Source organism: Pseudomonas sp. FW306-02-D09B, from assembly GCF_058782685.1.
This window is the reverse complement of the sequence record NZ_JBYSXY010000013.1, coordinates 1-112,312: the sequence shown is the minus strand read 5'-3', so window position 1 is coordinate 112,312 and position 112,312 is coordinate 1. Positions and strand designations below refer to the sequence as shown.

General features: G+C 58.8%; 117 protein-coding genes and 4 tRNA genes (1 of these 121 cut by a window edge). 39 read left to right on the top strand and 82 right to left on the bottom strand.

Annotated elements, in window-relative coordinates; genetic code table 11:
- Positions 1 to 394, top strand: partial view of a bifunctional DedA family/phosphatase PAP2 family protein gene (locus AC3WK5_RS21040; protein ID WP_103317531.1) — the final stretch only. It extends 923 nt beyond the left edge of the window; 394 of the gene's 1,317 nt are visible here — the last part of the coding sequence; its start codon lies off the left edge, out of view; the stop codon is at positions 392 to 394.
- A gap of 215 nt (positions 395 to 609) precedes the next feature.
- Here AC3WK5_RS21040 and AC3WK5_RS21035 read toward each other — a convergent pair whose 3' ends face one another.
- Genes AC3WK5_RS21035 through AC3WK5_RS21025 form a run of 3 tightly spaced genes read right to left on the bottom strand, consistent with a single transcriptional unit; the run spans position 610 to position 2,289 of the window.
- Positions 610 to 1,200, bottom strand: coding sequence for an LON peptidase substrate-binding domain-containing protein (locus AC3WK5_RS21035; RefSeq protein WP_054594214.1), 591 nt, complete (start codon positions 1,198 to 1,200; stop codon positions 610 to 612).
- Positions 1,201 to 1,210: 10 nt separating this feature from the next.
- A complete protein-coding gene (locus tag AC3WK5_RS21030; RefSeq protein WP_054594215.1) occupies positions 1,211 to 1,927 on the bottom strand; it encodes an LrgB family protein in 717 nt (238 codons plus the stop codon).
- The gene (locus AC3WK5_RS21025) at positions 1,927 to 2,289 is read right to left on the bottom strand and encodes a CidA/LrgA family protein (protein ID WP_103317533.1); all 363 of its coding nucleotides are present in this window, start codon (positions 2,287 to 2,289) and stop codon (positions 1,927 to 1,929) included. The genes AC3WK5_RS21030 and AC3WK5_RS21025 overlap by 1 nt, the downstream gene beginning before the upstream one ends.
- Positions 2,290 to 2,483: 194 nt before the next feature.
- Here AC3WK5_RS21025 and AC3WK5_RS21020 point away from each other — a divergent pair, with 194 nt between their 5' ends.
- The 3 genes from AC3WK5_RS21020 to AC3WK5_RS21010 all read left to right on the top strand — a co-directional run bounded on the left by AC3WK5_RS21020 (position 2,484) and on the right by AC3WK5_RS21010 (position 5,431).
- On the top strand, positions 2,484 to 2,939 hold the full coding sequence (locus AC3WK5_RS21020) for a MaoC family dehydratase (RefSeq protein WP_019693819.1): 456 nt from the start codon (positions 2,484 to 2,486) through the stop codon (positions 2,937 to 2,939).
- A 103-nt stretch (positions 2,940 to 3,042) separates the two neighbouring features.
- The gene (locus AC3WK5_RS21015) at positions 3,043 to 4,761 is read left to right on the top strand and encodes a C13 family peptidase (protein ID WP_054594217.1); all 1,719 of its coding nucleotides are present in this window, start codon (positions 3,043 to 3,045) and stop codon (positions 4,759 to 4,761) included.
- A gap of 28 nt (positions 4,762 to 4,789) precedes the next feature.
- Positions 4,790 to 5,431, top strand: a complete 642-nt coding sequence (locus AC3WK5_RS21010) for an oxidoreductase (RefSeq protein ID WP_054594218.1) — start codon at positions 4,790 to 4,792, stop codon at positions 5,429 to 5,431.
- Positions 5,432 to 5,600: 169 nt separating this feature from the next.
- On the opposite strand, the gene AC3WK5_RS21005 is transcribed toward AC3WK5_RS21010, so the two are convergent.
- The 4 genes from AC3WK5_RS21005 to AC3WK5_RS20990 form a co-directional block, all read right to left on the bottom strand.
- Entirely contained in the window at positions 5,601 to 5,885 is a 285-nt protein-coding gene (locus AC3WK5_RS21005) for a YceK/YidQ family lipoprotein (protein WP_103317535.1), read from the bottom strand.
- Positions 5,878 to 6,510, bottom strand: coding sequence for a flavin prenyltransferase UbiX (ubiX, locus tag AC3WK5_RS21000; RefSeq protein ID WP_019693823.1), 633 nt, complete (start codon positions 6,508 to 6,510; stop codon positions 5,878 to 5,880). The genes AC3WK5_RS21005 and ubiX overlap by 8 nt, the downstream gene beginning before the upstream one ends.
- Positions 6,507 to 7,856 (bottom strand): UDP-N-acetylmuramate:L-alanyl-gamma-D-glutamyl-meso-diaminopimelate ligase, encoded by a 1,350-nt coding sequence (gene mpl, locus AC3WK5_RS20995; RefSeq protein ID WP_103317538.1) that lies wholly within the window; start codon positions 7,854 to 7,856, stop codon positions 6,507 to 6,509. The genes ubiX and mpl overlap by 4 nt, the downstream gene beginning before the upstream one ends.
- 258 nt (positions 7,857 to 8,114) lie before the next feature.
- On the bottom strand, positions 8,115 to 10,031 hold the full coding sequence (locus tag AC3WK5_RS20990) for a sigma-54-dependent Fis family transcriptional regulator (protein ID WP_103317539.1): 1,917 nt from the start codon (positions 10,029 to 10,031) through the stop codon (positions 8,115 to 8,117).
- Positions 10,032 to 10,460: 429 nt separating this feature from the next.
- On the opposite strand from AC3WK5_RS20990, the gene exaC reads away from it, so the two are divergent.
- From exaC to AC3WK5_RS20945, 9 genes are all read left to right on the top strand, one after another.
- On the top strand, positions 10,461 to 11,981 hold the full coding sequence (gene exaC / locus AC3WK5_RS20985; protein WP_054594222.1) for an acetaldehyde dehydrogenase ExaC: 1,521 nt from the start codon (positions 10,461 to 10,463) through the stop codon (positions 11,979 to 11,981).
- A gap of 245 nt (positions 11,982 to 12,226) precedes the next feature.
- Positions 12,227 to 13,597, top strand: a complete 1,371-nt coding sequence (eat, locus tag AC3WK5_RS20980) for an ethanolamine permease (protein ID WP_054594223.1) — start codon at positions 12,227 to 12,229, stop codon at positions 13,595 to 13,597.
- Between the two features lie 201 nt (positions 13,598 to 13,798).
- Positions 13,799 to 15,193, top strand: a complete 1,395-nt coding sequence (locus tag AC3WK5_RS20975; protein WP_054594224.1) for an ethanolamine ammonia-lyase subunit EutB — start codon at positions 13,799 to 13,801, stop codon at positions 15,191 to 15,193.
- 11 nt (positions 15,194 to 15,204) lie between these two features.
- Entirely contained in the window at positions 15,205 to 16,029 is an 825-nt protein-coding gene (gene eutC / locus AC3WK5_RS20970) for an ethanolamine ammonia-lyase subunit EutC (protein ID WP_103317568.1), read from the top strand.
- 129 nt (positions 16,030 to 16,158) lie between these two features.
- Positions 16,159 to 16,620: a GNAT family N-acetyltransferase gene (locus AC3WK5_RS20965; RefSeq protein WP_054594225.1), complete on the top strand. Its 462-nt coding sequence runs from the start codon at positions 16,159 to 16,161 to the stop codon at positions 16,618 to 16,620.
- A gap of 353 nt (positions 16,621 to 16,973) precedes the next feature.
- The gene (locus tag AC3WK5_RS20960; RefSeq protein WP_054594226.1) at positions 16,974 to 17,630 is read left to right on the top strand and encodes a DedA family protein; all 657 of its coding nucleotides are present in this window, start codon (positions 16,974 to 16,976) and stop codon (positions 17,628 to 17,630) included.
- A 6-nt stretch (positions 17,631 to 17,636) separates the two neighbouring features.
- On the top strand, positions 17,637 to 18,449 hold the full coding sequence (locus AC3WK5_RS20955) for a M90 family metallopeptidase (RefSeq protein WP_103317542.1): 813 nt from the start codon (positions 17,637 to 17,639) through the stop codon (positions 18,447 to 18,449).
- A 122-nt stretch (positions 18,450 to 18,571) separates the two neighbouring features.
- Positions 18,572 to 19,099, top strand: coding sequence for an inorganic diphosphatase (ppa, locus tag AC3WK5_RS20950; RefSeq protein ID WP_019693833.1), 528 nt, complete (start codon positions 18,572 to 18,574; stop codon positions 19,097 to 19,099).
- Positions 19,100 to 19,329: 230 nt separating this feature from the next.
- Entirely contained in the window at positions 19,330 to 20,079 is a 750-nt protein-coding gene (locus AC3WK5_RS20945) for a S24 family peptidase (protein ID WP_103317544.1), read from the top strand.
- 407 nt (positions 20,080 to 20,486) lie between these two features.
- Here AC3WK5_RS20945 and AC3WK5_RS20940 read toward each other — a convergent pair whose 3' ends face one another.
- A complete protein-coding gene (locus AC3WK5_RS20940) occupies positions 20,487 to 21,500 on the bottom strand; it encodes a PDDEXK nuclease domain-containing protein (protein WP_103317547.1) in 1,014 nt (337 codons plus the stop codon).
- A 263-nt stretch (positions 21,501 to 21,763) separates the two neighbouring features.
- On the opposite strand from AC3WK5_RS20940, the gene AC3WK5_RS20935 reads away from it, so the two are divergent.
- Both AC3WK5_RS20935 and AC3WK5_RS20930 read left to right on the top strand, forming a co-directional pair.
- Entirely contained in the window at positions 21,764 to 22,213 is a 450-nt protein-coding gene (locus tag AC3WK5_RS20935; protein ID WP_103317549.1) for a DUF3828 domain-containing protein, read from the top strand.
- Between the two features lie 138 nt (positions 22,214 to 22,351).
- Positions 22,352 to 23,497: a Fic family protein gene (locus tag AC3WK5_RS20930; RefSeq protein WP_103317552.1), complete on the top strand. Its 1,146-nt coding sequence runs from the start codon at positions 22,352 to 22,354 to the stop codon at positions 23,495 to 23,497.
- Here the strand turns inward: AC3WK5_RS20930 and AC3WK5_RS20925 are convergent.
- From AC3WK5_RS20925 to AC3WK5_RS20900, 6 genes are read right to left on the bottom strand one after another with little or no spacing between them, the layout of a single operon-like run.
- Positions 23,488 to 24,300, bottom strand: coding sequence for a YfaP family protein (locus AC3WK5_RS20925; protein WP_103317554.1), 813 nt, complete (start codon positions 24,298 to 24,300; stop codon positions 23,488 to 23,490). The genes AC3WK5_RS20930 and AC3WK5_RS20925 overlap by 10 nt on opposite strands.
- Before the next feature lie 3 nt (positions 24,301 to 24,303).
- Positions 24,304 to 25,935: a DUF2300 domain-containing protein gene (locus AC3WK5_RS20920; protein WP_103317556.1), complete on the bottom strand. Its 1,632-nt coding sequence runs from the start codon at positions 25,933 to 25,935 to the stop codon at positions 24,304 to 24,306.
- Between the two features lies 1 nt (position 25,936).
- Positions 25,937 to 30,508 carry an alpha-2-macroglobulin family protein gene (locus AC3WK5_RS20915; RefSeq protein WP_103317559.1) on the bottom strand — a complete coding sequence of 1,524 codons (4,572 nt, stop codon included), beginning with the start codon at positions 30,506 to 30,508 and terminating at the stop codon, positions 25,937 to 25,939.
- The gene (locus AC3WK5_RS20910) at positions 30,505 to 31,155 is read right to left on the bottom strand and encodes a DUF1175 domain-containing protein (protein ID WP_054594233.1); all 651 of its coding nucleotides are present in this window, start codon (positions 31,153 to 31,155) and stop codon (positions 30,505 to 30,507) included. The genes AC3WK5_RS20915 and AC3WK5_RS20910 overlap by 4 nt, the downstream gene beginning before the upstream one ends.
- Positions 31,140 to 32,864 carry a DUF2138 domain-containing protein gene (locus AC3WK5_RS20905; RefSeq protein ID WP_103317561.1) on the bottom strand — a complete coding sequence of 575 codons (1,725 nt, stop codon included), beginning with the start codon at positions 32,862 to 32,864 and terminating at the stop codon, positions 31,140 to 31,142. Before AC3WK5_RS20905 ends, AC3WK5_RS20910 begins: the two co-directional genes overlap by 16 nt.
- 51 nt (positions 32,865 to 32,915) lie before the next feature.
- A complete protein-coding gene (locus AC3WK5_RS20900) occupies positions 32,916 to 33,707 on the bottom strand; it encodes a YfaP family protein (RefSeq protein WP_054594235.1) in 792 nt (263 codons plus the stop codon).
- Positions 33,708 to 34,049: 342 nt separating this feature from the next.
- On the opposite strand from AC3WK5_RS20900, the gene AC3WK5_RS20895 reads away from it, so the two are divergent.
- The 4 genes from AC3WK5_RS20895 to AC3WK5_RS20880 all read left to right on the top strand — a co-directional run bounded on the left by AC3WK5_RS20895 (position 34,050) and on the right by AC3WK5_RS20880 (position 39,275).
- Positions 34,050 to 34,292, top strand: coding sequence for an exodeoxyribonuclease VII small subunit (locus AC3WK5_RS20895; protein WP_027617730.1), 243 nt, complete (start codon positions 34,050 to 34,052; stop codon positions 34,290 to 34,292).
- Positions 34,289 to 35,176, top strand: a complete 888-nt coding sequence (ispA, locus tag AC3WK5_RS20890) for a (2E,6E)-farnesyl diphosphate synthase (RefSeq protein WP_103318313.1) — start codon at positions 34,289 to 34,291, stop codon at positions 35,174 to 35,176. Before AC3WK5_RS20895 ends, ispA begins: the two co-directional genes overlap by 4 nt.
- Positions 35,177 to 35,286: 110 nt before the next feature.
- Entirely contained in the window at positions 35,287 to 37,185 is a 1,899-nt protein-coding gene (dxs, locus tag AC3WK5_RS20885; RefSeq protein ID WP_103318315.1) for a 1-deoxy-D-xylulose-5-phosphate synthase, read from the top strand.
- Between the two features lie 206 nt (positions 37,186 to 37,391).
- A complete protein-coding gene (locus AC3WK5_RS20880) occupies positions 37,392 to 39,275 on the top strand; it encodes a TonB-dependent receptor domain-containing protein (RefSeq protein WP_103318320.1) in 1,884 nt (627 codons plus the stop codon).
- Between the two features lie 150 nt (positions 39,276 to 39,425).
- Here AC3WK5_RS20880 and AC3WK5_RS20875 read toward each other — a convergent pair whose 3' ends face one another.
- The 12 genes from AC3WK5_RS20875 to nrdR form a co-directional block, all read right to left on the bottom strand.
- Positions 39,426 to 40,223 carry a cobalamin-binding protein gene (locus tag AC3WK5_RS20875; RefSeq protein WP_371919122.1) on the bottom strand — a complete coding sequence of 266 codons (798 nt, stop codon included), beginning with the start codon at positions 40,221 to 40,223 and terminating at the stop codon, positions 39,426 to 39,428.
- Complete coding sequence (locus AC3WK5_RS20870; RefSeq protein ID WP_103318325.1) at positions 40,223 to 40,642, bottom strand: MFS transporter; 420 nt, start codon at positions 40,640 to 40,642, stop codon at positions 40,223 to 40,225. Before AC3WK5_RS20870 ends, AC3WK5_RS20875 begins: the two co-directional genes overlap by 1 nt.
- On the bottom strand, positions 40,639 to 41,256 hold the full coding sequence (gene ribA / locus AC3WK5_RS20865; RefSeq protein WP_019693842.1) for a GTP cyclohydrolase II: 618 nt from the start codon (positions 41,254 to 41,256) through the stop codon (positions 40,639 to 40,641). Before ribA ends, AC3WK5_RS20870 begins: the two co-directional genes overlap by 4 nt.
- Positions 41,257 to 41,367: 111 nt before the next feature.
- Complete coding sequence (locus AC3WK5_RS20860; protein WP_103318327.1) at positions 41,368 to 42,123, bottom strand: substrate-binding periplasmic protein; 756 nt, start codon at positions 42,121 to 42,123, stop codon at positions 41,368 to 41,370.
- Positions 42,124 to 42,162: 39 nt separating this feature from the next.
- Positions 42,163 to 42,666 (bottom strand): phosphatidylglycerophosphatase A family protein, encoded by a 504-nt coding sequence (locus AC3WK5_RS20855; protein WP_054594243.1) that lies wholly within the window; start codon positions 42,664 to 42,666, stop codon positions 42,163 to 42,165.
- Entirely contained in the window at positions 42,663 to 43,628 is a 966-nt protein-coding gene (gene thiL, locus AC3WK5_RS20850; protein WP_103318329.1) for a thiamine-phosphate kinase, read from the bottom strand. The genes AC3WK5_RS20855 and thiL overlap by 4 nt, the downstream gene beginning before the upstream one ends.
- Positions 43,629 to 43,651: 23 nt before the next feature.
- The gene (nusB, locus tag AC3WK5_RS20845; protein WP_019693846.1) at positions 43,652 to 44,152 is read right to left on the bottom strand and encodes a transcription antitermination factor NusB; all 501 of its coding nucleotides are present in this window, start codon (positions 44,150 to 44,152) and stop codon (positions 43,652 to 43,654) included.
- On the bottom strand, positions 44,149 to 44,625 hold the full coding sequence (gene ribH, locus AC3WK5_RS20840; RefSeq protein ID WP_003228649.1) for a 6,7-dimethyl-8-ribityllumazine synthase: 477 nt from the start codon (positions 44,623 to 44,625) through the stop codon (positions 44,149 to 44,151). Before ribH ends, nusB begins: the two co-directional genes overlap by 4 nt.
- Before the next feature lie 92 nt (positions 44,626 to 44,717).
- Positions 44,718 to 45,809 carry a bifunctional 3,4-dihydroxy-2-butanone-4-phosphate synthase/GTP cyclohydrolase II gene (gene ribBA, locus AC3WK5_RS20835; RefSeq protein ID WP_054594246.1) on the bottom strand — a complete coding sequence of 364 codons (1,092 nt, stop codon included), beginning with the start codon at positions 45,807 to 45,809 and terminating at the stop codon, positions 44,718 to 44,720.
- A gap of 31 nt (positions 45,810 to 45,840) precedes the next feature.
- Positions 45,841 to 46,503, bottom strand: a complete 663-nt coding sequence (locus AC3WK5_RS20830; protein WP_054594247.1) for a riboflavin synthase — start codon at positions 46,501 to 46,503, stop codon at positions 45,841 to 45,843.
- A 47-nt stretch (positions 46,504 to 46,550) separates the two neighbouring features.
- Complete coding sequence (gene ribD / locus AC3WK5_RS20825; protein ID WP_103318331.1) at positions 46,551 to 47,684, bottom strand: bifunctional diaminohydroxyphosphoribosylaminopyrimidine deaminase/5-amino-6-(5-phosphoribosylamino)uracil reductase RibD; 1,134 nt, start codon at positions 47,682 to 47,684, stop codon at positions 46,551 to 46,553.
- Positions 47,681 to 48,145: a transcriptional regulator NrdR gene (nrdR, locus tag AC3WK5_RS20820; RefSeq protein ID WP_054594249.1), complete on the bottom strand. Its 465-nt coding sequence runs from the start codon at positions 48,143 to 48,145 to the stop codon at positions 47,681 to 47,683. The genes ribD and nrdR overlap by 4 nt, the downstream gene beginning before the upstream one ends.
- Positions 48,146 to 48,273: 128 nt before the next feature.
- Between nrdR and AC3WK5_RS20815 the strand changes: the two genes are divergently transcribed.
- The 3 genes from AC3WK5_RS20815 to trxA all read left to right on the top strand — a co-directional run bounded on the left by AC3WK5_RS20815 (position 48,274) and on the right by trxA (position 50,507).
- Positions 48,274 to 48,735 (top strand): hypothetical protein, encoded by a 462-nt coding sequence (locus tag AC3WK5_RS20815; protein ID WP_054594250.1) that lies wholly within the window; start codon positions 48,274 to 48,276, stop codon positions 48,733 to 48,735.
- Positions 48,732 to 49,388, top strand: a complete 657-nt coding sequence (locus AC3WK5_RS20810; RefSeq protein ID WP_054594251.1) for a class I SAM-dependent methyltransferase — start codon at positions 48,732 to 48,734, stop codon at positions 49,386 to 49,388. Before AC3WK5_RS20815 ends, AC3WK5_RS20810 begins: the two co-directional genes overlap by 4 nt.
- A 246-nt stretch (positions 49,389 to 49,634) precedes the next feature.
- Positions 49,635 to 50,507: a thioredoxin gene (gene trxA, locus AC3WK5_RS20805; protein ID WP_103318333.1), complete on the top strand. Its 873-nt coding sequence runs from the start codon at positions 49,635 to 49,637 to the stop codon at positions 50,505 to 50,507.
- Here the strand turns inward: trxA and AC3WK5_RS20800 are convergent.
- The gene (locus AC3WK5_RS20800; RefSeq protein WP_103318336.1) at positions 50,504 to 50,863 is read right to left on the bottom strand and encodes a hypothetical protein; all 360 of its coding nucleotides are present in this window, start codon (positions 50,861 to 50,863) and stop codon (positions 50,504 to 50,506) included. The two genes, trxA and AC3WK5_RS20800, sit on opposite strands and share 4 nt — an antisense overlap.
- Positions 50,864 to 50,996: 133 nt before the next feature.
- On the opposite strand from AC3WK5_RS20800, the gene AC3WK5_RS20795 reads away from it, so the two are divergent.
- The 5 genes from AC3WK5_RS20795 to AC3WK5_RS20775 all read left to right on the top strand — a co-directional run bounded on the left by AC3WK5_RS20795 (position 50,997) and on the right by AC3WK5_RS20775 (position 55,166).
- On the top strand, positions 50,997 to 51,608 hold the full coding sequence (locus tag AC3WK5_RS20795; protein WP_103318338.1) for a DUF2796 domain-containing protein: 612 nt from the start codon (positions 50,997 to 50,999) through the stop codon (positions 51,606 to 51,608).
- 132 nt (positions 51,609 to 51,740) lie between these two features.
- The gene (locus AC3WK5_RS20790) at positions 51,741 to 52,451 is read left to right on the top strand and encodes an ABC transporter ATP-binding protein (protein ID WP_103318340.1); all 711 of its coding nucleotides are present in this window, start codon (positions 51,741 to 51,743) and stop codon (positions 52,449 to 52,451) included.
- A 1-nt stretch (position 52,452) separates the two neighbouring features.
- Positions 52,453 to 53,718: an ABC transporter permease gene (locus AC3WK5_RS20785; protein WP_103318342.1), complete on the top strand. Its 1,266-nt coding sequence runs from the start codon at positions 52,453 to 52,455 to the stop codon at positions 53,716 to 53,718.
- A gap of 11 nt (positions 53,719 to 53,729) precedes the next feature.
- Positions 53,730 to 54,248 (top strand): DUF3299 domain-containing protein, encoded by a 519-nt coding sequence (locus tag AC3WK5_RS20780; protein WP_103318344.1) that lies wholly within the window; start codon positions 53,730 to 53,732, stop codon positions 54,246 to 54,248.
- Between the two features lie 219 nt (positions 54,249 to 54,467).
- On the top strand, positions 54,468 to 55,166 hold the full coding sequence (locus AC3WK5_RS20775) for an OmpW/AlkL family protein (protein WP_103318346.1): 699 nt from the start codon (positions 54,468 to 54,470) through the stop codon (positions 55,164 to 55,166).
- A 56-nt stretch (positions 55,167 to 55,222) separates the two neighbouring features.
- Here AC3WK5_RS20775 and AC3WK5_RS20770 read toward each other — a convergent pair whose 3' ends face one another.
- The gene (locus AC3WK5_RS20770) at positions 55,223 to 56,152 is read right to left on the bottom strand and encodes an NAD-dependent epimerase/dehydratase family protein (protein ID WP_103318348.1); all 930 of its coding nucleotides are present in this window, start codon (positions 56,150 to 56,152) and stop codon (positions 55,223 to 55,225) included.
- Positions 56,145 to 57,029, bottom strand: coding sequence for a sugar nucleotide-binding protein (locus AC3WK5_RS20765; RefSeq protein ID WP_019693861.1), 885 nt, complete (start codon positions 57,027 to 57,029; stop codon positions 56,145 to 56,147). The genes AC3WK5_RS20770 and AC3WK5_RS20765 overlap by 8 nt, the downstream gene beginning before the upstream one ends.
- Positions 57,030 to 57,392: 363 nt before the next feature.
- Between AC3WK5_RS20765 and AC3WK5_RS20760 the strand changes: the two genes are divergently transcribed.
- Positions 57,393 to 61,709 carry a DEAD/DEAH box helicase gene (locus AC3WK5_RS20760; protein ID WP_103318351.1) on the top strand — a complete coding sequence of 1,439 codons (4,317 nt, stop codon included), beginning with the start codon at positions 57,393 to 57,395 and terminating at the stop codon, positions 61,707 to 61,709.
- 127 nt (positions 61,710 to 61,836) lie between these two features.
- Positions 61,837 to 63,048 carry an MFS transporter gene (locus AC3WK5_RS20755; protein WP_019693863.1) on the top strand — a complete coding sequence of 404 codons (1,212 nt, stop codon included), beginning with the start codon at positions 61,837 to 61,839 and terminating at the stop codon, positions 63,046 to 63,048.
- A 210-nt stretch (positions 63,049 to 63,258) separates the two neighbouring features.
- On the opposite strand, the gene AC3WK5_RS20750 is transcribed toward AC3WK5_RS20755, so the two are convergent.
- Positions 63,259 to 64,248: a GlxA family transcriptional regulator gene (locus AC3WK5_RS20750; RefSeq protein WP_103318353.1), complete on the bottom strand. Its 990-nt coding sequence runs from the start codon at positions 64,246 to 64,248 to the stop codon at positions 63,259 to 63,261.
- Positions 64,249 to 64,346: 98 nt separating this feature from the next.
- Between AC3WK5_RS20750 and AC3WK5_RS20745 the strand changes: the two genes are divergently transcribed.
- The 9 genes from AC3WK5_RS20745 to AC3WK5_RS20705 all read left to right on the top strand — a co-directional run bounded on the left by AC3WK5_RS20745 (position 64,347) and on the right by AC3WK5_RS20705 (position 70,381).
- Positions 64,347 to 64,901 (top strand): cysteine hydrolase family protein, encoded by a 555-nt coding sequence (locus AC3WK5_RS20745; protein ID WP_103318355.1) that lies wholly within the window; start codon positions 64,347 to 64,349, stop codon positions 64,899 to 64,901.
- A 165-nt stretch (positions 64,902 to 65,066) separates the two neighbouring features.
- Entirely contained in the window at positions 65,067 to 65,744 is a 678-nt protein-coding gene (locus AC3WK5_RS20740; protein WP_054594265.1) for a YjfI family protein, read from the top strand.
- Positions 65,745 to 65,763: 19 nt separating this feature from the next.
- Positions 65,764 to 66,465, top strand: coding sequence for a PspA/IM30 family protein (locus tag AC3WK5_RS20735; protein ID WP_103318357.1), 702 nt, complete (start codon positions 65,764 to 65,766; stop codon positions 66,463 to 66,465).
- Between the two features lie 69 nt (positions 66,466 to 66,534).
- Positions 66,535 to 67,098, top strand: a complete 564-nt coding sequence (locus AC3WK5_RS20730; protein WP_103318358.1) for a rhomboid family intramembrane serine protease — start codon at positions 66,535 to 66,537, stop codon at positions 67,096 to 67,098.
- 73 nt (positions 67,099 to 67,171) lie between these two features.
- Entirely contained in the window at positions 67,172 to 67,384 is a 213-nt protein-coding gene (locus tag AC3WK5_RS20725) for a hypothetical protein (RefSeq protein WP_103318360.1), read from the top strand.
- Positions 67,371 to 68,021, top strand: a complete 651-nt coding sequence (locus tag AC3WK5_RS20720; protein ID WP_103318362.1) for a DUF2491 family protein — start codon at positions 67,371 to 67,373, stop codon at positions 68,019 to 68,021. The genes AC3WK5_RS20725 and AC3WK5_RS20720 overlap by 14 nt, the downstream gene beginning before the upstream one ends.
- A 13-nt stretch (positions 68,022 to 68,034) precedes the next feature.
- Positions 68,035 to 68,463: a DUF350 domain-containing protein gene (locus AC3WK5_RS20715; protein ID WP_054594270.1), complete on the top strand. Its 429-nt coding sequence runs from the start codon at positions 68,035 to 68,037 to the stop codon at positions 68,461 to 68,463.
- Positions 68,464 to 68,482: 19 nt separating this feature from the next.
- Positions 68,483 to 69,211 (top strand): DUF1190 domain-containing protein, encoded by a 729-nt coding sequence (locus AC3WK5_RS20710; RefSeq protein ID WP_103318364.1) that lies wholly within the window; start codon positions 68,483 to 68,485, stop codon positions 69,209 to 69,211.
- A 12-nt stretch (positions 69,212 to 69,223) separates the two neighbouring features.
- Positions 69,224 to 70,381: a glutathionylspermidine synthase family protein gene (locus AC3WK5_RS20705; protein ID WP_103318366.1), complete on the top strand. Its 1,158-nt coding sequence runs from the start codon at positions 69,224 to 69,226 to the stop codon at positions 70,379 to 70,381.
- A gap of 87 nt (positions 70,382 to 70,468) precedes the next feature.
- On the opposite strand, the gene AC3WK5_RS20700 is transcribed toward AC3WK5_RS20705, so the two are convergent.
- Positions 70,469 to 70,990 carry a single-stranded DNA-binding protein gene (locus AC3WK5_RS20700; RefSeq protein ID WP_053162823.1) on the bottom strand — a complete coding sequence of 174 codons (522 nt, stop codon included), beginning with the start codon at positions 70,988 to 70,990 and terminating at the stop codon, positions 70,469 to 70,471.
- A 9-nt stretch (positions 70,991 to 70,999) separates the two neighbouring features.
- Entirely contained in the window at positions 71,000 to 72,397 is a 1,398-nt protein-coding gene (locus AC3WK5_RS20695) for an MFS transporter (protein WP_054594273.1), read from the bottom strand.
- 193 nt (positions 72,398 to 72,590) lie between these two features.
- Here AC3WK5_RS20695 and uvrA point away from each other — a divergent pair, with 193 nt between their 5' ends.
- Positions 72,591 to 75,425 (top strand): excinuclease ABC subunit UvrA, encoded by a 2,835-nt coding sequence (gene uvrA / locus AC3WK5_RS20690; RefSeq protein WP_054594274.1) that lies wholly within the window; start codon positions 72,591 to 72,593, stop codon positions 75,423 to 75,425.
- Positions 75,426 to 75,569: 144 nt separating this feature from the next.
- Here the strand turns inward: uvrA and bfr are convergent, their stop codons facing one another.
- The 50 genes from bfr to birA form a co-directional block, all read right to left on the bottom strand.
- A complete protein-coding gene (gene bfr, locus AC3WK5_RS20685; protein WP_054594275.1) occupies positions 75,570 to 76,034 on the bottom strand; it encodes a bacterioferritin in 465 nt (154 codons plus the stop codon).
- Between the two features lie 155 nt (positions 76,035 to 76,189).
- Positions 76,190 to 77,638, bottom strand: a complete 1,449-nt coding sequence (locus tag AC3WK5_RS20680) for a catalase (RefSeq protein WP_103318369.1) — start codon at positions 77,636 to 77,638, stop codon at positions 76,190 to 76,192.
- 238 nt (positions 77,639 to 77,876) lie between these two features.
- Positions 77,877 to 78,263 carry a 50S ribosomal protein L17 gene (rplQ, locus tag AC3WK5_RS20675; RefSeq protein WP_007924175.1) on the bottom strand — a complete coding sequence of 129 codons (387 nt, stop codon included), beginning with the start codon at positions 78,261 to 78,263 and terminating at the stop codon, positions 77,877 to 77,879.
- Between the two features lie 42 nt (positions 78,264 to 78,305).
- Positions 78,306 to 79,307 (bottom strand): DNA-directed RNA polymerase subunit alpha, encoded by a 1,002-nt coding sequence (locus AC3WK5_RS20670; RefSeq protein ID WP_007924176.1) that lies wholly within the window; start codon positions 79,305 to 79,307, stop codon positions 78,306 to 78,308.
- 22 nt (positions 79,308 to 79,329) lie between these two features.
- Complete coding sequence (gene rpsD / locus AC3WK5_RS20665; protein ID WP_003210056.1) at positions 79,330 to 79,950, bottom strand: 30S ribosomal protein S4; 621 nt, start codon at positions 79,948 to 79,950, stop codon at positions 79,330 to 79,332.
- Positions 79,951 to 79,968: 18 nt separating this feature from the next.
- Positions 79,969 to 80,358: a 30S ribosomal protein S11 gene (gene rpsK, locus AC3WK5_RS20660; protein ID WP_002555466.1), complete on the bottom strand. Its 390-nt coding sequence runs from the start codon at positions 80,356 to 80,358 to the stop codon at positions 79,969 to 79,971.
- A 30-nt stretch (positions 80,359 to 80,388) separates the two neighbouring features.
- On the bottom strand, positions 80,389 to 80,745 hold the full coding sequence (gene rpsM / locus AC3WK5_RS20655) for a 30S ribosomal protein S13 (RefSeq protein WP_003186020.1): 357 nt from the start codon (positions 80,743 to 80,745) through the stop codon (positions 80,389 to 80,391).
- A 130-nt stretch (positions 80,746 to 80,875) separates the two neighbouring features.
- A complete protein-coding gene (gene rpmJ, locus AC3WK5_RS20650) occupies positions 80,876 to 80,992 on the bottom strand; it encodes a 50S ribosomal protein L36 (protein WP_002555468.1) in 117 nt (38 codons plus the stop codon).
- Between the two features lie 24 nt (positions 80,993 to 81,016).
- Complete coding sequence (gene secY, locus AC3WK5_RS20645; protein WP_003228718.1) at positions 81,017 to 82,345, bottom strand: preprotein translocase subunit SecY; 1,329 nt, start codon at positions 82,343 to 82,345, stop codon at positions 81,017 to 81,019.
- Complete coding sequence (rplO, locus tag AC3WK5_RS20640; protein WP_003228720.1) at positions 82,346 to 82,783, bottom strand: 50S ribosomal protein L15; 438 nt, start codon at positions 82,781 to 82,783, stop codon at positions 82,346 to 82,348. It abuts the gene before it with no gap.
- 3 nt (positions 82,784 to 82,786) lie between these two features.
- Positions 82,787 to 82,963, bottom strand: a complete 177-nt coding sequence (rpmD, locus tag AC3WK5_RS20635) for a 50S ribosomal protein L30 (RefSeq protein WP_003186033.1) — start codon at positions 82,961 to 82,963, stop codon at positions 82,787 to 82,789.
- A gap of 2 nt (positions 82,964 to 82,965) precedes the next feature.
- Entirely contained in the window at positions 82,966 to 83,466 is a 501-nt protein-coding gene (gene rpsE, locus AC3WK5_RS20630; RefSeq protein WP_003186035.1) for a 30S ribosomal protein S5, read from the bottom strand.
- A gap of 3 nt (positions 83,467 to 83,469) precedes the next feature.
- Entirely contained in the window at positions 83,470 to 83,820 is a 351-nt protein-coding gene (gene rplR / locus AC3WK5_RS20625; RefSeq protein WP_003186037.1) for a 50S ribosomal protein L18, read from the bottom strand.
- A 10-nt stretch (positions 83,821 to 83,830) separates the two neighbouring features.
- Positions 83,831 to 84,364: a 50S ribosomal protein L6 gene (gene rplF, locus AC3WK5_RS20620; RefSeq protein ID WP_007896774.1), complete on the bottom strand. Its 534-nt coding sequence runs from the start codon at positions 84,362 to 84,364 to the stop codon at positions 83,831 to 83,833.
- A 12-nt stretch (positions 84,365 to 84,376) separates the two neighbouring features.
- Positions 84,377 to 84,769, bottom strand: coding sequence for a 30S ribosomal protein S8 (gene rpsH, locus AC3WK5_RS20615; protein ID WP_003186040.1), 393 nt, complete (start codon positions 84,767 to 84,769; stop codon positions 84,377 to 84,379).
- A 208-nt stretch (positions 84,770 to 84,977) separates the two neighbouring features.
- Complete coding sequence (rpsN, locus tag AC3WK5_RS20610) at positions 84,978 to 85,283, bottom strand: 30S ribosomal protein S14 (protein WP_003176414.1); 306 nt, start codon at positions 85,281 to 85,283, stop codon at positions 84,978 to 84,980.
- Positions 85,284 to 85,296: 13 nt separating this feature from the next.
- Positions 85,297 to 85,836 carry a 50S ribosomal protein L5 gene (gene rplE / locus AC3WK5_RS20605; protein WP_003210069.1) on the bottom strand — a complete coding sequence of 180 codons (540 nt, stop codon included), beginning with the start codon at positions 85,834 to 85,836 and terminating at the stop codon, positions 85,297 to 85,299.
- Positions 85,837 to 85,856: 20 nt separating this feature from the next.
- Positions 85,857 to 86,171 (bottom strand): 50S ribosomal protein L24, encoded by a 315-nt coding sequence (rplX, locus tag AC3WK5_RS20600; protein ID WP_007896770.1) that lies wholly within the window; start codon positions 86,169 to 86,171, stop codon positions 85,857 to 85,859.
- 11 nt (positions 86,172 to 86,182) lie between these two features.
- A complete protein-coding gene (gene rplN, locus AC3WK5_RS20595) occupies positions 86,183 to 86,551 on the bottom strand; it encodes a 50S ribosomal protein L14 (RefSeq protein WP_002555479.1) in 369 nt (122 codons plus the stop codon).
- Between the two features lie 23 nt (positions 86,552 to 86,574).
- Positions 86,575 to 86,841 (bottom strand): 30S ribosomal protein S17, encoded by a 267-nt coding sequence (gene rpsQ, locus AC3WK5_RS20590; protein ID WP_003176419.1) that lies wholly within the window; start codon positions 86,839 to 86,841, stop codon positions 86,575 to 86,577.
- A gap of 2 nt (positions 86,842 to 86,843) precedes the next feature.
- Positions 86,844 to 87,035 carry a 50S ribosomal protein L29 gene (gene rpmC, locus AC3WK5_RS20585; RefSeq protein ID WP_008030901.1) on the bottom strand — a complete coding sequence of 64 codons (192 nt, stop codon included), beginning with the start codon at positions 87,033 to 87,035 and terminating at the stop codon, positions 86,844 to 86,846.
- On the bottom strand, positions 87,035 to 87,448 hold the full coding sequence (gene rplP / locus AC3WK5_RS20580) for a 50S ribosomal protein L16 (protein WP_003186052.1): 414 nt from the start codon (positions 87,446 to 87,448) through the stop codon (positions 87,035 to 87,037). The genes rpmC and rplP overlap by 1 nt, the downstream gene beginning before the upstream one ends.
- Positions 87,449 to 87,460: 12 nt before the next feature.
- On the bottom strand, positions 87,461 to 88,147 hold the full coding sequence (rpsC, locus tag AC3WK5_RS20575) for a 30S ribosomal protein S3 (RefSeq protein WP_003176422.1): 687 nt from the start codon (positions 88,145 to 88,147) through the stop codon (positions 87,461 to 87,463).
- Between the two features lie 13 nt (positions 88,148 to 88,160).
- Positions 88,161 to 88,493 (bottom strand): 50S ribosomal protein L22, encoded by a 333-nt coding sequence (rplV, locus tag AC3WK5_RS20570; RefSeq protein ID WP_003103908.1) that lies wholly within the window; start codon positions 88,491 to 88,493, stop codon positions 88,161 to 88,163.
- 11 nt (positions 88,494 to 88,504) lie between these two features.
- Positions 88,505 to 88,780, bottom strand: a complete 276-nt coding sequence (rpsS, locus tag AC3WK5_RS20565) for a 30S ribosomal protein S19 (protein ID WP_002555486.1) — start codon at positions 88,778 to 88,780, stop codon at positions 88,505 to 88,507.
- Positions 88,781 to 88,796: 16 nt separating this feature from the next.
- On the bottom strand, positions 88,797 to 89,621 hold the full coding sequence (gene rplB, locus AC3WK5_RS20560) for a 50S ribosomal protein L2 (RefSeq protein ID WP_003186055.1): 825 nt from the start codon (positions 89,619 to 89,621) through the stop codon (positions 88,797 to 88,799).
- A gap of 14 nt (positions 89,622 to 89,635) precedes the next feature.
- Complete coding sequence (gene rplW / locus AC3WK5_RS20555; protein ID WP_002555488.1) at positions 89,636 to 89,935, bottom strand: 50S ribosomal protein L23; 300 nt, start codon at positions 89,933 to 89,935, stop codon at positions 89,636 to 89,638.
- Positions 89,932 to 90,534 (bottom strand): 50S ribosomal protein L4, encoded by a 603-nt coding sequence (gene rplD, locus AC3WK5_RS20550; protein WP_003186057.1) that lies wholly within the window; start codon positions 90,532 to 90,534, stop codon positions 89,932 to 89,934. The genes rplW and rplD overlap by 4 nt, the downstream gene beginning before the upstream one ends.
- Positions 90,535 to 90,546: 12 nt before the next feature.
- Positions 90,547 to 91,182, bottom strand: coding sequence for a 50S ribosomal protein L3 (gene rplC, locus AC3WK5_RS20545; protein WP_003186059.1), 636 nt, complete (start codon positions 91,180 to 91,182; stop codon positions 90,547 to 90,549).
- A gap of 80 nt (positions 91,183 to 91,262) precedes the next feature.
- Positions 91,263 to 91,574 carry a 30S ribosomal protein S10 gene (gene rpsJ / locus AC3WK5_RS20540; protein WP_003186070.1) on the bottom strand — a complete coding sequence of 104 codons (312 nt, stop codon included), beginning with the start codon at positions 91,572 to 91,574 and terminating at the stop codon, positions 91,263 to 91,265.
- 157 nt (positions 91,575 to 91,731) lie between these two features.
- Complete coding sequence (gene tuf / locus AC3WK5_RS20535; protein WP_054594277.1) at positions 91,732 to 92,925, bottom strand: elongation factor Tu; 1,194 nt, start codon at positions 92,923 to 92,925, stop codon at positions 91,732 to 91,734.
- 31 nt (positions 92,926 to 92,956) lie between these two features.
- Positions 92,957 to 95,062, bottom strand: a complete 2,106-nt coding sequence (gene fusA, locus AC3WK5_RS20530) for an elongation factor G (protein ID WP_019693879.1) — start codon at positions 95,060 to 95,062, stop codon at positions 92,957 to 92,959.
- A 30-nt stretch (positions 95,063 to 95,092) separates the two neighbouring features.
- The gene (gene rpsG / locus AC3WK5_RS20525) at positions 95,093 to 95,563 is read right to left on the bottom strand and encodes a 30S ribosomal protein S7 (protein ID WP_002555493.1); all 471 of its coding nucleotides are present in this window, start codon (positions 95,561 to 95,563) and stop codon (positions 95,093 to 95,095) included.
- A gap of 118 nt (positions 95,564 to 95,681) precedes the next feature.
- Positions 95,682 to 96,053, bottom strand: coding sequence for a 30S ribosomal protein S12 (rpsL, locus tag AC3WK5_RS20520; protein ID WP_002555494.1), 372 nt, complete (start codon positions 96,051 to 96,053; stop codon positions 95,682 to 95,684).
- Between the two features lie 216 nt (positions 96,054 to 96,269).
- Positions 96,270 to 100,469, bottom strand: a complete 4,200-nt coding sequence (rpoC, locus tag AC3WK5_RS20515; RefSeq protein WP_054594278.1) for a DNA-directed RNA polymerase subunit beta' — start codon at positions 100,467 to 100,469, stop codon at positions 96,270 to 96,272.
- Positions 100,470 to 100,532: 63 nt separating this feature from the next.
- A complete protein-coding gene (gene rpoB, locus AC3WK5_RS20510) occupies positions 100,533 to 104,606 on the bottom strand; it encodes a DNA-directed RNA polymerase subunit beta (RefSeq protein WP_054594279.1) in 4,074 nt (1,357 codons plus the stop codon).
- A 220-nt stretch (positions 104,607 to 104,826) separates the two neighbouring features.
- Positions 104,827 to 105,192, bottom strand: coding sequence for a 50S ribosomal protein L7/L12 (rplL, locus tag AC3WK5_RS20505; RefSeq protein ID WP_003206098.1), 366 nt, complete (start codon positions 105,190 to 105,192; stop codon positions 104,827 to 104,829).
- Between the two features lie 75 nt (positions 105,193 to 105,267).
- The gene (gene rplJ, locus AC3WK5_RS20500; RefSeq protein ID WP_019693882.1) at positions 105,268 to 105,768 is read right to left on the bottom strand and encodes a 50S ribosomal protein L10; all 501 of its coding nucleotides are present in this window, start codon (positions 105,766 to 105,768) and stop codon (positions 105,268 to 105,270) included.
- 198 nt (positions 105,769 to 105,966) lie between these two features.
- A complete protein-coding gene (gene rplA / locus AC3WK5_RS20495) occupies positions 105,967 to 106,662 on the bottom strand; it encodes a 50S ribosomal protein L1 (protein WP_019693883.1) in 696 nt (231 codons plus the stop codon).
- Positions 106,662 to 107,093: a 50S ribosomal protein L11 gene (gene rplK, locus AC3WK5_RS20490; RefSeq protein ID WP_008008888.1), complete on the bottom strand. Its 432-nt coding sequence runs from the start codon at positions 107,091 to 107,093 to the stop codon at positions 106,662 to 106,664. The genes rplA and rplK overlap by 1 nt, the downstream gene beginning before the upstream one ends.
- A 117-nt stretch (positions 107,094 to 107,210) precedes the next feature.
- Positions 107,211 to 107,744: a transcription termination/antitermination protein NusG gene (gene nusG / locus AC3WK5_RS20485; protein ID WP_010443972.1), complete on the bottom strand. Its 534-nt coding sequence runs from the start codon at positions 107,742 to 107,744 to the stop codon at positions 107,211 to 107,213.
- A 9-nt stretch (positions 107,745 to 107,753) separates the two neighbouring features.
- Positions 107,754 to 108,122 carry a preprotein translocase subunit SecE gene (gene secE / locus AC3WK5_RS20480; RefSeq protein WP_019693884.1) on the bottom strand — a complete coding sequence of 123 codons (369 nt, stop codon included), beginning with the start codon at positions 108,120 to 108,122 and terminating at the stop codon, positions 107,754 to 107,756.
- Between the two features lie 45 nt (positions 108,123 to 108,167).
- Positions 108,168 to 108,243 (bottom strand) — tRNA-Trp (locus AC3WK5_RS20475).
- Positions 108,244 to 108,296: 53 nt separating this feature from the next.
- On the bottom strand, positions 108,297 to 109,490 hold the full coding sequence (gene tuf / locus AC3WK5_RS20470) for an elongation factor Tu (RefSeq protein WP_103318372.1): 1,194 nt from the start codon (positions 109,488 to 109,490) through the stop codon (positions 108,297 to 108,299).
- Positions 109,491 to 109,574: 84 nt separating this feature from the next.
- Positions 109,575 to 109,650, bottom strand: a tRNA-Thr gene (locus AC3WK5_RS20465).
- Positions 109,651 to 109,676: 26 nt separating this feature from the next.
- A tRNA-Gly gene (locus AC3WK5_RS20460) sits at positions 109,677 to 109,750 on the bottom strand.
- A gap of 25 nt (positions 109,751 to 109,775) precedes the next feature.
- Positions 109,776 to 109,860 (bottom strand) — tRNA-Tyr (locus AC3WK5_RS20455).
- 142 nt (positions 109,861 to 110,002) lie between these two features.
- The gene (locus AC3WK5_RS20450) at positions 110,003 to 110,449 is read right to left on the bottom strand and encodes a hypothetical protein (protein ID WP_054594281.1); all 447 of its coding nucleotides are present in this window, start codon (positions 110,447 to 110,449) and stop codon (positions 110,003 to 110,005) included.
- A 7-nt stretch (positions 110,450 to 110,456) separates the two neighbouring features.
- The gene (locus tag AC3WK5_RS20445; protein ID WP_103318373.1) at positions 110,457 to 111,206 is read right to left on the bottom strand and encodes a pantothenate kinase; all 750 of its coding nucleotides are present in this window, start codon (positions 111,204 to 111,206) and stop codon (positions 110,457 to 110,459) included.
- The gene (birA, locus tag AC3WK5_RS20440; RefSeq protein ID WP_103318375.1) at positions 111,196 to 112,155 is read right to left on the bottom strand and encodes a bifunctional biotin--[acetyl-CoA-carboxylase] ligase/biotin operon repressor BirA; all 960 of its coding nucleotides are present in this window, start codon (positions 112,153 to 112,155) and stop codon (positions 111,196 to 111,198) included. Before birA ends, AC3WK5_RS20445 begins: the two co-directional genes overlap by 11 nt.
- Between the last annotated feature and the right edge of the window lie 157 nt (positions 112,156 to 112,312).

Here is a 112,312-nt window from a genome sequence, read left to right as displayed (position 1 = left end):
CCCGGAAGTACTGACCGACCCACTGACCAGCTACAGCATGCCCAGTGGTCATGCGTCAGGTTCGTTTGCGTTGTTCCTGACCCTCGCGGTGCTGGCCGGCCGAGGACAACCGCAGCGCATGCGCCTGACCTGGTTGCTGCTCGGTTGCCTGCCGCCAGCCGCCATCGCCCTGTCGCGGGTTTATCTCGGCGCACATTGGCCAACCGATATAACCGCCGGCGCGATGCTGGCGGCGTGCGTGTGTGCTGCCAGCCTGGCCGTGACCCAGCGCCAGACACCCTTGAGCCCTATGCCGGCCAAGGTCTGGTGGTCGGTGTTGCCGGTAATGCTGGCATTGTTCGGGTTCTTCGCGCTGTGGCACTTGCCTCATACATTGCAGCGGTATGCCTACTAGGATCTGTACGAAAACTCGCCGAGCGGCGATCAGGCAAGGCAAAAACAGGCGAGGAACGGCTGCGGTCGCACGCGACTTTAGGCCCCTAAATGAGCATTATCCGCTGCGCGGCCCCTTCGGGCCGCCCTTCGGACGTTCTCACTCCGTTCGTCCGAGCCTGTTTTAACGCAGTCTGGTCGACGCGCAGGTAGTTTTCGTACAGAGACTGACAAGCGTTAGGCAAACAATTCCCCCTGCAACTCGTCCAGCAACGCCTGAATCGCATCCAGGCGCTGCTGCGGGTTGTCGAGTTGCAGCAGTTCGATCTTGTCCACTTCAGAAAATGGCAGCAGGTACGCCAATTGATTGGCCAGTGACTGTTGCCCGGCCGCGTCGGTGCCCATGTTCAACGCTTCGACCATCGGGTGTTCGGCCAAGGCCTTGAGCAGTGCGACCAGGTCGGCGTCTTCGTCCTGTAGCGGTTGCTCCGGTTCGTCCTCCAGCCACTCGACCTCGGCGACGGTCAACTGATCGCGCTGAGTCTCGGTACGCAGTACATGGAAGCGCCGCCCGCCCTGCACCCGAATACCCAGCAGACCATTATCCTGCTGCTTGAAATCGGTAATCAGCGCTTCGCATCCCACCAGCGCATAGCCTTGCGGGGCAATGCCGACTTCTTCGCCGTCGAGAATGCACACCACGCCGAAGCCGGTCCCCTGCTTCATGCAGCGGCTGATCATGTCCAGGTAGCGCGCCTCAAAAATCTGCAAGTCGAGGATGCAGCCAGGAAACAGCACCGTATTCAGTGGAAAAAGCGGCAAGCTCATAGACATTTCCTTACACCACCATCGACACCGCCAACGGCAGGAACACCGCCGTGGCCACGCCCATCAGACTCATCGCCAGCGCCGCGAAGGCGCCGCACTCTTCACTTTCCTGCATCGCCACCGCAGTCCCGACGGCGTGTGCGGTCATACCCAGCGCCATACCGCGGGCTTCCGGGCTGTGCACACCAAGCCGATTCAACAGGCTCGGACCGAAAATGGCGCCAATCACCCCGGTGATCAACACGAACACCGCCGCCAGCGCCGCCACTCCGCCAATCTGCTCAGCCACCAGCATGGCAATCGGCGAGGTAACCGATTTAGGCGCCATGGTCATCAGGATCATGTGCTCGGCGCCAAACCACCAACCCAGCAGCACGCCCATGCCGGTGGCAACCACACCACCTATCACCAGCGTAGTAAATATCGGCCAGAACAGCTGCCGAATCCGCCGCAGGTTCAGGTAGAGCGGCACCGCCAGTGCAACGGTCGCCGGCCCCAGTAGAATGCTGAGGATCTCGGTACTTTTGCGGTATTCGGCATACGTCAGCCCGCACGCGAGCAACACGCCGATCACCAGCAGCATCGATACCAGCACGGGCTGCAGGAAGATCCAGCGGGTTTTCTCGAACGCTGCCAACACCAGTTGATAGGCGCCCAACGTAACGCCAATACCGAACAACGGGTGATGAATCACTGCCGCCAGCGCACCCTGCCAGTCGAATATCATCACGACTCCTCCGAGCGCACGGCGTGGCGCTTGATCAGCCGTTGCATCAAGACTCCGGCGAACGCCATGGACAGCAGCAGCGACAACACCAGTGCGCCGACGATGGCCCAGAAATCCGCCGCGATATCGGCGGCGTATACCATCACGCCCACCGCTGGCGGCACCAGCAGCAAGGGCAAATAACGCAGCAGGCTACCAGCCGCCAGGCTCAGGGGTTCAGCCACTTCGCCACGAATGACCAGGAACCCCAGCAGCAGCAACAGGCCGATAATCGGCCCAGGCAGCACCGGCAATAACAAATGGTTGAGGGCCGTGCCGAGCAATTGAAACAGCACCAGCCAGGTCAGGCCGCGTAGCAACATCCGTCATCTCCAGCAAAACTCGTCCCCACAAGCGGGCCGGACATTATAAGCATGGCACTCGCTATGCATGGGTATTCGCCAAAGGTATGGAAGCTTGACCGGACCTAATCGCCATGATGATCTAAAGTGGTTGTTCCGGGGCCAACCCCCCACCTGAAAAAACTATAAAACCGATGAACCCAAGGAGAGTCTCAATGCCCTATGTTCCCGTTGCAGAGCTCAAAGATTATGTCGGCAAGGAACTCGGACGTTCCGAATGGCTCACGATCGATCAGGACCGCATCAACCTGTTCGCTGAAGCTACAGGCGATTATCAGTTCATCCACGTTGACCCGGTAAAAGCCGCACAAACCCCGTTTGGCAGCACGATCGCCCACGGTTTCCTGTCACTGTCGCTGATCCCGAAGCTGATGGAAGACATCCTGGTCCTCCCGCAAGGCTTGAAGATGGTCGTCAATTACGGCCTGGACAGCGTGCGTTTCATTCAACCGGTGAAGGTCGACTCCAGAGTCCGGCTCAAGGTTGAACTGAGCGACGTCACCGAAAAGAAACCCGGCCAATGGCTGCTCAAGGCCACCGCCACGCTGGAAATCGAAGGCCAGGAAAAACCGGCATACATCGCTGAACCGTTGTCGCTGGCGTTCGTGTAACCCCTGCCGGATGCGAAGCAGTTCCTGCTGTTTCGCACCGCGTCTCTATATATCAGACACATAGCTGCGGCATACTCCCTCGCCTAATTGCCCGGATCCCGCTATGCGCTCACTTGCACCTCTTGCCCTGACCCTGTTGCTCACCGCGTGTGGTGACGGCGAATCGCTGTTGCCGCCCGACGCACGCCTGCCCGATGGCGGTCGCTATCGGGGTGATCTGGTCAATGGGTTGCTGCAAGGCCAGGGCCGGATCGACTACCCGAACGGCAGCTGGTACGCCGGCCAGTTCGACAAGGGTCAGTGGCACGGTCAGGGCGAATGGCACGGCAGCAACGGCGAGGTTTATCGCGGGGAGTTCCAGCAGGGGCTGTTCCATGGTCAAGGCACGCTGACCACCAACGGCAGCAGCTACACCGGCGGCTTCAAACTCGGGCGGCGCGACGGTGAAGGCACCCTCAAAGAAGATGGCATGACTTACCGTGGCGAGTTCAAGGCCGATCAGTATTCCGGCCTCGGTCGTCTCGAACTTGAAGACGGCAGCCAGTATCAGGGCCAGTTCGCCAACGGCAAACCCAACGGTGAGGGCCAGCGTGGCGATGCCAGCGGCAACCAGTTCACCGGTACTTTTGTCGACGGCCAGCTGGAAGGCAACGGCACCTTCAGCAGTGCCGAGGGCGATAGCTACGTCGGTGGTTTCAAACAGAATCAGCTGAACGGCAAAGGTCGCTACGAGAACGCCGATGGCGACGTGTGGGTCGGCCAGTTCAAGGAAGGCGCGCTGAACGGCAAAGGCGAATTGATCGGCGCCGACAACAGCCACTACATCGGCCAATTCAGTGATTGGCGTTTCACCGGCCAAGGCCGTTTGAACCTGGCGGACGGCAGCTTCTACATCGGCGAGTTCGATAACGACAGCTATCAAGGGCACGGCACGCTGGTGCTGACGGATGGCACCGTGCAAAGCGGCGACTGGATCAATGGCCAGCGTGTACGCGATGCCAATGGCAAGTTGCTGCCGGACACCCTCGAGTTGGGGTTACTGGCGCAAGGGCGCCTGCTCGAAGACGCGCTGGCCAATGTGCCGGCCTCGACCCCGGCGATCGAGTTGTACACCCTGACCGTGGGCGGCGACGGCAAGCAGAGCGTTTTTCTGCGCGAGTCCGATTACGTCAGCAACATGCTCGCCAGCCGCTTCGGCGCCTACGGCCAGATCCGCCTGGTCAACCATCGCGACCACCTCGGCGACCGGCCGATGGCCACGCGCGAGAACCTGCGCCGCGCCGCCCTGACCCTGGCCGAACGCAGCGGGCCGGAAGACCTGATATTCATCTACCTGACCAGCCACGGCACCCACGAACATGAACTGGTGCTCGACCAACCGCGCATGGAACTGGCCGATTTGCCGGCTGACGAATTGGCCGCCGTCCTCGCACCGCTGAAAAACCGCGACAAGATCATCGTGATTTCGGCCTGCTACTCCGGCGGTTTCATCCCGGCACTCAAAGACGAACGCACACTGATCATGACCGCCTCGCGCGCCGATCGAGTGTCGTTCGGCTGCTCGGAGGAAGCTGACTTCACGTACTTCGGCGACGCGTTGTTCGTTCAGGCACTGAACCAGACCGACGATCTGGAGCAGGCATTCAAACTGGCCAAGGCCACGGTCGCCGAGCGTGAACTGGCAGACAGCTTCGAGGCATCGGAACCACAGATCTGGGCGCCAAAAGGGGTGTTGGCGCATTGGCAATTACTGCGCAAGCAACAAGCACGCAAGGCACTGCAAAGTGCTGCATTAACCAGCAAGGAAGCAAAGAGCAACTAAGCTGAAACAGTATCAAGGGGGAAACATTATGTACTTGACGCCTCAGCATGTATTGCTCGCTGGAGCCACCGGCCTGGTCGGTGAACACTTACTTGATCGGCTGCTCAACGAACCGACCATCAGCCGCGTACTGGCACCGTCACGCCGACCACTGGCGGAACATCCTCATCTGGAAAACCCGGTTGGCGATCCGGCGGTGCTTCTCCCCCAACTCAGTGGCCGCGTCGACATTGCCTACTGCTGCCTGGGCACGACGATCAAACAGGCCGGCTCCGAACAAGCCTTTCGCGCAGTCGATCTGGACCTGGTGGTGGCGTTCGCCAAACGTGCACGGGAAATGGGCGCACGGCACTTGATCGTGATCAGCGCCCTGGGGGCTGACCGCAGATCCTCGGTTTTCTACAACCGGGTCAAGGGCGAGATGGAATACGCATTGCGCGCACAGAACTGGCCGCAACTGACTATCTGCCGACCTTCCCTGCTACTGGGCGATCGGCTTGAACCGCGACTCGCCGAACAACTGGCAGGCCCGCTGTCCAAACTGATTCCCGGCAAATACCACGGCATCGAAGCCTGCCAACTGGCCCGCGCCATGTGGCGCCTGGCGCTGGAAGAACAGGATGGCTTGCGGATTGTCGAGTCGGATGAGTTGCGCAAACTCGGCAAATAGTTTCTCAGGTCAACACCGAACCTGTGGCGAGGGGGCTTGCCCCCGTTCGGTGGCGAAGCCGCCGCAATCCGGTCAATTTGATTTATCTGAAGAATCGCGTGGCAAGTATTGGGGCCGCTTCGCGACCCAACGGGGGCAAGCCCCCTCACCACAGGGATCGCGCGCCCCCTTACAACCCGCCTGTTGCCTGAAACCCAACCCCTAACACCGTCAACACCGACAGCGGCAACAGCAGCGTGTCGAGCAGCGCGCTGGCCGGCAGGTCAAGGCCGGGGTAGCTCGGTGCTTCGGCGCCAAAATGATCCTTGGCGCAGCAACCGCCGTCCAGCGCGTACAGGTCAAGGCGCATCCCCGAGTACACCACTGGCGCGCCAGGCTTGGCCGCGTCCAATGTGCGTGCGGTGGCACAACCGCCCAATTGCAGGGCGAGCAGAAGACTCAATAGCTTATTCATCACTGCTCAAATGGTGTTCACCCCAACGCGGCAGCATGTCTTGCGGGATGTTCAACAGATTGAGAATCCGCGCCACGACAAAGTCCACCAGATCATCGATGGTCTGCGGCTGGTGATAGAAACCCGGCGAGGCCGGCAGAATGGTCACGCCCATGTTCGACAGCTTGAGCATGTTTTCCAGGTGAATACTGGAATACGGCGCCTCGCGTGGCACCAGAATCAACTGCCGACGCTCTTTCAAGGTCACGTCGGCGGCGCGCTCGATCAGGTTGTTGCAGGCACCTGTGGCAATCGCCGACAAGGTCCCGGTCGAGCACGGCACCACCACCATCGCGGCCGGCGAGCCGGAGCCCGAGGCCACGGGCGACATCCAGTCTTCCTTGCCATACACCCGAATCTGCCCGGCAGCCGCGCCAGTGTATTCAGTGAGAAAGGCCTGCATCATCTGCGGTTTCGGCGGCAGCGTGACGTCGGTCTCGGTGGCCATCACCAGTTGCGCCGCCTTGGAGATCAGGAAGTGCACCTCGCGGTCTTCGCGCACCAGGCAATCGAGCAGGCGCAAACCGTATTGGGCGCCGGAAGCGCCGGTCATGGCCAGCGTGATGCGATCCGGACCGTTACTCATTTAAGCGCCTCGGCCAATTTGCCATGCAGGCCGCCGAAGCCGCCGTTGCTCATGATCACCACGTGGGTGCCGGGTTTAGCCTGGCTCTTCACCTGCTCGATAATGCCATCCAGCGAGTCGCAGACCATCGACGGCACGGTGCACAGCGCAGCAACGGCGGGCAAGTCCCAGCCGAGGTTGGCCGGTGCGTACCAGATCACCTGATCGGCATCGACCACGCTTTCCGGCAAACCGTCACGGTGCGCGCCAAGCTTCATCGAGTTGGAACGCGGTTCGATGATCGCGATCAGCGGTGCGTCGCCGATGCGTTTGCGCAGACCGTCGAGGGTGGTTGCGATGGCGGTCGGGTGGTGAGCGAAGTCGTCGTAGATGGTGACGCCATGAACTTCAGCGACTTTTTCCATGCGCCGCTTGACGCTCTTGAACGCGCTCAACGCGGCGATGCCCATACTCGGAACCACGCCCACATGCCGCGCGGCTGCCAGAGTGGCCAAGGCATTGGCAACGTTGTGCTGGCCGGTCATGTCCCACTCGACCACGCCTTGGGCGACGCCTTCGAACATCACTTCAAACTTCGAGCCGTCTTCGCTGAGCAACTTGACCTGCCACTGCCCGCCCGCGCCGGTGGTTTGCACCGGGGTCCAGCAACCCATTTCGATTACGCGCTGCAATGCGGGTTCGGTGGTCGGGTGGATCACCAGGCCTTCACTCGGGATGGTCCGCACCAAGTGGTGGAACTGTCGCTCGATGGCCGGCAGATCGGGGAAGATGTCGGCGTGATCGAACTCAAGGTTATTGAGGATCGCGGTACGCGGACGGTAGTGAACGAATTTCGAACGCTTGTCGAAGAAGGCGCTGTCGTATTCATCGGCTTCGATCACGAAGAACGGCGTGTCCCCCAGACGTGCCGATACCGAGAAGTTCTGCGGCACGCCGCCGATCAAAAAGCCCGGGCTCATGCCGGCGTGCTCCAGCACCCAGGCGAGCATGCTGCTGGTGGTGGTTTTACCGTGGGTGCCGGCAACCGCCAGCACCCAGCGGCCTTGCAGCACGTGGTCGGCCAGCCATTGCGGACCGGAGACGTATGGCAGGCCTTTGTTCAGTACGTATTCGACCGCCGGGTTGCCGCGCGACATCGCATTGCCGATCACCACCAGATCCGGGGCCGGATCGAGTTGGGCTGGATCATAGCCTTGCGTCAGCTCGATGCCCTGCGCCTGCAACTGAGTGCTCATCGGCGGGTAGACGTTGGCATCGGAGCCCGTCACATGATGGCCCAGCTCTTTGGCCAGGACCGCCATCGAACCCATGAAAGTGCCGCAAATACCCAGAATATGAATGTGCATAGTCAACCTCGTAAAACATCGAGGCAGGTTAGCGTAGGGAGGGGAAAATCGCACTCTTTAGTGAGATGACCACGACCACTGTGGCGAGGGAGCTTGCTCCCGCTGGGCTGCGTAGCAGTCCCATTTTTAGGGCCGCTTCGCGCCCCAGCGGGACGGTGCGGCGTTCCGACAAGCTCCCTCGCCACAGGGAAACGTCCATCCTTAACTGACTGGCATTAGGGCTTGCCCCCCTCGCCACAAAAGTGTGCCCCATGCTGTTTAACGGGCTATTCCGTGCTTGCGCAGTTTTCTATAGAGGGTGTTGCGGCTGACTCCCAGTTGTTCAGCGGTATGGGTCATGTGCCAACGCTGCTGCTCCAGGGCATTGAGCAACGCCAGGCGTTCGGCATCGTCCAGCGGATATTCGGACACCTCTTCCACCTGCGCCAACACTGGAGCCGGTCGGACCTGGCGAATAATCGCCGGCAAATCCTCAACCCCGATCCGTCCGTCATCACACAATGCCGCCAGGGTCCGCAGCACGTTACGCAATTGCCGCACGTTACCCGGCCAGGCGTAGTCGAGCAGCGCCTGTCGCGCCGCCGCGTCAATCAGCACCGCCTCCCCGCCCGACTCTTCAGCCAGCAAAAAGTCCAGCAACTGCGACTTGTCGCTGCGTTCGCGCAACGCCGGCAAAGCGATTTCCAGACCATTGAGGCGGTAATACAAATCTTCACGGAAACTGCCGTCCTGCACCCGTTCGAGCAAATTCCGGTGAGTGGCACTGATGATCCGCACGTTGACCGGCAGCGGCTCGCCACCGATCGGCACCACCTGCCGATCTTCCAGCACCCTTAATAGTCGGGTTTGCAACGCCAGCGGCATGTCGCCGATTTCGTCGAGGAACAGCGTGCCGCCATCGGCCTGCTGCAACTTGCCGCGCATGCCTTCTTTGCGTGCGCCAGTGAAACTGCCGCCGCGATAGCCGAACAGTTCGCTCTCGATCAGGCTTTCCGGGATCGCTGCACAGTTCAGCGCAACGAAGGCGTTGTCGGCGCGCTGACTGGCCTGGTGCACGGCCTTGGCGAAGGCTTCTTTACCTGAGCCGGTTTCACCGTTGATCAACAGCGGCACATCACGCTCGAAGACCCGCAAGGCTTTGCGAAAATCCGCCTGCAGCCCTTCATCCCCCAGACAAATACCCGTAAGAACCGGGCGTTCGGCAATGACCGGCGGTTGCAGCACCGGGGTCGGTACGCTACGCGGCTGGCCGCGCAATAGCGCAAACAACACCCGCCCATCGCGAGTGCGCAGTGGCCAACTGGCTGCGGCGTTAACGCTCGCACGCCCCAGCAGTTCGTCCAGCGAGCAATCGAAAAACGCCTCGACCGGTTGACCCAGCAACCCGCCACGAATATGTCCCAGCAGGTTCAACGCGCTCTGATTGACCGCACTGATCCGCCCTTCTCCGTCGAACGCCAGCAGCCCTTCGCTGAACAGCCCGACCGACTCGGCCTGCAAGTGAAAGCGCAACAGCCATTGATTGTCGAAGTAACGCAGGAAGTAGCAGCTCTCGATCATCTTCGCCGAGAGATTGACCAGCGCCATGGTGTGAAACTGGCTCTGACGCGAGACATCGTGGCGCGCCGACGAAACGTCGAGCACCGCCAGCAGTTCGCCATGCGGGTCGAACACCGGGCTCGCCGAACAGGTCAGCCCTGTATGACGTCCCCGAAAATGCTCATCCTGGTGAATGGTCAGCGACTGCCGCTCCACCAGGCAGGTGCCGATACCATTGGTGCCTTCGCAGGCTTCACTCCAGTCGGCACCAAGCCACAGGCCGGCACGCTCGAAAATCTTCCGTTCGGCAGGCGCGGTGACACAGTTGAGGATCACCCCGCGGGCGTCGGTCAACAGCACGGCGTGGCCGGCACCGGAAAGTTGTTGATGCAGGCTGGTCATTTCGCCACCGGCAATCTGCAGCACTTGCTGCAAGCGCTCGCGACTCTCCAGCACACGACCGTGTTCAAGCACCGTCGGCGCCATGGTCAGGGCCGGGTCGAGGTGATAGTCCTCAAGACAACGCAGCCAGGAACGGGCGATGGACGGATCGCTACCGGGACCGTGCAAATGGGATTTGCCCTGGGTCACGGTCAAGACTTGCTGGGCATGGCGACTCAAATGGTTGCTGTGCATTTTTTATTATTCTCTCCGAACACTGTGCTGGGCCCAATGAAGGACTGTCACCACCTTGTGGCGAGGGAGCTTGCTCCCGCTCGAGTGCGTAGCGCTCGCAAAAAATCATCAACGGCAGACATTTTGGGGCCGCTTCGCGACCCAGCGGGAGCAAGCTCCCTCGCCACAGAGCGCCCAGCATCCTCCTGCCTCGATTGCTTTGCAATGCTGGCAAGACCGCCCGGTCACAGGCTGTGCCACAAGCGGTACAAACTGTCACAAGGCCTGTACCACATCTGTCACAGGCCCTGTATCACCACCCCCTCGAAAAAACCGTAAGCCCTTGATTTACCTGACCCGCAAAGCACTGGCCCGACCTTTGCTCTACGCTTCTCAAGCGCTTACTGCGCGTACTCCCTTATAAGCACAAAAGCCAAGGAGATACTCACCATGCGTTACGCTCACCCAGGTACTGAAGGCGCTATCGTTTCGTTCAAGAGTAAATACGGCAACTACATCGGTGGCGAATTCGTCGCGCCTGTCAAAGGTCAGTACTTCACCAATACTTCCCCGGTCAACGGCCAACCGATTGCCGAATTCCCCCGCTCCACGGCCGAAGACATCGAAAAAGCCCTGGACGCTGCCCATGCAGCCGCCGATGCCTGGGGCAGCACCTCTGCTCAGGCGCGCTCGCTGGTGCTACTGAAAATCGCCGACCGCATCGAGCAAAACCTCGAAGTCCTGGCAATCACCGAAAGCTGGGACAACGGCAAAGCCGTGCGTGAAACCCTCAACGCCGACATCCCGCTGGCCGCTGACCACTTCCGCTACTTCGCCGGTTGCCTGCGCGCCCAGGAAGGCAGCGCCGCGGAAATCGACGGCAACACCGTGGCTTATCACATTCACGAACCGCTGGGCGTGGTCGGGCAGATCATCCCGTGGAACTTCCCGATCCTGATGGCCGCCTGGAAACTTGCCCCGGCACTGGCCGCCGGCAACTGCGTGGTGCTCAAGCCCGCCGAGCAAACCCCGCTGGGCATTACCGTGCTGCTGGAACTGATCGGCGACCTGCTGCCGCCTGGCGTGCTGAACGTCGTGCAAGGTTTCGGCAAAGAAGCCGGTGAAGCCCTGGCCACCAGCAAACGCATTGCCAAAATTGCCTTTACCGGCTCGACCCCGGTCGGCTCGCACATCATGAAATGCGCCGCCGAAAACATCATTCCGTCCACCGTGGAACTGGGCGGCAAATCGCCGAACATCTTCTTCGCCGACATCATGCAAGCCGAACCGACCTTCATCGAAAAAGCTGCCGAAGGCCTGGTACTGGCGTTCTTCAACCAGGGCGAAGTCTGCACCTGCCCGTCCCGCGCACTGGTGCAAGAGTCGATCTACGACGACTTCATGAAAGTGGTGATGAAGAAGGTCCTGCAAATCAAACGTGGCGACCCGCTGGACACCGACACCATGGTCGGCGCCCAGGCGTCCGAGCAGCAATTCGACAAGATCCTCTCGTACCTGGAAATCGCCAAAGGCGAAGGTGCCGAGTTGCTGACCGGCGGCAAGGTAGAAAAACTCGAGGGCAACCTGGCGACCGGGTATTACATCCAGCCGACCCTGCTCAAGGGCACCAACAAAATGCGCGTGTTCCAGGAGGAAATCTTTGGCCCGGTGGTGAGCATCACCACCTTCAAGGACGAAGCCGAAGCCCTGGCGATTGCCAACGACACCGAGTTCGGCCTTGGTGCCGGTCTCTGGACCCGCGACATCAACCGCGCCTACCGCATGGGCCGGGCGATCAAGGCCGGACGCGTCTGGACCAACTGCTACCACCTGTACCCGGCCCACGCCGCGTTCGGTGGTTACAAGAAGTCCGGTGTCGGCCGTGAAACCCACAAAATGATGCTCGACCACTACCAACAGACCAAAAACCTGCTGGTGAGCTACGACATCAATCCACTGGGTTTCTTCTAACCCCGCGCGAAATCGCGTAACAGCTATCGCGGGTAAGCCTTGCTCCTACAAATCACACCCCCCTGTAGGAGCATGGCTTGCCAGCGATGGCGCCTTCATTGACACAACCTAAATTGCCCTGCCGCTCTGGCACGGGCCTTGCGTGCCCGTTCGACAGATTACCCGCTGCGTGAACAGCGTCGATCCACCCAAACCGCCACACCCGAAAGTCCAACAGATCGAACAATAAAAAACAGAGAGGACTTATGACTTCTTCAACAACGCTCAAACCCACACTCGGCACCTTGCATCTATGGGGCATTGCCGTCGGCCTGGTGATTTCCGGCGAATACTTCGGCTGGAGTTACGGCTGGGGCACCGCAGGCACCCTGGGGTTCCTCGTCACCGCGTTGATGGTGGCGACGATGTACACCTGCTTCATCTTCAGTTTCACCGAACTCACCACCGCGATTCCCCACGCTGGCGGGCCCTTTGCCTACAGCCGACGGGCCTTTGGTGAAAAAGGCGGCTTGATCGCCGGGATCGCCACGCTGATCGAATTCGTCTTTGCGCCACCGGCCATTGCGATGGCCATCGGCGCCTACCTGAACGTGCAATACCCGGATCTTGACCCGAAACTCGCCGCGGTCGGCGCCTACTTCGTGTTCATGGGCCTGAACATCCTCGGCGTCAGCATTGCCGCGACCTTCGAACTGGTGGTGACCGTTCTGGCGGTAGCCGAACTGCTGGTGTTCATGGGCGTGGTTGCACCGGGCTTCAGCTTCAGCAATTTCGTGCTCAACGGCTGGTCCGGCTCCAATGAGTTCACGGTCGCCTCGATCCCCGGCATCTTTGCGGCGATCCCCTTTGCCATCTGGTTTTTCCTCGCCATCGAAGGCGCGGCCATGGCTGCCGAAGAAGCCAAGGACCCGAAACGCACCATTCCACGGGCCTACGTCAGCGGCATCCTGACCCTGGTGTTCCTGGCCATCGGCGTGATGGTAATGGCCGGTGGTGTGGGCGACTGGCGCCAACTGGCGAATATCAACGATCCACTGCCCCAGGCCATGAAAGCCGTGGTCGGCAACAACTCCAGCTGGATGCACATGCTGGTGTGGATCGGTTTGTTCGGTCTGGTGGCGAGCTTCCACGGGATCATCCTCGGCTACTCGCGACAGTTCTTCGCCCTCGCTCGCGCCGGCTACCTGCCTCGCGGCCTGGCCAAGCTCTCGCGCTTCCAGACCCCGCATCGGGCAATTCTGGCCGGCGGTGTGATCGGCATCGCGGCGATCTACAGTGACGGGCTGGTCAACCTGCAAGGCATGACCCTGACCGCCGCGATGATCACCATGTCGGTGTTCGGCGCTATCGTGATGTACATCATCAGCATGCTCAGCCTGTTCAAACTGCGCAAAACCGAGCCGCTGCTGGAGCGCACCTTCCGCGCCCCGGGTTATCCGATCGTGCCGGGCATCGCGCTATTCCTGGCGGTGGTCTGCCTGGTGGCGATGGCCTGGTTCAATACCTTGATCGGGATGATTTTCCTCGGTTTCATGGTGGCCGGCTTCATCTACTTCCAATTGACCGCCAAACAGCGCTTCGACGCCCCGGCGGATGCGATGCTTACGGGTATCTGAGTCGCACCGGCGCCGGGCAGTTTTCCCGGCGCCTGCATTATTGAAGTGCACTGGAATCCAGTGTGGGAGCGGGCTTGCTCGCGAAAACGGACTGACATTCACCATTGATGTCGACTGACCGTCTGCTTTCGCGAGCAAGCCCGCTCCCACAGGGGTTAGTCAGTGTTATCAAGACGTGTACACATCAAGAGGACACCGCTCATGGCTGCATTTGCCCATACCGTCGGCGCCCGGACTTACCGTTTCGATGGCCTCAAGGAAGTCATGGCCAAGGCCAGCCCGGCACGCTCCGGGGACTTTCTGGCCGGTGTCGCCGCCCTGAACGATGGCGAACGGGTCGCCGCGCAAATGACCTTGGCTGATATCCCGCTCAAGCATTTCCTGCAAGAAGTGCTGATCCCCTACGAATCCGATGAAGTCACCCGGTTAATTATCGACACCCACGACGCCCGCGCCTTTGAGACCGTCAGCCACCTGACCGTTGGTGGTTTTCGCGACTGGCTGCTCAGCGATGCGGCCGACGAGCAGAGCCTGCGGGCGCTGGCCCCTGGCCTGACCCCGGAAATGGCCGCTGCCGTGTCGAAGATCATGCGCGTGCAGGACCTTGTGCTGGTGGCACAAAAGATCCGCGTGGTGACTCGGTTTCGCGGCACCATGGGCCTGCGCGGGCGCTTGTCGACCCGCCTGCAACCCAACCACCCCACCGACGAACCCGCCGGCATCGCCGCGAGCATTCTCGACGGCCTGCTCTACGGCAACGGCGACGCGATGATCGGCATCAACCCGGCCACCGACAGCATCGCCTCGATCTGCGCGATGCTGGAAATGCTCGATGCGGTCATCCAGCGCTACGAAATCCCGACCCAAGCCTGCGTGCTGACCCACGTCACCACCTCCATCGAGGCGATCAACCGTGGCGTGCCACTGGACCTGGTGTTCCAGTCAATCGCTGGCACCGAAGCGGCCAATGCCAGTTTCGGCATCAGCCTGAGTGTGCTGCAGGAAGGGTATGAAGCAGGCTTGAGCCTCAATCGCGGCACCTTGGGGCAAAACCTGATGTACTTCGAAACCGGCCAGGGCAGCGCGCTCTCGGCCAATGCCCATCACGGCATCGACCAACAAACCTGCGAAACCCGCGCCTACGCCGTGGCCCGGCACTTCAAGCCGTTTCTGGTAAACACCGTGGTCGGTTTCATTGGCCCGGAATACCTCTACAACGGCAAACAGATCATCCGCGCCGGCCTCGAAGATCACTTCTGCGGCAAGTTGCTCGGGGTGCCGATGGGGTGCGACATCTGCTATACCAACCACGCCGAAGCCGATCAGGACGACATGGACACCTTGCTGACGCTGCTCGGCGTGGCCGGGATCAACTTCATCATGGGCATCCCCGGCTCCGACGACATCATGCTCAACTACCAGACCACGTCGTTCCACGACGCGCTCTACGCGCGCCAGACCTTGGGCCTGAAACCGGCACCCGAGTTTGAACGGTGGCTGGCACATATGGGCATCTTCACCCAAGGTGATGGCAAGGTGCACTTCGGCAACAACCTGCCGCCGGCCTTCCGCCAGGCCATGGCGCAACTGGGATGAGTAATCTGCTGATGGATAAACCAACCGTCGATCCGCAAAACCCCTGGCTGGGACTGCGCCGCCTGACTCCGGCACGCATCGCTCTGGGCCGCACCGGCACCAGTATGCCGACCAGCGCGCAACTGGATTTCCAGTACGCCCACGCCGAGGCCCGCGATGCCGTGCACCTGCCCTTCGATCATGTCGGACTCAGCCAGCAACTGGCCGAGCGCGGACGCGACAGTCTGCTGCTGCACAGCGCCGCCAGCGATCGCCACAGTTATCTGCAACGGCCAGACCTGGGTCGCAAGTTGAGTGACGAGTCCGCGCAAAAACTGCGCGAACACGCGTTGGCCAACCCGGGCGGCGTTGATCTGGCGATCGTCGTGGCCGACGGCCTGTCGGCGCTGGCGGTGCACCGGCACACCTTGCCGTTTCTGACGCGCATGGAAGAACAGACTCAAGCCGAAGACTGGTCATTGTCGCCGGTGATTCTGGTGGAACAGGGTCGCGTCGCCGTGGCTGACGAAATCGGCGAATTGCTGGGTGCAAAAATGGTCGTGATCCTGATCGGCGAACGCCCTGGACTCAGCTCGCCAGACAGTCTCGGTTTGTATTTCACCTATAATCCAAAGGTCGGCCTGACGGACGCCTATCGCAACTGTATTTCCAATGTCCGCCTTGAAGGTTTGAGCTATGGCATGGCGGCACACCGTTTGCTGTACTTGATGCGCGAGGCCTGTCGACGGCAGTTGTCGGGGGTTAACCTGAAAGACGAAGCCCAGGTCCAGACTATTGGGTCGAAAGATGACGCTGATATGAAAGGAAATTTCCTACTGAGTCTGCCGGATGCCTGACCCGTATTGGAATTGCGTTTTTGATCCGCTTTCAGGCAGAGTCGACGAACGGCTGCCCGAGCAGTGAACCGATTGCCGTCGTATCCACTGGAAACTGCCGCCCTATCTACTTGAAAGTTGAGGCCTAGCATGCGGATTACTCAAGCAACCCTCGAGCACCTGGACCTTCTGACGCCGTTGTTCGTCAAGTACCGCGAATTTTACGGCTCGTTGCCTTACCCGGATTCGTCCCGGGCCTTTCTGGAAAAGCGCCTGCGCCGCAAGGAGTCGGTGATCTATCTGGCCCTGCCCGATGATGACGACAACAAATTGCTGGGCTTTTGTCAGCTGTACCCAAGCTTTTCGTCGCTGTCGCTCAAGCGCGTGTGGATCCTCAACGACATCTACGTCGCCGAAGATGCCCGCCGCCAACTGGTTGCCGACAACCTGATGCGCACCGCAAAGAAAATGGCCAAGGAAACCCAGGCTGTGCGCATGCGCGTCTCGACCAGCAGCGACAACAAAATTGCGCAGAAAACCTACGAATCCATCGGTTTTCGCGAAGACACCGAGTTCAAGAACTACGTTTTGCCGATCAGCGAAGAGCTCTGAGCTATTTGTGGTGAGGCGGGCTCTTGTGGCGAGGGGGCTCGCCCCCGTTGGAGTGCGAAGCGCTCTCTGGGCCTGAATTCGCGGTATGACAGATAAAAAGCGATGCCTGGATCACGACTGCTTCGCAGCCGAACGGGGGCTAGCCCCCTCGCCACGAGGATCTATGTGAGTTGCCGGCACCCCAGAATTCCCCTTGGAAATCCCTCGCTACAAACTCGACACGCTTTTCACCTTTCAGTCCGTATAATCACGAACCTCACGGGTTGTAAGAAAAACTCCACAGCCCTGTAGCCCAATTTTCCAAAATATTCGCACAGGCCTGCTGAGTCGGGTCGTTACCACAGGTGCCCACCATGGATTTCAACCCGATCGACCTAATCCTGCATCTCGATGTCTACCTCGATTTGCTGGTGACCAACTACGGGCCATGGATCTACGCCATCCTGTTCATGGTGATTTTCTGCGAAACCGGCCTGGTGGTGATGCCTTTCCTGCCGGGCGATTCATTGTTGTTCATCGCTGGCGCGGTAGCGGCCGGTGGCGGCATGGACCCGGTGCTGCTGGGCGGATTGTTGATGCTGGCGGCGATTCTCGGTGACAGCACCAACTACCTTGTCGGGCGAACAGCCGGCGAAAAGTTGTTCAGCAATCCGAATTCAAAGATCTTCCGTCGCGACTACCTGCAACAAACCCATGACTTCTATGACAAGCATGGCGGCAAGACCGTAACCCTGGCGCGCTTCCTGCCGATCATCCGGACCTTCGCACCGTTCGTCGCCGGCGTAGGCAAAATGCCTTACCCGCGTTTCTTCGCCTTCAGCGTGTTCGGCACCATCCTCTGGGTCGGTGGCCTGGTGACCCTGGGTTACTTCTTCGGTAACGTACCGTTCATCAAGAAGAACCTGTCGTTGCTGGTGGTGGGCATCATCCTCCTGTCGCTGGTACCGATGATCATTGGGGTGATCCGCAATCGCCTGGCCAACGCGAGCTCCAAAGCCGCGTCGCGCTGAGCGTCCATGTGGTTCCTCAACGCCTGGCGCCGCCGGCGTACGCTGGCCAAGCACCCCGTTGCCGATGAAACCTGGCAGCGGGTGCGCCAACACCTGAGTTTCCTCGACGGCCTCAGCGAGGCCGAAGACCACTGGCTGCGCGAAGCCGCTGTGCTCTTTCTGCAAGAAAAACACCTGACCTGCCTGCCCGGCGTCGAACTGCACCAGGAGCAGCGCCTGCTGCTTGCCGCGCAGGCGCAATTGCCATTGCTGCACCTGGGCGACTTGAACTGGTATCAGGGTTTCCACGAAATCGTGCTCTACCCCGACGACTTCCTCAGCCCGCAGCGCCATCGCGATGCCAGCGGCGTCGAGCATGAATGGAACGGCGAGCACAGCGGCGAAGCCTGGCAACAGGGGCCGATCATTCTGGCCTGGCCGGGCGTGATGGCCAGCGGGGGCTGGGAAGGCTACAACCTGGTGATCCACGAACTGGCGCACAAACTCGACATGCTCAACGGCAATGCCAACGGCTTGCCGCCGCTGCACAGCGACATGCGCGTCAGCGACTGGGCGAAAGTCATGCAACAGGCCTACGACGACCTTAATCGCCAACTGGATCGCCATCCGCACGCCAACACCGCCATCGACCCTTACGCGGCGGAAAACCCGGCCGAGTTCTTCGCCGTCACCAGCGAATACTTCTTCAGCGCCCCGGATTTGCTGCACGCAACTTATCCACAGGTCTATCAGCAACTGCAGCTGTTTTACCGCCAGGACCCTCTGGCCAGGCTCGAGCAACTGCAAGCCACCCATCCGGGCTATCAGGCACACGACTAGCTTCCTGCCTGGGTCTATACGACCTCTGGTACGTGGCGCAGGCGACGGAATATGCCTATAATCGCCGCCACTTTTTGGTCAATCCGGCCAAGTCATTTGGCCACTTACGGGGGCACCGCCCAATGAGCTACAGCAAGATTCCGGCTGGCAAAGACCTGCCGAACGACATCTACGTCGCGATCGAGATTCCGGCCAACCACGCGCCGATCAAATACGAAATCGACAAAGACAGCGATTGCCTGTTCGTTGACCGTTTCATGGCCACCCCAATGTTCTACCCGGCCAACTACGGTTACATCCCGAACACCCTGGCTGACGACGGTGATCCCCTCGACGTGTTGGTCGTGACCCCTTACCCGGTTGCTCCAGGCTCGGTGATCCGCGCGCGTCCAGTAGGCATCCTGAACATGACCGACGACGGCGGCGGCGACGCTAAAGTCATCGCTGTTCCACACGACAAGCTGTCCCAGCTGTACGTCGACGTGAAGGAATACACTGACCTGCCAGCGCTGCTGATTCAGCAGATCGAGCACTTCTTCGCGAACTACAAAGATCTCGAAAAAGGCAAATGGGTGAAGATCGAAGGCTGGGACGGCGCAGATGCCGCTCGCGCCGCGATCATGAAGTCGGTTGCTGCCTATAAAGGCTGAGACGGCATTGGCTGAATGCCACTGACCTCTTGAAGAAACCCCGGTTATCCGGGGTTTTTTTATGAGCGTTAAAACATCAACTTAAACAGTGCGTTTAATGAAACAAAGTCTAACGTTTAGACATGTTTAATATGAACTAACAATATCCTTCACCACAGCAGAATATTCCCGCGAAGATTGATCCGGTTGTTTATTTAATCCAGCCACCCCGGCCCGTAAACTCCGTATTCATGAAAAAGCACAAATGCGGCCCACGCTTCAAAGCGCTCCTGAAAGAGGTGAACATCACCCCGACGGCATTCGCGGCTTTCTGCAACGTCGAGCCCCAGCACGTGAACAACTGGTACATCCGCGGCGTCCCCTATCCGCGCATGGACGAAATCGCCCGCCTGTTAAGCGTCAACAGCCTGTGGCTGCTCAACGGCGAAGGCCCCAGGCGCCCAGGCCCGGGCCAACTGGCCGATCAGACCGGCAACGTTTTCGACGCACAAGAAACACGCGGCGTGTACACCGTGAATATCGATTCGCTCGATGTAGAAATCCCGCTGTATAAAGAAGTCCCTATTACCGCTGGCGCCAGCGAAACCGAGGTCGTCGAAATCCCCGGCGAGTTCATCCGCCTGCCGCGAAGCCACCTCGAGAGCCTGGAGGTCGAACCGGCCCAAGCCATCTGTGTGCCCATGGTCGGCGACAGCATGTCGGAGAAAATCGAAGACGGCTCGACCCTCGCCATCGACCGCAGCCTGACCCAGGTCGTCGACGGCCAGATCTACGCCCTCGAACACGCCGGCATGCTGCGCATCAAATACCTGCACCGCCTCCCCTCCGGCGCCCTGCGACTGCGCAGCCACAACAGCAGCGGCTACCCCGACGAAATCTTCAGCGCCAAACAGATCGAAGAACAAAACATCGAAATCCTCGGCTGGGTGTTCTGGTGGTCCACGCTGAACAAACAGAGGCCACCGGTGCCGTTCAACTGATATCGAGTCGCCCTTATCGCGGGCAAGCCTTGCTCCTACAGTGTTGAGCCGACCGCGAATTCGTGAACGACATAAAACCGTAGGAGCAAGGCTTGCCCGCGATAGCGCCCTTCCGGGCAACACAACCTTCAAACTCATAGGCCTTTTAAGCAGCACAACGCTCTGGATAGCACTTCACGCTGGGAATTCCCCACAAAAATCAGTATGCTGCGCCCCACATTTGCATCGACCCGCCCTGTGCTGGTCCGATCGCACCGACAAGGCAGATGACTTTCTCGCCAAGTCCCACAGCCGGACGCAAGATCCGGGTGTACGTTTTGAAGGCTGGTACGGTTTACCAAAAATAAACCAAGCCCGTCCCCGAGAAGCCGGCCACAAGCCGGCTTTTTAATGTCTGTTGGAAAGCTTCAGGACTCGCCACCATTAAGGGCATAGAACTCATGCAGCTTGGCCTGTAACAACTTCTTGTCCGGCAATTGCGTCTGGTACTCCGCGATCAATGCCGGTGAAAGTGAGCGGTTGAGAGCGTACTCGACCACCTCATTGTCCTTGCTGGCACACAGCAGTACACCAAGCGCCGGGTTTTCATGGGGTTTGCGGACATTGCGGTCCAGAGCCTCAAGGTAGAAGTCCAGTTTCCCCAGATACTCCGGCTCGAAGCGCCCGACCTTGAGTTCGATCGCCACCAGACAGTTCAGCCCACGATGGAAGAACAGCAGATCCAGGGCAAAGTCACGGTCACCGACCTGCAATGGATACTGCGAACCAACGAAGCAAAAATCCCTTCCCAACTCGATCAGAAAGTCCCTGAGCCTGCGTAACAACCCTCCATGTAAGTCAGCCTCGACATGTCCTTGCGCAAGGTCGAGAAATTCGACCATGTACGTATCCTTAAACACACTCATCGCTTCAGGATGCATTTGTCTCAGCAGTGGTGAGACTTTCGCCGGGCTGATGACGGAGCGCTCAAACAGAGCGGTTTTGTATTGACGCTCCAGTTCTCGGCTTGACCATTTCTCCTGAATCGCCATACGCAGGTAAAACTCGCGTTCTTCAATGCGCTTGCTTTGATTGAGGATAATCAGGTTTTGGGTCCAGGGTAATTGTCGCAGCAGTGCTGCGACTTTTGCGTCGTGCCTGTACGCCTCGTAAAACTTGCGCATGCGAAAGAGATTAGCCCTGGTAAAACCGCGCAATCCAGGCTGAGTTCGCGCGAGGTGAGTAGCCAATTGAGCAACCACTCCGTCACCCCACTCTGCGGATTCGATCTTCCTGCTGATATAAGTCCCTACCTGCCAGTGCAGCTCAATCAACTCGGTATTGACCGCCTGCACCGCCCTCTGGCGAGCGGCCACTATTAGTTGTGTGATTTCATTAAAGCTTGCATCAGGGGACAGCAAGGTGGAGGTGAGATCATTCACGTAAGGGCGTTCCTGTTCTATAAGCGACGCCCCTGAGTACTCCCAACCTTGAGAAAATAAAAATCACAAAGTGTGTCGACGTAAGACGGTCTCACGGATAACCAGAATCTTGCGGTTCGGTGGACGTGGACCATTCCCACTCCACCCCATCAGCCGTCCATTGACGGCCCTCCCCCAAAGCGCTCAACCTATCCGGCGCCTGAATGGGCTCGGCAAATACCTCACGCCGCTCCCAAACCCAACGAGTCTGTAAGGACACAACCATGAGAAAGTGGCTTTCCCTGCTGTTCGCCGCAGCGGTTTTTCATCCCCCTGTTGCCTTCGCCGACTGCGCCAGCTCCCCCAAGCCCGTGGCCGAAGCTTTCTATAACGGGTACCTGCAAAGCTTCAGCGCTGGAAAAGATCCGTTGACCGAAGATGTTGCGCAGATGAAGCAGTACGTTTCGGACGAGCTGATCGACAAGATCAAAAAGCAGATGGCCAGCCCGGATGGGCTCGAAGAGGACTATTTCATCAAGGCTCAAGACTACATGGAAGAATGGCTCACCCACATCAAGGTCAGTGAGCCACTCGTGCAGGGAGCCTCAGCCAGGGAGCAGGTGACATTGGGCAATACGCCCGATACAACCCAGATCGTTGATGTGTTGCTGGTCAAGAACAATGGCTGCTGGAAGATCAATGACGTGCTGTCCACAGCGGATCAGAGTGATTGAGTGATGGCCGGTCGTTTCTTCTGAATCGCCAGGCGCACTGACGATCTACTGGACGGTGAGCCGAATAGCTCACACAATCGGCTCACTAAATGAGCCGAATAACCTCCTTATTCGGCTCACACTCAAGAGCCCTTCCCCATGGACCATCCTCGCTGGATCTGGCAACAGCCCGATTGGCCACACTTTCACTGGCAGTCCGAGCGCTTGTCGCCGCTGTTGCGCGAGTGCGTGCTGGCGCAAGGTCGCTTGCTGGGGATGTCCAGTTATGTGGGGGCGGAACTGACCGCACAAAGTGAGCTGGATTCGTTACTTCAGAACATCGTGACCTCATCCGCCATTGAAGGCGAACAGCTTAATGTGGGTTCGGTCCGCTCTTCGCTGGCCCGACGTCTGGGCCTGGAAGACGTCGGCGACAGTCGCGTGAGCAAGCGCAGTGAAGGGTTGGCGGAGTTGATGCTGGATGCCACCCAGCATTTCGCCGAGCCGCTGAACCTTGAACGTCTGCTGCGCTGGCATGAGTGGTTGTTCCCTGCTCAGGAAGAAGACTTCAGTGCACGCAATATCCGTGTCGGCGCCTTGCGTGGAGATGAGCCGATGCAGGTGGTTTCCGGCCGCCTGGATAAGCCGACCGTTCATTTCGAGGCCCCTGCGCGGGACGGCTTGGAGCAGCAGTTGGATGCCTTCCTCGACTGGTTCGAAACCAGCCGCGCCAAGACACAACTCGATCCATTGCTCCGTGCCGGCATCGCGCACTTCTGGTTTGTGACCCTCCATCCGTTCGACGATGGCAACGGGCGCTTGACCCGTGCTCTCACTGACTTGGCGCTCGCTCAAGGCGAAAATCAGGCCATCCGTTTCTACGCCATGTCCGCCAGTATCCTGGATGATCGCAGCGGTTATTACCGGGTGCTGGAGACCTCTCAGAAAGCCACGCTTGATATCACCGAGTGGCTGGAGTGGTTTCTGCAAACACTATTGCGCAGCCTTCAACAGGCTATGGTTCGTATCGACCGCGTGTTCGGCAAAGCGCGTTTCTGGCAACAGCATCGAGAACATCCGCTGTCTTCAGAACAAGTCAAAGTACTCAATCGCTTGCTCGATGGCGGCGAGAACGGCTTTGAGAACGGCATCAGCGCTGCCCAGTATCAAGCCGTGGCAAAAGTATCCAAAGCCACCGCAACCCGACACTTGACGGAGTTGCTGGAGAAAGGCTGCCTGATGCGTTTGCCAGGGGGCGGTCGTAGTACTCGGTATCAGATCAGCTACCCTCCCCCTCACGGATAACTAAACGCCTGAACCAGCGTCAACTCCCCCACCGCCCGCATCGGCACGACAAACGTCTGCATCTTCTCGTCAGGCGTTCCCTCTTCTGTAATCACCGTCACCTGCGCTGTCGTCAGCGGCTGAACAGCATTCTCCTGCCCCTCCTCGCCACTGCGATAGCCGCCTCCAAAGTAATTCAGATACACCAGGTATTGCCCCTTGATCGGCGCCGGCATGGAAAAAATCTCCGGCCCGTATCCGGTGGTGACGTCGACATCCAGCGCCGCGCCATTGGGCGCCACGCGGTCGCCGTACCAGATGTGTGCGCCATCTGGGGTGATCAGGTGCAAATCCAGATCGGTGTTATCGCTGTCCCAGGACAGCAGGACCCGCAGCTTGGCCGGGGTCGCACCGCCGCTGAGGTGGAGGAATTGAGTACGGTGGCGTTGCTGACCGTCGGGGCTGCGGACTTCGACGCTATTGCTGCCATTGGGGAATGAAAACGGGCGATCGAAATGTCCGGCGGGGTCGAGTTTCAGCGGCATGCTGACGCCGTTGACGATGAGTTTTCCGGGCTCGTTGCGCTTGGGCGTGGCTTTGATTTGACCGCTAATGCGAGCGGTGTTGGCCTGGCCCACCGGGGTGTTGACCGAGGAAGCCGGGTAGTTGACGGTCTGACGGAAGTTTTCGCCTTCACCTTCGGCGGCACCGATGCGCCAGCCGCCGACAGGAGTGTCGAGTTTGACGGCATCGGCTGCCATCGCCATAGGCAATGCAGTCAAAGCGCAGAGGAACAGGATGACCTGTGGATAACGATGTTTCATGGCCTATTCCAGTAAAAGGTGGCGGGCAAGCCCTTCGATGTAGGTTTCGTCCTGGCCGTTGGGGTGTGCATCGAAGGCCAGGTGCAAGTATTCGTGAGTCAGGTCCAGGCGATCCTGTAGCGACAGCACGCCGCGCACGTAAATGCGCTGGCGTTCGCGGTCGACATAAGGGTGACCGAAGGCGAGGCGGCAGACGGCGAAGGTGCTGACTTCGTTGTAGCCGACTTCGCTTTCAAGGCGTTGGCGCCAGCCGCGGCGCTGCTTCTGCAGCCAGTCTTGTGCGGCGGGCAGGGCCTCGCAGGAGGCGACGGGATTGTCCCAACGGCTGAGGCTCGCGCGCGGGTAGGCGTGAAGCAGGATCGCGTCGTAGCGCTGGCCGGCACTGGCTTGTTCGACGGCTTGCTGCCAGGAGAGTTTGTCTGTGCCGGTCTGATCGGAGTGGTAAGTGACGGTGCTGCCGGCGAGGACCAGGTCGCTGGTCCAGGCGGCAATGTTGCGCGAGTCCGCCGCGGCCGGGCGCGGGGCGACGCGCTGACGACTGCTGCTGTCGTCGATGCTCAGGCAGTCACCGCTGCGGGTGGCATTTTGCAGCAGGTAGGTGCGGATCGCGACGGCCAGGGCTTTGGCAGCTTCGGCGGGCTCGGGCCTGGCTTCGCGCTGGAGGACGCGAGCGACATATTCTTCGCGGTCCAGGCGGGCGACCAGCTTTTGTGAAGGGCCGTCCTTTAATAGAAACAGCTCGCCATCGCTGTGGATGTCGAGTTGGTTACCGTTGACGAACTCGACGCGGTAGTCGCCCTGCAAGGGGCCGGGGGGCGCCACACGATCACCTGAGAGCACGCGTTGCAGTGGATAGCGGGAGAACAAGCTGACTTCGACGCATCGCCCCGCTTGCGCAGGCCAAGTGGACGGCAACACGCTGGACAGCGCCTCTGCGTAGTTACGCAGGACCTTCTGGCTGGTGCCCCGCCCACCGGCCCAGATCGGCGTTCCGTCCGCCAGCCATCCGGCGAACCCGCCCTGACGCGACGAAGGATCCTGATCCCCCAGCCAACTCCAGGTTTTCACTCGCAGGCGGCCACCGAGTTCACCCACGGCGTTGCCATCAGCAGCGTTCAACACCACATCCAGCAACACTCGACGGGCCTGATCCTGCGCCGGCATCAGCGCCAGGGCCTTTAACAACTCAGCCACCGAAACCCGGGTTTGCGGCTGCAACGACGGCAAATCCAGCAACCACTCCGGCGCCTGACGCGCCTGCCAATATTCCCGCCAACCGGCGTCAGTAATACCCAACCGCTGCGGCTCGAAATACAGCCCGCAGGATTTCGCCAACGCCTGATCCCGCCCAATGCTCGCGCCAGCGGTGCAGCAATACACTTCTTCTTTCGACTGCCCGCGACACTCATAAACCGGCTCACGAGCGCCGGTATCGACCAGCCACCCGTAAACGAACAGCTTCCACACACTCCCCAGCGGTGTCTGCAATGTCTGCGGCAACGGCTCGCGCGCCATCACCTGAGTCCGGCTCAACTGCAGCAACTCACCTTTCAAAGCCAGGCGCAGCGGCTCGTCCTGCGCCGTGGCCAGCGCAGGGAGCAGACAGAGCAGCCACCAGACCAGAGGCCGGATCATGTCATTTAACCGTGATCTGGCCGAGGGCCGGCTTCTGTTCCAGGGCCTGATGCTGTGGCGCATAGACCTGGGTGAAGCGTACCGGCGGCAGGTTGAACTGACCCTTTTGCGAGAAACGCACCAGATGACGCAGGCGCAATTCACCGCTCAGGGCATCGACCGGAATCGCGTAGGCCAATTGTCCCGGTTCAAAACGGGCCTTTTCCAGCGTGCTCGGCTCGCTGCCGGCCTTGCCCACGAGCTTGATGCCCCAGGTCGTACGCTCTACATCCGCACCGGGTGGCAGCGGCACTTCGAGCATGCCGTAGCGCAGTGGCTTCGCGGCGTTGCTGGCGATGATCACTTCGTCCAGGTACAGGCTGTCACTGGACAATGGCTGGGCGCCGACCGCTTCCAGCTTGAAGTTGAAGGCTTCGTCACCCGGCACCAGCCGCGACAGGCGACGAGTGATGGTCACGGCCATCGGATCGAATGCCGGTTGCTTGCTCTGGAAGCTCAACGCGGCCCGCAGCGGACGCTCCTGGGCGCCGGTCAGGGACAACACGCCAGGCACTTGTGCACCTTGCCACTGCCAGTAGATTTCGCCGGTAGCGCCCTGCCCTTGCTTCCAGCCTTCACCCGGTGTCAATGCAACGGCGGGTGAAGCCTGTTCGATGCTGCGTTGCAACCAGGTCAGCGCCAAAGCACGCTCCAGGGTCGATTGCTGCGGCAACAGACGTTGCAACAATGTTGCCGCGTGTGCCTGATCGAAAGGTTGCAGCGACAGGTTCAAGGCTTCGACAAATGGCTGAGAGCTGGCGGCCAAACGTTGCCGGGCATCCGCCAATTGCCGATTGAAAGCGTCCGGCAGATTGACCTTCGCCTGTACGGCCATCGATGCGGTCAGCACGCGAGCACTGGCCAGACCCAGCGCCGAGTCCGGATCGCTCATGACGATGCTGTCTTGCCCCTCGTCCATCAGGTTTGCAGCATTGCCCTCGCCCGCTTTCGCCAGATCTTCCATCAAACCGCTGAGCAACGTATTCACCGGCAATTGCATCTGCCGGGCGAACGACACAATCAGCGCTCGCTGCAACAGCGGCGTGTCCTTCGCCTGTTTCGCGTAGATCTCCAGCACCTGCTGCCAGTGCTCCGGCGGCAGACTCAGGTCCAGTGCCTTGCTGGCGTACCAGTCGGCGTAATAGGCGTAAGCGGTGAGGAACGCATCCGGCTCGCCATCCTGGCCCCACCAGGTGAAGCACGCGGAAGGCCCGGCCATTTGCACCAGCCGCAGACGGCTGTTCTGCATGATCAGCCGCAAGCGGTCGCGAATCCGCGGGTTCGACGACAATGTCGGGTAAGCGATGCTCAGCGGCAGCAAACGACTGGCGGTCTGCTCGACGCCACCGTACGGGTAGCTCAACAGGTCATCGAGGGCCGAACGGAACAGCGCTTGCGGGCTGTCATCCAGCCGCAGGCGGATATCGCTGGCATCCGCCGGCAGGGTCAGCGGTGTATCGCCGCCGAGCACATCCAGACTTTGGCTTTGAGTCACTTGCCAACCTTCGCCGGTCGCGGTCAAGCGCACGGCCAGGGCGTCTGCGGTTTTGCCATTCTGCAGCAACTCGGCGGTCCACTCGCCACTGGCCAATGCAAAGGCGGGTAGCGCGATGTAGTTGATGCCGTTGTTCAGGGTCACCGGCACACGCTGATCGACGCCGCCGTAATGGCTCACCAACTCGGCCTTGACCGGTTTCTCGGACTGGCTGAAAGCGAACACCCCGAGATCCGGTTTGTCGCCGCTGCGGAATTTGCTGGGCCCGCTCCATTTCAGGTACAGCGGTTTGTCCGAACGCACGAATTGCTTCTTCTGACCGACCTGACCGTCATCGGCAATGGCCCGGGCAGTGATGCGCCAGCGGGTCAGGGAGTCGGGCATCTTGAAGGTGAAGCGGGTCTTGCCATTGGCGTCGGTCATCAACTCGGGCTGCCACGCCGCCGTGTCGACGTCTTCGCGGCGTGGTCGCTCCAGCACTTTCACTCCGCGCTCGCTACGGTTGGCCTTGCCTGGCGCGCCAGGGCTGCCCGGCAAGGCCACGTCGTAGCTGATGAACGACAGGCTGGCGCTGGTGCGCACGTTGTTGCGCCGTGGGTGGTAGAAGAACTGGTCGATGGTCGGCGCGACTTCCGGTTGCAACGCGTAAATCATTTCATCCACCACGCTGACCGTCAGGTGCGCCGGAACCGGCTTGCCGGCGAACCGGGTGGTCAGGTCCACCGACACGGTGTCGCCCGGCTGGTAGCTGTCCTTGTCGGTGGCAATGGTCACGTCGATCTGCGGCGCAACGACTTTGATGCCGATGTTCTGGAAGCTGTACTGGCCGCTCTTGGTGTAGAGCACGGAGAAGGTCAGGTTCGGGGCGAACGTGTCCTTCACCGCAATCCGCGCGCGGTACTGCGTGGGGCTGAGTTTTTCCATTTTCAGCCAGTCGCCGCCCTTGGACAGCAATGCCGTGGCCTCGACTTTGTCGCGCTCCAGAGACAACAGGGCATCACTGACCGGCTCGGGGAACGTGATCAGTGCCAGCGCTTCATCGCCCGCCTTGTACTCGGGTTTGTCGAGAACGATTTCCACAGTGCCTGGTACGGCTTTGACCCCGTCGCCGGTGACCGAATGGCCGGTGCCACCCAGCGCACGACCGTGGTCATCCTTCAACGTCAGGTTGTAGGTACCAGGGCGATCGAACGTCAGTGCAAAACCTTTATCCGCGGCCGCGAGCTTGCCCTCGCCCTGAGTCTGGTCTTCCAGGCGCACCCAGCTGTAGGTGCTAGGGCTCAGCGCTTTGCCCTGCTCGCTGCCACCCTCGTTGGCGTAGCTGAATGCAACCTTGTCGCCTACCGCACTGAAGCGCTGCGGCGCGCTCAAGCGGAAACTTGCGGCGCCGCGGTCGATGAGGATTTCCTTGGTGGTCTTGACCCGATACGCCGCGCCGTCGCTGGCGAACACCGTGAGCATGTAGCGACTCGGTTTCTCGGCGGCCGGCAGGTCAAGCGTGGCGTTGCCCTTGGCATCGGTGGTCAGTTCGGTGCTGGTCAGCTCCACCGGGAATTGCCCGAGGTATTGCAGCTCGTTGTCGACCATCGACAGTTGCTGGGCGCGCAGGCTCAGGCTCAACTTGGCGTTGGCCACGGGCTTGCCGTCCGGGTACAGCAGCACGAGGCTACCCTTGACCGGTTCGCCGGTGCGGTAATCCTGTTTGGCCAGACTCAGGGAAATCTCGAAGTGCGGCTTGATGTATTCAGCAACGCGAAAGGCACTGCTGTAGGCCTGATCCTTGTAGCTGAAGCGCAGCTCATAACCACCGGCCACAGCGTTTTCCGGCAACTGGAAGCGGCCCTGGGTACCGGCCTTGGAATCCAGCTTCAACGCCAACGATTGCAGCACGGTGCCGGTGGCATCCAGCACGCTGACGTTGACGTCGGCAGCCGCTGGCAACACCGAATCCCGGGCGTTCTTGAACTCGCGACCCACGATTTTCAGCGACACCCAATCCCCCGGCCGATAGAGCGGACGGTCGGTGAATGCATAGAGTTTGGTGTCGTAGATCTCACTGTCGTAATAGAAGTTCTCGGAGACAAACACCCCGCCCTCTTCGTCTTCGCCGATCACGAAGGAACGCTCCGGGCTGACGTGTTTCAGACGCAGCAAACCATCGGCATCCGTGGCGCCACTGCTCATGACACCCAGGCCATCGGTCCACAACACATTGACCTTGGGCACCGAACTGCCTTCATGTTTGCGGGCAGCCCAGACCAGTAGTTCATCGCCAGCAATCTTGCTCACGGCCACGGTGTTGGAGACGAACACCATAGTGGTCGCACGGTACTTGCCGATCAGCGCCTCCACCAGATACAGCCCCGGCTTCAGGTTACCCAACGGGATGTAGACATTACCCGGCGCGACACTGATGAACTCGCTGGAAGAACCCGCCAGGTTCACACCCGCAGGCGGCTGTATCGGCTTGGCCTCCCACAGCGGATAACGAAATTGGCTGACCACCGGCAAACCCGGAATCAAGGCAAATTGCGGCTGCGCGTCGTAAGGCGTGCGCGCGACGATGGCGGTGCCCATCTTCAGTTCAGGCACTTGCTCGGTGACCTGTTTGCGAGACTCGTAAGAAAACGCTCGCTGCATCACCCGACGGGATTTGCGGTACCAGCTGTCCCACAGGTAGGCGAGGGTGTTCGACAGGCCTTCGCCCTTGAACTGGCCGTCGCTGACCACGCGGTGCAGGTTCTTCTGACGCTTGAGGAAATCCAGCGGCTTGTCGATCCGATAGACCCGAATGTCCGCGCCGCCGTACGGCTCCATGCGGTACCGACGATAGTCGCGGCCCGGCGCTTCGAGGCGAACCATCGCCTGCTCGTCACTGGCAAAACTGCTGTCGGCCAACAGGAAAAAACTTTCACCGGCCACCGCCGTGTAGCCGCTGGGCTCGACGGAATCGTCGGCATTAACCGTGGCCAAAGGGGCCAGCAAGGCCAACAACAGGGGCAGTCTTGAACAAATGCGCAACATGCGGGCACCGATCATTGGGAGAGAAAGTTCAGTCGATAGACGCCGATGAAGTTGGGGTTGGCTGCGTCGGGAATCCATCGGGTGTCCTTCCATGTCATGAGTTGCTGCAGGCTTGCGGAGCGCATGCCGTTGTCGGTTGGGGTGGTGGTGCCGGTGTGATAGGCGATGTAGCGGCCCATCCAGATCATCAGGTGCTGGTCGTCGCCCTGATCGAAAAACATCAGATCGCCAGGCCGGGCCTGGGCCAGGTCGCGGCCCACCAGACGGCTGTTGAACTGAATCAGCTTGATGGCATTGACGTAAGGTCCGACCTTGCCACCGCCCTGCTGCCATTGCTGCGCGAGGCCGCGCTGGGCGTCGCTCAATGGCAGTTCCGGCGGCAGGTAGCGGTTGGACAGGCCATTGCTACGTAGCCATTTGTCATCGTGGACTTTCAGCGCTTCGTTGGCGGCGAAACGTACCAGCCCGGCACAGTCCTGCTGAAACCAGCGCGGGCTCGGGCCCTGGGTCAATTGCTCTTGGGCGATGCGCACGAACCAGGCGCGAAAGACCTGGGATTGCTGCGGGTCAAGCGGCGCGGCTTCGCTGGCAAATGCCCGCGTGCCGAGCAGCAGCGCCAGCAGGCCAAGGCCTCGGATGAGTGCCGTCACAGGGCTTTCCATTCCAGCGGCAGCCATTGCCAGTGGCCATCGGGCTCGCTGCCTTTGGGCAACGTCAAGGCGTATTTGCCGTAGCCGCCGAGCGTACGCAGTTTCGGAATCAGGTAGGTTTGCGCGGCGTTGTAGAAAACCGGCTCCATGTCTTGCGGCAGGCTATCCAGGGTTTCCCGCTGCATCAGCTGTGCCATGGAATCCGGGCCGAAGTAGAGCGGCGTCAGCTGATCTTTCGGCAACACGTCGGCCAGTGGCGGGAAACGTTTGTCTAGGGTGCCGAGGGCCTTGTCCACCAGTGTGTCGTCGAGGGAGAACAGCAGCGTCGAGCCGTGGCGCGCCAGGCTCACCCGCAGGAATGCCTTGGCGGCGATTGCGGCAGGCTGCTCGGCTGCCTTGGCCGGGTATTGGCCAAAGTTGGAGCTGACCTGGCGCTGCCACCGATGGGTTTCGCCTTGCTGTTTCTCGACCACCGCAAAGGCGTGCTCGGCGACGTTGCGTTCATAAGCGCCCACCATCGAGCCAAACAGCTTGCCCAGATCGCCGTCGAGCTTGGCACTGTCCTTGTCATTCAGGCTAGCGACCAGCAACGGCGTGTACAACCGTGAGTCGGCATACCAGCAGAGGCCAGCGGCACCGGCCACATGGTCGGTCAGGGCCTGGGCTACCGCTTCGTCGGCGCCGAGTTTCACCAGCAGCGGTTTTTGTTGTTCGGCGGCCAGCGGCAGGGCCACGCAGGCGCTGGCGCCCATGGGCATGGCTTGCCAGATCGGTTTGAAATCGAAGTCCGGCTGGTTTTCCAGCTCATCCATGGCCAGGAAACTGTGCCAGCCCTTGTCGTCCATGTCGAAACGCAGCCCGGCGAAGTTCGGGATGAAGCGCTGGTAGCCCATGGCTAATACACTGGAGTTGACCGAGAGGCGTTGTTTGACCTCCGGGGCTTTAGGTTGCAGCCCAAAGGCTTCGGGGAAGAGTTTTTCACCACCCAGCAGTGCTTCCAGCGCCTGGGTCGAGACCATGCCGTGCTCGTCGGTCGGACCATGGCCCATGTCATACAGCTTGCGCGGGTTGGACAGCACCACCAGTTTGTCGCCGTGAGAAGCAAACACCAGGGCTTTGCCGGCGTTGTAGGTGAGTTGATAAACCGGCACCACATCGCCGGCGACTTTCATCTCGCCGACCTGGCTCAACTGCGAATCATCCAGCGCCACTTTAGCCAGCGGCTCCAGCACCTTGGCCAGGCCACCGCGATCCATCACCAACAGGAAGTCCTTCAGGCGACCATCCGCCCCACGCCACAGCGCCACGTCTGCTGGCTGATCGAATAGCTGTTCGATCAGGCTGTCCTGCAACTTGAGGTCATGCTCGTAAATGATTCGGCGCAGACTGCCGATCAACCCGAGGCGATCGGCATGGGCTTCGTAATAGAAGACGAAATCTTCGGTCAGGGTTTCCTTGAGAAATGGCACCGTCAGCAAGTCCTTGGGCAACTGGCTCAAGGAACGGGTTTCCAGCAGACCGTCCGGCCGGCTCATGCCCAGTTTGTCGCTGGCCAACTGCGCAGGCGGCGCCTTGGGCTTGTGCATGAACCACCCCAAACCGCCCGCCACGCCGACCACCAGGCACAGCCCGATCAGCAGCGCCGGCCAACGACGAGAGGTGTTGGCCGCAGGTGCGCCGGCGGCCGGGGAATCGACCGGTGAAATCGTGTTATCGCTCATGTTCACGCTCATGTTCCCAAAGCTCGGCAATTCATCCGTGGTGCGGGATGTTCAATAGTTGAAAGTCTTGACCAGCAACAGATCACCGATGGCCCGCAAGGGTACGATGAACGTCTCGCGTTTTTCGTCGACAGTGTTTTCGTTGAGCACCAGATTGATCTGCGAGGTGATCACCTCGTTCTGGTTGCTGGACTCATCGAAGTTATAGCCGCCGCTGCCGAAGTTGCCCCAATAGTTCACGTAAACCAGATAGGTGCCATGCATCGGTGCAGTCATGGTGAACATTTCCGGGCCAGGGCCATCGACACCATCCGGGTCGAGGCCGCCGCCATTGGTCAACGTCGTGTGGGCGAAGAACGCATGCTGGCCGTCGGGGGTAATGATGTGCAGATCGAGTTCGGCCTTCGGATCGTCCCAACCCAGCACCACGCGAATCCGCGCCGGGGTGCGCAGGTTATTCGCTTCATAGAACTGCACGCGCTTGAGCGACTTGCCTTCGGAACTACGAACTTCGACGCTGTTGGAACCGGCACCGAATGCATACGGGCGGGTGAAACGCCCGTTGTCATCGGTGTACAGATTCAGGGGATTGCCGTTGACCGCAAGGGTGTGGGGCCCGCGTAGCGTGCCAATGGCCTTGAGCTGGCCTTCGATCATCGTGCGATTGCGCTGCACGCCCCGATCAATGGGCGGTGTGGGATAGGCGACTTGAGGGTTTTCACTGCGGTCCAGCAGGCCGTTATAGCGCCAGCCACCCACCGGTTCCGACACTTCGGCCGTGGGTCCCGCCCAGGCAGCCGAGGCGCAGACCAGTGTGATCAGCAGTGAAAGAAAACAACGCATGTGACGCCTCCTGCCATGCATAACGAAACCTTGCGCCCGGTCCTCGGCGCGTTACAGATCAAAAAACTGTGTTTCGTCAAAAAGACCCGTGGTTATTGGGTCGTAGAAAGCGCGAAGGTTAGCGACATGGACGATTTTTAACAATCAGATACAACTAAATTTGCGGCGAGGATCACGCCAGCGGCTGGACGACGGACCGAATAGTGGATCGATCGTCAGCAGGTTCTGACATCAACGTGGTTTTTACCCCGCAACGGCTGCGCCAAATACCCCGCCCATTTGCCCCTCTCCCCCCTATCTGCTAGTGTCGCGCCGGTTTAACGTCTACCGGAAATCGCCGCCATGGCCCGCAAAAAAGCTGCACTGGATTTCGAACAATCCCTCGCCGACCTGCAAACGCTGGTCGAGCGCCTGGAGAACGGCGAGCTGTCGCTGGAAGACTCGTTGACCGCTTTCGAGCAAGGCATCGGTCTGACCCGAGATTGCCAGGCTGCGCTGGCGCAGGCCGAGCAGAAGGTTCAGGTGCTGCTTGAGCGTGATGGCGAGCTGTCCGAGGCTCCCTTTGACGCGGAACAGCCAGAATGATCGCGGCGTATTCGGCCAGCAGTCAGGCCCGGGTCAACGCGGCACTCGAAACCCTGTTCACCGCGCCGAGCCCTGAACTCGCACGTTTATATGAAGCCATGCGCTACAGCGTGATGAATGGCGGCAAACGCGTTCGTCCGTTGCTGGCCTATGCAGCCTGCGAAGCGCTGGGCGGTGAGGCTGAGCACGCCAACGGCGCGGCTTGTGCGGTAGAGCTGATCCACGCGTACTCGCTGGTGCACGACGATTTGCCGGCGATGGACGACGACGATCTGCGTCGCGGCCAACCGACTACTCACAAGAAATTCGACGAAGCCTGCGCGATTCTCGCCGGTGACGGCCTGCAAAGCCTGGCATTCAGCGCTTTGCTCGACCCGCGCCTGAATTCAGCCGACGCTGAAATCCGCCTGCAAATGGTCAGCGCCCTGGCGTTGGCGGCGGGCCCGGCGGGGATGGTCGGCGGTCAGGCCATCGACCTGGGGTCGGTCGGCTTGAAGCTCGATCAAAAAGCCCTCGAATACATGCACCGGCACAAGACCGGCGCGCTGATCGAAGCCAGCGTCAAGCTTGGCGCCCTGGCCAGTGGCCGCGCCGAGAAAGACCAACTGAAATCCTTGCAGACCTATGCACAGGCCATCGGCCTGGCGTTTCAGGTGCAGGACGACATTCTCGATGTCGAAAGCGATACCGAAACCCTCGGCAAGCGCCAAGGCGCGGATATTGCCCGGGACAAACCGACTTACCCGGCGCTGCTCGGCCTCGATGCGGCCAAGGCCTATGCCCTGGAACTGCGCGATCAGGCCCTGCACGCACTGCGACCGTTTGACGCCTCGGCCGAGCCGCTGCGTGATCTGGCGCGCTATATCGTCGAACGCCGCAACTGATCCGGCGCCCGTTGCCCACCGTAAATCGGCCAAGTTCCGAGCTCTGCGTGGGCAGCGTGCGATGCATCAGGTAAACTGCCGCCTCTTTTATACCTATAACGATTCGCCTGATGCCCACGACGTTTCATGAGATTCCCCGCAAGCGCCCGACCACGCCCCTGCTCGACCGTGCCAACACGCCGGACGGCCTGCGCCGGTTAGGCGAAGCCGAGCTGGAAACCCTGGCGAATGAGTTGCGCCTGGAATTGCTCTACACGGTCGGTCAGACCGGCGGGCATTTCGGTGCTGGCCTGGGTGTTATCGAGCTGACTATCGCGCTGCATTACGTTTTCGACACCCCGGACGACCGGCTGGTGTGGGACGTAGGTCATCAGGCCTATCCGCACAAGATCCTCACCGGTCGCCGCGAACGCATGGCCACCCTGCGCCAGAAGGACGGCCTTGCGGCCTTTCCGCGTCGTTCCGAGAGCGAGTACGACACCTTTGGCGTCGGCCACTCCAGCACCTCGATCAGCGCAGCGCTGGGCATGGCGATTGCCGCCCGCCTGCAAAACAGTGATCGCAAGGCGATCGCAGTGATCGGCGACGGCGCACTGACCGCTGGCATGGCGTTCGAAGCGCTGAACCACGCGCCGGAAGTCAACGCCAACATGCTGGTGATCCTCAACGACAACGACATGTCGATCTCGCGCAACGTTGGCGGGCTGTCGAATTACCTGGCGAAAATCCTTTCCAGCCGCACTTACGCCAGCATGCGTGAAGGCAGCAAAAAGGTCCTGTCGCGCCTGCCCGGCGCCTGGGAAATCGCCCGTCGTACCGAAGAATACGCAAAAGGCATGCTGGTTCCCGGCACCCTGTTCGAAGAACTCGGCTGGAACTACATCGGCCCGATCGACGGCCATGACCTGCCGACCCTGATCGCCACCCTGCGCAACATGCGTGACCTCAAGGGCCCGCAGTTCCTGCACGTGGTGACCAAGAAAGGCAAAGGCTTCGCCCCGGCGGAAGTCGACCCGATCGGTTACCACGCGATCACCAAGCTCGAACCACTGGACGCTCCTGCCGCCGCGCCGAAAAAAGCCGGCGGGCCAAAGTACTCCGGCGTGTTTGGCGAGTGGCTGTGCGACATGGCTGCGGCTGACCCGCGCCTGGTCGGTATCACCCCGGCAATGAAAGAAGGCTCCGACCTGGTGGCCTTCAGCGAGCGCTTCCCGCTGCGCTACTTCGACGTGGCGATTGCCGAGCAACACGCGGTCACTTTCGCGGCCGGCATGGCCTGCGAAGGCGCCAAACCGGTGGTGGCGATCTATTCGACGTTCCTGCAACGCGGTTACGACCAACTGATCCATGACGTCGCGGTGCAAAACCTCGACGTGCTGTTCGCCATCGACCGTGCAGGCCTGGTGGGCGAAGACGGCCCGACTCACGCCGGCAGTTTCGACCTGTCGTTCCTGCGCTGCATCCCCGGCATGGTGGTGATGACCCCGAGCGACGAAAACGAATTGCGCAAAATGCTCAGCACCGGCCATCTGTACAACGGCCCGGCGGCAGTGCGTTACCCGCGTGGCACCGGCCCGAATGCTCCAATCGAGAAGAACCTCGAACCGATCGAAATCGGCAAAGGCGTGATTCGTCGCCAGGGCAGCACCGTCGCCCTGCTGGTGTTCGGCGTGCAATTGGCCGAAGCACTGAAAGTCGCTGAAAAACTCGATGCGACCGTGGTCGACATGCGCTTCGTCAAACCGCTCGATGAAGCGTTGGTACGCGAGATCGCCGGCAGCCACGAGTTGCTGGTGACCATCGAAGAAAACGCCATCATGGGCGGCGCCGGTAGCGCGGTCAGCGAGTTCCTCGCCCGCGAGAACATCCTCAAGTCGATGCTGCATCTAGGCCTGCCGGACGTCTACGTCGAGCACGCCAAGCCGGCACAAATGCTCGCTGAGTGTGGTCTGGATGAAGCGGGTATCGAAGAAGCCGTACGTCAGCGCTTGCAGCTGCTGGGCCTCTAAATCTCCTGGATGCACACGTCTCCTGTGGCGAGGGGGCTTGCCCCCGCGGGGCTACGAAGTAGCCCCCAAAACCAGCCAACGCGATCCTCCAGCAAGAGCGCGTTGGCTTTTTTACGACGGCTTCGCAGCCGAACGGGGCGGTGCGGCGTTCCGACAAGCCCCCTCGCCACAAAAGCCCTCCACAAAAAGCCCTCAATACTGTGCCCATGAACTTCCCCCGCCTCGCCCTGACGTTGTCGCTTTTGCCTGCCGGTCAGCTTTTGGCCGACACCTTTGAGCGCGAGCAAGCGCTGAAACTGCCGGACGTACTGATCAGCGCCAACCGCCAGGTCGAAGCGCGCAACGACAGCAGCGCCGCCAACACTGTGTTTACCCGCGACGACATCGACCGCCTGCAACCGAGCAGCGTGACCGACCTGCTGAGCCGGGTGCCGGGCGTACAAGTCGCGCAAAGCGGTGGCCGTGGCAGCCTGCCGGGGATCTATATTCGCGGCACCAACTCAGCGCAAACGCTGGTATTGGTCGACGGTCAGCGCATCGGCAACTCGACGTCCGGCGACAGTAATCTGCAGCACCTGAATATCCAGCAGATCGAGCGCGTGGAAGTACTGCGTGGTTCACGCTCGGTGATTTACGGCAGCGACGCGATTGGCGGAGTGATTCAGATCTTTACCCGTCGCGGCGCCGAGTCAGGCCTGCAACCGCGCTTGCACATGGGTTTTGGCAGTCACCAGACCTGGGAGCGCAGCCTGGGCGTGTCCGGGGGCGACGCGCAAACCCGTTTCAACCTCGGTGCCAGCCTCGATGACACGACTGGGATCAATCGCACTCATACGTCCTACCCCAGCGATGACGACCATGATGCCTATCGCAACCAGTCCGTCAGCCTGAGCCTTAGCCATGCCGTCAATGACGATATCGAGGCCGGCCTGAACATCCTCGATAACCGTGGCAAAAACGAATTCGACAACCCGTTCGGTCGCTACGACATCAGCTCCGGCAACAGCGTCCAGCAAAAGCCCTACAACGATTTCACCGTGAGCAGCGTCAGCAGTTATGTCGACGCACGCATCAACGATGCGTGGAAGTCCCGCGTGGAACTGGGCCACAGCGAAAACCGCGAAGAGACCTTCGACAAACTCAGTGACGATCACAGCGTGTTCAACACCTACCGCAATTCGCTGAACTGGCAGAACGACCTGATGCTGAACCGGCAGAACAGCCTGATTCTTGGCGGCGATTGGTACGAAGACCGGGTCAACAGCAGCACAGCGTTTGCCGAAGACAGTCGCTGGAACCGCGCGGTGTTTATCCAGCATCGCTTCCAGGCGGAAAGCTTCTCCACTGAACTGGGTCTGCGCCACGATCAGAATCAGCAATTTGGCGGTCAGAACAGCTGGAGCGGTACCTTCACGCTGCCATTGAACCCGGACAACGACGTGCTGCTGAGCTACAGCGAAGGCTTCCGCGCGCCGACCTTCAACGACCTCTACTACCCGGACTTCAGCAACCCGCACCTGAAACCCGAAACCTCGAAAAGCTACGAGGTACAGTGGCGTAGTCAGCTGAGCGAAACCAGTCGGCTGGAAGCCTCGCTGTACCGCACCGACCTTGAAGACGCGATCATCTTCGGCAGCCATTCGCGCCCGGAAAACATCGCGTCGGCGCAGATCAATGGTTTCGAAGCCGTCCTCAAGCAGGAGTGGTTGGGCTGGCAGAGCAACCTCGGCGTTGCAGTCATCGACCCACGGGATCAAGACAGCGGCCACACCCTGGCCCGACGTGCACGACGGACCTTGAGCCTGGATCTGGACCGTCAGTTTGATCGGCTCGGCCTCGGCGCCAGCTGGCAAGCAGTGAGCGGCAGCTACGACGACAAGGACAACCGTCAGCCGCTGGGCGGTTACGCCCTGCTCGGGTTACGCAGTCGTTGGGCGGCGAGTCACGAGGTCACGCTGGAAATGAAAGTCGATAACCTGCTGAACAAGAACTACAGCCGCGCGCTCTACGAGCATGACGGTAACCAGTACGGGTATCGGGAAGAAGGTCGGGCGTTGATGTTTGGGGTGACGTGGACGCCGCAGCTCTAAAGACCGCCTCGGTCATTTGTGGCGAGGGGGCTTGCCCCCGTTGGGCTGCGAGCAGCCCCAAATTCAGCAACCGGTTCTAATCAGGCACACCGCATCAACTGGATTACGGCTGCTACGCACCCGAACGGGGGCAAGCCCCCTCGCCACAGGTTAACGCTGTGGCGCGATCAACCGGCACAACTTGGCGGTCGCAGCGATCATCTGCCCACTCGGCCGCTCCAGGCCTTTATCCGCCACCAACAGCAATTGCCCTTGAGCCACCGCGGTCATCTGCGGCCAGGCTTTCCAGGCGTCGAGCTGCACCTGGCTGCTGGCAAGGATCACCTGGGGATTACGCGAAAGCACTGACTCCACACTGACCTGCGGCGCTGGCAAGGTCATGTCGGCGAACACGTTGCGTGCACCGCACACCTCAAGCGCATCGCTGATGATCTGCCCGCCGCCCACGGTGTAGAGCGGCTGATCCCAGACCTGATAAAACACCCGAAGCGGTTCTTTGCGCTGATAGCGCTGGCGTAAATCGTCGAGCTGCTTACGCAAATCAACCGCAAGCATGCGCCCACGTTCAGGTCGGCCGAGCTGCTCGGCGATCGCTTCGATTTGGTGGGTCAGTTGTTTGAGGTTATGCGGTTCGGCGACGTAGGTCGGGATCCCCAATCGGCTCAGTTGCTCACGCTGCGCCGGGCCGACACTGCCAGGCCAGAGCAGCAGTAAATCCGGTTTGAGACTGAGCAGGCGCTCAATATCCAGCTGACCGTAACGGCCAACAGAAGGAATGGAGTTGAGTTCTGCAGGACGCTCGCCAGCATCGAGCACGCCCACCAGCAGGTCGGCCGAGCCCAGTTCAACGACGATTTCCGAGAGTGACGGCGCGAGGCTGACCACCCGCTCTACCGCGACCGCCGAGCCACTGACGGCCAGCAGCAGAACCGCCAGCCAACGGCACATCAGCCGAGTTGACGCGGAATACGGTAAAGGTAGAACAGCACCGTGGTCGACAGCGCCAGCAGGACCAAAGGTACCGCTTCGAGGCCGACGAATACCGCTAGAGCACCGATCCAGGCCGGCAAAGCCGCAACAAGGAATGCCTGACGGCGTTTAGCCGCCAGGGCAATCCAGGCAGCGGGTTCTTCCGGGGTATCGAGGGCTTTCTGGGTGGCGATCAAGGCATGTTTGTAGCCGCCGAAAAACCGCAGGCTGACAAACATCGAGGCCACCCCGGCAATGAAAAACGGCATCGCCAGCACCGGCAAAAACGCCTCGCTCTGGCCGAACACAGCGTTGATCACCAGCAGCGGCAGCAAGGCCAGCGCCAGGTATTGCCACCAGTTGACGGACAGTCGCCGCCGGACCTGGCCGCGAGTCACGCCCGGTCTGCCTCGCCCTGATGCTCGTTGCCCATCATATGGTCGAGCTTGCTGGCCTTGGTCGCCAGGTAGAGCTTGTTGTGCGGATTGTGTCCGGTGTGCAGCGGCACGCGCTCGGCAACCACGATGCCCATGTCGGTCAAGGCTTTGACCTTGCGCGGGTTGTTAGTCATCAAGCGCAGGGATTTCACGCCCAGGTGCTCAAGCATCGGCAGGCACATGGCGTAGTCGCGCTGGTCGGCAGCAAAGCCAAGACGCTCGTTGGCTTCAACGGTGTCGGCGCCACCATCTTGCAATTCATACGCGCGGATCTTGTTCAGCAGGCCAATGCCACGACCTTCCTGACGCAGGTAAAGCAACACGCCACGACCTTCGCGGGCGATCGCCTGCAACGCCGCCTCGAGTTGCGAACCGCAGTCGCAACGCTGGCTGAACAAGGCGTCGCCGGTCAGGCATTCGGAGTGCAACCGGCCGAGTACCGGGGCACCGTCGGCGACATCACCCAGGCTCAGTACGACGTGCTCGCGGCCAGTAGCCTCATCGAGAAAGCCATGCATGGTGAATTGCGCAAAAGGCGTTGGCAGCTTGGAAGCGGCGACAAAAACGACAGGCACCGGTGTGCTCCTGATCTGTATGTACTGGAGATTCGCAGAGGCGGCATTGTAACAGCAGGTTCCTATAGACGCTTAGGCTGAATTATCGGCCATAACGATCAAAAAGTTTGATCACTGCCCTGCCGGCTTGGCACTCTCATCAAAGGGGTAAGGTTGTTTCCAGTGTTCGAAGATCGGTTTCAACTGGCCGGTTTTGACCAGCAATGCCATGCGCTGGTCGTACAGCGCCATCAGGGCACGGGCCTGTGGTGTATCGGCGAAACCAAGGTACAACGGCAGTTCGGTCAAGTGTGTGCGTCGGTACAGGGACGGATCCTCAGCCTCCGCGAGCACTTCATTGATTTCCGTCAGCGCGTCGATATAGAAGTCCGCCCGAGCCTGTTTGAGCATCGGCAAGATTCCGGTGCGGCGTTCGATCTGGTTATAGCGGTGGATGTTCGGCAGGTAACTTTCGTAGCGATAGCCACGAACCCAGGCCAGTCGGTACGCCCCCAGAGTCTCCAGAGTCGGTACCGGGTTGCTCGCAAGGCCCAGGGCATAAATATGATCGGAGTCGAAATTCCAGCGGGGATACAGGACCTGATCGGCCTCATTGGAATAGGAGCCAACCAGCGCGTCCACTTCACGACGCTGCACCAGCCCCACCGAACGGGTGTAAGGCACGGTGCGAATATCCAGTTTCACCCCGGCCGGCTCGAACACGGCGCGCAAAATGTCCCAGGCCAGCCCATGGCCATCGGCGGCGGTATAGTCATCCCAGTCCTCGCTGGCCAGATGAATCACGGCCGGTGTCGTCGGCACATCCGCCGCACGGGCGAGCGAACAGAACACCGCAAAAACCAGAACCCACAGCCAGCGCCCGACCATCCCCCAGCCCCTCAATCCATTCGCCCCTCAATCAGCCAATCAGGCGAAATACCGGACCAGCCCCTGCAGCGCTAACCAGGCAAACACGCCTGCCAGCACGTCGTCGAGCATGATCCCGACACCGCCGTGCACATGTCGGTCGATCCAGCGAATCGGCCATGGCTTGAGAATGTCGAAGAAGCGGAACAGCAGGAACCCCGCCAATAGCCAGTACCAACCTGCCGGCACCAGCCACAGGGTGATCCACATCCCGACCATTTCGTCCCAGACGATGCCTTCGTGATCGTGCACCCGCAAATCGTCGGCAACCTTGCCGCACAACCAGAAGCCGAACAGCATCGTGATGCCGAGCATCAGCCAGTAACCCCAGCCGGGCAACATCTGCCATAACGGGATAAAAGGTAGCGCAACCAGCGAGCCCCAGGTGCCTGGCGCCTTGGGCAAGGTGCCCGAGCCGAAACCGAACGCCAGGAAATGCCAGGGATTACGCCAGACCGATGGCGGCACGCGTCCTGCCGGGCTCTGCTTGGGATGATCTGTCACGGTGTCTCCCGAAAATGTTGATAACCCCGGGCTTGCGGGGTGATGTCCTGCCCGTTCGCGTCCAGCAGCGTCACGCCCTGCCCGGCCACGACCCGCCCGACAACGTGAATCGGCCAGCCGTCGGCGAGCAGTCCCGGTAGTTGCGCGGGTGGCAGAGTGAACGCCAGCACATAGTCGTCACCACCACTCAAGGCCGCCACGCGAGCCGCATTCTCACCGAGAAAGCTCACCAGTGCCGTTGACAGCGGCAGCTTTTCGCTTTCGATCAGCAAGCCGACAGCCGAGGCCTTGGCGATATGCCCGCAATCGGCGAGCAAACCGTCAGAGATATCCAGTGCCGCAGTGGCTTTGCCGCGCAACGCCATGCCCAATTCAAGCTGCGGCTGTGGCGACCAATAATGCGCCAACAACGGCTCGGCAACATCGGCGGGCGCGACGCGCTCACCCAACACCAACAACAATGCACCGGCGGCGTTGCCCAGTTCACCGCCCACGCACACCAGATCACCGGGTTGCGCACCGCTACGGGTCAGTGCCTTGCCTGTCGGGACCCGACCAAACACGGTCATGGTCAGGCTCAGCGGGCCGCGTGTGGTGTCGCCACCCACCAGCTGTACACCGCAGTGTTGCGCCATGGCGTTCAAACCACGGGCAAAGGCGTCCAGCCAATCGGCGGTTACCGTCGGCAAAGTCAGGGCAAGGGTAAAGGCAATGGGGGTGGCGCCCATGGCAGCCAGATCGCTGACCGCCACAGCCAGCGAACGCTGACCGAGCAGAAACGGGTCGCAAGGGTCTGCGAAATGCACACCGGCCACGAGCGTGTCGGTGGAAATTGCCAGCTGCTCCCCTGCGGGAACAGCGAGCAAGGCGCAGTCGTCGCCGATTCCCAGGTCAACGCCTTCACCGCCTTGCGCACAAGGCGCGGCGGCAAAGTAATTGCGGATCAGCTCAAACTCGCCCATGGCAATGGCAGTTCAAGCGCCGATCAGCGCTTGAACGCCTTCACTTCAGCTTCACGCAGGCGCGGGGCCAGCTTGTCGAGTACACCGTTGACGAACTTGTGGCCATCGGTGGAACCGAAGACTTTAGCCAGCTCGATGCCTTCGTTGATCACCACGCGGTAAGGCACGTCGACACGCTTGAGCAGTTCCCAGGTGGACAGGCGCAGAACCGCCAGTTCAACCGGGTCCAGCTCTTCGATTTCGATGTCCAGGCATGGCTTCAGCGCGGTGTCGATCTCGGTGCGATGTGCCGGAACCCCGTGGAGGATTTCGCGGAAGTACGCAGCATCGACATCGGTGAAATCGTTATCGACCCGGAACTGCGCTTCGATCTCGTTCAGCGATTGCTTGGCCATGTGCCATTGATACAGCGCCTGGGTCGCGAGCTGACGAGCTTCGCGACGCTTGACGCTTTTCGATGGTTTGCCAGCATCCGCAGGCTTTGGATCGCGCGGGTTGAAACGATCGCTTTCGTCGCTAATCACTTGGCCTCCAACTGCGCCAGCAGGCTGACCATTTCCAGAGCGGACAAGGCTGCTTCAGCACCTTTGTTGCCGGCCTTGGTGCCGGAACGTTCGATGGCTTGCTCGATCGAGTCGACGGTCAGTACGCCGAAAGCGACCGGTACGCCGAATTCCATGGACACCTGGGCCAAGCCCTTGGTGCACTCGCCAGCCACGTATTCGAAGTGCGGAGTACCGCCACGAATGACCGCGCCCAGCGCGATGATTGCCGCGAACTCGCCCTTCTGAGCGACTTTCTGCGCAACCAGCGGGATTTCGAAGGCGCCAGGGGCACGGATGATGGTGATGTCGCTTTCGCTCACGCCATGGCGAACCAGGGCATCAACAGCACCGCTTACCAGGCTCTCGACAACGAAGCTGTTGAAGCGGCCAACAACCAAAGCGTAGCGGCCTTTGGGGGCGATGAAGGTACCTTCGATGGTCTTCAGGGTCATTCGACAAATCTCTTAAAGAGCCGGGACGCGTTCAGTACGCGTCCCTCAGTGATATTTGAACCGCGAACAAGGGGGGTGAAAAACACCGGTCTTTATTCGGAGGGCACGTATTCTACAACTTCCAGATCGAAACCGGATATCGCATTAAATTTCATTGGCGCACTCATCAGGCGCATTTTGCGTACACCCAGGTCACGCAGGATCTGCGAGCCGGCACCGACGATGCTGTAGGTGGTCGGTTTTTTCGGCTGTGCGTGGTCGGCGGTTTCGCGAATATGCGCCAGCAACACGTCGCCATCGAGCGGGTGACCGAGCAACAGCACCACACCGCTGCCAGCCTCGGCAACCGCGGCCATGGCGGCGCGCAGGCTCCAGCGGCCTGGCTGCTTGACCATCAACAGGTCGCGCAGCGGGTCCATGTTGTGCACGCGAACCAGGGTCGGTTCTTCGGCGCAAATGGTGCCCAGGGTCAGTGCCATGTGCACGTCGCCTTCCACTGAATCACGGTAGGTCACCAGGTTGAACTGGCCCAGTTCGCTGTCCAGCGGCTGCTCGGCAATCCGCTGAACGGTACGTTCATGGATCATCCGGTAGTGAATCAGGTCGGCGATGGTGCCGATCTTGATGTTGTGTTCGGCGGCGAAGGTTTCCAGCTCGGCGCGACGGGACATGGTGCCGTCGTCGTTCATCACTTCGCAGATCACCCCGCTCGGCTCGAAACCGGCCATGCGCGCCAGGTCGCAAGCGGCTTCGGTGTGGCCGGCACGGGCCAGGGTGCCGCCGGCCTGCGCCATCAGCGGGAAGATGTGGCCGGGGCTGACGATGTCTTCGGCCTTGGCGTCTTTGGCGGCGGCCGCTTGCACGGTGCGCGCACGATCAGCCGCAGAGATACCGGTGGTGACGCCGACGGCGGCTTCGATGGACACGGTGAACTTGGTGCCGAAACCGGAGCCGTTGCGCGGTGCCATCAATGGCAGCTTGAGCAGCTCGCAGCGCTCGCGGCTCATCGGCATGCAGATCAGGCCACGAGCGTGCTTGGCCATGAAGTTGATGTGTTCAGGCTGGCAGCACTCGGCGGCCATGATCAGGTCGCCTTCGTTCTCGCGGTCTTCGTCATCCATGAGGATGACCATCTTGCCTTGGCGGATGTCTTCAACCAGTTCTTCGATGCTATTGAGCGCCACGCGGCACCCCCCTTCTTTCAAAAATTGAGTTTCAGGAATTGAGGTAGCCGTTCTCGGCCAGAAAGCTTTCGGTAATGTTGCCCTTCGAGGATTCTGCGGCCTTGTCACCCAGCAATAGACGCTCCAGGTAACGGGCCAGCAGATCGACCTCAAGGTTGACCCGGCGACCTGGCTGGTAAGAGGCCATGATGGTTTCGCTCAGGGTATGCGGAATGATCGTCAACAAGAACTCGGCGCCATCGACCGCGTTCACCGTCAGGCTGGTGCCGTCAACCGTGATCGAGCCTTTATGGGCGATGTATTTGGCCAGGTCTTTCGGCGCACGAATGCGGAACTCCACGGCACGGGCATTCTCGGTACGCGCAACCACTTCGCCGACGCCGTCGACGTGACCGCTGACCAGGTGCCCACCAAGACGGGTGGTCGGGGTCAAGGCTTTTTCCAGGTTGACCGGGCTGCCGCTTTTCAGGTCATTCATGGCGGTGCAGTCGAGGGTTTCGCGACTGACGTCCGCTGCAAAGCCATTGCCCGGCAGTTCAACCGCTGTCAGGCAGACGCCGTTGACCGCGATGCTGTCGCCGAGCTTGACGTCGCTCAGGTCGAGCTTGCCGGTTTCTACGTGAACCCGTACATCACCACCTTTTGGGGTCAATGCACGGATGCTGCCGATGGATTCGATGATGCCGGTAAACATGGAGTCCTCCTCGAGAACTGGGCCAGTGCTGTAGCAATGGCCGAGAATTATACGCTCGCCGATGGCATGGGGATGGCAGTGACTCGCCAGTCATCGCCCACCGCGCGAATTTCTGTGATTTTCAGCTCCGGCGCATCCTTCATTTGTGCGAGTGGCCAGTCCAGCAATGGTCGCGCCGTGGAGCCGAGGAACTTGCCCGCGATGAAGATCTGGAATTCGTCCACCAACCCTTGCTGGGCAAACGCTCCAGCCAGACGCGGGCCGGCTTCCACCAGCACTTCGTTGACGCCCCGGGCGGCGAGTTCGAGCAGCAGCTTGCGCAGGTCGACCTGGCCATCATCGCCGGGCACGATCAGGCATTCGGGGCCGTTGGCGTACTGCTCTTCCACCGCGACACAGGTAGCGACCAGCGCCGGGCCAGCCTTGAAAAACGGCGCATCGAGCGGCACGCGCAGGCGGCCGTCGATCAGCACGCGAAGCGGCGGGCGGCTCATGGCGAGCGCAGTTTGCTCGGCATCCAGACCCAACTCGTCGGCACGCACGGTCAAGCGCGCATCATCGGCCAGCACCGTGTCGGCACCGGTCAACACGACGCTGGCCTGAGCCCGCAGACGCTGCACAGCCGAGCGGGCGGCGGGACCGGTGATCCATTGGCTTTCGCCACTGGCCATGGCGGTGCGACCGTCTAGGCTCATTGCCAACTTGACCCGCACGAACGGCAAGCCGTGTTCCATGCGCTTGAGAAAACCTTCATTGAGCTTGCGCGCCTCGCCTTCGAGCACGCCGCTGCGGGTCTCGATGCCCGCCTGCTCCAGACGCTGCAGACCGCGGCCAGCGACTTCCGGGTTCGGGTCCTGCATCGCCGCAACCACTCGCGCCAGGCCAGCGTTCACCAGCGCATCGGCACACGGCGGCGTGCGGCCATGATGGCTGCAAGGCTCCAGCGTGACGTAGGCGGTGGCACCGCGGGCGTTTTCGCCGGCGGCGCGCAAGGCGTGGACTTCGGCATGCGGTTCGCCGGCGCGCACATGCCAGCCTTCGCCGACAATCTGCCCGTCACGCACGATCACGCAGCCCACCCGAGGGTTGGGATGGGTGGTGTAGTGACCTTTGCGCGCCAGTTCCAGCGCGCGCGCCATGTAATGGGCGTCGAGGACCTGTTGTTCCGGGGATATGCTCATTCTTTTACCGGCTCACGGGCCAGGCGATCGATCTCTTCGCGGAACTCGTTGAGGTCCTGGAAGCGGCGATACACCGAAGCGAAACGAATGTAGGCGACTTCATCGAGCTTTTGCAGCTCGGCCATCACCAGCTCACCGACCACGAGGGATTTGACCTCGCGCTCGCCGGTCGCTCGCAGTTTGTGTTTGATATGGGCCAGCGCCGCTTCCAGGCGCTCGACGCTTACCGGGCGCTTCTCCAGCGCACGCTGCATGCCGGCGCGAAGTTTTTCTTCGTCGAACGGCTGACGGCTGCCGTCAGTTTTGATCAGGCGCGGCAACACCAGTTCGGCAGTTTCGAACGTCGTGAAACGTTCACCGCAGGCCAGACATTCGCGCCGGCGGCGCACCTGTTCGCCCTCGGCGACCAGACGCGAGTCGATGACCTTGGTGTCGTTGGCACCGCAGAAGGGACAGTGCATGGTGGCAGGCAACAAAAAAAGGGAGGGCCATGGTAGCGCATCCCACTGGCAAGACAAGCCATAGGGTTTGCGGTATACAGACGGGCTACACTGTCTGATCGATGGATTTCATTTTGCTGGAGCCGCAAATGCCGCTAAGACCGCTTGTTTTACTCAGTCTCATCGGCCTGTTGGTCGCGTGTAGCAGCGCACCCAAACCGGCGGCACCGACTCCGGGCCCTGCACCGCAGATGGCCCAGAAAAAAGCCCAGGCCTCAGCCGACCTCGGACCGCTGCCCGCGTATCAACGGGAATTGAGCGGCACCTTGCAGGGCGTGCCAGCCGGCGCCGAGGTTGAACTGGCGCTGCTGGTGATCGACGAACGCTCCCGGCCGCAGCAATTGCTCGCCAGCGCCAACCTGATCGGCAACAACAAGGCTCTGCCATTCCATCTGCGATTCAATCCCGACTCGTTCCCGGTCGGTGCACGCGTCGAACTGCGGGGTCGCGCCAGCCAGTCCGGGCAGTTGATCCTGCACCTGCCGGCGCAACGCATCTTTGAGCCGAAGACCCAGGCCCTGGGCCAATTGCAGTTCCTCAAAGCGCCATGAATGCACCGCTCGACCTGCAACAGGCGTTAAGTGAACTGCTCGGCGATGCACAGCTGGTCCGGTGTCCATTGCCTGAGACCACGCTGAAACTCTGGCTGATCGACGGCGACAACATGGACCGCGCCTTCAGCCCGGAAGAAACCCGGCGCATTCTGCACGAGCCACCGTACTGGAGCTTTTGCTGGGCCAGCGGCCTGGCGATGGCCCGTTACCTGGCGGAGCATCCGCAGTGGGTTGCCGGCAAGCGCGTGCTGGATTTCGGCGCCGGCTCCGGGGTGGCGGGGATTGCAGCGGTCAAGGCCGGGGCGCTGGAAGTGGTGGCCTGTGATCTTGATCCATTGGCAATTGCAGCCTGCCGGGCGAATGCCGAACTCAATGACGTCGAGCTCAGCTACTCGACAGACTTTTTTGCCGAGGCCGATCGTTTTGATCTGATTCTGGTGGCCGACGTGTTGTACGACCGGGCCAACCTGCCGTTGCTCGATGAGTTTCTCAGCCGTGGCCGCGAGGCGTTGGTGGCAGATTCACGGGTACGGGATTTCCGTCATCCGTTGTATCAGCGGCTGGAAATGCTTGAGGCGATGACATTGCCGGACCTGGCAGAACCAGAAGAGTTTCGGCATGTGAGCCTGTACCACGCCAAACGTACTTGATCGTTCCAGCCCGTAGCAGCTGTCGAGCCTGCGAGGCTGCGTTCGGCTGCGAAGCAGTCGTGGAATCAGGCAGCACGTTTTTTCAGGCAGTCCGTGTACCCGGGATTTACGAGGACTTCGTCCTCGAACGCAGCCTCGCAGGCTCGACAGCTGCTACGGGCGTTGGAGCAGAAAGTTGTGTAGATACTTATGCCCGTCGCCGCCAGCCCTTATAGTTCTCCCATTCACGTTTCTTCGAGATGCCTCATGAGTCAAGACACGCCGTATATCTTCGACGCCACTACCGCCGATTTCGACCAGTCGGTGATCGAGAACTCGTTCCACAAGCCGGTGCTGGTGGATTTCTGGGCTGAATGGTGTGCGCCGTGCAAGGCGCTGATGCCGATGCTGCAATCCATCACCGAGAGCTATCAGGGCGAGTTGCTGCTGGCCAAGGTCAACTGCGACGTCGAGCCGGACATCGTTTCGCGCTTCGGTATTCGCAGCCTGCCGACAGTGGTGCTGTTCAAGGACGGTCAGCCGGTGGACGGCTTTGCCGGCGCGCAACCCGAATCCGCTGTCCGCGCACTGCTTGAACCGCATGTGAAAATGCCACCGCCGGCCGCTGCCGACCCGATTGAACAGGCTCAGGCGCTGTTCGACGAAGGTCGTTTCGCGGATGCCGAGGCCACACTGAAAGTGCTGCTGGGTGAGGACAATACCAACGCCCGCGCGTTGATCCTCTATGCGCGCTGCCTGACCGAACGTGGCGAGCTGAGTGAAGCCCAGGCCGTGCTCGATGCGGTGAAAAGCGATGAACACAAAGCGGCACTTGCCGGCGCCAAGGCGCAAATCAAGTTTCTCGGCCAGGCCGCTGACTTGCCGGATGTCGCCGACCTGAAATCGCGTCTGGCGCAAAACCCGCAGGACGATGAAGCCGTCTACCAACTGGCGATCCAGCAACTGGCCCGTCAACAATACGAGCCGGCACTGGACTCCCTGCTCAAGCTGTTTATCCGCAATCGCAGCTACAGCGAAGGGTTGCCGCACAAGACCCTGCTGCAAGTGTTCGAACTGCTGGGCAACGATCACCCGCTGGTGACCGTTTACCGCCGCAAGCTGTTTGCAGCGCTCTACTAGGCCTGCTCGATCCAACTATAGAGCGGCGTATCCCCGCCGCTCACGACCTTGACCTCCGGGCTATGGCGCAAGCGCACCAGCAGACGTTTGCCGGCGACGGTGTTGCCGGTCAAACCCTGCAGTTGCTCCAGCAGGTCCGGCCCCGTCAATTGCCCGGACTTGCGCAGCAGATCCTTGGCGAGTTGCCACAGCAGCTCATCCTGATTGACCGGTTTGACCACCGGATCGGCCACTGCTGCACCGTTTTCTGATTTGCTTACCTGCAACTGCGCGCCAAGCCTCGCCCAATCCCCATCATCCAGCTCCAGGGTCAAATCCACCGGCCAATCGCCGATGCTTCCACGAATGCGCAACATTGGGCTTTCCTCAGGTTTATGACGAACATGCTCCCATGCGTCTTGCGCAACGCCAAGCGGACAGTCAAACTCTCGCCATTATTGTTATAAGATTACATAACAAAATTTTCATCTTCCTTCCCGGAGAGAGTCCATGCGCCGTCTGTTACTCGCTTTGCCGTTTGCCCTGTTGCCGCTGGCTATCGCTCAGGCCGCTGAAGTTCATGATCACGAACATGAACACGGCAGCCTGGGCGCCCACGAACACGGCGTCGGGCGCTTGAACGCGGCGCTGGACGGTCAGACGCTGGAACTGGAGCTGGAAAGCCCGGCGATGAACCTGGTGGGCTTCGAACACGTTGCCAGCACTGATGCAGACAAGGCCAAAGTCGCCGCCGCCCGTGCGCAGCTGGAGAAACCGCTGGTGCTGTTCAGCCTGCCAAAAGCCGCCAACTGCGTAGTCAGCCAGCAAGAACTGAAGAGCCCGCTGTTCGGTGACAAACCGGATGCCGATGATCATGACGACGATGACGACCACGCGACTGACGGTAAAGGCGCAGCCGCCGAAGAGCATCACCACGATCACAGCGAAATCCACGCGCACTACCAATTCACCTGCGCCGCCCCTGGCGCGCTGAAGACCCTGGACTTGTCGCAAGTGTTCACGACCTTCCCCGCGACGCAGAAAATTCAGGTACAACTCATCAGCCCAAGCGGCCAGCAAGGGGTTGAAGTGACCTCCAAAGCTGCTGCCCTGAAATTCTGATCCACCACAAATCCCGTAGGAGCAAGGCTTGCCCGCGATGAACGATGATGCGGTTTTAAAGGTAGACCGCAGCGTACTCATCGCGGGCGAGCCTTGCTCCTACAGGACCTCAATCTCCATGAAATCGGCGCTATGACCCAAGCACTCATCGAACTGTCAGACCTGGGCTTCAGCTGGCCCGGTCATCCGCCTTTACTGGATATCCCGGCGTTTCGCCTGGAGCCCGGTGAAACGCTGTTTCTCAAAGGTCCCAGCGGCAGTGGCAAGACCACCCTGCTCGGCCTGCTCGGTGGCGTGCAGAAACCCAATCGCGGGAGCATTCGCCTGCTCGGCCAGGAGCTGACCGAGCTGTCGGCCGGCGCCCGCGATCACTTTCGGGTCGACCACACGGGCTACATCTTCCAGCAGTTCAACCTGCTGCCGTTTCTCTCGGTGCGCGAGAACGTCGAGCTGCCGTGTCACTTCTCCAAACTGCGCGCCAGCCGTGCGATTCAGCGCCACGGCAGCATCGATCAGGCGGCAGCGACCTTACTCGCGCACCTGGGGCTCAAGGATGAAAACATGCTCGGTCGCCGTGCCGATTCACTGTCCATCGGCCAACAGCAGCGGGTCGCCGCTGCCCGCGCGCTGATCGGCCAGCCGGAACTGGTGATCGCCGACGAACCGACCTCGGCGCTGGATTACGACGCCCGCGAGGCATTTATCCGTTTGCTGTTCGCCGAATGCCGCGAAGCCGGTTCCAGCCTGCTGTTCGTCAGCCACGACCAGAGCCTGGCGCCGCTGTTCGATCGTCACCTGTCGCTGGCCGAACTCAATCGCGCCGCCACGCCGCTCGAGGTCTGAAATGTATTTGTTTCGTCTAGCCATGGCCAGCCTGGCTAACCGCCGCTTCACCGCAATCCTCACCGCGTTCGCCATCGCCCTGTCGGTCTGCCTGTTGCTGGCGGTGGAGCGGGTGCGCACCGAAGCCAAGGCCAGCTTTGCCAGCACCATCAGCGGCACCGATCTGATTGTCGGCGCGCGCTCAGGCTCGGTGAACCTGTTGCTGTACTCGGTGTTTCGCATTGGCAACGCCACCAACAATATCCGTTGGGACAGCTTCGAGCACTTTGCCAACAACCCGAAAGTGAAATGGGCAATCCCGATTTCCCTCGGTGACTCGCATCGCGGTTATCGAGTGATGGGCACTACCGACGCCTACTTCCAGCATTACCAGTACGGCCGTCAGCAAAACCTGCAACTGGCCAGCGGTCGGGCGTTTGCCACGGATCCGTTCGAAGTGGTGCTGGGTGCCGAAGTGGCCGATGCGCTGCATTACAAGCTCGGCGACAAACTGGTGCTGGCTCACGGCGTGGCGGTGATCAGCCTGGTCAAGCACGATGACAAACCATTCACTGTGGTCGGCATCCTCAAACGCACCGGCACCCCGGTCGACCGCACGTTGCACATCAGCCTCGGCGGTATGGAGGCGATTCACATCGATTGGCACAACGGTGTGCCGGCTCAGGGCAACGGTCGTATCAGCGCCGATCAGGCGCGCAACATGGACCTCACGCCGCAAGCCATCACCGCGTTCATGCTCGGCCTCAACAACAAGATTTCGACCTTCGCCGTGCAACGCGAGATCAATGAATTCCGTGGCGAGCCGATGCTGGCGATCTTGCCGGGCGTCGCCTTGCAGGAACTCTGGAGCCTGATGGGCACCGCCGAAAAAGCGCTGTTCGTGGTGTCGCTGTTCGTAGTGCTGACTGGGTTGATCGGCATGCTCACAGCGATTCTCACCAGCCTCAACGAACGTCGCCGCGAGATGGCAATCCTGCGTTCGGTCGGCGCCCGACCGTGGCACATTGCAACGCTGCTGGTGCTGGAAGCCTTTGCGTTGGCGCTGTCTGGAGTGGTTGCGGGTCTGGCGCTGCTGTATGTATGCATTGCCGCCGCCCAAGGCTACGTGCAATCGACCTACGGCTTGTACCTGCCGTTGGCCTGGCCAAGCGAGTATGAATGGACGCTGCTCGGTGGCATCCTGATCGCCGCGCTGCTGATGGGCAGCGTGCCGGCCTGGCGCGCCTATCGCCAATCGTTGGCCGATGGTCTGTCGATCCGTTTATGAGGACACTGAAAATGCTCCGCGCTCTGCCTGCGCTGTTGATGCTGGTCGCCCTGCCCCTGTGGGCGGCCGCACCGAAAGACCTGACCTGGGCGGAAATGATCCCGCCCGACGCGCCGGCAGAAGTGCCGAACATGAAACCGCTGCACGACCTGTCGCAGATGAGCAGCGCGTTGTCCGCCGAGTCCGCGCCAGCGGCCAAGCAAGACATGCCCAATGCGCCGGTGGTGAAAAGCCTCGACGGCAAGAATATTCGCCTGCCGGGTTACATCGTGCCGCTGGAAGTCAGCGAGGAAGGTCGCACTACCGATTTTCTGCTGGTGCCGTATTTCGGCGCATGCATCCACGTACCGCCTCCGCCGTCGAACCAGATCGTCCATGTTAAAAGCAAGGGTGGAGTGAAGCTCGACGAGCTGTATCAGCCGTACTGGATTGAAGGAGCAATGCAGGTCAAAGCGTCGAGCAGCGAATTGGCGGACGCCGGGTATCAGATGGATGCGGACAAGATCTACGAGTACGAATTGCCGGAGTGAATCAGGTAGTTATTCGTTGCCCGTGATGACGCCATCGCGGGCAAGCCTTGCTCCTACGGATAGCGGAAACCTGTAGGAGCAAGGCTTGCCCGCGAAGCGGTCGCAGAAGGCTCCCTGACTCAAACTCCATCACTGTTTCATTGAGCTGAGTCAAAAGCGCCGTTCCTGACGCTTCGTACCATTGGAGATACAGAATTTGAATCTTCCTTTGGAGCCCCCATGCACAAGTCATTGCTCAGCGCGTCCCTCATTGCATTCGCGCTTGCAACCCCCTTCGCCCAGGCCCATGAAGCCGGTGACATCATTGTTCGGGCCGGTGCAATCACCGTAAACCCGACAGCCGGCAGTTCCAGCGTCAAAGTTGATCGCGGTCCATTGGCAGGTGCCGATCTGGGTGGCAAGGCGACCATGGACAGCAGCACGCAGCTGGGCCTGAACTTCGCGTACATGCTCACCCCCGATATCGGCATCGAGCTGCTCGCCGCCTCGCCGTTCCAGCATGACGTAAACCTCAAAGGCACCTCCCTGGGCGCGGCCAACGGTAAGCTCGGCACCCTCAAACACCTGCCGCCGACCCTGAGCGTGGTTTACTACCCGCTCAACAACAAGTCTGCATTCCAGCCGTATGTGGGCGCCGGTATCAACTACACCTGGATCTACGACGAAAAGCTCAGTAACGAAGCGCAAGCCAACGGCTTCAGCAACTTCAAGACGAAAAACTCCTGGGGCCTCGCATGGCAGGTCGGTGCCGATTACATGCTGACCGACCACATCATGCTCAACGGCCAGGTGCGCTACATCGACATCGACACCACCGGCTACGTGGACAACAACGCAGTCGCCCCCGGCACCCGCGCCAAGGTCAACATCGACGTGGACCCGTGGATCTACATGGTGGGTCTGGGTTACAAGTTCTAAATCCGCCGCATGAAAAAGGCGCCTCGAAAGGCGCCTTTTTCATGACTGCGAAAAACTCAGCGTCCCAACAACCGCGCCAGCCCGACGCTCATTGGCGTCTGCTCGGGAAAGGTGAAGCGCTGCAACAGACGCTGGTTGTTCGCCCGCGAATGGCGGATGTCGCCGGAGCGTGCCGGGCCGTAGGCAATCGGTGGCAACTGCCCCACCACTTCCTCCAACGCCTGGAGCATTTGCTTGAGGGTCGTCGCCTGGTTCCAGCCGACATTCACCGCGCCCACTTCAAGCGTCGGCATTTCAATCGCCTGCACCAGCAGGTCGACCAGGTCTTCGACATAGACAAAATCGCGGGTCTGTTCACCGTCACCGAACACGGTGATTGGCAGGCCTTTCTGCGCCCGCTCGCTGAAAATGCTGATCACCCCGGAGTACGGCGATGACGGATCCTGCCGCGGACCGAAGATGTTGAAGAAACGGAAAATCGCCGGCTCCAGACCGTGCTGCCGACGGTAGAAGTCGAGGTAGTACTCGCCTGCCAGCTTGTCTGCGGCGTACGGCGTGAGCGGCGCCTTGGCGGTCTCTTCGTCGATCGACTCGCCTTCACCGTTATTGCCGTAGACCGCTGCGCTTGAAGCGAACAGCACGCGCTTGACGCCGGCCTGACGCATCGCTTCGCAGACGCTCAAGGTGCCGATGAAATTGCTCTGGTGAGTGCGCACCGGATCATCCACCGACGCCTGAACCGACGCCACGGCGGCCAAATGCGCCACCGCGCTGCAACCGAGCATCACCTTTGCCACCAGCGCAGCATCGGCGACGTCACCTTCGATCAGTTCGACCCGTGGATTGTCCAGTGGCAGGTTGCTGCGTTTACCGGTGGACAGGTCGTCGAGGATGCGCACCGAATGCCCCTTGGCGAGCAAGGCGTCAGCAAGGTGCGAACCAATAAAACCGGCACCGCCGGTGATCAAAACAGGGCCATCAGCCATGACGATAAAACCTATCCAGTAAGCCCGGGAGCGCTGCGCGCCAGGCGCGTGGCTTGATCCCGAAGGTGTGCAGAATTTTCTTGCAGGCGAGTACCGCATGCTGTGGTTCTTCGGCGGCATCCGGCCGTGCGGCGTGAGCCTGCGCGGTCGGTGCTTCAATCGCCAGCGGGTGCAGATTGCGCGCTTCGGCGAGGATCGCCTGCCCCAGCGCCAGCGGCGTGGTCGCCTCATGCCCGGCGTAATGGTAAGTGCCCCACAGTGGCGCTGCGCAATCGAGTTGCTTGAGCACCGAAATGATCACCCGCGCAGCATCGTCCACCGGTGTCGGGTTGCCACGCCGGTCATCGGCCATCAGCAGTTCTTCAGGCAGTTCGGCACGCGCGAGGAAACGCCCGAGGGTGCCGTCGACGCTGTCATCGAGCAACCAGCCAAAACGCAGCATCACATGTTGCGGGCAGGTCGCGCGCACGCTTTGCTCGATACGCCACAAGGCCTGGCCACGCAGCCCCAGCGGCACCGGTTCGTCTTTTTCGCTGTAGGCCGTCGCCCGCGAGCCATCGAATACCCGATAGCTGGAAGGCTGCACCAGGACAATATTGTGATGCTGGCACAGTTCGGCCAGCCGCTCGACCGCCCGCTCCTGGGCAGCCAAGCGCGCCTCGGCCACGCTCTCCGCCTGAAACCAGTCGAAGTAGTAGGCGAGATTGATCAGCGCATCGGGACGAGTGTCGTCGAGCAGCTGCGTCAGGCTTGCGGCGTCCCAGCCGTCTTGCGGTGGACGGGGGGCGAGGAAACCGATGTCTTCCTCTGCACCGAGGCGAATCAGCGCCTGCCCAAGGGCATTTCCGCCACCCAGTAACATAAGGCGCATTCGCATAGAGTCAGCAGGCCCAGTCTGTTTGGAACGATGATTTGATCGGCAAGCCCGCAGGCGTTGCCGTTGAGAATTGCCAGAATCGTTGCATTTTGCGGGTTTAAAGCGCAACCGTCACTCGTAAAGTGTAGATCCTCAGGTTTCACACCCGCTCATTTGGGTAAACGGGCTTGTTGTGGCGAGGGGGCTTGCCCCCGTTCGACTGCAAAGCAGTCGCAATCCAGTGGACGCGGTGTACCAGATGGAACGTGGTCGCTGGTTTTGGGGCCGCTTCGCAGCCCAACGGGGGCAAGCCCCCTCGCCACAGGATTACCGGTTAGCTGCGCAGACTTGCAACTTCCTGCCCCCAGCCGCATAAATTACCCCATGAACCTCCCCGTATCAGCCGAGAGCGCCCTGGCAGGCTTTCACCCTGCCGTCCGCGCCTGGTTCAACAGCACCTTCCCGGCGGTCACCGCCGCGCAAGCCGGCGCGTGGCCGTTGATTCGCCAGCGCCGTTCGACGCTGGTTGCCGCGCCGACCGGCTCCGGCAAAACCCTCACGGCGTTTCTTGCGGTCATTGACGATCTGGTCCATCAAGGCCTGGCCCACGGTGGCGAATTACCCGACGAAACCCTGGTGGTTTACGTCTCGCCCCTCAAGGCGCTGTCCAACGACATTCAGATCAACCTGCAAACCCCGCTGGCCGGTATCACCGAGCAACTGCGACAACTGGGCTTCCCCGAACTACAGATCAACACCGCCGTGCGCACTGGCGACACTCCGCAAAAGGACCGCTCGGCGATGCGCAAAAGCGCGCCGCACATTCTGGTTACCACCCCGGAGTCACTGTACGTGCTGCTCGGCTCCGACTCCGGCCGGCGCATGCTCGCCAGCACCCGCACAGTGATCGTCGACGAAATCCACGCCATCGCCGGCAGCAAGCGCGGCAGCCACCTGGCCCTGAGCCTGGAGCGTTTACAGGCCTTGTGCTGCGAGCCACTGATGCGCATCGGCCTGTCTGCCACGCAAAAACCCATCGAAGCGGTTTCGCGTTTTCTGGTGGGCACCGGCCGCCCCTGCGAGATCATCGATATCGGCCACGCTCGTCGGCGGGACCTGGGCATCGAAGTGCCGCCGGTGCCGCTGTCGGCGGTGATGGCCAACGATGTCTGGGAGCTGGTCTACGACCGTATCGCAGAGCTTGCACGCGAGCATCGGACCACGCTGATTTTCGTCAACACCCGACGCTTGGCCGAGCGCCTGAGCCGTCACCTTAGCGAGCGCTTGGGCAAAGACGCCGTCGCCGCCCACCACGGCAGCCTGGCCAAGGAGTTTCGCCTCGATGCCGAACAGCGGCTCAAGCGTGGCGACCTGCAAGTATTGATCGCCACCGCGTCGCTGGAACTGGGCATCGACATCGGCGACGTCGACCTGGTCTGCCAGATCGCCTCGCCGCGTTCGATCGCCGGGTTTCTGCAACGGGTCGGACGCTCCGGGCACCAGGTCGGCGGCACACCCAAGGGCCGCCTGTTCGCCACCACCCGCGACGACCTGATCGAATGCGCCGCCCTGCTCGACTGTGTGCGCCGGGGCGAACTCGACACCTTGCTGATCCCCCAAGCGCCGCTGGACGTACTGGCGCAGCAGATCGTCGCCGAGGTCAGTTGCCAGGAATGGCAGGAGCGGGCCCTGCTCGAAATGGTACGCCGCGCATCGCCCTATACCGAACTCGACGAAACGCACTATCAAGCGCTGCTGCAGATGCTCGCCGAAGGCTATAACGGCCGCCAGGGAATCCGCAGCGCCTACCTGCACCGCGACGCGGTGACTCGCACATTACGTGGCCGGCGCGGCGCCAAACTGACGGCGGTGACCAGTGGCGGGACGATTCCCGACAACGCCGATTACAGCGTGCTGCTGGAGCCACAAGGGCTGAACATCGGCAGCGTCAACGAAGACTTCGCGGTGGAAAGCATCGCTGGCGACGTCTTTCAGTTGGGCAACACTTCGTACCGGATCCTGCGGGTCGAAACCGGCAAGATCCGCGTCGAAGACGCCCAGGGACAGCCGCCGACCATCCCCTTCTGGCTCGGTGAAGCACCAGGGCGCAGTGCCGAATTGTCGCTCGCCGTGGCGCGCCTGCACGCGCATCTTGATGAGCTGCTGAGCGCGACGCCCGGCGATGTGCAACCGAGCATCGACTGGCTGACCGAGACCCTCGGCCTGAACCTCGCCAGCGCCGAACAACTGGTGGACTACCTCGCCCGCGCCCGGCTGACGCTCGGCGCCCTGCCGTCTCAGGACACGCTGCTGATGGAGCGGTTTTTCGACGAGTCCGGCGGTACTCAGTTGATCATTCACTCGCTGTTCGGCAGCCGCATCAACCGTGCCTGGGGCCTGGCTTTGCGCAAGCGTTTTTGCCGCACCTTCAACTTCGAATTGCAGGCTGCCGCCAGCGAAGACGCCATCGTCTTGTCGCTGTCCACCAGCCACAGCTTCGAGCTGGACGAGGTCTGGCGTTATCTGCACAGCAACACTGCCGAACAGATCCTGATTCAAGCGGTACTCGACGCGCCACTATTTGGCGTGCGCTGGCGCTGGAACGCCGGCGTCGCCCTCGCGTTGCCGCGGTACAGCGGCGGACGCAAAGTGCCGCCGCAGATCCAGCGGATGAAAAGCGAAGACCTGATCGCCAGCGTGTTTCCCGACCAGATCGCCTGCCTGGAAAACCTCGTCGGCGAGCGCGAAATTCCCGACCACCCGCTGGTCGAACAAACCCTCGACGATTGCCTGCACGAAGCCATGGACTGCGATGGCTGGCTGGCGCTGTTGCGGCGCATGGAGCGCGGCGAAGTGCGCTTGATCAGCCGCGACTTGCCTGCGCCCTCGCCGCTGGCGGCGGAAATTCTCAGCGCCCGGCCCTACACCTTTCTCGACGATGCGCCGCTGGAAGAACGCCGTACTCAAGCGGTGCTCAACCGCCGCTGGAGCGACCCGCAATCGACCGATGACCTCGGCGCGCTGGATGCCGAGGCCATTCAATCGGTGCACGATGAGGCCTGGCCACTACCCACCAACGTCGATGAAATGCATGAAGCGCTGATGAGCCTGGCGGCCATCAGCGGCGCCGAAGCACAAGCCAATCCGCAGTGGCCGCACTGGCTGCAGGCCCTGGCCGACAGTGGTCGCGCCAGCCGTTTGCAGATCAACCCGGATCAAGCGATATGGCTGGCACTGGAGCGCCTGACCTGCCTGCAAGCGATCTACCCACACGCCGCGTTGTTACCGCCGTTGCAGGCCTTGCCGGGTTTCGACGAAACCTGGGACGCCGATGAGGCGCTGGTCGAACTGATCCGCGCTCGCCTGAGCGCATTTGGTCCGTTGCCGATTCATGCGATTGCTCAACCGTTGGGGCTTTCGACGGCTCAAGTCACTCAAGCGCTGGCGCAACTGGAGCGCGAAGGTTATGTGTTGTGCGGGCGCTTCAGCCCGGCGGCCTCGCAAAAAGAATGGTGCGAACGGCATTTGCTGGCGCGCATTCATCGTTACACGGTCAAACGCCTGCGGCGGGAAATCGAACCCGTGGCGTTGCAGGATTTCATGCGCTTTCTGTTTGACTGGCAGCATCTGTCGCCAGCCACCCAAGGCCAGGGCAGCGCGGTGTTGCCGGCGATTGTCAGTCAGTTCGAAGGCTACCCGGCAGCCGCGTCTGCCTGGGACAGCGATCTTCTGCCGGCGCGGCTCAAGAACTATTCATCGACGTGGCTGGATGAGCTGTGCCGCAGCGGGAAACTGGTCTGGACCCGGCTGACGGTGCGCAACAAAGCCACTAGCGCAGCGCTGCGCAGCACGCCGATTGTGTTGTTGCCACGGGCACAGGTCCCGCTCTGGAGCAGCCTGACCGAGCCACCGGAGGTCAGCGAGCTGTCGCCCAAAACCCAGAAAGTCCATCAAGCGCTGAGCCAACATGGCGCGCTGTTCTTCGATGAACTGCTGCACGAAGCCCATCTGCTGCGCAGTGAACTGGAGATCGCCTTGCAGGAGCTGGTCGGCGCCGGGCTGGTCAACGCCGACAGCTTCGCCGGCCTGCGCGCGTTGATTACACCGGCCAGCAAACGCCAGGCGCGCAGCAGCCGACGGGGACGCGGGGCGTTTGTCGGCGGAATGGACGATGCCGGGCGCTGGGCCTTGTTGCGCCGTCAATCGATGCCGCCGGTTGTGGATAACCGTGGCACCCCGAGCGAAACCCTCGAACACATCGCCCTGACCTTGCTCAGGCGTTACGGCGTGGTGTTCTGGCGGCTGCTGGAACGCGAGGCCGAGTGGCTGCCGAGCTGGCGCGAATTGCTGCGCACCTTTCACCGGCTGGAGGCGCGTGGAGAGATTCGCGGCGGACGTTTTGTCAGCGGTCTGGCGGGTGAACAATTCGCCCTGCCCGAAGCGATCCCGCTGCTACGCGAAGTACGCCGCCGCCCGCATGACGGCAGCCTGATCAGTGTTTGCGGCGTCGACCCGCTAAACCTCGCCGGCACTCTGCTGCCGGGGCACAAAGTCCCCGCCCTCGCCAGCAACCGGTTGGTGTACCGCGATGGTTTGCCAGCCGCGGCCGAAATCGCCGGCACTCAGCATTACTGGCTGGAACTGGATCAGCCCAATACCGCTGAGCTGCACAAAAAACTGACCCAATACAGAACCCTGTAAGCGGTTTTGGGTTACGCGCCTTTGATCTTTGCTTAACGGTCAAATATCAAATGCCCGCCTCGCTATTTTTCCGCAAGAACCCAACCCCGACACTGCGCTCCTGAATCAAACCACCGGAGTTGCAGCCATGCCCATTGCCTTGCTCGCGCTGACCCTTAGCGCTTTTGCCATCGGGACGACCGAGTTCGTCATCGTTGGCCTGTTACCCACCATCGGTGCCGACCTTGGGGTCAGCCTGCCGTCAGCCGGCCTGCTGGTCAGCCTTTACGCACTGGGTGTCGCCATTGGCGCACCCGTGCTCACCGCCCTGACTGGCAAGGTCCCACGCAAATTGTTGCTGCTGTCGCTGATGGTGCTGTTCACCCTCGGCAACCTGTTGGCCTGGAAAGCCCCGAGTTACGAATCGCTGGTCATTGCGCGAATCGTCACCGGCCTGGCCCACGGGGTGTTCTTCTCGATTGGCTCGACCATCGCCACCAGCCTGGTGCCGAAAGAAAAAGCCGCCAGCGCGATTGCCATCATGTTCACCGGCCTGACCGTGGCCCTGGTGACCGGCGTGCCGTTGGGGACCTTTATCGGTCAACATTTCGGCTGGCGCGAGACCTTCCTCGCCGTGTCGGCGCTGGGTGTGATTGCATTCATCGGCAGCCTGATCTACGTGCCAAAAAACATCGCCCACAGCAAACCCGCGTCGTTGTTGCAGCAATTGCAGGTACTGAAACAACCGCGTTTGCTGCTGGTGTACGCCATGACGGCTGTCGGTTACGGCGGTTCGTTTATCGCCTTCACGTTCCTGGCACCGATTCTTCAGGATATTTCCGGCTTCAGCGCCAGCACCGTCAGCCTGGTGCTGCTGGTCTACGGAGTCTCGGTGGCCATCGGCAATATCTGGGGCGGCAAACTGGCCGATAAACGCGGACCGATCAGCGCGCTGAAACTGATCTTCGCCCTGCTCGCCGCGGTGCTGTTCGTACTGACCTTCACCGCCGGTAATCCTTGGCTGGCACTGGCCACCGTACTGGTCTGGGGCGCCGTGGCGTTCGGCAACGTGCCCGGCCTGCAAGTGTATGTGGTGCGTCAGGCTGAGCATCACACGCCGAACGCGGTGGACGTCGCTTCGGGTCTGAACATCGCAGCCTTCAACCTCGGCATCGCTGGCGGTGCCTGGGGTGGCGGGTTGATCGTCGCCCACATGGGCTTGATCCATACTGCGTGGATTGGTGGTCTGGTGGTGCTGGTCGCGTTGGCGCTGACCGCCTGGAGCGGTCGTCTCGATCGCCTCGGCCCGGTGTATGCCGAGCCGGTGCAGGGTTCGGCACAGATTGTCGCCGGGCACTGATCCCTAACAAAAACGCAGTCTTTGGGCTAATGCCAGTCAGCTAAGCCGGTACGCAATCCGTAGCAGCTGGCGCAGCCTGCGTTCGGCTGCGTAGCGGCCGTAAATCCTGCCTCCACGGTTAACCTGAAATAACGTGGTACCTGATTTCACGACTGCTACGCAGCCGAACGCAGCCTCGCAGGCTCGGCAGCTGCTACGGGGACGTGTTGCTTATTGCCGTGCGGGGGCCGTCACCCCGAATCGTGCGCGATAATCGCTCGGCGCCAGGCCGGTGATTTTCTTGAACGTGGCGCGAAACGCACTCGGGTCCGAGTAGCCGACGTTCCAGGCGATGTGATCGATGGTGCCGTTGGTGAACTCAAGCATTTCCCGGGCCTTGCCGACTCGCAGGTGCTGGCAGTACTCGGTCGGTTTCAAACCGGTCGCGGCTCGAAAGCGCCGCAGGAATGTCCGCTCTTCCAGCCCTGCTTGCTGCGACATCGCGCTCAGCGACACCTCCACCGCACCGTTGGCTTGCAACCAGTGCTGAACCTTGAGAATCGCTGCATCGCCATGGCTCAGAATCGGTGCGAAGTTACTGCCGCATTCGCTCGCACTGTCGCTGTGTTCGATCACCAGAAAACGCGCAGTGCTGGTGGCGATGCTCGGCCCCATCAGACGATTGACCAGGCGCAAACCCAGCTCTGACCAGGCCATTAATCCGCCAGTGGTGATCAGGTCGCCGTCGTCGACGATGGGTTTGTCGGCGTTGAGCGCGACCTTCGGGTAACGCTCGGCGAATTTTTTCGCCGAGGTCCAGTGAGTGGTGGCGCGACGACCGTCGAGCAGACCGCTTTCGGCCAACAGAATAGACCCCACGCACACCCCGCCAAGGGTCGCGCCAGCCGCGTGTTGCTGGCGAATCCACTGAATAAGCGCAGGCGATGCCTGACCTTCGGAAAAGCCGCCAATCGAGGGCGGGATCAACAGCGCTATCAGTGCGCCGTCAGCAGCGGGATGACTGTCGTAAATGCGTTGGGGCGCATGCTCGGCATCCGCCTGCCAGTGGCTGACTCGCAACAATGGCAGTTGCACGCTCTGATGCTCGGCGGCAATGCGATTCGCGACACCGAACAAATCCGTCAAACCATGCACCGCCGCCATCTGCGCGCCGGGATAGATCAGCACGCCCAACTCGGCGACTGCGCGTTCTACGCCCATTGTCAGTTTTCCCCCTTCTATTGTCGGTGCGGCCAATCCTCGAACGGCCGGCGAAACCCAATACTTCGTTCCACACCAACCCTTCCGAGGAAACAACCATGGCCAAGCAAGCGCTCATCGTAGTCGATATCCAGAATGACTACTTCCCTCAAGGCAAATGGCCGCTGGTCGGCGCCGACGCGGCTGCCGACAATGCCGCGCGGGTGATCCAGGCCTTCCGTGATGCCGGTGATCAGGTGGTGCATATCCGCCACGAATTCACCTCTGACACCGCACCGTTTTTCACACCGGGATCGGAGGGTGCGCAGCTGCACCCAAAAGTCCGCAACCGCAGCCATGAACCGGTGGTGCTCAAACACTTCGTCAACGCGTTCCGCGAAACCGAACTGGAGGCGATCCTTGACCAACACGGCATCGACAACCTGGTGATCGTCGGCAGCATGAGCCACATGTGCATCGATGGCGCCGCACGTGCCGCGGCCGATCTTGGCTACGGCGTCACAGTGATCCACGACGCCTGCGCCACCCGTGACCTGGAGTTCAACGGGGTTATCGTTCCGGCGGCCCAGGTACACGCGGCCTTCATGTCGGCCCTTGGATTTGCCTATGCAACGGTGGTGTCCACCGATGACTTCCTGACGACCAGTCACTGAATCTGTCTCCATCAAAACCCGAAGGCCCGTAGCGCTGACACGCTACGGGCCTTTTTTCGTGATGAAAATCAGTCGATTAAAAATCTCACGCGTGAGTTGTTGAGAGTGCCTGAATTTATCTGTAGTGTTCTCACGCGTGATACAAAACAAAGCGGAGCCACTGCAATGAAACGTCGCTCTCCAGCAGCCTCAGACACAACACCCGCGAGCAGCCAGGGAGAGCGCTCGAAACCCTCCGCGAAAAAACCATCGAGCTTCTATATGAAGCAGATGCGCGGAGGACTTAGCGCCGCCGGCTATGTGAAACATGAAACTTGGGTGCTTCCCGAAAACCGGAGCCTGCTCAAGCAAATGGAGAAACAGCTACGCCAGCCGATCCTGGCTGGTTCATTCATGTTGGAGGATTACATGAGCGCAGGTAACAACTGGAACATCGATCGCCTCTTCAGCGCCCTGCAGGCCCTTGATGAGGTGGTATCCAATGAAATCACCCTGACGTTGATTCAAGGCTCCGAGCAGAGCATCAAGCTTGAAATGAACGAGTTTGGCGGGCTGCCGATTTACATCGCCGTCGTCGGCGAGCAAATCATCGTCGACACGGTGCTGGTCGATCTCGAATCCATCAAGGACGTGCAGCGCTTCAACGATGCCGTGCTGCGCAGCCGGGAAATGTTCCCGCTGTCGTCGATCGGAATTGAATCCATGCCCAACGGCCAGACCGTCTACAACATGTTCGGTGCGCTCAGTTCCGAGTCCAGCCTGACCAACGTCGTGACCGAAATCAAAACCCTCGTCGACAACGTTCAGCGCGCCAGCGAAGCCTTCGAAAGCTTCTTCAACTAATTTTCGGGAGTACCGACGCATGCAAAACCAATCGATCTGGAGCAAGTTGTTCACCGCACTGCGTGGCGGTGCCAGCGAAGTCGGCGAAGCCATCGCCGACCAACAGGCCCTGCGCATCCTCGATCAGGAAATCCGCGACGCCGACAGCGCTCTGGCAAACGCCAAGCGCGAACTGGTCACCATCATGGCCAAGCACAAACTCTCGGCCGAGCGCGTGGCGCAGTACAACGCCAAGATCAAGGACCTGGAATCCAAGGCCATGGCCGCGCTCCAGGCCAACCGTGAAGACCTGGCACTGGAAGTGGCCGAAGCCATTTCGACCCTGACCAACGAACTCGACGCCGAACAGAAGCAAACCACCGAGTTCGGTGCCTACGCCGACAAAATGCGCAAGGACATCACCAAGGCCGAAGCCCGCATCAAGAGCCTGCGCCAACAAGTGGACATGGCCAAGGCCCGTGAAAGCGTACAGAAAGCGCAGGTCAGCGCCTCCATCGCCAGCGGCGGCGCCAACGGCAAACTGGAAACCGCCGTCGGCACCTTGAACCGTCTGCAAGCCAAGCAGGAACAACGTGCTGCCGAGCTGGAAGCGAGCGACGAACTGGCGGACGCGTCCACCGGCAACGACCTGGAGCGCAAGCTGCGCGAAGCCGGTATCACTCCGGACCAGGGCAGTGCGAACTCGATTCTGGACCGCCTGAAAAAACAATCGGCCGAGTAACCTGCTTACGCAAGCACTCAGAAGCAAGGGCACCGACGTGCCCTTCTTTTTGTCGACTCGAGGACAAGGATGGACAGGGTAACCGGCTTCAAGATCATCGCAGGCCTGGCCATGCTGATGGTCGCGATCCACCTGCTGAACGTACTGACAGGCTACAGCCTGACGATATTCGGCCTGGTCCCCCGAACCGCCCACGGCCTCGTCGGAATTGTGGCCTCACCGTTTCTGCACATATCCTTCGCGCACTTGATCGCCAACCTGGTGCCGTTCCTGGTGCTGGGAACCCTGGTGATCGCCGAGGGCTTCAAACGCTTTGCGGCCGTCAGCGCAATCATCATTCTGTTCGGCGGCTCGCTGGTCTGGCTGTTCGGTTTCAACGGCGTTCATGTGGGCGCCAGCGCCTGGGTCTTTGGCCTCTGGGCGTACCTTCTGGCGCGTGCCTGGTTCCACCGCAGCTGGAGCAACGTTCTGATCGCCGGCATTGTCGCCCTCCTCTACGCAAGCCTGATTTTCGGCTTTATTCCGCGCCAGGGCACCTCATTCGAAGGGCATATTGGCGGCGCATTCGCCGGATTTATTGCAGCCCGGCTACTTCTCTCCAGGCCGCGCAGCAGGTCTAATGCAGCCCGGTAAACACGCGGGCACGAAAAAGGTCCACGGCGGGTTTATTCGTCAAGGACGCGTCACCCCAGGGAGCCAGGGACGAATGTCTATTTTCCTCTTTTTACGCATGTACGCAGCGTCGCTCATCCACACGTCTGGATCGGGCAGACTCGCCATCGCCTTGGGTGTACACGCTGCCAGCGCCTGCCTGGGCGAGCTGGCGCTCCTCATAGGCCTCCGCGCCAAAGGCCCACTACAGCCTTCGATCAATACCCCTTCCACCCGCCTGAAGGAAATCACCCATGGGATGGTTTAAACAGCTGATGGGCCTTGAGGCCCCGACACCCAAGGACAGCGCACCGGTTGCCGGCCCCCTCGGGCTCGGCCAGGGCAAAGCGCTGGTGTTCGACACTACCCTCAAACTGTTGCTTGACGAAAAAACCAGCGTGGTCATTCCCGGCACCCAGCAGATCTGGAGCGTTGGCACTGTTGACCTCGGCCAGTCGACCTGGCTTTCGCGCTACTACATGGACGACGAAGACTTCTGGCTGCAGGTTCATACCACTGGCGCCGTCGCCGGCCAGGTCGAGTCGGTGATCCTGTTCAACTACCAGAGCTACGTCACCCTCAACAGTGAAGCCGAACTGCGCAGGCTCGCGGGGCCGGACAGCCTGATCGGCCTGCCGACCTACACCCATGACGGCGTCGAATACAGCCGCGAATGGGGCACCGAGGCCGGGCAGACCGAGCTGGTGGCCTTCACTGAGCAGGTCAGCAATCCGGATCAGTCCTACGTCGTGGAACATCGCTCGATGCTCTACGCCCGCGAGACCGGTTTGACCGACCGCCGCGAATTCCTGCTGTTCTCGGTCGAAGAAGACGCCGAAGGCAGCATCAGCTTGAGCACCTCACTGGGTATCTCGCTGTACACCACCGACCTCACTACTCTTTAAAAAGGAACAGCCCATGCTAGAAGCACTCTCCGTCTCGCTGAACAAAGCCGCCGTCCTGGGATTTGTTTCGTACATCATCGGTGCCGCCCTGCTGTTCGCGATTTTCCAGTTCGTCTACACCCGCATCACGCCGCACAAAGAGTTCGAACTGATTCGCTCCGGCAACACCGCGGCCGCCATCGCCCTGTCCGGCGCCATCATCGGTTTCGCGATCCCGGCGAGCAATGTGATTGCCTACTCGGTCAACCTGCTGGACTTCGCCGTGTGGGCACTGATTGCCGCAGTGGTGCAACTGTTGGCGTTCCTGATGACCAGCCTGGTGCTTAAAGGCACCTCCGAACGCATCCGTAATGGCGAAATCGCTGCCGCCATCTACGTCGCAGCCGTCGCCATCAGCGTTGGCCTGCTCAATGCTGCGTGCATGACCCCTTCGCAGAACTGATCGCGCCACGGAGGCAATGATGAAACGAAGCAAGTACGTTCAACTGTCCCTGGCGGCATCGGTCGCCGTCGCAATATCCGGTTGCGGGCCGACAGAAAAAACCTACACAGTGAATCAGAAGTTCAACTTTCAATCCGTGCAGCAGTGCGTGGATCAAAAGCTTCCGGTGAGTGTCTGCTCCAACGCCTACATGACCGCCCTCACCGAACACCGTCGCATTGCGCCGCTGTATGACAGCCAGGCCGATTGCGACGCCGACTTTGTCGCTGACTGGTGCCAACAGGACTCCACCGGCAAGTTCATTCCAAAACTCGGCGGCTTCGAGCTGGCAGCCAATGGCGAAGTCACCCAGACCCAGCTGGACGCCGCCAAAGCACAACTGCCCGCCTCCGAAGTGAGCTCCGGCGGTTCAGGCGGAATGGTCAACGGTCTTCTGGCCGGCATGTTGATCAGCAATATGCTCAACAGCAACCGGGGCAGCTATAACGCCGAACCGGTTTACCGCTACCGCGATTCACGCGGTGACTACTCATCGTCGACGCTCAGCCAGCGCATCGCCACGGGATCGAGCTTCACCAAATCGGACCAGGCGAAATACGGTAGTGGCTACAGCAGCTCCACGTTCAAGTCGAGCAGCTCCAAGCCAATCTCAGTGGCATCGTCCACTTCCCGGGGCGGCTTTGGCAGCCAGGCCAGTGCACGCAGCGGCTGGGGTGGCTCGAGCAGTTCCGGTCGATCGAGCAGTTAAGGAGCGAGCGCCATGAAGAAAATCCTCTGCCAGGAACGTCACGACTGGAAGCAGACCGCCGAAAACCTCGGCTTCATGTTTCACACCATCGACGACGAGCCCTACTGGGACGAGAGCGCGTATTACCAATTCACGCTCAAGCAGATCGAGAACGACCTCGAAGACCCGACTACCGAACTCCATGAGATGTGCATGGACCTGGTCGACCGGGTGGTGCAGAGCGAAGAACTGCTGGAGCGCCTGAGCATTCCGGCGCCCTTCTTCGACATGATTCGTACTTCATGGCGCGAAGGCCATCCGCACCTTTACGGTCGCCTGGACTTCTCCTACAACGGCACCGGCCCCGCCAAATTGCTGGAACTCAACTATGACACGCCCACCAGCCTGTACGAGGCGTCAGCGTTTCAGTGGGGCTGGCTGGAGCAATGCATCGAACGCGGCTTGCTGCCCAGCCATGCCGATCAGTTCAACAGCATCGACACCAAGCTGCATCAGGCCTTTGCGCAATTGCAGATCAAACAACCTTTCTACTTCGCCTCGATGAAAGCCTCGGTCGAAGACAAAGGCACCACCGACTACTTGCGGCTGATCGCCGAAAAAGTCGGGATCGAGTCACGCCACATCGATATCGAAGACATCGGCCTCAACAGCGAAGGACGCTTCGTCGACCTTGAAGAACGCTGGATTCCCCACCTGTTCAAACTGCACGCCTGGGAATTCATTTTCCACGAGCCGTTTGGTGAAGCCATCGCCGGATGTGACACGCAGTTTTTCGAGCCGGCCTGGAAATCGATCATCTCGAACAAAGGCATCCTCCCTCTGCTGTGGGAGTTCAATAAAGGGCACCCGAACCTGCTTGCCACCCACCTGGATCCCGAGCCCGGAAAAGCGGTGCCGAAAGGCTGGGTGCGCAAGCCGTTCTTCTCCCGCGAAGGCGCCAACATCGAGCTGCAGACCCCGGATGGTCTGGTCGTAAAGGAAGACGGGCCGTACACCGACGCGCCGTTCATCCTCCAGGAGTTCGCCCCGCTGCCGAAGTTCGGCGACAGCTACACGCTGATCGGCTCCTGGGTGATCGGCGATCAGGCGGCCGGCATCGGCGTGCGCGAGGACAACAGCTTGATCACCAAAGACTCAAGCCGGTTTTTGCCGCACCTGATACTTGATTGAACGACCTCCACCTCCGGAAAGCGCCCAAAGAAAAAGGCTCGTAGCGTTTGCTACGGGCCTTTTGTCTATATCCGGCGGATCTGATGATCAGAACGGAATATCGTCATCAAAGCTGTCGAAATCCGGAGCTGGCTGCGGTGCGGCCTGCTGTGGCGCCGGAGCCGAACGCTGTTGCGGAGCCGACTGCTGCGGACGCGGAGCTTGCTGACGCGGAGCGGATTGCTGGTAGTTGTTACCGCCGCCCTGGCCCTGTTGGTCGCCCTGTGGACGGCCGCCCAGCAGCTGCATGGTACCCTGCATGTCGACCACGATTTCAGTGGTGTAACGCTTGATACCGTCTTTTTCCCACTCGCGGGTTTGCAGCTTGCCTTCGATGTAGACCTGCGAACCTTTACGCAGGTATTCGCCGGCGATTTCCGCAACCTTGCCGAACATCGATACACGGTGCCATTCGGTCTTTTCGACTTTCTGACCGGTTTGCTTGTCGGTCCATTGTTCGCTGGTCGCCAGACTCAGGTTGGTCACGGCGTTACCGTTAGGCAAGTAGCGAACTTCGGGATCCTGGCCGCAAGTGCCGACCAATATGACTTTGTTAACCCCACGGGCCATAACGTTCTCCTAGGCTTCGCACGCGGTCGGGGCCGGGTTGTTGACCAGGCTCTCGAGGGTCGTGCGATCCAATAGTTCGGTGTCCAATTTGATGTAAATGGCCGCTTCATCAGCAACCACCACTGCATCTGTTACCCCAACGACGGCCAGCAGGCGCTCGACCAAACCAGCTTCGCGGATCGCTTCAGGCGATAACGGCAAGCGCAGGCTCGTCACATAGGGAGGTTCACGCATGGTAACAGCAAAGGCCAACCAGAGGGCAGCCAGTCCTGCGCATCCAAGGAACACAGCCGACAGACCGCCATGCTGGAACATCCAGCCGCCCATGATCCCGCCCAGTGCCGATCCGAGGAACTGACTGGTGGAATAAACCCCCATCGCCGTGCCTTTGCCGCCTGCCGGTGAAACCTTGCTGATCAGCGACGGCAACGAAGCTTCGAGCAGATTGAATGCGGTGAAAAACACCACCGTACCAATCACCAGGGCCCGCAAGCTGTCGCCGAACTGCCAGAAGAATAGCTCAGTGAGCATCAGCGTACTGACCGCACCGAGTAAAACTCGTTTCATTTTGCGTTTCTTCTCGCCGTAGATAATGAACGGGATCATGGCGAAGAACGAAATCAGCAGCGCGGTCAGGTACACCCACCAGTGCTGCTCCTTGGGCAATCCGGCTTTTTCGACCAGCGCCAATGGCAACGCGACGAAACTCGACATCAACATCGCGTGCAACACAAAAATGCCCAGGTCCAGGCGCAGCAGGTCCGGATGCTTGAGCGTCGGGATCAGCGCCTGACGGGCAACGCCGGATTCGCGGTGATGCAACGGGCTGGTGGCGCGCGGCACCATGAACATCACGATCACGATGCCAAACAGCGCCATGCCGCCCGTCGCCAGGAACAAGCCGGACAGACCAAAGGCGCGGGTCAGCAGCGGCCCGACCACCATGGCCACGGCGAACGACAGACCGATAGTCATGCCGATCATGGCCATGGCTTTGGTGCGGTGCTGTTCGCGGGTCAGGTCCGACAGCAAGGCCATGACCGCCGCGGAAATCGCCCCGGCGCCTTGCAGGATTCGTCCGGCGATCACACCCCAGATCGAATCGGCATTGGCGGCCAAAACGCTACCGAGGGCGAAGACGATCAGCCCCAGGTAAATCACAGGGCGGCGGCCGATACGGTCGGAAATGATCCCGAACGGAATCTGAAAAATCGCCTGAGTCAGGCCGTAAGCGCCAATCGCCAGACCGATGAGGGCCGGGGTCGCTCCTGCGAGATCCATTCCATAGGTCGCCAACACCGGCAACACCATAAACATGCCAAGCATACGGAAGGCGAACACCAGGGCCAGACCGCTTGCTGCGCGGGTCTCGCCACCACTCATGCGTTCGCTGTGGGGATCGTGCATGGAATAACCTCATGTGAACCGGCGGCGATTCTACCAGTCCCATCGGTTGACGGGGTATAGGGCGACGCTTTGTCGCGAGCCTGCCTCGCGCCGTTGTCAGGCGCCGTTCAGCAAGCGTCATTTGATAGTGTGCATCCATCCAGTATTTGCCCGTATACTCCTACGTTTTCGACGCCCGCCAAGCGAGGCCACCTTGGACAAGATCCTGATTCGTGGGGCTCGAACCCACAACCTGAAGAACATCGACCTGACCCTGCCGCGGGACAAACTGATCGTCATCACCGGTTTGTCCGGGTCCGGCAAGTCTTCCCTGGCATTCGACACGCTGTACGCCGAGGGTCAGCGACGCTATGTCGAGTCGCTGTCGGCCTATGCCCGGCAGTTCCTGTCGATGATGGAAAAGCCTGACGTCGACACCATCGAAGGTCTGTCGCCAGCCATCTCCATCGAACAGAAGTCGACCTCGCACAACCCGCGCTCGACAGTCGGCACCATCACCGAGATCTACGACTACCTGCGCCTGCTTTATGCTCGCGTGGGTATTCCGCGCTGCCCGGATCACGATATTCCACTGGAAGCGCAGACCGTCAGCCAGATGGTCGACCTGGTCCTCGCCGAGCCCGAAGGCAGCAAGTTGATGCTGCTGGCACCGGTGATCCGCGAGCGCAAGGGCGAACACCTTTCGGTCTTCGAAGAACTGCGCGCCCAGGGCTTTGTCCGGGCCCGGGTCAACGGCAAGCTCTTCGAGCTGGACGAACTGCCGAAGCTGGATAAACAGAAGAAGCACTCGATCGATGTCGTGGTCGACCGCTTCAAGGTCCGCGCCGATCTGCAACAGCGGCTGGCCGAGTCGTTCGAGACGGCGCTGAAACTGGCCGACGGAATTGCGCTGGTCGCGCCGATGGACGACGAGCCGGGCGAAGAAATGATCTTCTCCGCGCGCTTCGCCTGCCCGATCTGCGGCCATGCGATCAGCGAACTTGAACCCAAGCTGTTCTCCTTCAACAATCCAGCAGGCGCCTGCCCGACCTGCGACGGCTTGGGGGTTAAGCAGTTCTTCGACATCAAGCGCCTGGTCAATGGCGAGCTGACCCTGGCTGAAGGGGCGATTCGCGGCTGGGACAGGCGTAACGTCTACTACTTCCAGATGCTCGGTTCACTGGCCTCGCATTACGGCTTCAGCCTGGAAGTGCCGTTCAACCAGCTGCCAGCCGATCAGCAGAAGGTCATCCTGCACGGCAGCGGCACGCAGAACGTCGATTTCAAATATTTGAACGACCGTGGCGACATCGTCAAACGCTCGCACCCGTTCGAAGGCATCGTGCCGAACCTGGACCGTCGCTACCGCGAAACCGAGTCCGCTTCGGTGCGCGAAGAACTGGCCAAGTTCCTCAGCACCCAGCCTTGCCCGGATTGCCGCGGTACTCGCCTGCGCCGTGAAGCGCGGCATGTGTGGGTCGGCGAGAAGACACTGCCGGCGGTGACCAACCTGCCGATCGGCGATGCGTCCGATTACTTCGGCACGCTGAAACTGACCGGTCGACGCGGCGAAATTGCCGACAAGATTCTCAAGGAAATCCGCGAGCGCTTGCAGTTCCTGGTCAACGTCGGTCTCGACTATCTGTCGCTGGACCGCAGTGCCGACACGCTGTCTGGCGGTGAAGCACAACGTATTCGTCTGGCCAGCCAGATCGGCGCCGGTCTGGTGGGCGTGCTGTACATTCTCGACGAACCGTCGATTGGCTTGCACCAGCGCGACAACGATCGACTGCTGGGAACGCTCAAGCATCTGCGCGATATCGGCAACACGGTGATCGTGGTCGAGCACGACGAAGATGCGATTCGTCTGGCCGACTATGTAGTGGACATCGGCCCGGGTGCGGGCGTGCACGGTGGTCACATTGTCGCCGAAGGCACCCCGGCCGAAGTCATGGCGCACCCTGACTCGCTGACGGGTAAATACCTGTCCGGCCGCGTGAAAATCGAAGTCCCGGCCAAACGCACAGCACGCAACAAGAAGCTCTCGTTGTCGCTCAAGGGCGCCCGGGGCAATAACTTGCGCGACGTCGACCTGGAGATTCCGATTGGTTTGCTGACCTGCGTGACCGGCGTGTCCGGCTCCGGCAAGTCGACGCTGATCAACAACACCCTGTTCCCGCTCAGCGCGACTGCACTGAATGGTGCAACCACCCTGGAAGCCGCTGCCCACGACAGCATCAAGGGCCTTGAGCATCTGGACAAAGTCGTCGACATCGACCAAAGCCCGATCGGCCGTACGCCACGCTCCAACCCGGCGACCTACACCGGGCTGTTCACACCGATTCGTGAATTGTTTGCCGGCGTGCCGGAGTCCCGCTCACGCGGCTATGGTCCGGGACGTTTCTCCTTCAACGTGAAGGGCGGACGTTGCGAGGCCTGTCAGGGCGATGGCCTGATCAAGGTGGAAATGCACTTTCTGCCGGACATCTATGTCCCGTGCGACGTCTGCAAGAGCAAGCGCTACAACCGCGAAACCCTGGAGATCAAGTACAAGGGCAAGAGCATCCACGAAACGCTGGAAATGACCATCGAAGAAGCCCGAGTGTTTTTCGATGCGGTTCCAGCGCTGGCGCGCAAGCTTCAGACGTTGATGGATGTGGGCTTGTCGTACATCAAGCTGGGGCAATCGGCGACCACCCTGTCGGGCGGTGAAGCCCAGCGGGTCAAGCTGTCCCGCGAGCTGTCCAAGCGCGATACCGGCAAAACCCTGTACATCCTCGACGAGCCGACCACCGGCCTGCACTTCGCGGATATCCAGCAGCTGCTTGATGTACTCCACCGCCTGCGCGATCACGGCAATACCGTGGTGGTGATCGAGCACAACCTGGATGTGATCAAGACTGCTGACTGGCTGGTGGACCTTGGGCCGGAAGGCGGTTCCAAGGGCGGGCAGATTATTGCCGTGGGCACACCGGAGGAAGTCGCCGAGATGAAGCAGTCGCATACCGGTTTCTACCTCAAGCCATTGTTGGAACGCGATCGGGCTTAACGTCCACGCAAGAAAAAGCCCCGGTCACGTCATCTGTGACCGGGGCTTTTTTGTACCTGAGTTGTAGGAGCGCGGCTTGCCGGCGATGGCGTCCTTGAAATCGCCATCGCCAGCAAGCTTGGCTCCTACAAGCCGCTCATAGCATCAGAACTGCGATTGCAGGTAGTTTTCCAGGCCGACCAGTTTGATCAGACCCAACTGCTTCTCCAGCCAGTACGTGTGATCTTCTTCGGTGTCAGCCAATTGAACCCGCAGAATCTCGCGACTGACGTAATCCTTGTGCAACTCGCAGAGTTCGATGCCTTTGCAGAGCGCGGCACGAACTTTATATTCCAGGCGCAAGTCGGCAGCGAGCATCTCAGGCACCGTGGTGCCAACGTCCAGATCGTCCGGGCGCATGCGTGGCGTGCCTTCGAGCATGAGGATTCGGCGCATCAGCGCATCGGCGTGCTGGGCCTCTTCTTCCATCTCGTGATTGATGCGCTCGTAGAGCTCGGTAAAGCCCCAGTCCTCATACATCCGCGAATGGATGAAATATTGATCACGCGCTGCCAGTTCGCCGGTGAGCAACGTGTTGAGGTAATCGATTACGTCTGGGTGGCCTTGCATCGCCCTACATCTCCCTGCTTGAAAGGCTGTAGTTTGAACCAAGCGGACTGATAGGTCACTCGAATAGCGCGATAAAAGCGAAGATACTCCGAGAAAACTAGCTTAAATAACGCAAAAACCGCCCAAATGAGGGCGGTTCTGCTTATCGTTTAGACTTAGTTAAGCTGTACACCCAAGGCCTTTGCGATGCCTTCTCCGTAAGCAGCATCTGCCTTGTAGAAGTGCTGCAGCTGACGCTGAACCACATCACTGGAAACGCCCGACATAGCACCGGCAATGTTGTTGATCAGCAGGGTTTTCTGCTCATCGCTCATCAAGCGGAACAACGCACCGGCGTGGCTGTAGTAATCCGTATCTTCACGGTGATCGTAACGATCGGCCGCGCCGTTCAGGGCCAGTGCTGGCTCTGCGTATTGTGGAGCTTGCTTCGGTGCACCGGCGTAGCTGTTAGGCTCGTAGTTCGGTGTACTGCCACCGTTGCTGCCAAATGCCATGGAGCCATCGCGCTGATAGCTGTTGACCGGGCTGCGCGGCGCATTCACCGGTAACTGCTGGTGATTGGTGCCGACACGGTAGCGGTGGGCATCGGCGTAGGCAAACACTCGACCTTGCAGCATACGGTCTGGCGACAAGCCCACACCCGGCACCATGTTGCTCGGGCCAAACGCCGCTTGCTCGACTTCAGCGAAGTAGTTCTGCGGGTTTCGATTAAGCTCAAGCTCACCGACTTCGATCAGCGGGAATTCCTTCTGCGACCAGGTCTTGGTCACGTCGAACGGGTTCTCGTAATGCGCCGCGGCCTGGGCCTCGGTCATGATCTGGATACATACCCGCCATTTCGGGAAGTCACCGCGTTCGATTGCACCGAACAGGTCGCGTTGAGCGTAATCCGGATCAGTACCTGCCAGGCGTGCAGCTTCTGCCGGCGCCAGGTTCTTGATGCCCTGTTTGGTCTTGTAGTGCCATTTAACCCAGTGACGCTCGCCTTTAGCGCTGATCAGGCTGTAGGTGTGGCTGCCAAAACCGTGCATGTGACGATAGCCATCAGGGATGCCGCGATCCGAGAACAGGATAGTGACCTGGTGCAACGCCTCAGGCGAGTGCGACCAGAAGTCCCACATCATCTGTGCGCTTTTCAGGTTGCTTTGCGGCAAACGTTTTTGGGTGTGGATAAAGTCCGGGAACTTCAACGGATCACGGATGAAGAACACTGGCGTGTTGTTGCCAACGATGTCCCAGTTGCCTTCCTCGGTGTAGAACTTCAGCGCAAAACCACGCGGATCGCGCTCGGTATCTGCTGAGCCGCGCTCGCCGCCCACTGTGGAGAAACGCAGAAAGGTCGGGGTTTGCTTGCCAACGGACTCAAACAGCTTGGCACTGGTGTATTGGGTAATATCGTGGGTAACGGTGAACGTACCGTAAGCACCCGAGCCTTTCGCGTGTACGCGGCGCTCCGGGATGTTTTCACGGTTGAAGTGGGCAAGCTTCTCGATCAGGTGAAAGTCGTCGAGCAGCAGCGGGCCACGAGGGCCAGCGGAACGGGAATTCTGGTTGTCGGCGACGGGCGCGCCACTGGCGGTGGTAAGCGTTTTATTCTGGCTCATGCGATCTCTTCCTGTGTCAGTCTTGGAACTGCCGGCTAATCGGCCTGGAGGGGAGTATTAATCATCCATATGACAGCCACAAATTCATTAATCTGCAGACATCGATAGAAAAATACTAATGATCAACCCACGCATATAGTGCAGACAGGAAAAGGTATGAAGCTTGTACGTAGAGCGCATTTCTTACAGGCACAAAAAACCGGGCACTAGGCCCGGTTTTTCGTTTCAGACTGACGTCTTACTCAGCGGATACAGCTTCACCGCCGACAGCACGATCAACCAACTCGACGTACGCCATAGGCGCGTTGTCGCCAGCGCGGAAACCGCACTTGAGGATGCGCAGGTAGCCACCCTCACGGGTAGCGTAACGCTTGCCCAGGTCGTTGAAGAGCTTACCAACGATAGCTTTCGAACGAGTACGGTCGAAAGCCAGACGGCGGTTAGCCAGGCTGTCTGTCTTGGCCAAAGTGATCAGCGGCTCAGCAACGCGACGCAGTTCTTTAGCTTTTGGCAGTGTAGTTTTGATCAGCTCGTGCTCGAACAGCGACACCGCCATGTTTTGAAACATGGCCTTGCGGTGCGAGCTGGTGCGGCTCAGGTGACGACCACTTTTACGATGACGCATGGTTCATTCCTTACCAAACACAACGTTCGGTGATTACGACGATCAGGCAGTCGCCTTGTCGTCCTTCTTAAGACTTGCAGGCGGCCAGTTGTCGAGGCGCATGCCGAGGGACAGACCGCGGGAGGCCAGAACGTCCTTGATTTCAGTCAAGGATTTCTTGCCAAGGTTCGGAGTCTTCAACAGTTCTACTTCGGTACGCTGAATCAGGTCGCCGATGTAGTAAATGTTTTCCGCCTTAAGGCAGTTAGCCGAACGTACAGTCAGTTCCAGATCGTCAACCGGGCGAAGCAGGATCGGATCGATCTCGTCTTCTTGCTCGATTACCACTGGTTCGCTGTCACCTTTGAGGTCGACGAACGCAGCCAACTGCTGTTGCAGAATGGTTGCAGCGCGGCGGATAGCCTCTTCAGGATCCAGAGTACCGTTGGTTTCCAGATCAATAACCAGCTTGTCCAGGTTAGTACGCTGCTCGACACGGGCGTTTTCCACCACGTATGCGATACGGCGAACCGGGCTGAACGAAGAGTCAAGCTGCAAGCGACCGATGCTGCGGCTTTCGTCTTCATCGCTCTGACGCGAGTCGGCCGGTTCATAACCACGACCACGAGCTACTACTAGCTTCATGTTCAGGGCGCCGTTAGACGCCAGGTTAGCGATTACGTGATCGGGATTAACGATCTCGACATCATGATCCAGCTGAATATCGGCAGCGGTAACCACCCCCGAACCCTTCTTCGACAAGGTCAGCGTAACTTCGTCACGGCCGTGCAGCTTGATAGCCAGACCTTTAAGGTTCAACAGGATTTCAATTACGTCTTCCTGTACACCTTCGATGGCGCTGTACTCGTGGAGCACACCGTCAATCTCGGCCTCGACTACTGCACAGCCGGGCATTGAGGACAACAGGATGCGGCGCAGCGCGTTGCCCAGGGTGTGGCCAAAACCACGCTCGAGAGGCTCGAGAGTGATCTTGGCGCGGGTTGGACTGACAACCTGCACATCAATATGGCGGGGTGTCAGGAACTCATTTACCGAAATCTGCATGGATGCACCTATTTTCTAGCCCTTACTTGGAGTAGAGCTCGACAATCAGGCTTTCGTTGATGTCGGCGGACAGATCACTGCGAGCAGGAACGTTCTTGAAAACGCCCGACTTCTTCTCAGTGTCTACTTCTACCCATTCTACGCGGCCACGTTGGGCACACAGATCGAGAGCTTGGACAATGCGAAGTTGGTTCTTTGCTTTCTCGCGAATCGCGACTACGTCACCAGCACGAACCTGGTAGGACGGAACGTTTACGGTCTGACCGTTAACGCTGACGGATTTGTGCGATACCAGCTGACGGGATTCGGCGCGAGTCGAACCAAAGCCCATACGGTATACAACGTTGTCCAGACGGCATTCGAGCAGCTGCAACAGGTTTTCGCCAGTTGCGCCTTTCTTGCCAGCAGCTTCTTTGTAGTAGCCGCTGAATTGACGCTCGAGAACGCCGTAGATACGACGGACCTTCTGCTTTTCACGCAGTTGGGTGCCGTAATCGGACTGGCGACCGCGGCGTTGGCCGTGGATACCAGGTGCTGCTTCAATGTTGCACTTCGATTCGATCGCGCGCACGCCGCTCTTCAGGAAGAGATCGGTGCCTTCGCGACGAGCGAGTTTGCATTTTGGACCAATGTAACGAGCCATTCTTTACAATCTCCTGGATTACACGCGGCGCTTCTTCGGCGGACGGCACCCGTTGTGCGGGATTGGCGTCACGTCGGTGATGCTGGCGATCTTATAGCCACAGCCGTTCAAAGCACGGACAGCGGACTCACGACCTGGACCTGGACCTTTGACGTTAACGTCGAGGTTTTTCAGGCCATATTCCAGCGCAGCTTGACCAGCACGTTCAGCAGCTACTTGAGCAGCAAACGGGGTGGACTTGCGGGAACCGCGGAAACCCGAACCACCGGAGGTAGCCCAGGAAAGAGCGTTACCTTGACGGTCGGTGATGGTCACGATTGTGTTGTTAAAAGACGCGTGGATGTGGGCGATGCCATCAACCACTGTCTTTTTGACTTTTTTACGAGGACGAGCAGCAGGTTTTGCCATGATTAAATTCCTGTCGATTCGCTGGGGCGATTACTTGCGGATCGGCTTACGCGGACCTTTACGGGTACGCGCGTTGGTCTTGGTACGCTGACCGCGTACTGGCAGACCACGACGATGACGCAGACCGCGATAGCAACCGAGGTCCATCAAGCGCTTGATTTTCATGTTGATTTCGCGACGCAGGTCACCTTCAGTGGTGAACTTCGCCACTTCGCCACGCAGCTGTTCAATCTGCTCGTCGCTCAGATCCTTGATCTTTGCGGCTGGGTTTACCCCAGTCACTGCACAGATCTTCTGTGCAGTTGTGCGACCAACACCATAGATGTAGGTCAGCGAGATAACAGTATGCTTGTTATCTGGAATGTTGACGCCTGCAATACGGGCCATTCAGTGGGACTCCAATTGACAGCTACCTACGCCCCGGAAGCCAAGAAATAGGGCGCGAGATAATATCGCTGTAATAACAAATAATCAACCCAGCAGCGCACTAGCTGCTGGGCTTGAAGCACAATCACACTCAGCCTTGGCGCTGTTTGTGACGCGGTTCCGCGCTGCAAATTACTCGAACAACACCTTCGCGGCGAATAATCTTGCAGTTACGGCACAGCTTTTTCACCGATGCACGAACTTTCATCACCAACTCCTCGAACCTTATGGGTCAGCGCAGCATGCCGCTGCCGTAACCCTTCAGGTTGGCTTTCTTCATCAGGGATTCGTACTGGTGCGAAACGAGGTGCGATTGTACTTGGGACATGAAGTCCATCACAACCACGACCACGATCAGCAACGAGGTCCCGCCAAGGTAGAACGGAACGTTTGCTGCAACCACCAGGAACTGGGGCAACAGGCACACGGCCGTCATATAAAGAGCACCGAACATGGTCAAGCGAGTCAGAACGCCATCAATATAGCGCGCAGACTGCTCACCTGGACGGATACCCGGAATAAAGGCACCGGACTTCTTCAGGTTTTCCGCTACGTCTTTCGGATTGAACATCAACGCCGTATAGAAGAAGCAGAAGAAAATAATCCCTGCACTAAACAGCAGAATATTCAACGGCTGACCAGGAGCGATCGACTGCGAGATGTCCTGCAACCAGCCCATACCTTCAGACTGACCAAACCAGGCACCCAACGAAGCCGGGAACAGCAAAATGCTGCTCGCGAAAATAGCCGGAATAACACCGGCCATGTTCACTTTCAGCGGCAAGTGGCTAGTCTGCGCAGCAAAGACCTTGCGGCCCTGCTGACGCTTGGCGTAGTGAACAGCAATACGACGCTGACCACGCTCAATGAACACCACGAAACCGATAATCGCTACTGCCAGCAAACCGATGGCAACCAAGGCGAAGATGTTGATATCACCCTGACGCGCAGACTCGAAAGACTGCCCGATTGCTCTCGGAAGACCGGCGACGATACCCGAAAAAATCAACATCGAGATACCGTTGCCAACACCACGCTCAGTAATCTGCTCACCCAGCCACATCATGAACATCGCACCAGCCACAAACGTGGATACTGCGACGAAATGGAAGCCAAAGTCACCAGTGAACGCAACGCCCTGCCCCGCCAGGCCAATGGACATGCCAATAGCCTGAACGAGAGCGAGGACGACAGTGCCGTAGCGGGTGTACTGGCTGATCTTGCGACGGCCAGCTTCACCTTCCTTCTTCAACTGCTCCAGCTGCGGGCTGACGGCCGTCATCAGCTGCATGATGATCGATGCCGAAATGTACGGCATGATCCCCAGTGCAAAGATGCTCATCCGCTCCAGCGCGCCGCCGGAAAACATGTTGAACAAGCTAAGAATGGTCCCCTCATTCTGTCGAAACAGGTCTGCGAGTCGGTCCGGGTTGATACCTGGAACCGGGATGTGTGCGCCTATTCGGTAGACGATAATCGCCAGGAACAGAAAACGCAGACGAGCCCAGAGTTCAGACATACCGCCTTTGCCGAGCGCAGAGAGAGCACCTTGCTTAGCCATTTATTCCTCGAACTTGCCGCCAGCTGCTTCGATAGCCGCACGCGCACCTTTGGTGGCGCCGATTCCCTTTCCGATGGTGACAGCGCGAGTAACTTCGCCGGACAGCATGATTTTCACACGCTGAACGTTGACGTTAATTACGTTGGCATCTTTCAGGGACTGCACGGTGACGATGTCGCCTTCCACTTTAGCCAGCTCGGACAAACGCACTTCTGCGCGATCCATGGCTTTCAGGGAAACGAAACCGAACTTCGGCAGGCGACGATGCAGCGGCTGTTGACCGCCTTCAAAGCCTGGAGCAATGGTGCCACCGGAGCGGGAGGTTTGACCTTTGTGACCACGGCCACCAGTCTTACCCAAACCACTACCGATACCACGGCCCGGACGATGCTTTTCGCGACGGGAACCCGGCGCTGGACTCAGATCATTGAGTTTCATCGATTAACCCTCGACACGCAGCATGTAGTAAGCCTTGTTGATCATCCCGCGATTCTCGGGAGTATCCAGTACTTCTACAGTGTGACCGATGCGACGCAGACCCAGACCCTTAACGCACAGTTTGTGGTTAGGGATGCGGCCGGTCATGCTTTTGATCAGCGTTACTTTAACGGTAGCCATGATCAGAAGATCTCCTTGACGCTTTTGCCACGCTTGGCGGCAATGGATTCAGGAGACTGCATAGCTTTCAAACCTTTGAAAGTGGCGTGAACCACGTTTACCGGGTTAGTCGAGCCGTAGCACTTGGCCAGAACGTTCTGAACGCCAGCAACTTCGAGGACAGCACGCATAGCGCCGCCAGCGATGATACCGGTACCTTCAGAAGCAGGCTGCATGTACACCTTCGAAGCGCCGTGAGCGGACTTCATTGCGTACTGCAGAGTGGTGCCGTTCAGATCAACTTGGATCATGTTGCGGCGAGCAGCTTCCATTGCCTTCTGGATCGCAGCAGGCACTTCACGCGACTTGCCACGGCCGAAGCCAACACGCCCTTTACCATCACCAACCACGGTCAACGCGGTGAAAGTGAAGATACGGCCGCCTTTAACGGTTTTGGCTACGCGGTTAACTTGAACCAGCTTCTCGATGTAGCCTTCGTCGCGCTTTTGGTCGTTATTTGACATAACTTAGAACTCCAGCCCAGCTTCACGAGCAGCATCAGCCAGCGCCTTGACGCGGCCGTGGTACTTGAAGCCAGAGCGGTCGAAAGCCACCTGCGAGACGCCAGCGGCTTTAGCACGCGTAGCGACCAGCTGGCCAACCTTAGTGGCCGCGTCGATGTTGCCAGTGGCGCCATCACGCAGTTCTTTATCCAAAGTCGAGGCACTTGCCAGGACTTTGTTGCCGTCGGCCGAAATGACCTGGGCGTAGATGTGCTGCGACGAACGGAACACGCAGAGACGCACGACTTCGAGTTCGTGCATTTTCAGGCGTGCTTTGCGAGCGCGACGCAGTCGAGTAACTTTTTTGTCGGTCATTTGCTATGCCCTACTTCTTCTTGGCTTCTTTACGACGGACGACTTCGTCCGCGTAGCGCACACCTTTGCCTTTGTACGGCTCTGGTGGACGGAAGTCGCGGATCTCGGCGGCCACTTGACCTACCAGCTGCTTATCGATACCCCGGATCAGGATGTCGGTTTGGCTAGGAGTCTCAGCGGTGATGCCTTCCGGCAGTTCGTAATCCACTGGGTGCGAGAAGCCAAGAGCCAGGTTCAGCACTGTGCCTTTTGCTTGCGCTTTGTAACCAACACCGACCAGCTGGAGCTTGCGCTCGAAGCCTTGGCTTACGCCTTGGACCATGTTGTTTACCAACGCACGAGTGGTACCGGCCATTGCGCGAGTTTGTTGATCGCCATTGCGAGCAGCGAAACGCAGCTCACCAGCTTCTTCAACGATCTCAACGGACGAATGGATGTTCAGTTCAAGAGTACCCTTGGCACCCTTCACCGAAAGCTGTTGGCCTGCGAATTTTACTTCGACACCGGCTGGCAGCTTAACGGGGTTCTTAGCGACGCGAGACATGCTTATCCCCCCTTAGAACACAGTGCAAAGAACTTCGCCGCCGACACCGGCAGCGCGCGCAGCACGATCCGTCATCACACCTTTGTTGGTGGAGACGATAGACACACCGAGACCGCCACGAACTTTTGGCAGATCATCGACGGACTTGTACTGACGCAGGCCTGGACGGCTAACGCGCTTCACTTCCTCGATGACCGGACGGCCTTCGAAGTACTTCAGCTCGATGGACAGCAGTGGCTTGATTTCGCTGCTGATCTGATAACCCGCGATGTAACCTTCGTCCTTCAGGACTTTAGCTACAGCCACCTTCAACGTGGAAGACGGCATGCTTACGACGGACTTTTCAGCCATCTGGGCATTACGGATTCGAGTTAGCATGTCCGCTAACGGGTCCTGCATACTCATGGGCTAGACGCTCCTAATACAAAAAAATAAGCCTTGCGGCTACTACCTTCGCCGAGAAACTCCGCACGAAAAAAGCACGGGCTCAGGCGAGCCGGGTATTCTAGACACACCCCACAAATGAATCAAGCCCCAATAGGGGCTTGATTCAAGTTCAAGGTCGCCGGCGGTCAGGTTCTTGCGATCCCGAGCGCCGAGACTTTGATAGTGCTTACCAGCTGGCTTTAACCAGACCAGGTACGTCACCACGCATTGCCGCTTCACGCAGTTTGTTACGGCCAAGGCCGAACTTGCGGTAAACGCCGTGTGGACGACCGGTCAGGCGGCAGCGGTTACGCATGCGCGAAGCGCTTGCGTCACGTGGCTGCTTCTGCAGAGCTACTGTAGCTTCCCAACGCGCTTCTGGACTTGCGTTCAGATCAACGATGATAGCTTTCAGTGCTGCACGCTTTTTGGCGTACTTGGCAACCGTGAGCTGACGCTTCAGCTCGCGGTTTTTCATGCTCATCTTGGCCATTTTCCTACTCCAATCAGTTGCGGAACGGGAATTTGAAAGCACGCAGCAATGCGCGACCTTCGTCATCGTTCTTGGCAGTGGTGGTCAGGGTAATGTCCAGACCGCGGAGAGCATCGATCTTGTCGTAATCGATTTCCGGGAAAATGATCTGCTCTTTTACGCCCATGCTGTAGTTACCACGACCATCGAAGGACTTGGCATTCAGGCCGCGGAAGTCGCGAACCCGAGGCAGGGAGATCGACAGCAGACGATCCAGGAACTCGTACATACGCTCACGGCGCAGGGTCACTTTGACGCCGATCGGCCAACCTTCACGGACTTTAAAGCCAGCGATGGATTTCCGAGCGTAGGTCACAACGACTTTCTGGCCGGTGATCTTTTCCAGGTCAGCAACAGCGTGCTCGATGACTTTTTTGTCGCCGATCGCTTCGCCCAGACCCATGTTCAGGGTGATTTTGGTAACGCGCGGAACTTCCATCACGTTCGAAAGCTTAAGTTCTTCCTTAAGTTTCGGTGCGATTTCCTTCCGGTAAATCTCTTTTAGTCGTGCCATGGTCTTCTACCTAGCAGTGTTCAAGCATCAACCGCTTTTTGGGTCGACTTGAAGACACGAATTTTCTTGCCGTCTTCTACTTTGAAACCAACGCGGTCAGCCTTGTTGGTTTCGCCGTTGAAAATGGCGACGTTGGAAGCGTGCAGTGGCGCTTCTTTTTCGACGATACCGCCTTGTACGCCCGACATCGGGTTAGGCTTGGTATGACGCTTAACCAGGTTCAGACCACCAACGACCAGACGGTCGTCAGCGAGAACCTTAAGCACCTTACCGCGCTTACCTTTGTCTTTGCCGGCGATCACGATGATCTCGTCGTCACGACGAATCTTTTGCATGTCGGATCTCCTTACAGCACTTCTGGGGCGAGCGAGACGATCTTCATGAACTTCTCAGTACGAAGTTCACGGGTCACTGGCCCAAAGATACGGGTGCCGATCGGCTCTTGCTTGTTGTTCAGAAGAACAGCAGCGTTGCCATCAAAGCGGATAATGGAGCCATCAGCACGACGTACGCCGTGACGAGTGCGGACTACAACAGCAGTCATCACTTGGCCTTTTTTCACTTTACCGCGAGGAATTGCTTCCTTGACGGTAACTTTGATGATGTCACCGATACCAGCGTAACGACGATGGGAGCCACCCAGCACCTTGATGCACATAACACGGCGAGCGCCGCTGTTATCGGCCACATCGAGCATGGATTGAGTCTGAATCATATAATTTCTCCGACCCCTAGTCCTTAGACTTCCACAGCGCGTTCGAGAACATCAACCAGTGCCCAAGACTTGGTCTTGGCCAAAGGACGAGTTTCACGAATAGTGACTTTGTCGCCGATGTGGCACTGATTGGTTTCGTCGTGCGCGTGCAGCTTAGTCGAACGCTTAACGTATTTACCGTAGATCGGGTGCTTTACGCGACGCTCGATCAGAACGGTGATGGTCTTGTCCATTTTGTCGCTGACAACACGGCCAGTCAGCGTACGGACGGTTTTTTCGGCTTCAGCCATGATTACTTACCTGCCTGCTGTTTGAGCACAGTCTTCACGCGAGCGATGTCACGCTTAACTTGCCGGAGCAGGTGAGACTGCCCCAACTGGCCAGTTGCTTTCTGCATACGCAGATTGAACTGGTCGCGCAACAGGCCGAGCAGTTGCTCGTTTAGCTGTGGCGCGTCTTTTTCACGAAGTTCATTCGCTTTCATCACATCACCGTCCGTTTAACAAAGGAGGTGGCGAGCGGCAGCTTTGCAGCAGCCAGGGCGAAAGCCTCACGCGCCAGCTCTTCAGAAACGCCCTCGATTTCATACAGGACTTTGCCTGGCTGAATCTGGGCAACCCAGTACTCCACGTTACCCTTACCTTTACCCATCCGAACTTCGAGTGGCTTCTTGGTGACAGGCTTGTCCGGGAATACACGGATCCAGATCTTGCCGCCACGTTTTACGTGACGGGTCAGAGCACGACGCGCTGACTCGATCTGACGAGCGGTGAGACGACCACGAGCAACAGACTTCAGCGCGAACTCGCCGAAGCTGACTTTGCTACCGCGCAATGCCAGACCACGGTTGTGGCCAGTCATCTGCTTGCGGAACTTCGTACGCTTTGGTTGCAACATTTGGCGTACCCCTTACTTAGCAGCTTTTTTACGAGGCGCTGGTGCTTGTGGTTTCAGCTCTTCTTGGCGACCACCAATTACTTCGCCTTTGAAGATCCAAACCTTTACACCGATCACACCGTAGGTGGTGTGAGCTTCGTAGTTGGCATAGTCGATGTCGGCACGCAGGGTGTGCAGTGGCACACGACCTTCGCGATACCATTCAGTACGTGCGATTTCAGCACCGCCGAGACGACCGCTCACTTGGATTTTGATGCCTTTGGCACCAATGCGCATGGCGTTCTGAACAGCGCGCTTCATAGCGCGACGGAACATTACGCGACGCTCCAGCTGCTGAGCTACGCTCTGCGCAACCAGCATACCGTCGAGTTCCGGCTTGCGGATCTCTTCGATATTGATGTGCACAGGCACACCCATTTGCTTGGTCAGGTCCTGACGCAGTTTCTCAACATCTTCACCTTTCTTCCCGATAACGATACCTGGACGAGCGGTGTGGATGGTGATACGTGCAGTTTGGGCCGGACGATGGATATCGATACGGCTTACGGACGCGCTTTTTAGTTTGTCTTGGAGATACTCACGCACCTTCAGATCAGCGAACAAATAGTCCGCATAAGTCCGACCGTCTGCGTACCAGACGGAGGTGTGCTCCTTGACGATTCCCAGGCGAATGCCAATGGGATGTACTTTCTGACCCATCTCTTCGACTCCGTTACTTGTCAGCAACCTTGACAGTGATATGGCAAGACCGCTTGACGATGCGATCAGCACGGCCTTTGGCACGCGGCATGATGCGCTTCAGCGAACGCCCTTCGTTGACGAAAACGGTGCTGACTTTAAGGTCATCAACGTCTGCGCCTTCGTTATGCTCGGCGTTGGCTACGGCCGACTCCAGCACTTTCTTCATGATCTCGGCGGCTTTCTTACTGCTGAAAGCCAACAGGTTGAGCGCTTCGCCCACCTTCTTCCCGCGGATCTGGTCGGCGACCAAGCGGGCTTTCTGGGCGGAGATTCGAGCGCCCGACAACTTAGCGGCTACTTCCATTTCCTAACCCCTTAACGCTTGGCTTTCTTGTCAGCCACGTGCCCACGATATGTGCGGGTACCGGCGAACTCGCCCAGTTTGTGGCCGACCATGTCTTCGTTAACGAGAACTGGGACGTGTTGACGACCGTTGTGTACTGCGATGGTCAGACCGACCATTTGTGGCAGGATCATGGAACGGCGCGACCAGGTTTTAACTGGTTTGCGATCGTTCTTTTCCGCCGCCACTTCGATCTTCTTCAGTAGGTGAAGATCGATAAAAGGACCTTTTTTCAGAGAACGTGGCACTGTCGTATCCCTCTATTTACTTGCGACGACGGACGATCATTTTGTCGGTACGCTTATTACCACGAGTCTTCGCGCCCTTAGTCGGGAAGCCCCATGGCGATACCGGATGACGACCACCAGAGGTACGACCTTCACCACCACCATGTGGGTGGTCAACCGGGTTCATGGCAACACCACGAACGGTTGGGCGAACGCCACGCCAGCGTTTGGCACCAGCTTTACCCAGCGAACGCAGGCTGTGCTCGGAGTTCGAGACTTCGCCCAGGGTCGCACGGCATTCAGCCAGCACTTTACGCATCTCACCAGAACGCAGACGCAGGGTCACGTAGACACCTTCACGAGCGATCAGCTGAGCCGAAGCACCAGCGGAACGAGCGATTTGCGCGCCTTTACCTGGCTTCAATTCGATGCCGTGTACGGTGCTACCAACTGGAATGTTACGCAGTTGCAGAGCGTTGCCCGGCTTGATCGGTGCCAGAGCACCTGCGATCAGCTGGTCGCCAGCGCTCACGCCTTTAGGGGCGATGATGTAGCGACGCTCGCCATCTGCGTACAGCAGCAGAGCGATGTGAGCAGTACGGTTTGGATCGTATTCGATACGCTCGACAGTGGCAGCGATGCCATCTTTGTCGTTACGACGGAAGTCGACCAGACGATAATGCTGCTTATGACCACCACCGATGTGACGAGTGGTAATACGGCCATTGTTGTTACGACCACCAGACTTCGATTTTTTCTCGAGCAGCGGTGCGTGAGGAGCGCCTTTATGCAGCTCCTGGTTGACCACCTTGACCACAAAACGGCGGCCAGGGGAAGTCGGTTTGCATTTAACGATTGCCATGATGCACCCCTTCCTTACTCAGCACTGCTGCTGAAATCGAGATCTTGGCCTGGCTGAAGGGAGATAACTGCCTTCTTCCAGTCATTACGCTTGCCCAGACCGCGAGCAGTGCGCTTGCTCTTACCCAGAACATTCAGGGTAGTAACACGCTCTACTTTCACGCTGAACAGGCTTTCGACGGCCTTCTTGATTTCCAGCTTGGTTGCGTCAGTAGCAACCTTGAAAACGAACTGGCCTTTCTTGTCTGCCAGAACCGTAGCCTTCTCGGAAACGTGCGGGCCAAGCAGAACTTTAAATACGCGTTCCTGGTTCATCCCAGCAGCTCCTCGAATTTCTTCACGGCCGACACGGTGATCAACACCTTGTCGTATGCGATCAGACTAACTGGATCGGAACCTTGCACGTCACGTACATCAACGTGTGGCAGGTTACGAGCAGCCAGGTACAGGTTCTGATCAACAGCATCGGACACGATCAGGACATCAGTCAGACCCATGCCATTCAGCTTGTTCAGCAGATCTTTGGTTTTCGGTGCTTCAACAGCGAAGTCCTGAACCACGACCAGACGATCAGTACGCACCAGCTCAGCAAGGATGGAACGCATTGCTGCGCGATACATCTTCTTGTTCAGCTTTTGGGAGTGATCCTGTGGACGAGCTGCGAAAGTGGTACCGCCGCCGCGCCAGATTGGGCTACGGATAGTACCAGCACGAGCACGGCCAGTACCTTTCTGACGCCATGGGCGCTTACCGCCACCAGAAACGTCGGAACGGGTCTTTTGCTGCTTGCTACCTTGACGGCCGCCAGCCATGTAGGCCACGACTGCCTGGTGAACCAGCGTCTCGTTGAACTCGCCGCCAAATGTCAGTTCGGAAACTTCGATCGCTTGAGCGTCATTTACATTTAATTGCATGTCAGCTTCCCCTTAACCGCGAGCCTTGGCTGCTGGACGTACAACCAGGTTGCCGCCAGTAGCGCCAGGAACAGCGCCCTTGACCAACAACAGATTGCGTTCAGCGTCCACGCGCACTACTTCCAGGGACTGCACGGTCACGCGCTCAGCGCCCATATGACCGGACATTTTTTTGCCCTTGAATACACGACCAGGAGTCTGGCACTGGCCGATAGAGCCTGGGACGCGGTGGGATACGGAGTTACCGTGGGTGTTATCTTGCCCGCGGAAATTCCAACGCTTGATCGTACCCTGGAAGCCTTTACCCTTGGACTGACCGGTTACATCAACCAGTTGACCAGCGGCGAAGATTTCAGCGTTGATCAGATCGCCGGCCTGGTACTCGCCTTCTTCAAGACGGAATTCCATTACGGTACGACCAGCGGCAACGTTCGCTTTAGCGAAGTGGCCAGCCTGAGCAGCTGTTACACGCGAAGCACGACGCTCGCCGACAGTGACTTGCACTGCACGATAGCCATCGGTCTCTTCAGTTTTGAACTGGGTGACGCGATTCGGTTCGATCTCAATGACCGTGACCGGAATGGAGACACCTTCTTCGGTGAAAATACGGGTCATACCGCATTTACGACCGACTACACCAATAGTCATGTTGTAAACCTCATGAGTGTACGGGGCTTTCACCCGCTATGGCCGCCCATTTCAGAGCGTTACACGACTAAGACCGAGTCTTAGCCGAGGCTGATCTGCACTTCCACACCGGCCGCAAGATCAAGCTTCATAAGTGCATCAACGGTTTTATCCGTTGGCTGGACGATGTCCAGAACGCGCTTATGAGTACGGATCTCGTACTGGTCACGCGCGTCTTTGTTGACGTGCGGGGAGACCAGAACGGTGAACCGCTCTTTACGGGTAGGCAGTGGAATTGGACCACGCACTTGAGCACCAGTACGTTTCGCGGTTTCCACGATTTCCTGGGTGGATTGGTCGATCAGGCGATGGTCAAAAGCCTTCAACCTGATACGGATTTGCTGATTTTGCATTGGATTTCAGACTCCGGCTGCTATTCCCAGCGGGCGCAATACGCCCGTTAAAAGGAGGCGCAATTCTATAGACGCCCCAGATAGGTGTCAACCCAATAAAAAAGCCCCCGCTGAGCGGGGGCTTTTTCAAAGCATCGAAGCTAACTCAACGAAGAGCTTACTCGATGATTTTGGCTACGACGCCAGCGCCGACGGTACGACCGCCTTCACGGATAGCGAAACGCAGGCCGTCTTCCATTGCGATGGTTTTGATCAGGGTAACAGTCATCTGAATGTTGTCACCTGGCATTACCATTTCAACGCCTTCTGGCAGCTCGCAGTTACCAGTCACGTCAGTAGTACGGAAGTAGAACTGTGGACGGTAGCCTTTGAAGAACGGAGTGTGACGACCGCCTTCTTCCTTGCTCAGAACATAAACCTCTGCAGTGAACTTGGTGTGCGGCTTAACCGAACCTGGCTTAACCAGAACCTGGCCACGCTCAACGTCGTCACGCTTGGTGCCACGCAGCAGCACGCCGCAGTTCTCGCCAGCACGACCTTCGTCGAGCAGCTTGCGGAACATTTCAACACCGGTGCAGGTGGTGACGGTGGTGTCACGCAGACCAACGATTTCCAGTGGATCCTGAACGCGAACGATACCGCGCTCGATACGACCAGTCACAACAGTACCGCGACCCGAGATCGAGAATACGTCTTCGATTGGCATCAGGAATGGCTTGTCGATAGCACGCTCAGGCTCTGGGATGTAGCTGTCCAGAGTCTCAACCAGCTTCTTGACGGCAGTGGTGCCCATCTCGTTATCGTCCAGACCTTCCAGCGCCATACGGGCAGAGCCGATGATGATTGGAGTGTCGTCGCCCGGGAAGTCGTAAGTGCTCAGCAGATCGCGCACTTCCATCTCAACCAGTTCCAGCAGCTCAGCGTCGTCTACCAGGTCAGCCTTGTTCAGGAAAACCACGATGTACGGAACGCCTACCTGACGGGACAGCAGGATGTGCTCACGGGTTTGTGGCATCGGACCATCAGCGGCCGAGCAAACCAGGATAGCGCCGTCCATTTGAGCAGCACCGGTGATCATGTTCTTCACGTAGTCAGCGTGACCTGGGCAGTCAACGTGAGCGTAGTGACGGATCTTCGAGTTGTACTCAACGTGTGCGGTGTTGATGGTGATACCGCGAGCTTTCTCTTCTGGTGCGCTGTCGATCTTGTCGAAGTCAACACGAGCCGAACCGAAAACTTCGGAGCAGACGCGAGTCAGAGCAGCAGTCAGAGTGGTTTTACCGTGGTCAACGTGACCGATGGTGCCAACGTTGACGTGCGGTAGGGAACGATCAAATTTTTCTTTAGCCACGACAATTAACTCCTAGCCTAAAGGGGCTGAATCAGCCTTGTTTTTTGGTTACAGTTTCGACGATATGCGACGGAGCTGTATTGTATTTTTTGAATTCCATAGAGTAGCTTGCGCGACCCTGAGACATGGAACGGACGTCGGTCGCATAACCGAACATCTCACCCAACGGAACTTCAGCACGAATTACTTTGCCGGAGACCGTGTCTTCCATACCCAAGATCATGCCGCGACGACGGTTAAGGTCGCCCATCACGTCACCCATATAGTCTTCAGGCGTAACAACCTCTACCGCCATGATCGGCTCAAGCAATTCACCACCGCCCTTCTGGGCCAGTTGCTTGGTCGCCATGGAAGCAGCCACCTTAAACGCCATCTCGTTGGAGTCGACGTCGTGGTAGGAACCATCAAACACGGTAGCCTTCAGACCGATCAGCGGATAGCCGGCAACAACGCCGTTCTTCATCTGCTCTTCGATGCCCTTCTGGATAGCCGGGATGTATTCCTTAGGAACCACACCACCCACTACTTCGTTCAGGAATTGCAGACCTTCCTGACCTTCGTCAGCAGGAGCAAAACGGATCCAGCAATGACCGAACTGGCCACGACCGCCGGACTGACGAACGAACTTGCCTTCGATTTCACAGCTCTTCGTGATGCGCTCACGATAGGAAACCTGAGGCTTACCAATGTTGGCTTCGACGTTGAACTCACGGCGCATCCGGTCAACCAGGATGTCCAGGTGCAGCTCGCCCATGCCGGAGATGATCGTTTGACCAGTCTCTTCATCGGTTTTAACGCGGAAAGACGGGTCTTCCTGAGCCAGCTTGCCCAGAGCGATACCCATTTTTTCCTGGTCATCCTTGGTCTTAGGCTCAACGGCAACCGAAATAACCGGCTCCGGGAAGTCCATGCGAACCAGGATGATTGGCTTGTCAGCGTTGCACAAGGTTTCACCAGTGGTGACGTCCTTCATGCCGATCAAGGCCGCGATGTCGCCAGCGCGCACTTCCTTGATTTCTTCACGGGCGTTTGCGTGCATTTGCACCATACGACCCACGCGCTCTTTCTTGCCTTTAACCGAGTTGATCACACCGTCGCCGGAAGCCAACACGCCCGAGTAAACACGGACGAAGGTCAAGGTACCCACGAATGGGTCGGTAGCGATCTTGAACGCCAGAGCCGAGAACGGCTCGTCGTCGCTCGCATGACGCTCCATCTGCTTTTCCTCGTCATCCGGGTCAGTACCCTTGATGGCAGGAATATCGGTAGGAGCAGGCAGGTAGTCGATAACGGCGTCGAGAACCAGGGGAACACCCTTGTTCTTGAAGGAAGAACCGCAAACAGCCAGAACGATCTCACCAGCGATAGTACGCTGACGCAGAGCGGCCTTGATTTCCTCGATGGAGAGCTCTTCCCCTTCGAGGTACTTGTTCATCAGCTCTTCGCTGGCTTCAGCCGCAGCCTCAACCATGTTGCTACGCCACTCTTCAGCCAGCTCCTGCAGTTCAGCAGGGATAGCTTCGCGACGAGGCGTCATGCCCTTGTCAGCATCATTCCAGTAAACCGCTTCCATGGTCATCAGATCGATCTGACCCTGGAAGTTGTCTTCGGAACCGATAGCCAACTGGATTGGCACTGGAGTGTGACCCAGACGCTGCTTGATCTGAGCGATCACGCGCAGGAAGTTCGCACCAGCACGGTCCATCTTGTTCACGTAAACGATACGTGGAACACCGTACTTGTTGGCTTGACGCCATACGGTTTCGGACTGAGGCTCAACACCCGAAGTACCACAGAACACAACGACCGCGCCGTCGAGTACACGCAGGGAACGCTCAACTTCAATGGTGAAGTCTACGTGGCCCGGGGTGTCAATGACGTTGAAACGGTATTGGTCCTTGTGCTGCTTCGCAGAACCCTGCCAGAAGGCGGTGATAGCAGCAGAAGTAATGGTAATACCACGCTCCTGCTCCTGCACCATCCAGTCCGTGGTCGCGGCGCCGTCATGCACCTCGCCCATCTTGTGACTTTTGCCGGTGTAAAAAAGGACGCGCTCAGTGGTAGTGGTTTTACCAGCATCCACGTGAGCAACGATACCGATGTTACGGTAGCGGCTAATCGGAGTAGTACGAGCCATAAAGCCCTCGCAAAATTAGTGAAGCTAAAATTAGAAGCGGTAGTGCGAGAAAGCTTTGTTAGCTTCAGCCATACGGTGCACGTCTTCACGCTTCTTAACAGCAGCACCTTTACCTTCAGCAGCGTCCAACAGTTCGCCAGCCAAACGCAGAGCCATAGACTTCTCGCCACGCTTACGGGCGAAGTCTACCAACCAGCGCATTGCCAGAGCGTTACGACGGGACGGACGAACTTCGACCGGAACCTGGTAAGTAGCACCGCCTACACGGCGCGACTTCACTTCGACCAGCGGAGCGATGGCGTCGAGAGCTTTCTCGAAGATTTCCAGGGGATCGCTGTTCTTGCGTTCTTTAACCTTTTCCAGCGCGCCATAAACGATACGCTCGGCAACGGCTTTCTTGCCGCTTTCCATCACGTGGTTCATGAACTTGGCCAGGATTTGGCTTCCGTATTTTGGATCGTCAAGCACTTCGCGCTTGGCTGCTACGCGTCTTCTTGGCATGGATAAGCCCTCAAACGGTCTTCAGGTTCGCTCGGAATCGGTGCCCTTTCGGGACGCCTCCGACCTTACTCTTATCGACTCAGAAAATAGATAATTCAGTGTTTACAAAAAGCCGCTACTACTTAGGCTTCTTGGTACCGTACTTCGAACGACCCTGGTTACGACCTTTAACGCCGGAAGTATCCAAAGAACCGCGTACGGTGTGGTAACGAACACCTGGCAAGTCTTTTACACGACCGCCGCGGATCAGTACCACGCTGTGCTCTTGCAGGTTGTGGCCTTCACCGCCGATGTACGAGGAAACCTCGAAACCGTTGGTCAGACGCACACGGCATACTTTACGCAGTGCCGAGTTAGGTTTTTTCGGCGTGGTGGTATACACACGGGTGCATACGCCACGACGTTGCGGGCAGTTCTGCAGCGCAGGCACGTCGGATTTCTCGACGATACGCTTACGCGGCTGACGTACCAGCTGGTTGATAGTTGCCATCTACTAGCTCCACTGTTGTCTTGCGACGCTATTGTCTTGCAAGAAAAGCAAAATGGCAGGAACGAATTCCCGCCAAATTTAGGGGTACAAGAGTCTAAAGAGGATCTTGTCCCCAGTCAAGGCAAGGCCCCGACCTCCCCGCTCATCCAACCTCGACAAATTGTCTCGATTCGATGAACGGGGGCGCCAGGGCCCCACTCTTATTTATCGCAGAACTCAGTTACCGCTCGAGTTCAGCGCTTCGGTCAGTGCAGCTTCCACTTCACTGGCGCTTACGCGCAACGGTTTGTCAGCATCACGGCGGCGTTTGCGCTCGCTGTGATAAGCCAGACCGGTACCTGCCGGGATCAAACGACCCACGACCACGTTTTCTTTCAGGCCGCGCAGGTAATCGCGCTTGCCGGTTACCGCCGCTTCGGTCAGTACACGAGTGGTCTCTTGGAAAGAGGCCGCCGAGATGAACGATTCGGTGGACAACGACGCCTTGGTGATACCCAGCAGAACGCGAGTGAACTTGGAGACGAACTTGTCGTCTGCAGCCAAACGCTCGTTCTCTACCAGTACGTGAGTCAATTCCATCTGGTCGCCCTTGATGAAAGTGGAATCGCCAGATTCAGCGATTTCAACTTTACGCAGCATCTGACGCAGGATGGTCTCGATGTGCTTATCGTTGATCTTCACGCCTTGCAGACGGTAAACGTCCTGGATCTCGTTAACAATGTACTTGGCCAGCGCACTCACACCCAGCAGACGCAGGATGTCGTGTGGATCGCTCGGGCCGTCGGAGATAACTTCGCCGCGGTTTACCTGTTCGCCTTCGAAGACGTTCAGGTGACGCCACTTCGGAATCAGCTCTTCATACGGATCGCTACCGTCGTTCGGGGTAATGACCAGACGGCGCTTGCCTTTGGTCTCTTTACCGAACGCGATGGTGCCGCTGACTTCAGCCAGAATCGAGGCTTCTTTCGGACGACGGGCTTCGAACAAGTCGGCAACACGCGGCAGACCACCGGTGATGTCACGGGTCTTCGAAGTCTCTTGCGGAATACGAGCGATAACATCACCGATCGCGATTTTCGCACCGTCCGCCACACCCACCAGGGCGTTGGCAGGCAGGAAGTACTGAGCGATTACGTCAGTACCCGGCAGCAACAGATCCTTGCCGTTGTCATCAACCATCTTCACAGCAGGACGGATATCTTTGCCGGCAGCTGGACGGTCTTTGGCATCGAGTACTTCAATGTTGGTCATACCGGTCAATTCGTCGGTCTGACGCTTGATCGTGATGCCTTCTTCCATGCCCACGTAGGTCACGGTACCTTTCATTTCGGTAACGATTGGGTGAGTGTGCGGATCCCACTTGGCCACGATTGCGCCAGCGTCGACCTTGTCACCTTCTTTAACCGAGATCACAGCACCGTACGGCAGCTTGTAACGCTCGCGCTCACGACCGTAGTCATCAGCGATTGCCAGCTCACCGGAACGGGACACAGCAACCAGGCAACCATCCACTCGCTCAACGTGCTTCAGGTTGTGCAGACGGACGGTACCGCCATTCTTCACCTGAACACTATCGGCTGCAGAGGTCCGGCTTGCCGCACCACCGATGTGGAACGTACGCATTGTCAGCTGGGTACCCGGCTCACCGATCGACTGGGCAGCGATTACGCCGACAGCTTCACCGATGTTCACCTGGTGACCACGAGCCAGATCACGGCCGTAGCACTTGGCGCAAATACCATAACGGGTTTCGCAGCTGATCGGCGAACGTACGATCACTTCGTCGATGCTGTTCAGCTCGATGAATTCAACCCACTTCTCGTCTACCAGAGTGCCGGCAGGAACGATGATTTCCTCGGTACCCGGCTTGAATACGTCACGGGCGATAACACGACCCAATACGCGCTCACCCAACGGCTCTACAACGTCACCGCCTTCAATGTGCGGAGTCATCAGCAGACCGTGTTCGGTGCCGCAATCGATCTCGGTTACAACCAGATCCTGCGCCACATCTACCAGACGACGAGTCAGGTAACCGGAGTTCGCAGTTTTCAACGCGGTATCCGCCAGACCTTTACGAGCACCGTGAGTGGAGATGAAGTACTGAAGTACGCTCAAACCTTCACGGAAGTTCGCAGTAATCGGCGTTTCGATGATGGAACCGTCCGGCTTGGCCATCAGGCCACGCATACCGGCGAGCTGACGGATCTGCGCAGCAGAACCCCGTGCACCCGAGTCGGCCATCATGTACATCGAGTTGAAGGACTCTTGCTCGACTTCGACACCATGACGGTCGATGACTTTCTCTTTCGAGAGGTTGGCCATCATCGCCTTGGAAACTTCGTCGTTCGCCTTGGACCAAAGGTCGATCACTTTGTTGTACTTCTCGCCCTGGGTTACCAGGCCGGAGGCGTACTGACTTTCGATCTCTTTCACTTCGTCGGTGGCTGCACCGATGATGCGGGCTTTTTCATCCGGGATAACGAAGTCGTTAACACCGATGGAAACGCCGGAAATGGTCGAATAGGCAAAACCGGTGTACATCAACTGGTCAGCGAAGATCACGGTCTCTTTCAAACCAACCACGCGGTAGCACTGGTTGATCAGTTTGGAGATCGCCTTTTTCTTCATCGGCAGGTTGACGACGTCGTACGACAGACCTTTTGGCACAACCTGGAACAACAGCGCACGGCCGACAGTGGTGTCGACGATACGGGTGTTGGTCACGCTGCCGCCGTCACGGTCGTTGACGGTTTCGTTGATCCGCACTTTAACCTTGGCGTGCAGCGCGGCTTCGCCGGCACGGAACACACGGTCAACTTCTTGCAGATCCGCGAATACACGACCTTCGCCTTTGGCGTTGATCGCTTCACGAGTCATGTAGTACAGACCCAATACAACGTCCTGCGACGGAACGATGATTGGCTCACCGTTGGCTGGCGACAGAATGTTGTTGGTCGACATCATCAACGCGCGCGCTTCCAACTGGGCTTCCAGTGTCAGCGGTACGTGCACGGCCATTTGGTCGCCGTCGAAGTCGGCGTTGTACGCGGCGCAGACCAGCGGGTGCAGCTGGATAGCCTTACCTTCGATCAGAACCGGTTCAAATGCCTGGATACCCAGACGGTGAAGGGTCGGTGCACGGTTGAGAAGCACTGGGTGTTCGCGGATAACTTCAGCGAGAACGTCCCAAACTTCCGGCAGCTCGCGCTCAACCATCTTCTTGGCAGCTTTGATGGTGGTAGCGAGACCACGCATTTCCAGCTTGCCGAAAATGAACGGCTTGAACAGCTCGAGAGCCATTTTCTTCGGCAGACCGCATTGGTGCAGACGCAGGGTCGGACCTACGGTAATTACCGAACGACCGGAGTAGTCAACACGCTTACCGAGCAAGTTCTGACGGAAACGACCTTGTTTACCCTTGATCATGTCAGCCAGGGATTTCAGAGGACGCTTGTTGGAACCGGTGATAGCGCGGCCACGACGACCGTTATCGAGCAAGGCGTCGACAGCTTCCTGCAACATACGCTTTTCGTTGCGCACGATGATGTCCGGAGCGGACAGATCAAGCAGGCGCTTCAAGCGGTTGTTACGGTTGATCACTCGACGATACAGGTCGTTGAGGTCGGAAGTCGCGAAACGACCGCCATCCAATGGGACCAGTGGACGCAGATCTGGCGGCAGAACCGGCAGAACGGTCAGCACCATCCACTCTGGCAAGTTGCCGGAACCCTGGAAGGCTTCCATCAACTTCAGACGCTTGGACAGCTTCTTGATTTTGGTTTCGGAGTTGGTTTGCGGAATTTCTTCACGCAGACGGCCAATCTCGTGCTCCAGATCGATAGCGTGCAGCAGTTCACGGACAGCTTCGGCACCCATGCGGGCATCGAAATCGTCGCCGAACTCTTCCAGCGCTTCGAAGTACTGCTCGTCGTTGAGCAGCTGACCTTTTTCAAGGGTGGTCATGCCTGGATCGATAACGACATAGCTCTCGAAGTAGAGAACGCGTTCGATATCACGCAGGGTCATGTCCATCAGCAAGCCGATACGCGACGGCAGCGATTTCAGGAACCAGATGTGGGCAACTGGCGAGGCCAGTTCGATGTGCGCCATGCGCTCACGACGAACTTTTGCCAGCGCGACTTCAACGCCGCACTTCTCGCAGATCACACCACGGTGCTTCAAGCGCTTGTACTTACCGCACAGGCACTCGTAATCCTTTACCGGGCCAAAGATCTTGGCGCAGAACAGGCCGTCACGCTCAGGTTTGAACGTACGGTAGTTGATGGTTTCCGGCTTTTTAACTTCACCGAACGACCACGAACGGATCATCTCAGGCGATGCCAATCCGATACGGATGGCGTCGAACTCTTCGACTTGACCCTGGTTTTTCAGCAAATTCAGTAGGTCTTTCAAGGCCTTTCCTCCTGGCGGAGCAGAGAGCGAGCAATCCTGCCCCGCTCTCATTCGCGTCACGTGTTATTCGGTTTCCAGATCGATATCGATGCCGAGGGAACGAATTTCCTTGATCAACACGTTGAAGGACTCGGGCATGCCCGGCTCCATACGGTGATCGCCGTCCACGATGTTTTTGTACATCTTGGTCCGGCCGTTCACATCGTCCGACTTCACTGTGAGCATTTCTTGCAGAGTGTAAGCAGCACCGTATGCTTCCAGTGCCCAGACCTCCATCTCCCCGAAACGCTGACCACCGAACTGCGCCTTACCACCCAGCGGCTGCTGGGTAACCAGGCTGTACGAACCGGTAGAACGAGCGTGCATCTTGTCGTCTACCAAGTGGTTCAGCTTCAGCATGTACATGTAGCCAACGGTAACCGGGCGCTCGAACTTGTTGCCGGTACGGCCGTCAGTCAGCTGCATCTGGCCGCTTTCTGGCAGGTCTGCCAGTTTCAGCATGGCCTTGATTTCGCTTTCCTTGGCACCGTCGAACACCGGAGTGGCCATCGGTACGCCGCCGCGCAGGTTCTTCGCCAGATCCAGGATTTCCTGGTCGGAGAAGGTGTCCAGCTCTTCGTTGCGGCCGCCGATCTCGTTGTAGATCTCGTGCAGGAACTTGCGAAGGTCAGCAACCTTGCGCTGCTCTTCGATCATACGGTTGATCTTCTCGCCCAGACCTTTGGCCGCGAGGCCCAGGTGGGTTTCAAGGATCTGACCAACGTTCATACGCGAAGGTACGCCCAACGGGTTGAGGACAACGTCGACCGGGGTGCCATTGGCATCGTGCGGCATGTCTTCAACCGGCATGATCACAGAGACCACACCCTTGTTACCGTGACGACCGGCCATCTTGTCGCCCGGCTGGATGCGGCGACGGATTGCCAGGTAAACCTTGACGATTTTCAGCACGCCTGGAGCCAGGTCATCGCCCTGCTGCAGTTTGCGCTTCTTGTCTTCGAACTTGTCGTCCAGCAGACGGCGGCGATCAACGATGTAGGCCTGAGCCTTCTCGAGCTGCTCGTTCAGAGCATCTTCAGCCATGCGCAGTTTGAACCACTGGCCGTGCTCAAGACCGTCGAGAACTTCGTCGGTGATTTCCTGACCTTTCTTCAGACCGGCGCCGCCTTCGGCTTTATGGCCGACCAGAGCGGAACGCAGACGTTCGAAAGTAGCGCCTTCAACAATACGGAACTCTTCGTTCAGGTCCTTACGGATCTCGTCGAGTTGAGTCTTCTCGATCGACAGAGCACGAGCATCACGCTCTACGCCGTCACGGGTGAAGACCTGTACGTCGATGACAGTACCCTTGGTACCGGTAGGTACGCGCAGGGAAGTGTCTTTAACATCGCTGGCTTTTTCACCAAAGATCGCACGCAACAGCTTCTCTTCCGGAGTCAGTTGGGTCTCGCCTTTCGGAGTGACCTTACCAACCAGGATGTCGCCTGCGCCAACTTCAGCACCTACGTAAACGATACCGGCTTCGTCCAGCTTGTTCAGTGCAGCTTCACCCACGTTCGGGATGTCTGCAGTGATTTCCTCTGGCCCAAGCTTGGTGTCACGCGCCACACAGGTCAGTTCCTGAATGTGGATCGTGGTGAAACGGTCTTCCTGAACCACACGCTCGGACAGACAGATGGAGTCTTCGAAGTTGAAGCCGTTCCATGCCATGAACGCGATGCGCATGTTCTGACCCAGAGCCAGCTCACCCATGTCGGTGGACGGACCGTCAGCCATGATGTCGCTACGCTGAACCCTATCACCCTTGCTCACCAGCGGACGCTGGTTGATGCAGGTGTTCTGGTTGGAGCGGGTGTATTTGGTCAGGTTGTAGATATCGACACCAGCTTCGCCGGTTTCAACTTCATCATCAGCAACACGAACCACGATACGGCTGGCATCAACGGAATCGATCACGCCGCCACGACGAGCCACGACGCAAACGCCGGAGTCGCGAGCCACGTTACGCTCCATGCCGGTACCTACCAGCGGCTTGTCAGCGCGCAGGGTTGGTACAGCTTGACGCTGCATGTTCGAACCCATCAACGCACGGTTGGCGTCGTCGTGCTCGAGGAACGGGATCAGCGACGCAGCAACCGAAACTACCTGCTTCGGCGATACGTCCATCAAGGTGACGTCTTCCGGCGCCTTGACGGTGAACTCGTTCAAGTGACGAACAGCTACCAGCTCGTCGATCAGGACTTTCTTGTCGTTCATCGTGGCCGAAGCCTGAGCGATCACGTGATCAGCTTCTTCGATGGCGGACAGGAACACGATCTCGTCGGTGACCAGAGCGTCTTTCACCACACGGTACGGGCTCTCGAGGAAGCCGTACTGATTGGTGCGCGCATAGGCGGCCAGGGAGTTGATCAGACCGATGTTCGGACCTTCCGGTGTTTCAATCGGGCATACACGACCGTAGTGAGTCGGGTGTACGTCACGAACTTCAAAGCCGGCACGCTCACGCGTCAGACCGCCAGGGCCGAGTGCGGAGACACGACGCTTGTGGGTGATCTCGGACAGCGGGTTGTTCTGGTCCATGAACTGGGACAGCTGGCTCGAACCGAAGAACTCTTTCACCGCAGCAGCCACTGGCTTGGCGTTGATCAGGTCTTGCGGCATCAGGCCTTCGCTTTCAGCCATCGACAGACGCTCTTTGACCGCACGCTCAACACGTACCAAGCCAACGCGGAACTGGTTCTCGGCCATTTCGCCTACGCAGCGAACACGACGGTTACCCAGGTGGTCGATGTCATCGACGATGCCTTTACCGTTACGGATGTCGACCAGAGTCTTCAGTACCGCGACGATGTCTTCTTTGCACAACACGCCCGAACCTTCGATCTCGGTACGACCGATACGACGGTTGAACTTCATCCGGCCGACCGCAGACAGGTCATAGCGCTCAGGGCTGAAGAACAGGTTGTTGAACAGAGTCTCGGCAGCGTCTTTGGTTGGCGGCTCGCCAGGGCGCATCATGCGATAGATCTCGACCAGCGCTTCCAATTGGTTGCTGGTGGAGTCGATCTTCAGTGTGTCGGAGACGAACGGACCGCAGTCGATATCGTTGGTGTACAGAGTCTCGATGCGAACGACCTGAGCCTTGGCGATTTTCGCCAGGATCTCGGTGTTCAGCTCGGTGTTGCACTCTGCCAGGATTTCGCCGGTTGCCGGATGCACGATGACCTTGGCGGTAGTGCGACCCAGGACGTAGTCCAGAGGCACTTGCAGCTCTTTGATCCCGGCCTTTTCCAGCTGGTTGATGTGGCGAGCAGTGATACGGCGACCTTGCTCGACAATAACCTTGCCTTTGTCATCCAGGATATCCAGGACAGCAATTTCACCACGCAGGCGCTGAGGCACCAGTTCCAGGCTGAGGTTTTCACCTTGCACGTGGAAGACGTTGGTGGTGTAGAACGCGTCCAGCACTTCTTCAGTGGTATAGCCGAGCGCGCGCAGCAGTACCGATGCAGGCAGCTTGCGACGACGGTCGATACGCACGAATACGCAGTCTTTCGGGTCGAACTCGAAGTCCAGCCACGAACCGCGGTAAGGAATGATCCGCGCGGAGTACAGCAGTTTGCCGGAGCTGTGCGTCTTGCCACGGTCGTGGTCGAAGAACACGCCCGGGGAACGGTGCAGCTGGGAAACGATTACACGCTCGGTACCGTTGATTACGAAGGTACCGTTCTCAGTCATCAGGGGGATTTCACCCATGTAGACTTCTTGCTCTTTAATGTCCTTGATCGCTTTGTTCGACGATTCTTTGTCGAAAATGATCAGGCGCACTTTTACCCGCAAAGGTACGGCGTAAGTCACACCGCGCAATACGCATTCTTTGACATCAAATGCCGGTTCGCCCAGGCGATAACCGACGTACTCCAGCGCAGCATTGCCGGAGTAGCTGATGATCGGGAAAACGGATTTGAAGGCCGCATGCAGGCCCACGTCGCGGAACTGATCTTTAGTCGCTCCCGCTTGCAAGAATTCACGATACGAATCCAGCTGGATGGCCAGGAGGTACGGCACATCCATGACGTCCGGCAACTTGCTAAAGTCCTTGCGGATACGTTTTTTCTCAGTATATGAGTAAGCCATCAGCGTTCCCCAGCTTGGTCACCTGCTTGTTTGGCCCCTCCCGACGGGAGCAGCCAGAAAATCGTGCAAACCCCATGGTTTGCGCCACCGCATCGGGTGGTTACAGCTCGTTATCAGCACCGACCCAGTCGGCTGCCAATAACGGAAAAAGGCCGGTGGCAAGAGCCACCAGCCATCAGCCTTTCGCTTAACGCTCGGGCTGGAGACGCAAAGTCGAAGCTTACTTCAGCTCGACTTTAGCGCCTGCTTCTTCCAGAACTGCTTTGGCTTTGTCAGCTGCGTCTTTGGCAACAGCTTCCAGAACCATGGCAGGAGCGCCGTCAACTACAGCCTTGGCTTCTTTCAGGCCCAGACCGGTCAGTTCACGTACAGCCTTGATCACGTTAACTTTCTTCTCGCCAGCTTCGGTCAGCATGACGTTGAATTCGGTTTGCTCTTCAGCAACGGCAGCAGCAACAGCTGGACCAGCCGATGCAGCAGCAGCGGTAACGCCGAATTTTTCTTCGAAAGCTTTGATCAGTTCAACAACTTCCATTACGGACATGTTGCCAACGGCTTCAAGGATATCGTTTTGAGAGATAGACATGACTCTAATTCCTGAATTGGGGGACGGCCTACGCGACCATCGAAATAAACAAAAAACGCGAGAAGATGGCGAGCCTTAGGCTGCAGCAGCTTCTTTCTGGTCGCGAATTGCCGCCAGAGTACGAGCCAATTTGCTGGTAGCGCCTTGAATCACGCTCATCAGCTGAGAAATTGCTTCGTCACGGGTCGGCAGAGTTGCCAGTACGTCGATTTGGTTAGCTGCGAGGAACTTGCCCTCGAACGCAGCTGCCTTGATCTCGAACTTGTCCTGACCTTTTGCGAATTCCTTGAAGATACGAGCAGCAGCGCCCGGATGTTCTTTGGAGAATGCAATCAAGGTCGGGCCAGTGAACACGTCGTTGAGAACACTGTATTCAGTGTCAGCAACAGCGCGCTTGAGCAGGGTGTTACGTACAACACGTACGTAAACGCCGGCTTCACGAGCCTCTTTACGGAGTCCGGTCATAGCGCCTACTGTTACGCCACGGGCATCAGCCACGACAGCGGACAGAGCAGCTTTGGCAGCCTCGTTGACTTCAGCGACGATGGCCTTCTTGTCTTCGAGTTTAATTGCCACGGGTTTAACTCCTGCTTGTTACCGTTTCATCCAGCCGAGGCCGGATGTCGTTTTGGTGTCTGATTCGGTAAGGAACCGGGAGCACCATCTGCGTAGGCTTGAGGTTTAAGACTTGCGTCGCCTACGGTCTTGGATAGCCCCCGCCAGGCAGGGACCCCAATTTTTCAATTGACGCAATCACTTGCGCCAATCTGTGTCTTACGCGTCGAGCGAACCTTGGTCGATGACCAGACCTGGGCCCATAGTGGTGCTCAGGGTAACGCGCTTGACGTAAATACCTTTCGAGGAAGCTGGCTTGATACGCTTCAGATCAGCGATCAGGGCTTCAACGTTTTCCTTCAGCTTGACGGCATCAAAGCCGACTTTGCCAACGGAGGTGTGGATGATGCCGTTTTTGTCGGTGCGATAACGAACCTGACCAGCCTTTGCGTTTTTAACCGCGGTAGCTACGTCTGGAGTTACGGTGCCGACTTTAGGGTTAGGCATCAGGCCACGTGGACCGAGGATCTGACCCAACTGACCTACAACGCGCATTGCATCCGGGGAAGCAATAACTACGTCATAGTTCAGGTCGCCGCCTTTCATTTCGGCAGCCAGGTCGTCCATACCTACGCGATCAGCGCCGGCGGCCAGAGCAGCTTCAGCTGCTGGGCCCTGGGTGAACACAGCAACGCGAACGGTCTTGCCAGTGCCGTGTGGCAGCACAGTAGCGCTACGAACAACCTGGTCAGATTTACGCGGGTCAACACCCAGGTTCACAGCAACGTCGAACGACTCGCTGAACTTGACAGTCGACAGCTCAGCCAGCAGAGCAGCGGCGTCTACAAAGTTGTAGGCCTTGCCCGCTTCGATTTTGCCGGCGATAGCCTTTTGGCGCTTGGTCAGCTTAGCCATTACACACCCTCCACGTTAAGGCCCATGCTACGAGCAGAACCGGCGATAGTACGCACGGCTGCTTCCATATCAGCTGCAGTCAGATCCGCGTTTTTGGTTTTCGCGATTTCTTCCAGCTGAGCACGAGTTACAGTGCCAACCTTAACGGTGTTTGGACGAGCGGAACCGCTAGTCAAACCAGCAGCCTTCTTCAGCAGAACCGAAGCCGGGGTGCTTTTAGTTTCGAAAGTGAAGCTACGGTCGCTGTAGACAGTGATGATCACTGGAGTCGGCAGACCTGGCTCAATACCCTGAGTACGGGCGTTGAAAGCCTTGCAGAATTCCATGATGTTCACGCCGTGCTGACCCAGAGCAGGACCAACAGGTGGACTTGGGTTAGCCTGAGCGGCCTTCACTTGCAGCTTGATGTAAGCGGTAATCTTCTTGGCCATGAGGCACTCCAATTACGGGTTCGAACGCCTCGAGAGGCTCCCCGGTTACTTGCGCGTTTATCCCAGTGACGACAAAACCCCACAGCCTAGGGCTGCGGGGTTGGGATGCTTGTTCGGCTAGACCTTTTCGACCTGGCTGAACTCTAGCTCTACCGGAGTAGAGCGACCGAAAATGAGCACTGCGACTTGGATCCGGCTCTTTTCGTAGTTAACTTCTTCGACCGTGCCATTAAAATCAGCGAACGGACCGTCAGTAACACGAACCACTTCGCCCGGCTCGAACAGAGTCTTGGGCTTCGGCTTGTCGCTACCATCAGCAACACGACGCAGAATTGCTTCTGCCTCTTTGTCAGTAATAGGTGCAGGTTTATCAGCGGTACCACCGATGAAGCCCATCACCCGAGGAGTATCCTTGACCAAGTGCCAAGTACCCTCATTCATATCCATCTGAACCAGCACGTAACCTGGGAAGAATTTACGCTCGCTTTTGCGCTTCTGGCCATTACGCATTTCAACCACTTCTTCAGTGGGAACCAGAATTTCGCCGAAGCCATCTTCCATGCCAGCCAGCTTTACGCGCTCGATCAACGAGCGCATGACATGCTTCTCGTAACCCGAGTAAGCATGCACAACGTACCAACGCTTAGCCACGGGACACCCTTAGCCAACAATCAAGGAAACAAGCCAGCCGAGCAGGGAATCAAGCCCCCACAACAGCAACGCCATAACCAGAACAACAGCCACCACAATCAGGGTGGTCTGCGTGGTTTCTTGGCGAGTTGGCCACACGACTTTACGAATCTCGGTGCGAGCTTCCTTAACCAGTACAAAGAAAGACTTGCCCTTGACGGTCTGCAGGCCTACAAAGGCAGCTACAGCAGCAATAACAAGCAAAGCGAGTACACGGTACAGGATCGGCGCAGCATGGTAATACTGATTGCCGACAACGCCAACAACCACCAAAGCGACTACTACTAGCCACTTGAGCAGATCGAAGCGAGAGCCTTGAGCTTCAGCTTTAGGAGTCATCTATGAAGATCCTGTGAAAAGAAAGCCAGACACACTGAGTGAATCTGGCAGGTCAGGAGGGAATCGAACCCCCAACCTACGGTTTTGGAGACCGTCGCTCTGCCAATTGAGCTACTGACCTAAAACAAAATTAGGCCGACCATTATGCCGGCCTAAAAAAGACATTACAACAACTTACTCGATGACTTTGGCTACGACACCAGCGCCGACGGTACGACCGCCTTCACGGATAGCGAAACGCAGACCATCTTCCATCGCGATGGTTTTGATCAGGGTAACAGTCATCTGAATGTTGTCACCTGGCATCACCATCTCAACACCTTCTGGCAGCTCGCAGTTACCAGTCACGTCAGTCGTACGGAAGTAGAACTGCGGACGGTAGCCTTTGAAGAACGGAGTATGACGACCGCCTTCTTCCTTGCTCAGAACATAAACTTCTGCAGTGAACTTGGTGTGCGGCTTAACCGAACCCGGCTTGACCAGCACCTGACCACGCTCAACGTCATCGCGCTTGGTACCACGCAGCAGCACGCCGCAGTTCTCGCCAGCACGACCTTCATCGAGCAGCTTGCGGAACATTTCAACACCAGTACAGGTAGTAGTGGTGGTATCACGCAGACCAACGATTTCCAGCGCATCCTGAACGCGAACGATACCACGCTCGATACGACCAGTCACAACAGTACCGCGACCCGAAATCGAGAATACATCTTCGATTGGCATCAGGAACGGCTTGTCGATAGCACGCTCAGGCTCTGGAATATAGCTATCCAGAGTCTCAACCAATTTCTTGACAGCAGTGGTACCCATCTCGTTTTCATCATTACCTTCCAGCGCCATACGCGCGGAACCGATGATGATTGGAGTGTCGTCACCCGGGAAGTCGTAAGTGCTCAGCAGATCGCGCACTTCCATCTCAACCAGCTCCAGCAGCTCCGCGTCGTCCACCAGGTCAGCCTTATTCAGGAAAACCACGATGTACGGAACGCCTACCTGACGAGACAACAGGATGTGCTCACGAGTTTGCGGCATCGGACCATCAGCGGCCGAGCAAACCAGGATAGCGCCATCCATTTGAGCAGCACCGGTAATCATGTTCTTCACGTAGTCAGCGTGACCCGGGCAGTCAACGTGTGCGTAGTGACGCACGGCCGAATCATACTCAACGTGAGCAGTGTTAATGGTGATGCCACGAGCTTTTTCTTCTGGGGCGCTATCGATCTTGTCGAAGTCAACCTTAGCCGAACCGAAAACTTCGGAACAGACACGAGTCAGAGCGGCAGTCAGAGTAGTTTTACCGTGGTCGACGTGACCAATGGTACCTACGTTGACGTGCGGCTTATTACGTTCGAACTTTTCCTTAGCCATCGAAATCACCCCTAGGAGAAGAATTAAGCAAGTCACACTAGCCATTAAAACAAAGGCAGATATTTTCATATCTGCCTTGTTATATGGAGCTCTTGAGCGGATTTGAACCGCTGACCTCACCCTTACCAAGGGTGTGCTCTACCAACTGAGCTACAAGAGCGAAACACTTTGCACAACCTGCAAACTTGGAGCGGGTAGCGGGAATCGAACCCGCATCATCAGCTTGGAAGGCTGAGGTTCTACCACTAAACTATACCCGCGTAAGCTTGCAGCTCACGCTAAAAATGGTGGAGGGGGAAGGATTCGAACCTTCGAAGTCGTAGACGTCAGATTTACAGTCTGATCCCTTTGGCCGCTCGGGAACCCCTCCTAAGCGAGCCGGCATTCTACATCATGCCAGCCTTCTGTCAAGCATTTTCTCATTAAAAACCTGAGGTTAGCTGCGTTGACCTCGCTTCACACTGTTGACCGCTAAAGGTCTTCACTGCGAAGCGGGCGCCATTCTATGCAACCTATTCAGCAGTTGCAACCCCCTCGCACGGCATTATTTTATGTTTTAACTCATTGAATTCTTTAGCAAGGTTCTGCAGCACGGAATCATCAGCCAAACGCCGGCTCTCTGGAGCTACGCGCATCCAATATCCAACAGAATCAGGAAGAGAAACCGATAGCTGCTGAACCTTGATGTCGAGAGCGGCCAATCGCTGTTCAAGCGTCTTCGCCGTTTCCTGACGAGCAAAACCACCCAGATAAAGACAACTGTTATCCGCCTGCGCAAATTTACCCTTGTCACGCGCAGCTACTGCATCAGGCGTTTCACTCAACAGGCGAATGTCCTGCTGCGAACCTTTATACAAACTCAACGGAGTGACGTCCTTCGCACGTAAGGGCGCCTCCTGCTGATGCCAAACGTAATAAAAGACATTCAGGACCATCAACAACAGAAACAACCAACGCATAAAAACCTCAGGACAATGGGCACGCCATGGCCAAACCCACAAATACGAGATCTGGTACTACCCGCGCTTCTGGCACAACTCCAGAAACCAGGCCTGCATCACCACCAGTGAGGAACACCGAGAACTCCTGCCCCCAATAGCTGTGTGCCAACTCTAGCTGCGTCAGGACGAACCCTCTCAACATCAATGAACAGCCACGCTCGACGGCCTCCACCGTATTTCGCCCTGGCTCAAAGCTCTCGAGCGCCCTGGATGCCGCGATATCGTCATAGCGAATCCGTCGGGTATGGGTGCGCAACTGGTTACGCATCAAGGGCATTCCGGGACAAATGAACCCTCCCAGGTGCTCGCCATCCGCCGCAATAAAATCTGCGGTAAGCGCAGTACCAAAATCGAGAACCAGACAAGCCCCCGAGGCAAGATGAAATGCGCCAAGCATCGCAAGCCAGCGATCAAGCCCCAGCCGCTTATAATCCTCGTAACCGTTGCGAACTCCAGACATTTCACGAGCCGGCGCTGCACAGGACACCGTTACACCGAATGCCTCGACCAGCAAGGAAACTAGCGCAGCGGTCTCTTCATTGGTTCTTACGCTTACCAGCCGACAATGCTTGAGATTCAAACCATCACAGCCGCGCAAACTTTCCAACAAAGCCAGGTCCGAGTCGACAACCCCCTCAGCAACCAACCGCGCCGCATCTGCGTGCAACACACGCCATTTGATAAAGCTATTCCCGCAGTCGAGCTCAAGAATCATTGCGCAACCTCAGACTTAGCTCACCACCACTAAACACTTTTTCTACGCCACCCACGCTCAAACGCAATGCACCCTGACCATCAATCCCTATCACCTCACCATCAATCCGACTCACTCCAGCAATCAGCGAAACCGCACGCCCCTGCCATAGGTGGCTTTGCTCCCACTCGGCCCGAAGCGCTGAAAACCCCGCCGACTGATGACGACTCAGGTACCCCCGGAGAACAATCCCCAAATGCGCCACTAGAAGATTACGATCGAACGCCCTACCTGCTTCGAGACGCATAGAGGTCCACTGCTGATCGACCTCATCAGCGATCTGCATATTTACATTGATTCCTACACCCAGAACGACATGACACACATCCGCAGGATCCCCAACCAACTCCAACAATATGCCAGCGATTTTCTTCTCACCCACCAGGACATCGTTAGGCCACTTCAAACCAGCGCCGGCAATGCCCAGATCGCGCAGTGTTTGCATCACGGCAAGGCCGACGACCAGGCTAAGCCCCTCAAGCTGGCGCATGCCACCATCGATTCGCAGCACGAGGCTATAGTAGACATTTTCGGCAAGCGGGCTCACCCACTTGCGGCCGCGTCGGCCGCGACCGGCAGTTTGTCGCTCTGCAAGCACAAGAAATGGCGCAGCCATACCGCGCTCTATAGAGCGCAAAGCTTCAGCGTTAGTGGAATCAATCGAATCAAAGACCAGTACGGGCCAATCGCAAGCAGGCGAATGCTCAGCGATCTCCGCGGAGTTGAGCAGAGTCAACGGCGCACTCAATTGATAACCACGGCCACGCACCTTGTGAATAGAAAGACCCAACTCAGCCTCAAGGTGCTGGAGTTGCTTCCACACAGCGCTGCGACTAATACCTAGAGCGGCGCCCAGCGCTTGGCCGGAGTGGAAACGACCGTCCTTCAGGAGCTTTAACAACGTCAGCATGCAAGTATCGCCTCACAATGAGGCCCGCATGATAGCCATGCCCCGAGCCGTTGCATAGAAATCGTAAGATTCCGGAATCAACTTTCTCGCAGGCAAAACAAAACCCCAACTGCTTTCGCAATTGGGGTTTCGGAATTTAATCTTGACGATGACCTAC

Bases quoted from the DNA above. Each gene is read 5' to 3' on its own strand.
- AC3WK5_RS21035 (WP_054594214.1), bottom strand. From the start codon at position 1,200: ATGAGCTTGCCGCTTTTTCCACTGAATACGGTGCTGTTTCCTGGCTGC.
- AC3WK5_RS21030 (WP_054594215.1), bottom strand. From the start codon at position 1,927: ATGATATTCGACTGGCAGGGTGCGCTGGCGGCAGTGATTCATCACCCG.
- AC3WK5_RS21025 (WP_103317533.1), bottom strand. From the start codon at position 2,289: ATGTTGCTACGCGGCCTGACCTGGCTGGTGCTGTTTCAATTGCTCGGC.
- AC3WK5_RS21020 (WP_019693819.1), top strand. From the start codon at position 2,484: ATGCCCTATGTTCCCGTTGCAGAGCTCAAAGATTATGTCGGCAAGGAA.
- AC3WK5_RS21015 (WP_054594217.1), top strand. From the start codon at position 3,043: ATGCGCTCACTTGCACCTCTTGCCCTGACCCTGTTGCTCACCGCGTGT.
- AC3WK5_RS21010 (WP_054594218.1), top strand. From the start codon at position 4,790: ATGTACTTGACGCCTCAGCATGTATTGCTCGCTGGAGCCACCGGCCTG.
- AC3WK5_RS21005 (WP_103317535.1), bottom strand. From the start codon at position 5,885: ATGAATAAGCTATTGAGTCTTCTGCTCGCCCTGCAATTGGGCGGTTGT.
- ubiX (WP_019693823.1), bottom strand. From the start codon at position 6,510: ATGAGTAACGGTCCGGATCGCATCACGCTGGCCATGACCGGCGCTTCC.
- mpl (WP_103317538.1), bottom strand. From the start codon at position 7,856: ATGCACATTCATATTCTGGGTATTTGCGGCACTTTCATGGGTTCGATG.
- AC3WK5_RS20990 (WP_103317539.1), bottom strand. From the start codon at position 10,031: ATGCACAGCAACCATTTGAGTCGCCATGCCCAGCAAGTCTTGACCGTG.
- exaC (WP_054594222.1), top strand. From the start codon at position 10,461: ATGCGTTACGCTCACCCAGGTACTGAAGGCGCTATCGTTTCGTTCAAG.
- eat (WP_054594223.1), top strand. From the start codon at position 12,227: ATGACTTCTTCAACAACGCTCAAACCCACACTCGGCACCTTGCATCTA.
- AC3WK5_RS20975 (WP_054594224.1), top strand. From the start codon at position 13,799: ATGGCTGCATTTGCCCATACCGTCGGCGCCCGGACTTACCGTTTCGAT.
- eutC (WP_103317568.1), top strand. From the start codon at position 15,205: ATGGATAAACCAACCGTCGATCCGCAAAACCCCTGGCTGGGACTGCGC.
- AC3WK5_RS20965 (WP_054594225.1), top strand. From the start codon at position 16,159: ATGCGGATTACTCAAGCAACCCTCGAGCACCTGGACCTTCTGACGCCG.
- AC3WK5_RS20960 (WP_054594226.1), top strand. From the start codon at position 16,974: ATGGATTTCAACCCGATCGACCTAATCCTGCATCTCGATGTCTACCTC.
- AC3WK5_RS20955 (WP_103317542.1), top strand. From the start codon at position 17,637: ATGTGGTTCCTCAACGCCTGGCGCCGCCGGCGTACGCTGGCCAAGCAC.
- ppa (WP_019693833.1), top strand. From the start codon at position 18,572: ATGAGCTACAGCAAGATTCCGGCTGGCAAAGACCTGCCGAACGACATC.
- AC3WK5_RS20945 (WP_103317544.1), top strand. From the start codon at position 19,330: ATGAAAAAGCACAAATGCGGCCCACGCTTCAAAGCGCTCCTGAAAGAG.
- AC3WK5_RS20935 (WP_103317549.1), top strand. From the start codon at position 21,764: ATGAGAAAGTGGCTTTCCCTGCTGTTCGCCGCAGCGGTTTTTCATCCC.
- AC3WK5_RS20930 (WP_103317552.1), top strand. From the start codon at position 22,352: ATGGACCATCCTCGCTGGATCTGGCAACAGCCCGATTGGCCACACTTT.
- AC3WK5_RS20925 (WP_103317554.1), bottom strand. From the start codon at position 24,300: ATGAAACATCGTTATCCACAGGTCATCCTGTTCCTCTGCGCTTTGACT.
- AC3WK5_RS20920 (WP_103317556.1), bottom strand. From the start codon at position 25,935: ATGATCCGGCCTCTGGTCTGGTGGCTGCTCTGTCTGCTCCCTGCGCTG.
- AC3WK5_RS20915 (WP_103317559.1), bottom strand. From the start codon at position 30,508: ATGATCGGTGCCCGCATGTTGCGCATTTGTTCAAGACTGCCCCTGTTG.
- AC3WK5_RS20910 (WP_054594233.1), bottom strand. From the start codon at position 31,155: ATGGAAAGCCCTGTGACGGCACTCATCCGAGGCCTTGGCCTGCTGGCG.
- AC3WK5_RS20905 (WP_103317561.1), bottom strand. From the start codon at position 32,864: ATGAGCGATAACACGATTTCACCGGTCGATTCCCCGGCCGCCGGCGCA.
- AC3WK5_RS20900 (WP_054594235.1), bottom strand. From the start codon at position 33,707: ATGCGTTGTTTTCTTTCACTGCTGATCACACTGGTCTGCGCCTCGGCT.
- AC3WK5_RS20895 (WP_027617730.1), top strand. From the start codon at position 34,050: ATGGCCCGCAAAAAAGCTGCACTGGATTTCGAACAATCCCTCGCCGAC.
- ispA (WP_103318313.1), top strand. From the start codon at position 34,289: ATGATCGCGGCGTATTCGGCCAGCAGTCAGGCCCGGGTCAACGCGGCA.
- dxs (WP_103318315.1), top strand. From the start codon at position 35,287: ATGCCCACGACGTTTCATGAGATTCCCCGCAAGCGCCCGACCACGCCC.
- AC3WK5_RS20880 (WP_103318320.1), top strand. From the start codon at position 37,392: ATGAACTTCCCCCGCCTCGCCCTGACGTTGTCGCTTTTGCCTGCCGGT.
- AC3WK5_RS20875 (WP_371919122.1), bottom strand. From the start codon at position 40,223: ATGTGCCGTTGGCTGGCGGTTCTGCTGCTGGCCGTCAGTGGCTCGGCG.
- AC3WK5_RS20860 (WP_103318327.1), bottom strand. From the start codon at position 42,123: ATGGTCGGGCGCTGGCTGTGGGTTCTGGTTTTTGCGGTGTTCTGTTCG.
- thiL (WP_103318329.1), bottom strand. From the start codon at position 43,628: ATGGGCGAGTTTGAGCTGATCCGCAATTACTTTGCCGCCGCGCCTTGT.
- ribH (WP_003228649.1), bottom strand. From the start codon at position 44,625: ATGACCCTGAAGACCATCGAAGGTACCTTCATCGCCCCCAAAGGCCGC.
- AC3WK5_RS20830 (WP_054594247.1), bottom strand. From the start codon at position 46,503: ATGTTTACCGGCATCATCGAATCCATCGGCAGCATCCGTGCATTGACC.
- ribD (WP_103318331.1), bottom strand. From the start codon at position 47,684: ATGAGCATATCCCCGGAACAACAGGTCCTCGACGCCCATTACATGGCG.
- nrdR (WP_054594249.1), bottom strand. From the start codon at position 48,145: ATGCACTGTCCCTTCTGCGGTGCCAACGACACCAAGGTCATCGACTCG.
- AC3WK5_RS20815 (WP_054594250.1), top strand. From the start codon at position 48,274: ATGCCGCTAAGACCGCTTGTTTTACTCAGTCTCATCGGCCTGTTGGTC.
- AC3WK5_RS20810 (WP_054594251.1), top strand. From the start codon at position 48,732: ATGAATGCACCGCTCGACCTGCAACAGGCGTTAAGTGAACTGCTCGGC.
- trxA (WP_103318333.1), top strand. From the start codon at position 49,635: ATGAGTCAAGACACGCCGTATATCTTCGACGCCACTACCGCCGATTTC.
- AC3WK5_RS20800 (WP_103318336.1), bottom strand. From the start codon at position 50,863: ATGTTGCGCATTCGTGGAAGCATCGGCGATTGGCCGGTGGATTTGACC.
- AC3WK5_RS20795 (WP_103318338.1), top strand. From the start codon at position 50,997: ATGCGCCGTCTGTTACTCGCTTTGCCGTTTGCCCTGTTGCCGCTGGCT.
- AC3WK5_RS20790 (WP_103318340.1), top strand. From the start codon at position 51,741: ATGACCCAAGCACTCATCGAACTGTCAGACCTGGGCTTCAGCTGGCCC.
- AC3WK5_RS20785 (WP_103318342.1), top strand. From the start codon at position 52,453: ATGTATTTGTTTCGTCTAGCCATGGCCAGCCTGGCTAACCGCCGCTTC.
- AC3WK5_RS20780 (WP_103318344.1), top strand. From the start codon at position 53,730: ATGCTCCGCGCTCTGCCTGCGCTGTTGATGCTGGTCGCCCTGCCCCTG.
- AC3WK5_RS20775 (WP_103318346.1), top strand. From the start codon at position 54,468: ATGCACAAGTCATTGCTCAGCGCGTCCCTCATTGCATTCGCGCTTGCA.
- AC3WK5_RS20770 (WP_103318348.1), bottom strand. From the start codon at position 56,152: ATGGCTGATGGCCCTGTTTTGATCACCGGCGGTGCCGGTTTTATTGGT.
- AC3WK5_RS20765 (WP_019693861.1), bottom strand. From the start codon at position 57,029: ATGCGAATGCGCCTTATGTTACTGGGTGGCGGAAATGCCCTTGGGCAG.
- AC3WK5_RS20760 (WP_103318351.1), top strand. From the start codon at position 57,393: ATGAACCTCCCCGTATCAGCCGAGAGCGCCCTGGCAGGCTTTCACCCT.
- AC3WK5_RS20755 (WP_019693863.1), top strand. From the start codon at position 61,837: ATGCCCATTGCCTTGCTCGCGCTGACCCTTAGCGCTTTTGCCATCGGG.
- AC3WK5_RS20750 (WP_103318353.1), bottom strand. From the start codon at position 64,248: ATGGGCGTAGAACGCGCAGTCGCCGAGTTGGGCGTGCTGATCTATCCC.
- AC3WK5_RS20745 (WP_103318355.1), top strand. From the start codon at position 64,347: ATGGCCAAGCAAGCGCTCATCGTAGTCGATATCCAGAATGACTACTTC.
- AC3WK5_RS20740 (WP_054594265.1), top strand. From the start codon at position 65,067: ATGAAACGTCGCTCTCCAGCAGCCTCAGACACAACACCCGCGAGCAGC.
- AC3WK5_RS20735 (WP_103318357.1), top strand. From the start codon at position 65,764: ATGCAAAACCAATCGATCTGGAGCAAGTTGTTCACCGCACTGCGTGGC.
- AC3WK5_RS20730 (WP_103318358.1), top strand. From the start codon at position 66,535: ATGGACAGGGTAACCGGCTTCAAGATCATCGCAGGCCTGGCCATGCTG.
- AC3WK5_RS20725 (WP_103318360.1), top strand. From the start codon at position 67,172: ATGTCTATTTTCCTCTTTTTACGCATGTACGCAGCGTCGCTCATCCAC.
- AC3WK5_RS20720 (WP_103318362.1), top strand. From the start codon at position 67,371: ATGGGATGGTTTAAACAGCTGATGGGCCTTGAGGCCCCGACACCCAAG.
- AC3WK5_RS20715 (WP_054594270.1), top strand. From the start codon at position 68,035: ATGCTAGAAGCACTCTCCGTCTCGCTGAACAAAGCCGCCGTCCTGGGA.
- AC3WK5_RS20710 (WP_103318364.1), top strand. From the start codon at position 68,483: ATGAAACGAAGCAAGTACGTTCAACTGTCCCTGGCGGCATCGGTCGCC.
- AC3WK5_RS20705 (WP_103318366.1), top strand. From the start codon at position 69,224: ATGAAGAAAATCCTCTGCCAGGAACGTCACGACTGGAAGCAGACCGCC.
- AC3WK5_RS20700 (WP_053162823.1), bottom strand. From the start codon at position 70,990: ATGGCCCGTGGGGTTAACAAAGTCATATTGGTCGGCACTTGCGGCCAG.
- AC3WK5_RS20695 (WP_054594273.1), bottom strand. From the start codon at position 72,397: ATGCACGATCCCCACAGCGAACGCATGAGTGGTGGCGAGACCCGCGCA.
- bfr (WP_054594275.1), bottom strand. From the start codon at position 76,034: ATGCAAGGCCACCCAGACGTAATCGATTACCTCAACACGTTGCTCACC.
- AC3WK5_RS20680 (WP_103318369.1), bottom strand. From the start codon at position 77,638: ATGAGCCAGAATAAAACGCTTACCACCGCCAGTGGCGCGCCCGTCGCC.
- rplQ (WP_007924175.1), bottom strand. From the start codon at position 78,263: ATGCGTCATCGTAAAAGTGGTCGTCACCTGAGCCGCACCAGCTCGCAC.
- AC3WK5_RS20670 (WP_007924176.1), bottom strand. From the start codon at position 79,307: ATGCAGATTTCGGTAAATGAGTTCCTGACACCCCGCCATATTGATGTG.
- rpsD (WP_003210056.1), bottom strand. From the start codon at position 79,950: ATGGCTCGTTACATTGGTCCAAAATGCAAACTCGCTCGTCGCGAAGGC.
- rpsK (WP_002555466.1), bottom strand. From the start codon at position 80,358: ATGGCAAAACCTGCTGCTCGTCCTCGTAAAAAAGTCAAAAAGACAGTG.
- rpsM (WP_003186020.1), bottom strand. From the start codon at position 80,745: ATGGCCCGTATTGCAGGCGTCAACATTCCAGATAACAAGCATACTGTT.
- rpmJ (WP_002555468.1), bottom strand. From the start codon at position 80,992: ATGAAAGTTCGTGCATCGGTGAAAAAGCTGTGCCGTAACTGCAAGATT.
- secY (WP_003228718.1), bottom strand. From the start codon at position 82,345: ATGGCTAAGCAAGGTGCTCTCTCTGCGCTCGGCAAAGGCGGTATGTCT.
- rplO (WP_003228720.1), bottom strand. From the start codon at position 82,783: ATGAAACTCAATGATCTGAGTCCAGCGCCGGGTTCCCGTCGCGAAAAG.
- rpmD (WP_003186033.1), bottom strand. From the start codon at position 82,963: ATGGCTACCGTTAAAGTAACGCTGATCAAAAGCATGACCGGCCGCATC.
- rpsE (WP_003186035.1), bottom strand. From the start codon at position 83,466: ATGTCAAATAACGACCAAAAGCGCGACGAAGGCTACATCGAGAAGCTG.
- rplR (WP_003186037.1), bottom strand. From the start codon at position 83,820: ATGACCGACAAAAAAGTTACTCGACTGCGTCGCGCTCGCAAAGCACGC.
- rplF (WP_007896774.1), bottom strand. From the start codon at position 84,364: ATGTCTCGCGTCGCTAAGAACCCCGTTAAGCTGCCAGCCGGTGTCGAA.
- rpsH (WP_003186040.1), bottom strand. From the start codon at position 84,769: ATGAGTATGCAGGACCCGTTAGCGGACATGCTAACTCGAATCCGTAAT.
- rpsN (WP_003176414.1), bottom strand. From the start codon at position 85,283: ATGGCCAAGATGAGCATGAAAAACCGCGAGCTGAAGCGTCAGCTCACG.
- rplE (WP_003210069.1), bottom strand. From the start codon at position 85,836: ATGGCACGACTAAAAGAGATTTACCGGAAGGAAATCGCACCGAAACTT.
- rplX (WP_007896770.1), bottom strand. From the start codon at position 86,171: ATGCAAAAGATTCGTCGTGACGACGAGATCATCGTGATCGCCGGCAAA.
- rplN (WP_002555479.1), bottom strand. From the start codon at position 86,551: ATGATTCAGACTCAATCCATGCTCGATGTGGCCGATAACAGCGGCGCT.
- rpsQ (WP_003176419.1), bottom strand. From the start codon at position 86,841: ATGGCTGAAGCCGAAAAAACCGTCCGTACGCTGACTGGCCGTGTTGTC.
- rpmC (WP_008030901.1), bottom strand. From the start codon at position 87,035: ATGAAAGCGAATGAACTTCGTGAAAAAGACGCGCCACAGCTAAACGAG.
- rplP (WP_003186052.1), bottom strand. From the start codon at position 87,448: ATGTTGCAACCAAAGCGTACGAAGTTCCGCAAGCAGATGACTGGCCAC.
- rpsC (WP_003176422.1), bottom strand. From the start codon at position 88,147: ATGGGTCAGAAAGTACATCCCATTGGCATTCGCCTGGGAATCGTCAAG.
- rplV (WP_003103908.1), bottom strand. From the start codon at position 88,493: ATGGAAGTAGCCGCTAAGTTGTCGGGCGCTCGAATCTCCGCCCAGAAA.
- rplB (WP_003186055.1), bottom strand. From the start codon at position 89,621: ATGGCAATCGTTAAATGCAAACCGACTTCCCCTGGCCGCCGTTTTGTG.
- rplW (WP_002555488.1), bottom strand. From the start codon at position 89,935: ATGAACCAGGAACGCGTATTTAAAGTTCTGCTTGGCCCGCACGTTTCC.
- rplD (WP_003186057.1), bottom strand. From the start codon at position 90,534: ATGCAATTAAATGTAAATGACGCTCAAGCGATCGAAGTTTCCGAACTG.
- rplC (WP_003186059.1), bottom strand. From the start codon at position 91,182: ATGACTATTGGTGTAGTCGGTCGTAAATGCGGTATGACCCGTATTTTC.
- rpsJ (WP_003186070.1), bottom strand. From the start codon at position 91,574: ATGCAAAATCAGCAAATCCGTATCAGGTTGAAGGCTTTTGACCATCGC.
- fusA (WP_019693879.1), bottom strand. From the start codon at position 95,062: ATGGCTCGTACTACTCCGATTAGCCGCTACCGTAACATCGGTATCGTT.
- rpsG (WP_002555493.1), bottom strand. From the start codon at position 95,563: ATGCCAAGAAGACGCGTAGCAGCCAAGCGCGAAGTGCTTGACGATCCA.
- rpsL (WP_002555494.1), bottom strand. From the start codon at position 96,053: ATGGCAACTATCAACCAGCTGGTACGTCAGCCGCGTAAGCGTATCGTC.
- rpoB (WP_054594279.1), bottom strand. From the start codon at position 104,606: ATGGCTTACTCATATACTGAGAAAAAACGTATCCGCAAGGACTTTAGC.
- rplL (WP_003206098.1), bottom strand. From the start codon at position 105,192: ATGTCTATCTCTCAAAACGATATCCTTGAAGCCGTTGGCAACATGTCC.
- rplA (WP_019693883.1), bottom strand. From the start codon at position 106,662: ATGGCTAAGCTGACCAAGCGCCAAAAGGCTATCGCCGGCAAAATCGAA.
- rplK (WP_008008888.1), bottom strand. From the start codon at position 107,093: ATGGCCAAGAAGATTACCGCTTACATCAAGCTGCAAGTGAAGGCCGCT.
- secE (WP_019693884.1), bottom strand. From the start codon at position 108,122: ATGACTCCTAAAGCTGAAGCTCAAGGCTCTCGCTTCGATCTGCTCAAG.
- tuf (WP_103318372.1), bottom strand. From the start codon at position 109,490: ATGGCTAAGGAAAAGTTCGAACGTAATAAGCCGCACGTCAACGTAGGT.
- AC3WK5_RS20450 (WP_054594281.1), bottom strand. From the start codon at position 110,449: ATGCGTTGGTTGTTTCTGTTGTTGATGGTCCTGAATGTCTTTTATTAC.
- AC3WK5_RS20445 (WP_103318373.1), bottom strand. From the start codon at position 111,206: ATGATTCTTGAGCTCGACTGCGGGAATAGCTTTATCAAATGGCGTGTG.
- birA (WP_103318375.1), bottom strand. From the start codon at position 112,155: ATGCTGACGTTGTTAAAGCTCCTGAAGGACGGTCGTTTCCACTCCGGC.